The 92481-nt window shown below is 69.1% G+C and carries 83 protein-coding genes, 1 tRNA gene and 1 riboswitch; of the genes, 49 read left to right on the top strand and 35 right to left on the bottom strand.

Annotated elements, in window-relative coordinates; all coding sequences use genetic code 11:
* Window positions 1-170 precede the first annotated feature (170 nt).
* Window positions 171-1007: a crotonase/enoyl-CoA hydratase family protein gene (locus ACWDTS_RS21560; protein WP_197251255.1), complete on the bottom strand. Its 837-nt coding sequence runs from the start codon at window positions 1005-1007 to the stop codon at window positions 171-173.
* A 77-nt stretch (window positions 1008-1084) separates the two neighbouring features.
* Between ACWDTS_RS21560 and ACWDTS_RS21555 the strand changes: the two genes are divergently transcribed.
* Window positions 1085-2743, top strand: a complete 1659-nt coding sequence (locus ACWDTS_RS21555; protein WP_450119002.1) for an acyl-CoA synthetase — start codon at window positions 1085-1087, stop codon at window positions 2741-2743.
* Between the two features lie 12 nt (window positions 2744-2755).
* Window positions 2756-3868, top strand: coding sequence for an NAD(P)H-dependent flavin oxidoreductase (locus ACWDTS_RS21550; protein WP_248675296.1), 1113 nt, complete (start codon window positions 2756-2758; stop codon window positions 3866-3868).
* Between the two features lie 70 nt (window positions 3869-3938).
* On the opposite strand, the gene ACWDTS_RS21545 is transcribed toward ACWDTS_RS21550, so the two are convergent.
* Genes ACWDTS_RS21545 through ACWDTS_RS21535 form a run of 3 tightly spaced genes read right to left on the bottom strand, consistent with a single transcriptional unit; the run spans window position 3939 to window position 8316 of the window.
* The gene (locus ACWDTS_RS21545) at window positions 3939-6497 is read right to left on the bottom strand and encodes a multicopper oxidase domain-containing protein (protein WP_197251257.1); all 2559 of its coding nucleotides are present in this window, start codon (window positions 6495-6497) and stop codon (window positions 3939-3941) included.
* Window positions 6494-7579 (bottom strand): hypothetical protein, encoded by a 1086-nt coding sequence (locus ACWDTS_RS21540; RefSeq protein WP_450119001.1) that lies wholly within the window; start codon window positions 7577-7579, stop codon window positions 6494-6496. The genes ACWDTS_RS21545 and ACWDTS_RS21540 overlap by 4 nt, the downstream gene beginning before the upstream one ends.
* Window positions 7576-8316, bottom strand: coding sequence for a helix-turn-helix transcriptional regulator (locus tag ACWDTS_RS21535; RefSeq protein WP_197251259.1), 741 nt, complete (start codon window positions 8314-8316; stop codon window positions 7576-7578). Before ACWDTS_RS21535 ends, ACWDTS_RS21540 begins: the two co-directional genes overlap by 4 nt.
* Before the next feature lie 56 nt (window positions 8317-8372).
* Here ACWDTS_RS21535 and ACWDTS_RS21530 point away from each other — a divergent pair, with 56 nt between their 5' ends.
* Window positions 8373-9149, top strand: a complete 777-nt coding sequence (locus tag ACWDTS_RS21530) for a DUF2249 domain-containing protein (protein ID WP_197251260.1) — start codon at window positions 8373-8375, stop codon at window positions 9147-9149.
* Window positions 9150-9152: 3 nt separating this feature from the next.
* Here the strand turns inward: ACWDTS_RS21530 and ACWDTS_RS21525 are convergent, their stop codons facing one another.
* Together ACWDTS_RS21525 and ACWDTS_RS21520 are read right to left on the bottom strand one after the other, a co-directional pair.
* Complete coding sequence (locus ACWDTS_RS21525) at window positions 9153-9731, bottom strand: TetR/AcrR family transcriptional regulator (protein ID WP_197251298.1); 579 nt, start codon at window positions 9729-9731, stop codon at window positions 9153-9155.
* Window positions 9732-9772: 41 nt separating this feature from the next.
* Complete coding sequence (locus ACWDTS_RS21520) at window positions 9773-10570, bottom strand: esterase/lipase family protein (RefSeq protein ID WP_450109795.1); 798 nt, start codon at window positions 10568-10570, stop codon at window positions 9773-9775.
* Window positions 10571-10727: 157 nt separating this feature from the next.
* Between ACWDTS_RS21520 and ACWDTS_RS21515 the strand changes: the two genes are divergently transcribed.
* The 8 genes from ACWDTS_RS21515 to ACWDTS_RS21480 all read left to right on the top strand — a co-directional run bounded on the left by ACWDTS_RS21515 (window position 10728) and on the right by ACWDTS_RS21480 (window position 21504).
* On the top strand, window positions 10728-12530 hold the full coding sequence (locus tag ACWDTS_RS21515; protein ID WP_450119000.1) for a multicopper oxidase family protein: 1803 nt from the start codon (window positions 10728-10730) through the stop codon (window positions 12528-12530).
* A complete protein-coding gene (locus ACWDTS_RS21510; protein ID WP_450118999.1) occupies window positions 12527-13699 on the top strand; it encodes an alpha/beta fold hydrolase in 1173 nt (390 codons plus the stop codon). Before ACWDTS_RS21515 ends, ACWDTS_RS21510 begins: the two co-directional genes overlap by 4 nt.
* The gene (locus ACWDTS_RS21505) at window positions 13696-14973 is read left to right on the top strand and encodes an oxygenase MpaB family protein (protein ID WP_450118998.1); all 1278 of its coding nucleotides are present in this window, start codon (window positions 13696-13698) and stop codon (window positions 14971-14973) included. The genes ACWDTS_RS21510 and ACWDTS_RS21505 overlap by 4 nt, the downstream gene beginning before the upstream one ends.
* Before the next feature lie 142 nt (window positions 14974-15115).
* The gene (locus ACWDTS_RS21500) at window positions 15116-16171 is read left to right on the top strand and encodes a lipocalin-like domain-containing protein (RefSeq protein WP_248675287.1); all 1056 of its coding nucleotides are present in this window, start codon (window positions 15116-15118) and stop codon (window positions 16169-16171) included.
* Window positions 16168-17478: a homogentisate 1,2-dioxygenase gene (gene hmgA, locus ACWDTS_RS21495; RefSeq protein WP_450109800.1), complete on the top strand. Its 1311-nt coding sequence runs from the start codon at window positions 16168-16170 to the stop codon at window positions 17476-17478. The genes ACWDTS_RS21500 and hmgA overlap by 4 nt, the downstream gene beginning before the upstream one ends.
* 9 nt (window positions 17479-17487) lie before the next feature.
* Window positions 17488-18972 carry an aldehyde dehydrogenase family protein gene (locus tag ACWDTS_RS21490; RefSeq protein ID WP_248675285.1) on the top strand — a complete coding sequence of 495 codons (1485 nt, stop codon included), beginning with the start codon at window positions 17488-17490 and terminating at the stop codon, window positions 18970-18972.
* A gap of 73 nt (window positions 18973-19045) precedes the next feature.
* A complete protein-coding gene (locus ACWDTS_RS21485) occupies window positions 19046-20251 on the top strand; it encodes a CaiB/BaiF CoA transferase family protein (protein ID WP_450119004.1) in 1206 nt (401 codons plus the stop codon).
* A gap of 119 nt (window positions 20252-20370) precedes the next feature.
* Window positions 20371-21504: a nitronate monooxygenase gene (locus ACWDTS_RS21480; RefSeq protein ID WP_197251266.1), complete on the top strand. Its 1134-nt coding sequence runs from the start codon at window positions 20371-20373 to the stop codon at window positions 21502-21504.
* 39 nt (window positions 21505-21543) lie between these two features.
* On the opposite strand, the gene ACWDTS_RS21475 is transcribed toward ACWDTS_RS21480, so the two are convergent.
* The 11 genes from ACWDTS_RS21475 to ACWDTS_RS21425 form a co-directional block, all read right to left on the bottom strand.
* Window positions 21544-22854 (bottom strand): MCE family protein, encoded by a 1311-nt coding sequence (locus tag ACWDTS_RS21475; protein ID WP_450118997.1) that lies wholly within the window; start codon window positions 22852-22854, stop codon window positions 21544-21546.
* The gene (locus tag ACWDTS_RS21470) at window positions 22854-23972 is read right to left on the bottom strand and encodes an MCE family protein (RefSeq protein WP_450118996.1); all 1119 of its coding nucleotides are present in this window, start codon (window positions 23970-23972) and stop codon (window positions 22854-22856) included. The genes ACWDTS_RS21475 and ACWDTS_RS21470 overlap by 1 nt, the downstream gene beginning before the upstream one ends.
* Window positions 23969-25177, bottom strand: coding sequence for an MCE family protein (locus ACWDTS_RS21465; RefSeq protein ID WP_450109803.1), 1209 nt, complete (start codon window positions 25175-25177; stop codon window positions 23969-23971). Before ACWDTS_RS21465 ends, ACWDTS_RS21470 begins: the two co-directional genes overlap by 4 nt.
* On the bottom strand, window positions 25174-26190 hold the full coding sequence (locus ACWDTS_RS21460; protein WP_450118995.1) for an MCE family protein: 1017 nt from the start codon (window positions 26188-26190) through the stop codon (window positions 25174-25176). The genes ACWDTS_RS21465 and ACWDTS_RS21460 overlap by 4 nt, the downstream gene beginning before the upstream one ends.
* Window positions 26187-27203, bottom strand: a complete 1017-nt coding sequence (locus tag ACWDTS_RS21455) for an MCE family protein (RefSeq protein WP_450118994.1) — start codon at window positions 27201-27203, stop codon at window positions 26187-26189. Before ACWDTS_RS21455 ends, ACWDTS_RS21460 begins: the two co-directional genes overlap by 4 nt.
* Complete coding sequence (locus tag ACWDTS_RS21450) at window positions 27200-28357, bottom strand: MCE family protein (protein WP_450109806.1); 1158 nt, start codon at window positions 28355-28357, stop codon at window positions 27200-27202. Before ACWDTS_RS21450 ends, ACWDTS_RS21455 begins: the two co-directional genes overlap by 4 nt.
* Before the next feature lie 5 nt (window positions 28358-28362).
* On the bottom strand, window positions 28363-29223 hold the full coding sequence (locus ACWDTS_RS21445) for an MlaE family ABC transporter permease (RefSeq protein WP_450109807.1): 861 nt from the start codon (window positions 29221-29223) through the stop codon (window positions 28363-28365).
* Window positions 29220-29984, bottom strand: coding sequence for an MlaE family ABC transporter permease (locus ACWDTS_RS21440; protein WP_450118993.1), 765 nt, complete (start codon window positions 29982-29984; stop codon window positions 29220-29222). The genes ACWDTS_RS21445 and ACWDTS_RS21440 overlap by 4 nt, the downstream gene beginning before the upstream one ends.
* 101 nt (window positions 29985-30085) lie before the next feature.
* On the bottom strand, window positions 30086-31717 hold the full coding sequence (locus tag ACWDTS_RS21435; RefSeq protein ID WP_450118992.1) for a long-chain-fatty-acid--CoA ligase: 1632 nt from the start codon (window positions 31715-31717) through the stop codon (window positions 30086-30088).
* A gap of 62 nt (window positions 31718-31779) precedes the next feature.
* Window positions 31780-32895 carry an acyl-CoA dehydrogenase family protein gene (locus ACWDTS_RS21430; RefSeq protein WP_450109810.1) on the bottom strand — a complete coding sequence of 372 codons (1116 nt, stop codon included), beginning with the start codon at window positions 32893-32895 and terminating at the stop codon, window positions 31780-31782.
* Window positions 32896-32930: 35 nt separating this feature from the next.
* Window positions 32931-34109 (bottom strand): acyl-CoA dehydrogenase family protein, encoded by a 1179-nt coding sequence (locus ACWDTS_RS21425; protein ID WP_450109811.1) that lies wholly within the window; start codon window positions 34107-34109, stop codon window positions 32931-32933.
* Window positions 34110-34268: 159 nt separating this feature from the next.
* Here ACWDTS_RS21425 and ACWDTS_RS21420 point away from each other — a divergent pair, with 159 nt between their 5' ends.
* The 12 genes from ACWDTS_RS21420 to ACWDTS_RS21365 all read left to right on the top strand — a co-directional run bounded on the left by ACWDTS_RS21420 (window position 34269) and on the right by ACWDTS_RS21365 (window position 46029).
* Entirely contained in the window at window positions 34269-34454 is a 186-nt protein-coding gene (locus ACWDTS_RS21420; protein ID WP_197251276.1) for a ferredoxin, read from the top strand.
* Window positions 34455-34617: 163 nt separating this feature from the next.
* Window positions 34618-35553, top strand: coding sequence for a 3-oxoacyl-ACP reductase (locus tag ACWDTS_RS21415; RefSeq protein WP_248675275.1), 936 nt, complete (start codon window positions 34618-34620; stop codon window positions 35551-35553).
* 473 nt (window positions 35554-36026) lie between these two features.
* Window positions 36027-36791: an MlaE family ABC transporter permease gene (locus ACWDTS_RS21410; RefSeq protein WP_068155309.1), complete on the top strand. Its 765-nt coding sequence runs from the start codon at window positions 36027-36029 to the stop codon at window positions 36789-36791.
* 20 nt (window positions 36792-36811) lie between these two features.
* Complete coding sequence (locus tag ACWDTS_RS21405; RefSeq protein ID WP_197251278.1) at window positions 36812-37660, top strand: MlaE family ABC transporter permease; 849 nt, start codon at window positions 36812-36814, stop codon at window positions 37658-37660.
* A gap of 9 nt (window positions 37661-37669) precedes the next feature.
* Complete coding sequence (locus ACWDTS_RS21400) at window positions 37670-38848, top strand: MCE family protein (RefSeq protein WP_450109813.1); 1179 nt, start codon at window positions 37670-37672, stop codon at window positions 38846-38848.
* A gap of 2 nt (window positions 38849-38850) precedes the next feature.
* Window positions 38851-39873, top strand: coding sequence for an MCE family protein (locus tag ACWDTS_RS21395; protein ID WP_450109814.1), 1023 nt, complete (start codon window positions 38851-38853; stop codon window positions 39871-39873).
* Complete coding sequence (locus ACWDTS_RS21390; RefSeq protein ID WP_450109815.1) at window positions 39870-40928, top strand: MCE family protein; 1059 nt, start codon at window positions 39870-39872, stop codon at window positions 40926-40928. Before ACWDTS_RS21395 ends, ACWDTS_RS21390 begins: the two co-directional genes overlap by 4 nt.
* A complete protein-coding gene (locus ACWDTS_RS21385) occupies window positions 40925-42250 on the top strand; it encodes an MCE family protein (protein WP_197251281.1) in 1326 nt (441 codons plus the stop codon). Before ACWDTS_RS21390 ends, ACWDTS_RS21385 begins: the two co-directional genes overlap by 4 nt.
* Window positions 42247-43461, top strand: a complete 1215-nt coding sequence (locus ACWDTS_RS21380) for an MCE family protein (RefSeq protein ID WP_450118991.1) — start codon at window positions 42247-42249, stop codon at window positions 43459-43461. The genes ACWDTS_RS21385 and ACWDTS_RS21380 overlap by 4 nt, the downstream gene beginning before the upstream one ends.
* Window positions 43458-44873 (top strand): MCE family protein, encoded by a 1416-nt coding sequence (locus ACWDTS_RS21375; RefSeq protein ID WP_450118990.1) that lies wholly within the window; start codon window positions 43458-43460, stop codon window positions 44871-44873. Before ACWDTS_RS21380 ends, ACWDTS_RS21375 begins: the two co-directional genes overlap by 4 nt.
* Window positions 44873-45412, top strand: a complete 540-nt coding sequence (locus tag ACWDTS_RS21370) for a hypothetical protein (RefSeq protein ID WP_197251284.1) — start codon at window positions 44873-44875, stop codon at window positions 45410-45412. Before ACWDTS_RS21375 ends, ACWDTS_RS21370 begins: the two co-directional genes overlap by 1 nt.
* Window positions 45409-46029: a twin-arginine translocation pathway signal gene (locus ACWDTS_RS21365; RefSeq protein ID WP_450118989.1), complete on the top strand. Its 621-nt coding sequence runs from the start codon at window positions 45409-45411 to the stop codon at window positions 46027-46029. The genes ACWDTS_RS21370 and ACWDTS_RS21365 overlap by 4 nt, the downstream gene beginning before the upstream one ends.
* 42 nt (window positions 46030-46071) lie before the next feature.
* Here ACWDTS_RS21365 and ACWDTS_RS21360 read toward each other — a convergent pair whose 3' ends face one another.
* Together ACWDTS_RS21360 and ACWDTS_RS21355 are read right to left on the bottom strand one after the other, a co-directional pair.
* A complete protein-coding gene (locus tag ACWDTS_RS21360; RefSeq protein ID WP_450118988.1) occupies window positions 46072-47559 on the bottom strand; it encodes an alpha,alpha-trehalose-phosphate synthase (UDP-forming) in 1488 nt (495 codons plus the stop codon).
* Window positions 47560-47602: 43 nt separating this feature from the next.
* Complete coding sequence (locus ACWDTS_RS21355) at window positions 47603-47776, bottom strand: hypothetical protein (protein WP_197251285.1); 174 nt, start codon at window positions 47774-47776, stop codon at window positions 47603-47605.
* Window positions 47777-48054: 278 nt separating this feature from the next.
* Here ACWDTS_RS21355 and ACWDTS_RS21350 point away from each other — a divergent pair, with 278 nt between their 5' ends.
* The 3 genes from ACWDTS_RS21350 (at window position 48055) to ACWDTS_RS21340 (ending at window position 50706) form a co-directional block, all read left to right on the top strand.
* A complete protein-coding gene (locus tag ACWDTS_RS21350; RefSeq protein WP_450118987.1) occupies window positions 48055-48855 on the top strand; it encodes an alpha/beta fold hydrolase in 801 nt (266 codons plus the stop codon).
* A 223-nt stretch (window positions 48856-49078) separates the two neighbouring features.
* Window positions 49079-50470: a lysine N(6)-hydroxylase/L-ornithine N(5)-oxygenase family protein gene (locus tag ACWDTS_RS21345; protein ID WP_450118986.1), complete on the top strand. Its 1392-nt coding sequence runs from the start codon at window positions 49079-49081 to the stop codon at window positions 50468-50470.
* Window positions 50467-50706 (top strand): MbtH family protein, encoded by a 240-nt coding sequence (locus ACWDTS_RS21340; protein WP_197251288.1) that lies wholly within the window; start codon window positions 50467-50469, stop codon window positions 50704-50706. The genes ACWDTS_RS21345 and ACWDTS_RS21340 overlap by 4 nt, the downstream gene beginning before the upstream one ends.
* 3 nt (window positions 50707-50709) lie before the next feature.
* Here ACWDTS_RS21340 and ACWDTS_RS21335 read toward each other — a convergent pair whose 3' ends face one another.
* On the bottom strand, window positions 50710-52206 hold the full coding sequence (locus ACWDTS_RS21335; protein ID WP_450118985.1) for a threonine/serine ThrE exporter family protein: 1497 nt from the start codon (window positions 52204-52206) through the stop codon (window positions 50710-50712).
* Window positions 52207-52325: 119 nt separating this feature from the next.
* Here ACWDTS_RS21335 and ACWDTS_RS21330 point away from each other — a divergent pair.
* Window positions 52326-52400 (top strand) — tRNA-Thr (locus ACWDTS_RS21330).
* Between the two features lie 96 nt (window positions 52401-52496).
* On the opposite strand, the gene ACWDTS_RS21325 is transcribed toward ACWDTS_RS21330, so the two are convergent.
* The 3 genes from ACWDTS_RS21325 to ACWDTS_RS21315 form a co-directional block, all read right to left on the bottom strand.
* Window positions 52497-53348, bottom strand: a complete 852-nt coding sequence (locus tag ACWDTS_RS21325; RefSeq protein WP_450118984.1) for an ABC transporter — start codon at window positions 53346-53348, stop codon at window positions 52497-52499.
* A 37-nt stretch (window positions 53349-53385) separates the two neighbouring features.
* Entirely contained in the window at window positions 53386-53700 is a 315-nt protein-coding gene (locus ACWDTS_RS21320) for a DMT family transporter (protein WP_450109824.1), read from the bottom strand.
* 10 nt (window positions 53701-53710) lie between these two features.
* Window positions 53711-53771: riboswitch (guanidine-III (ykkC-III) riboswitch) on the bottom strand.
* Window positions 53772-53805: 34 nt separating this feature from the next.
* A complete protein-coding gene (locus tag ACWDTS_RS21315; RefSeq protein ID WP_197251291.1) occupies window positions 53806-54012 on the bottom strand; it encodes a hypothetical protein in 207 nt (68 codons plus the stop codon).
* Between the two features lie 139 nt (window positions 54013-54151).
* Here ACWDTS_RS21315 and ACWDTS_RS21310 point away from each other — a divergent pair, with 139 nt between their 5' ends.
* The 3 genes from ACWDTS_RS21310 (at window position 54152) to ACWDTS_RS21300 (ending at window position 57464) form a co-directional block, all read left to right on the top strand.
* Entirely contained in the window at window positions 54152-54859 is a 708-nt protein-coding gene (locus ACWDTS_RS21310) for a response regulator transcription factor (protein ID WP_197251292.1), read from the top strand.
* Window positions 54860-56266, top strand: a complete 1407-nt coding sequence (locus ACWDTS_RS21305; protein ID WP_450109825.1) for a sensor histidine kinase — start codon at window positions 54860-54862, stop codon at window positions 56264-56266. It abuts the gene before it with no gap.
* A gap of 67 nt (window positions 56267-56333) precedes the next feature.
* The gene (locus ACWDTS_RS21300; RefSeq protein ID WP_450109826.1) at window positions 56334-57464 is read left to right on the top strand and encodes an alpha/beta hydrolase; all 1131 of its coding nucleotides are present in this window, start codon (window positions 56334-56336) and stop codon (window positions 57462-57464) included.
* Here ACWDTS_RS21300 and ACWDTS_RS21295 read toward each other — a convergent pair.
* Window positions 57440-57865, bottom strand: a complete 426-nt coding sequence (locus ACWDTS_RS21295; RefSeq protein ID WP_197251294.1) for an HIT family protein — start codon at window positions 57863-57865, stop codon at window positions 57440-57442. The genes ACWDTS_RS21300 and ACWDTS_RS21295 overlap by 25 nt on opposite strands.
* Window positions 57866-58011: 146 nt before the next feature.
* On the opposite strand from ACWDTS_RS21295, the gene purD reads away from it, so the two are divergent.
* The 8 genes from purD (at window position 58012) to ACWDTS_RS21255 (ending at window position 65693) form a co-directional block, all read left to right on the top strand.
* Window positions 58012-59265 (top strand): phosphoribosylamine--glycine ligase, encoded by a 1254-nt coding sequence (purD, locus tag ACWDTS_RS21290; protein WP_450118983.1) that lies wholly within the window; start codon window positions 58012-58014, stop codon window positions 59263-59265.
* A 42-nt stretch (window positions 59266-59307) separates the two neighbouring features.
* Window positions 59308-60486 carry a pyridoxal phosphate-dependent aminotransferase gene (locus ACWDTS_RS21285; RefSeq protein WP_450118982.1) on the top strand — a complete coding sequence of 393 codons (1179 nt, stop codon included), beginning with the start codon at window positions 59308-59310 and terminating at the stop codon, window positions 60484-60486.
* A 93-nt stretch (window positions 60487-60579) separates the two neighbouring features.
* Window positions 60580-61212 carry a TetR/AcrR family transcriptional regulator gene (locus tag ACWDTS_RS21280; RefSeq protein ID WP_450118981.1) on the top strand — a complete coding sequence of 211 codons (633 nt, stop codon included), beginning with the start codon at window positions 60580-60582 and terminating at the stop codon, window positions 61210-61212.
* An 11-nt stretch (window positions 61213-61223) separates the two neighbouring features.
* Window positions 61224-62645, top strand: coding sequence for an adenylosuccinate lyase (gene purB / locus ACWDTS_RS21275; protein ID WP_450118980.1), 1422 nt, complete (start codon window positions 61224-61226; stop codon window positions 62643-62645).
* Between the two features lie 108 nt (window positions 62646-62753).
* Window positions 62754-63332, top strand: coding sequence for a TetR/AcrR family transcriptional regulator (locus ACWDTS_RS21270; protein ID WP_420749225.1), 579 nt, complete (start codon window positions 62754-62756; stop codon window positions 63330-63332).
* Window positions 63333-63366: 34 nt separating this feature from the next.
* The gene (locus ACWDTS_RS21265) at window positions 63367-63786 is read left to right on the top strand and encodes an HIT family protein (protein ID WP_420749226.1); all 420 of its coding nucleotides are present in this window, start codon (window positions 63367-63369) and stop codon (window positions 63784-63786) included.
* Between the two features lie 75 nt (window positions 63787-63861).
* On the top strand, window positions 63862-64896 hold the full coding sequence (locus tag ACWDTS_RS21260; RefSeq protein ID WP_450118979.1) for a Dyp-type peroxidase: 1035 nt from the start codon (window positions 63862-63864) through the stop codon (window positions 64894-64896).
* On the top strand, window positions 64893-65693 hold the full coding sequence (locus ACWDTS_RS21255; RefSeq protein WP_420749228.1) for a family 1 encapsulin nanocompartment shell protein: 801 nt from the start codon (window positions 64893-64895) through the stop codon (window positions 65691-65693). The genes ACWDTS_RS21260 and ACWDTS_RS21255 overlap by 4 nt, the downstream gene beginning before the upstream one ends.
* Window positions 65694-65786: 93 nt before the next feature.
* Here the strand turns inward: ACWDTS_RS21255 and ACWDTS_RS21250 are convergent, their stop codons facing one another.
* Window positions 65787-66275, bottom strand: coding sequence for a MarR family winged helix-turn-helix transcriptional regulator (locus ACWDTS_RS21250; protein ID WP_450118978.1), 489 nt, complete (start codon window positions 66273-66275; stop codon window positions 65787-65789).
* Between the two features lie 104 nt (window positions 66276-66379).
* On the opposite strand from ACWDTS_RS21250, the gene ACWDTS_RS21245 reads away from it, so the two are divergent.
* Window positions 66380-66637: a hypothetical protein gene (locus ACWDTS_RS21245; RefSeq protein WP_420749230.1), complete on the top strand. Its 258-nt coding sequence runs from the start codon at window positions 66380-66382 to the stop codon at window positions 66635-66637.
* Window positions 66638-66676: 39 nt separating this feature from the next.
* Here the strand turns inward: ACWDTS_RS21245 and ACWDTS_RS21240 are convergent, their stop codons facing one another.
* Together ACWDTS_RS21240 and ACWDTS_RS21235 are read right to left on the bottom strand one after the other, a co-directional pair.
* On the bottom strand, window positions 66677-67423 hold the full coding sequence (locus ACWDTS_RS21240; protein ID WP_450118977.1) for a PE-PPE domain-containing protein: 747 nt from the start codon (window positions 67421-67423) through the stop codon (window positions 66677-66679).
* Between the two features lie 193 nt (window positions 67424-67616).
* Entirely contained in the window at window positions 67617-68039 is a 423-nt protein-coding gene (locus tag ACWDTS_RS21235) for a MarR family winged helix-turn-helix transcriptional regulator (RefSeq protein WP_420749232.1), read from the bottom strand.
* Window positions 68040-68123: 84 nt separating this feature from the next.
* Here ACWDTS_RS21235 and ACWDTS_RS21230 point away from each other — a divergent pair, with 84 nt between their 5' ends.
* Window positions 68124-69962 (top strand): ABC transporter ATP-binding protein, encoded by a 1839-nt coding sequence (locus ACWDTS_RS21230; protein ID WP_450118976.1) that lies wholly within the window; start codon window positions 68124-68126, stop codon window positions 69960-69962.
* Between the two features lies 1 nt (window position 69963).
* On the opposite strand, the gene ACWDTS_RS21225 is transcribed toward ACWDTS_RS21230, so the two are convergent.
* The 4 genes from ACWDTS_RS21225 to ACWDTS_RS21210 are packed head-to-tail and all read right to left on the bottom strand — an operon-like array spanning window position 69964 to window position 74219.
* A complete protein-coding gene (locus tag ACWDTS_RS21225; RefSeq protein ID WP_197257717.1) occupies window positions 69964-70632 on the bottom strand; it encodes an isochorismatase family protein in 669 nt (222 codons plus the stop codon).
* 26 nt (window positions 70633-70658) lie between these two features.
* Window positions 70659-72308, bottom strand: a complete 1650-nt coding sequence (locus ACWDTS_RS21220) for a (2,3-dihydroxybenzoyl)adenylate synthase (RefSeq protein WP_197257718.1) — start codon at window positions 72306-72308, stop codon at window positions 70659-70661.
* Window positions 72309-72330: 22 nt separating this feature from the next.
* On the bottom strand, window positions 72331-73101 hold the full coding sequence (locus ACWDTS_RS21215) for an SDR family oxidoreductase (protein ID WP_197257719.1): 771 nt from the start codon (window positions 73099-73101) through the stop codon (window positions 72331-72333).
* Window positions 73098-74219: an isochorismate synthase gene (locus ACWDTS_RS21210; RefSeq protein WP_450118975.1), complete on the bottom strand. Its 1122-nt coding sequence runs from the start codon at window positions 74217-74219 to the stop codon at window positions 73098-73100. Before ACWDTS_RS21210 ends, ACWDTS_RS21215 begins: the two co-directional genes overlap by 4 nt.
* Window positions 74220-74466: 247 nt before the next feature.
* On the opposite strand from ACWDTS_RS21210, the gene ACWDTS_RS21205 reads away from it, so the two are divergent.
* Window positions 74467-74688, top strand: a complete 222-nt coding sequence (locus ACWDTS_RS21205; RefSeq protein ID WP_450118974.1) for a phosphopantetheine-binding protein — start codon at window positions 74467-74469, stop codon at window positions 74686-74688.
* Window positions 74689-74853: 165 nt separating this feature from the next.
* Window positions 74854-76422, top strand: a complete 1569-nt coding sequence (locus ACWDTS_RS21200; protein ID WP_450118973.1) for an alpha/beta hydrolase — start codon at window positions 74854-74856, stop codon at window positions 76420-76422.
* Window positions 76423-76483: 61 nt separating this feature from the next.
* On the opposite strand, the gene ACWDTS_RS21195 is transcribed toward ACWDTS_RS21200, so the two are convergent.
* Complete coding sequence (locus ACWDTS_RS21195) at window positions 76484-77905, bottom strand: MDR family MFS transporter (RefSeq protein WP_450119003.1); 1422 nt, start codon at window positions 77903-77905, stop codon at window positions 76484-76486.
* 111 nt (window positions 77906-78016) lie between these two features.
* Here ACWDTS_RS21195 and ACWDTS_RS21190 point away from each other — a divergent pair, with 111 nt between their 5' ends.
* The 6 genes from ACWDTS_RS21190 (at window position 78017) to ACWDTS_RS21165 (ending at window position 87036) form a co-directional block, all read left to right on the top strand.
* On the top strand, window positions 78017-78907 hold the full coding sequence (locus ACWDTS_RS21190; protein ID WP_450118972.1) for a phosphoribosylaminoimidazolesuccinocarboxamide synthase: 891 nt from the start codon (window positions 78017-78019) through the stop codon (window positions 78905-78907).
* Complete coding sequence (locus ACWDTS_RS21185; protein WP_450118971.1) at window positions 78907-81045, top strand: S9 family peptidase; 2139 nt, start codon at window positions 78907-78909, stop codon at window positions 81043-81045. The genes ACWDTS_RS21190 and ACWDTS_RS21185 overlap by 1 nt, the downstream gene beginning before the upstream one ends.
* Before the next feature lie 172 nt (window positions 81046-81217).
* Window positions 81218-82093 carry an NAD(P)H-binding protein gene (locus ACWDTS_RS21180; protein ID WP_450118970.1) on the top strand — a complete coding sequence of 292 codons (876 nt, stop codon included), beginning with the start codon at window positions 81218-81220 and terminating at the stop codon, window positions 82091-82093.
* A gap of 169 nt (window positions 82094-82262) precedes the next feature.
* Complete coding sequence (locus tag ACWDTS_RS21175; RefSeq protein ID WP_450118969.1) at window positions 82263-83459, top strand: ABC transporter substrate-binding protein; 1197 nt, start codon at window positions 82263-82265, stop codon at window positions 83457-83459.
* Between the two features lie 65 nt (window positions 83460-83524).
* On the top strand, window positions 83525-86305 hold the full coding sequence (locus ACWDTS_RS21170; RefSeq protein WP_450118968.1) for an ABC transporter permease subunit: 2781 nt from the start codon (window positions 83525-83527) through the stop codon (window positions 86303-86305).
* The gene (locus ACWDTS_RS21165; protein WP_450118967.1) at window positions 86302-87036 is read left to right on the top strand and encodes an ABC transporter ATP-binding protein; all 735 of its coding nucleotides are present in this window, start codon (window positions 86302-86304) and stop codon (window positions 87034-87036) included. The genes ACWDTS_RS21170 and ACWDTS_RS21165 overlap by 4 nt, the downstream gene beginning before the upstream one ends.
* On the opposite strand, the gene ACWDTS_RS21160 is transcribed toward ACWDTS_RS21165, so the two are convergent.
* From ACWDTS_RS21160 to ACWDTS_RS21150, 3 genes are all read right to left on the bottom strand, one after another.
* Entirely contained in the window at window positions 87030-87905 is an 876-nt protein-coding gene (locus ACWDTS_RS21160) for a fumarylacetoacetate hydrolase family protein (RefSeq protein ID WP_450118966.1), read from the bottom strand. The genes ACWDTS_RS21165 and ACWDTS_RS21160 overlap by 7 nt on opposite strands.
* Window positions 87906-88453: 548 nt before the next feature.
* A complete protein-coding gene (locus tag ACWDTS_RS21155) occupies window positions 88454-89182 on the bottom strand; it encodes a response regulator (protein WP_450118965.1) in 729 nt (242 codons plus the stop codon).
* Window positions 89179-90732: a sensor histidine kinase gene (locus ACWDTS_RS21150; protein ID WP_248673601.1), complete on the bottom strand. Its 1554-nt coding sequence runs from the start codon at window positions 90730-90732 to the stop codon at window positions 89179-89181. Before ACWDTS_RS21150 ends, ACWDTS_RS21155 begins: the two co-directional genes overlap by 4 nt.
* Before the next feature lie 231 nt (window positions 90733-90963).
* On the opposite strand from ACWDTS_RS21150, the gene ACWDTS_RS21145 reads away from it, so the two are divergent.
* Complete coding sequence (locus ACWDTS_RS21145; protein WP_450118964.1) at window positions 90964-92343, top strand: cation:dicarboxylate symporter family transporter; 1380 nt, start codon at window positions 90964-90966, stop codon at window positions 92341-92343.
* Window positions 92344-92481 lie beyond the last annotated feature (138 nt).

Below are 92481 nucleotides of genomic sequence, written 5' to 3'. Positions count from 1 at the left end.
CGTGTGAAGCGGTGGTCCCGGGGCGGGAGACCCCGCCCCGGGACCGGCGCTGTGGTTCGCGGTCGCGGACCTTCGGCTATTTCGCAACAGCCCGTTGAAGGAGACGAGGGATACATTCGCTCGGAAACGGGTGAGCGGGGGAGGGGGAGGCGGGGGAGGGGAGGGAACCGTCAGGCGCCGGTGAACTTCGGCGCCCGCTTCTCGGCGAAGGCGCGGGGGCCTTCCTTCGCGTCCGCGCTCTTGAACACCGCGGCGCCGAGTTCGGCGTCGATGCGGAACGCCTCCTCTTCGTGCATGCCCTCGGTGTCGCGGATCGTCTTGAGGATCGCCTGGACGGCGAGGGGGCCGTTGGCCGCGATGGTGTCGGCGATCTCGAGGGCCTTGTCGAGCGCTTGACCGTCCGGGACGACGTGACCGATCAGTCCGATCTCCTTCGCCTCGGCTGCCTTCAGGTGGCGGCCGGTGAGGAGGATGTCCGCGGCGATCGTGTAGGGGATCTGCCGGACCAGGCGGACCGCGGAACCGCCGAGCGGGAACAGTCCCCACTTCGCCTCGGACACACCGAATTTGGCGCTCTCACCGGCGACGCGGATGTCGGTGCCCTGCAGGATCTCGGTGCCGCCGGCGATCGCGGGGCCCTCGACGGCGGCGATGAGCGGTTTGGTGAGGCGACGGCCCTTGAGCAGGGCGGGCAGCTTCGACAGGTCCCAGCCGCCGCCGGCGAACTTGTCGCCCGGTGCCGACTTGTTCATGTCCTTGAGATCGGCGCCCGCGCAGAACGCGCCGCCCGCGCCGGTGAGGATCGCGACCCGGATCTCGGGATCGTTGTCGACGCGGTCCCACGCCTCGGTCATGATCGCCATCATTTCGCCCGACAGGGCGTTGCGGGCCTCGGGTCGGTTCATCGTCACGATGAGCACATGGCCGCGCTGCTCGACGAGGCAGTGCGGCGCACGATCCGAAATGTCCGAAGTTTCGGGTGTGCCGGAGGGCGCGGTAGTGGACACTGACAACTCCTGAGGTGTTGTGAACTGGATCTCATTCAGGTCTTGTCAGAAACGGTAACACGTTCTACTTTGATGGCGTGGCCCTAAACATCGCAGACCTCGTAGAGCACGCAATCGACCTCGTCCCCGACCGCATCGCGCTCTCGGCGGACGGTCGCGAGATCAGCTACGCGCAACTGGAGGAACGAGCCAACCGGCTCGGCCACTACCTGCTCGAACACGGCGTCCAGCCGGGCGACAAGGTGGGCATCTACTCGCGCAACACCATCGAGGCCATCGAGGCCATGGTCGCGGTGTTCAAGATCCGCGCAGTGATGGTCAACGTCAACTACCGGTACGTCGAGAACGAGTTGCAGTACATCTTCGACAACTCGGACATGGTGGCCCTGGTGTACGAGCGCCGCTACGCCGACAAGGTCGCCAACGTGCTGCCGTCCGTCCCGCAGCTGAAGACCCTGATCGTGGTCGAGGACGGCACCGATCTCGACCACTCTGCCACCGGCGCAGTCGAATACGAGACCGCGCTCGCCCAGGGTTCGGCCGAGCGCGACTTCGGTGAGCGCAGCCCCGACGACCTGTACATGCTCTACACCGGCGGCACCACCGGCGCCCCGAAGGGCGTCATGTGGCGGCACGAGGACGTGTGGCGCGTGCTCGGCGGCGGCATCAACTTCGCCACCGGCGAATACGTCCAGGACGAGTGGGATCTCGCGAAGCAGGGCGCCGAGACCGCCCCCCTCGTTCGTCTGCCGATCCCGCCGATGATCCACGGCGGCGCGCAGTGGGCCACACTGCAGGCGCTCTTCGGCGGCGGCAAGGTCGTTCTGCTCGCCGAATTCAGCGGCCACGGCGTGTGGCAGACCATCGACGAGCACAAGGTCAATCTCATCTTCATCACGGGCGACGCGATGGCGCAGCCGATGCTCGATGCCTTCGCCGAAGGAAACCCGGAAACCGGGCAGCCCTACGACGTTTCCACCCTGTTCTTCATCGGATCGAGCGCGGCGCTGTTCTCCCCGGCGCTCAAGGACAAGTTCCTCGACCTGCTGCCGAACCGGGTGATTTCCGATTCCATCGGCTCGTCCGAAACCGGCTTCGGCGGAATCGGATTCGTCACGAAGGGGCAGTCGCACGTGGGCGCGCCCACGGTGAAGATCGACGCGTCCACTGCGGTGCTCGACGAGGACGGCAACCCGGTCGAGCCGGGCTCGGGCAAGATCGGCCTGATCGCCCGTAGCGGTCACATCCCGATCGGTTACTACAAGGACGAGGCCAAGACGAAGGCCACCTTCCGTGAGATCAACGGCGTCCTTTACTCGATCCCCGGCGACTACGCACAGGTCGAGGCGGACGGCAGCGTCACGATGCTCGGCCGCGGCTCGGTCTCCATCAACAGCGGCGGCGAGAAGATCTACCCCGAGGAGGTCGAGGCCGCGCTCAAGTCCCACCCCGACGTGTTCGACGCCCTCGTGGTCGGCGTTCCCGACGAGCGGTGGGGGCAGCGCGTCGCCGCGGTCGTCGCGACCCGCGACGGCGAGCGTCCGTCCGCCAACTCGCTCGCCGACGCGTGCCGCACCCTGATCGCCGGGTACAAGGTGCCGCGCAGCGTCTGGTTCGTCGACGAGATCAAGCGGTCCCCGGCCGGCAAGCCCGACTACCGCTGGGCGCACGAACAGACCGAATCCCGTCCCGCGGACGACGATTACACCAACGGCTCCGCCGCCAAGGCCGGATAGAAGGGACGGCGGATGCAGACCGACCTCAGCAGGAAGTTCGGAATCGACTACCCGATCTTCGGGTTCACCCCGTCCGAGCACGTGGCAGCGGCCATCAGCCGGGCCGGTGGACTCGGTGTCCTGGGATGCGTGCGATTCAACGATCCGGACGAGCTCGACGCGACGCTCACCTGGATGGACGAGAACACCGACGGCAAGCCGTACGGCGTGGACATCGTGATGCCGGCGAAGGTGCCCACCGAGGGCACCGCCGTCGACCTCGACAAGCTCATCCCCGCGGAGCACCGCGCGTTCGTCGACCGCACCCTCACCGAACTGGGAGTCCCGCCGCTCGGGGACGACGCCGAACACGCCACGGGTGTGCTGGGCTGGCTGCACTCGGTGGCGCGTTCGCACGTGGACGTCGCGCTCGCGCATCGTCCGGCGCTGATCGCCAACGCACTCGGTTCCCCGCCGAAGGACGTCATCGACCTCGCGCACGAACACGGCGTGCCGGTGGCCGCGCTCGCCGGTGCCGTCGACCACGCGAGGCGGCACGTCGAGAACGGTGTCGACATCGTCATCGCGCAGGGTTACGAGGCGGGCGGTCACACCGGTGAGATCGCCTCGATGGTGCTGTGGCCGGAAATCGTCGATGCGATCGGTGATTCCGCATCGGTGCTGGCCGCCGGCGGCATCGGCTCCGGCCGTCAGGTCGCGGCGGCACTGGCGCTGGGCGCGTCCGGGGTGTGGATGGGCTCGTACTGGCTGACCACCTCCGAGTACAAGCTCGGCGGAGCGGACAAGGGCCCCACCGCGGTTCAGCGGGCACTGCTCGCCGCGACCTCTGCGGACACCGTTCGCTCGCGGATCTACTCGGGCAAGCCCGCCCGGCTGCTCAAGACCAAGTGGACCGATGCGTGGGCGAAGCCGGATGCACCGGCACCGCTGCCGATGCCGCTGCAGAACATCCTCGTCAGCGAGGCGCACCAGCGGATCTCGGCGGGCAGCGACCCCGAGGTCGTCGCGATGCCCGCGGGACAGATCGTCGGACGCATGAACGAGATCCGGCCGGTGGCCGAGATCATGGCCGAGTTGGTGGCGGAATACGACAAGACCGTCGACCGCCTCGACGCGGCCCGCTAGACCCGGGGGAGGGTGCAGTGCCCGGGACGGTGAATCCGTCCCGGGCACTGATAATTTCCGATGCCGGCGATCAGGTTCGGGGGAGCACTTCGACGACGCCGTGCGCCCCCTTCTCGGCGTCGGTCATCGCGTGCGTGACGAACGGATAGCGACCCGGCTCCGGGAACTCCAGTTCGACGAATCCACCTTGCGCCGGGAACAATCCGAGGGTCTGGGCTCCGCCGGTGCCGGGCCGGAGCCGATACTCGCCCTCGGCCCACACCGTGTCGAACTGCCCACCGACCACGTGGAACGACGTGCCGCGGTCGGGACCGGCGGGCAGCACCCAGATGCGGACGCGTTCGCCGGTGCGGGCCTGCAGCGGAGCGTGATCGTACTGATTCGCATACCCGTTGAACACCACCAGATCCGGTGTTCCGGCAGCGACCTTCGCGGCGTCCACCTCGCCGCCCGGTGCACCGAGATACAACTCGGATTGCACGAGAACGAATTCGCGATCCACCGCAGGCAGATCCGGCGGATCGATGATCACCGCACCGAACATGCCGTTGGCGATGTGCACCGACATCGGCATCGACGAGCAGTGGTACAGCCACATTCCGGCGCGGGTCGCGGTGAACCGGTACGTCAGCGACTCGCCCGGCGCGATCGTGCGCATCGGACCGTCCGGGGCGAGCGCACCGGCGTGGAAGTCGATCGAATGCCCGATCGTCCCGTCGTTGACGAGCGTGATCTCGAAGACGTCACCGATCCGGCCGCGCAGAGTCGGACCGGGTGCGGTGCCGCCGAACGTCCACAGCTTCTGCGTGATTCCCGGAGCCACCTCGCGCTCCACCTCCGAGACCGCCAGCGTCATCCGGTGATCGGGCCGGGCCGCCGGTGCGGTCGCGTCGTGCGGGACGAAGCCGGGTCCGGGGTCGATCGTGAGGCTGCGCGAGACGTCCACGGTGTCCGCGGTCGCGGCCTCGTGTCCGTCGTGCGACACCGGTGCGGCGCCGTCGGCGCGGACCTGCAACGTCATCCCCATCTGACGGTGGCCGGCGACCGAGCACCAGCCGTCGACGGTGCCGCCGATCACCCCGGCATCGAGGACGGCGGACTCCCCGGGAGCGATCCGGCCCGTGCGTCTGCCGTTGGCGAGCACCAGATCGTGCCGATCCTCACCGGAATTGACGAACTCGATCACCAGACGGTCACCCGCCGGGACGTCGAGCACGGCCGGCACGAACCGCATGCCCTCGACGCGCACCTGGACCTCGGTGGTGTGCCCGGTCTCCGCGACCGCCACCGTGTCGATACTCGAAATACCCACGGCCGCCGGGTCGGCCGCGACACCACCGACCGCGGCGAACACCACCACAGCGACCCCTGCGGCCGCGATGCCGAGACGCCGCGCCGCGGGCACCGGTTCGCGCACCCCGGGTGCGGACGGCACGCCCCGCATACGACGGGCCGCCAGCACCGCGCGCACGACCAGCGGCAGGAACGACGCGAACGCCACCAGCACCAGCATCGAGCACACCACGCGGACGAGACTCGGTACCGGCAGCACACACAGCACCAGGCCCACGTTCGCGACCGACAACCGCCAGGGGGCACCGCGTTCGAGTTCGGCCATCGCGGCCTGCACCGCGGCCCGGCCCCCGATGACCACGGGAATCAGGTAGGTGAGGGCGCCGAGCAGCACCTGCGCGACGAACCCCGCGAGCAGCGCCGCGGTCACCGCACCCGCGACCTCGGTGGCCTCGAACGGGGTCGCCGCGGTCGCCAGGCCTATCGCCAGGTACAGCAGGACACCGAACAGCCACAGCACACCGGCCAGCACCGACAGCGTCGCGAAGTCGCCGGGATGCTTGCGCCGGATCTCGTCGAGGTGCGGCTCCAGCACGTAGCCCGCGGCGACCAGATAGCCCAGGACACCGGCGGCCGTGACGACGGGCAGCCCCGCGACCGCACCGGCGACCCCGACGGCGAGCGCGGCCAGCAGCACCGGCAGACCGCGACGCGCGGCGTCCTCGACGCGCTGCGCCATGCGGGTGCGCAGCATCGTCGGCCACAGGGTGACGAGGGTGCCGAGCACGGTGAGGCCCACCCAGCCCAGGACGTTGATGCCCGCGTGCGCGAGGACCAGCCGTTCGTGTACTTCGCCGGGCAGTCGCGAATCGGCCATCGCCACACCGATTCCCGCGCCGACCGGCAGCATCGCGGCGGCGGCGACGTAGTAGCGCACGGTGTGCCCGAACCGGGACGGCAACGCCGACCGCAGGCGGCGCAGCAGCGTCGTGCCGTGCCACAGCGCCACGATCGCCACGACGCATCCGCCGACCAGCACGGCCGGCCACCATCCGGAGATCATCCCGGCGACCACGGCGACCGCACCGGCATTGAACACCAGCAGGCGCGCGGTCTCGGCCCGCCGGGACCCGGTCGGCCGCCGCAGCAGCGCGTCGGTGAAATGACCGCTCCAGATCAGGATCGCGTTGCTCACCGCACCGAGACCGAGCACGTGCACGAGCAGCCAGCCGGACTGCGGAATCCAGCGGTGCCCGACGGACACGACGACCAGCGCCGCGAGCCACGCGACGACGACCGATCCGGCACGTAGGTGCCAGCTCCCGCGCTCGTTCATGCCGGAACCTCCTGACGTGCGGGCCGCAGCGCGGAGCCGGCGGCGACCACGACGAACGCGAGGATCGCGACGATGCCGAGCACACCGCCGACCGTGACCGCCCACTCGACGCCGCGCACGTCACCGACCGCGACACGCAGCAGCAACGACAGGTGCAGCAGTGCCACCGGTCCGTACATGAGCGGGGTGTACGGCAGCGGGCGCCGCACCACAGCCGGAAGGATCACCGGGGCGTGCGCCATGATCATCGAGATCACGAACCCGAGCATCACCGAGTGGACGACGGCGTCGTAGCCGGGACCGGAGGGGACGGCGCCGACGAGAAGCCAGGTCAGCGCCGGGACCGCCAGCCAGGCGTATCCGGCGAGCAGGCACACGGCCATGTACCGGGCCAGGCCGGTGGCGCGGACGGTGCGGCGCGCGACGTCGAAGCGCACCAGCCAGGCGACGAGGGCGAGCAGCGCGGCGCCGAGCAGTGGATAGCCCGCCGCCGGCCACAGCAGTGTGCCGACGGTGCCCGCCACGATCGCGCCCGCGATCGCGACCAGCAGGGGTTCGGCGGGGGTCCCCAGCGTCGCGACCCGGGCCAGTTCCAGGCGCTCTCCGGCGATGGTGAGGATCAGGAACGTGCACAGCCACGGGAGCAGTTCGGGGACCGGGACGTGCGCGAGCCACAGCAGTGCGGCTCCGGCCGCGAGGACACCGCCCCCGGCCTGGACGAGGACCGCGGGGTCCGCGGCCCGCCGCCACAGCGGCACGTAGATCGCGACGAGCGCTACGGTCCCCCCGAGCAGCAGCAGTCCCGAAATCTGCTGTGGTGCAGGGGACGCCATCACGATTCCGCCGGCACCGAGCAGCAGCGGAGCGAGATATCCAGCGCGGCGGCCCAGCGCGACCGCGCGTTCGAGCGCGACGACCGTCCCGACGAACCCCAGCACCAGCAGAATTCCGTGGATCTCGGGCAGGCGTGCGGTGTCGACCGGGGCGGGAAGGCCGAGCAGCAACAGTGCGGCGTCGAGGCCGACGAGCAGTGCCAGCCCGCCCGGAACCAGCAGCAGCGCGCGGCGCGGAACGGGATTCATCGCGACGTCCCTTCGTCGGCCGCCCGCTCGTCGGCCGCTGCGGGACCCGGGAACGCCGGATCGGGTAGGAACAGCCGGCATGCCCCGGGCTCGGCGAACGGGAGCAGGTCCAATCCCGGTCCGGTCGCGGCACGCAACTCCTCGAGCACGCCTTCGACGATGCCCAGGTGGACCTGGCACACCACGCTGGGGTAGCGGCGCGCGGCGTCGAGCAGGGGGCACTGCCGCAGTGCGATGCCGCCTGCGTGGCCTGCGTCGTGCGGGTCGAACCCGAGCCGGGCGAGCAGATCGAGCACCGCTCGGTGCGGATCGGCCGCGTCGCAACCGGATTCGCGCGCGAGCTCGTGACCCCAGTCGCGTCCGGCGGCGCGGGCGTCGGCTTCCGGATCGAGGCTGGTGCGCGCGATGTGTCCGGCGAGGGCGGTGGCGAGTCCCGCGTACTCGCGGCTCGCACTCGTCGGGTCGGCGGCCGGGGTCGGCCGGTACAGCTTGGCGGGCCGGCCGCGTCCGTGGGCGGGTTCGGTGGTGGTTTCCACGAGAGCGTCCGCGACGAGCGCGTCGAGGTGTTCGCGCACCGTGTTGGGGTGCAGACCGAGGCGTTCGGCGATGTCGTTGATCCGGGTGGGGCCGTGGGCGCGGACGTCGTCGAGGACGGTGATCCGCTGCGGCGACAGCGCCGGGAGCGACGCCGTCGCGGGCGTCGGTCGGGGGCCGAGAAGGAGATCACTATTTTCCACGGAAATAACTGTAGTAAATTGACGGGTGATCGGCCACCTGCAAAAGGAGAGTGGAAATGACCACCGACAACGTCGTCGTCGCGGCCACTGCGGAGGATGCGCACGCCGTCGACGCCATCAGGAACCATCACGCCGAGATCGCCGGGAGAATCGCGTATCTGACCGATGCGCTGCTCGACGCGGCCGAAAAGAACACAGGCTTCGAGGTCGCGCGGCGCGCCGTCGTCGACTACCTCACCGGCACCCTGTTGCCGCACGCGATCGCCGAGGAGCAGGCTCTCTACCCGGCCGCGGCCCGCCGCGTCGACGCGAAGCTGCTCGTCGAGTCCATGATCGCCGTGCACCGGCGTATCGCGGCGCTCGTCGACAGCATCGAACGCGAGGCGTCCCCGACACGCGCCGCGGCCGCCGCGTATGCGCTGCGCACCATGTTCGATGCGCACCTCGTCGACGAGAACGATCGGATCCTGCCGGTGGTCGCCGCGGACCCGGACGTCTCGCTCGCCGGTGCCGTCGAGGGCATGCACGACCTGCTCGGCGCCCACGACGACCAGGCGTCCGAACAGGGGTGCGGGGGTCACACCTGCACGTGCGGGGAGAAGGACGAACCCGATCCGGTGCTCGACGTGCGCGAGATTCCGCACGCGATCCGGCACGCGACGGTGTTCGGTGCGTTCGACGCGGTCCCCGCCGGCGGCGCACTCGTCCTGGTCGCCCCGCACGACCCGCTTCCGCTGCTGCATCAGCTCGCCGAGCGAACCGGCGGCCGATTGGCTGTCGACTACGAGGAACGCGGACCCGAGGCGTGGCGGTTGCGGCTCACCCGCGCGTGACCGTCACCGGGCGGTGAGGACGGCGAGCAGTTCCTGGATCTCGTCGATGGTCGGGGTGGCGAGGCTGTCCCGGCCGTAGACGAATCCGATGCCCGCGTACACGAGTGTTCCGGCGCGCACGCGGGCGGCGCGCTCGTCGAAACCGAGTTCACGGAAGGCATTTTCGACCACGGCCATGATCCGCTGATCGAGTGCGCGCACGGACTCGGCGACCTTCGGGTCGGTGCGGGCCCACTCCCGCACCGCCACCTCCGCCGCCCAGGCCCGATCGTCGACGAGCATCGTGCCCATCCGCGCCAATCGCTCACGGACGGGCAGCTCTTCGAGGCTGGTCAGCCCTCGGGCGGCGTCGTTCTCCTGCGAGGCGTAGCGGGTGGCGATCGCCTTCATCAGTTGATCGATGTCGTCGAAGTGCCAGTAGAAGCTGCCCTTGGTGACGCCGAGTTCCTTGCAGAGCCGGGAGATCTTCACCGCCGCACGGCCTTCGGTGACGAGAAGCCGCAGTCCGGCCTCGGTCCAATCCTCGAGCGAGAGCCGTTTCCGTCGCTCTGCCGGACGTCCGGTCTCCGACGGCTGGCGCATCACGTCAACCACTCCTTCGTCTGTCTTCGACCGCGTCGAGCCTACACGCCGCCGTGCTCGACCGCGTCGAGGGCGAGAGCGCGTGCGAGAGGATCGCGCGGCAACGCGAAGTGTCCGGCGCAGTTGCCGGGGTCGCGTTCCTGCAGCGTGACGACGGTCGTGCCCGGCATCGACGCACCGGTGGCGGGGACGACGAACCCGTCGCACGTCGAGACGATGTCCGTGTACCGGACACCGTCGGTGACCGGCCCGCGAGCGTAAAGGTCGCGCAACAGGTCGGATCCGTGAATCACCTCGCGGCAGCCCGCACAGACCGGATCGATCACCGGCTTCTCGAGGCTCAGCACCAGGTCGTATGTCCCGATTCGGCGGCTGACTTCCTCGGCGGCGGCGAGTCCACCGATCTCGGTGCCGTCCCAGATCGGGCCGAGCGTCGTCAGCGACCGTACCGACCGCGATCCGTGATCCTGCAGATAACGCTGGACGACGAGACCGCCGACGCCGTGGGCGACGACGTCCACGGTGCCGGCGCCTGCGAGGGCGGCGGCGAGGTCGCGCGCACCGGCATCCACTCCGCGCAGTCCCGCGAACGGCACGGGAACGTGGGCGGGTTCGGGTGCGCCCCAGGTGATCGCCAGGATGCACCGGCCGGCGGTCCCGAGATCGGCGGCCAGTTCGTCCCAGGCACCGGCATCGGATGCGATGTCGTGGACCAGTACGACCGGCGGCGTTGTCGGCTCGGCACACGGGTCTGCTGCCGGGGTCGCGGTGGCCGCGGCGGGGGCGCACAGGCCGGCCGCCGCGGCCAGGATCCATGCCCGGGCGAAAAGTCGTCGCACAGTTCTCCTTCGAGCGTCACCGGGGGAGCGGCGCGACCTCATTGTGCCTGGTCGCAGCGATCTTGACTGAACCATACCCTATGGTACTGTGTGGCTCGGATCACGACCGGCCGCCTTTCCCATTCGTCCGCGCAGGGCTCGTCATGGAAGCATCTCGATGCGAAAACTCAGTCGCAGAACACTTCTCACGGGAATCGCCGTGGGGGCAGGAGTCGGGGCGACCGGACTTCTCACCGGTCGTGCGACCGCCGACGGCCCCGACATCGGCCGGCCCCTGCTGTTCCGTTCCCCGACCCTCGCACCGTTCGTCGACGAACTGCCGGTGCTCGAGCAGGTCGGTGGATCGACGATCGAGATCGACGCCGTCAGCTCCACCCACAGCTTCCACCGCGACCTCCCGCCCGGCGCGACCCTCGCCTACGGCGACGGCTATCTCGGTCCGGTCATCACCGCGCACCGCGGCCAGCCCACCGAGGTCCGGTACCGAAACCGGTTGAGTGCCCATCCTTTCGCTCCCGACTTCGACACCACGCTGCACGGGCTGAGCGAACGCGACCGCGTCGAGATCCCGACCTCGCTGCACCTGCACGGCGGGGTCACCCCGCCCGCGTCCGACGGTCACCCGGAGCTGGTCTCGAGACCCGGTCAGGGCATGACCTACCGCTTCCCGAACCGGCAGGAAGCCGGGATGCTGTGGTACCACGACCACGCGATGGCGGTCACCCGGCTCAACGTCTATGCCGGGCTCGCCGGCATCTACCAGCTGCGCGACGAGTTCGACACGGGCGAGCCCGGAAACCCGCTCGGCCTGCCCTCCGGCGAGTTCGACCTGCCGCTGGTGCTGCAGGAGAAGATCGTCGACAGCGACGGTTCGCAGTCCATCCGTTCCACCCCGATCGTGCCGCAGGGTCGTTGGGAGGGCGGCGCCGTCGGAGACGTCGGCGTCGTCAACGGCAAGATCTGGCCCGAGGCTCGCGTCGCGCGGGGTCTCTACCGGCTGCGCCTGCTCAACGCCGCCTCGTTCAGTGTGTGGGACCTGAGTTTCTCCAACGGCATGGTGTTCTGGGTCATCGGCATGGAAGGCGGACTGCTCGACGCACCCGCCGCGACCACCCGGATCCGGCTCTCGCCGGGCGAACGTGCCGACCTGCTCGTCGATTTCGGGTTGGTCGAAGCCGGTTCCACCGTCGAACTCCGCAACACCGAGGACGCCGCACCCCAGGCCGCGCAGATCGGCGCGGTGCGGATGCCGGTGTTCATGCGCTTCCGGGCGGAGGCGGTGCGCGGATTCACCGGTCCGGTTCCCGCGACCCTCCGTGGGGGAGCGGGGCAGCCCCACCCCGTGGGTCCGATCCCGCAACCGCAGGTCGTGCGGAACGTGTCGTTGAGCCAGCCTTCGGACGTGCGCCTGCCTCCGTCGATCATGTCGCTCAACAACCTTCGCTTCCACAGCGACGACATCGAGATGCCACGGCAGGGCACCGTCGAGCAGTGGAACATCGTCAACGCCACCCCGGATCCGCATCCGGTGCACCTGCACCTGGTGACCTTCCGGGTCCTGGGGCGGCAGGCGATCAACACCCTTGCGATGTGCGCGCGTCAGCCGCAGCCGCCGCTCGGGATCAAGTGGACCCCGGACCCGGATCCGTTCGTCGTCGAACCGCTGCGCGGACCGCAACCGTGGGAGACCGGATTCAAGGACACGGTCATCTGCGACCCGAACTCGGTGACGCGGATCGTGGTTCGGTTCCCGACCGCCGAGGAACTCGGATTCGACCCCGATGCCACCTTCACCACCGACCTGGTCCGGACCATCGGCAACGGCGATCACGGCCACACCGATCCGGCTGCACACCGGGAGCATTCCGGCGCACACACACTGCAGGGCTACGTGTGGCACTGCCACATCCTCGACCACGAAGACCACGACATGATGCTGAAATACCGGACGGTGACATGACTTCCAGGACCGAGATCCGCGACCACTTCCAGCGCATCCCGTACGAACCGGCGAACGACGGCCGGGTCGAGATGCATTCGGGGCTGAGCCGCCACTATCCGACTCTGCACGCCAATCTGGTGGCGGAAGAAGGATATTCGACCGACGTGGGGGTGATCATGTGTCATCCCGCATCGAACTTCCTCAGCCATTTCCTGCTGAAGGCGATTGCCGAGCAAGGCATCCCCGCGATGGGCCTCAACACCCGCTACGCGTCGAACGAACCGGCGCTCATCATGGAGCGTGCCGCCTTCGACCTCGGCACCGGGGTGCGCTGGATGGCCGACGAACTCGGCTTCGAGAAGGTCGTGCTGCTCGGGTTCAGCGGCGGCGGCTCGCTCGCCTCCTTCTACCAGTCGCAGGCCGAGAACCCGACCGTCACCGAGACTCCCGCGGGTGATCCGGCGCCCTTCGCGTCGGCCGGATTGCGGCCCGCCGACGCTCTGATGCTGGTCGGGGCCCATCCCGGCCGGGCGCGGGTGCTGCGGCACTGGATCGACGGTGCCGTCGTCGACGAGGCCGATCCGTACCTCACCGACCCGGACCTCGACCTGTACGCGCGGACCGCGCCGCTCGACCCCGAGTGGGTGCAGAAGTACCGGGACGCGCAGTTGGCCCGCATGCGCCGCATCGACGCCTGGGCGCTCGACCAGCTCGCCGATCTGAACCGCACCGGCGCCTCCGACCGCGGCTTCGTGGTGCACCGCACCGTCGCCGACCCGCGCTTCGTCGACCTGACAATCGACCCCAGCGACCGCGAGCTCGGCAGCATGTACGGCGATCCGAAGGCCGCGAACACCGCCGCCGGCGGGCTCGCCCGGTTCGTGACCGTCCGCAGCTGGCTGAGCACGTGGAGTCCCGACCGCACCAACGCCGACGCGCTCGCCGACCTGCGGTCGGTGCACGCCCCGACGATGGTCATGAGCCTGCTCGGCGACCAGGCCGCGTTCGCCGAGGACTCGCGGCTCATGCACGCCGCGCTGCCCCGCGACGCCGAACTGATCGAGATGCGCGGCCTCAACCACTATCTGGTGGACCAGCCCGGCGGGCTGAACGACGTCGTCACCCGCCTCGCCGGCTGGATCCGCCGCACCGTCCTCGACGATCGGAACCAGGAGGTCCCGGCATGACCGGCACCATCGCGCGTGAGACACCCGACGAGATCGACCGCTGCCCGTCCGCGTTCCCGTACTGGGAATCCGTTGCGACCGAACGTGTCCAGCGGGTGCGGCGACTCGTGTTGAAACTCACCGGTTTCGACATCCTGCCGACCGACGAACAGGCCCGCGCCCTGTGCAACGACCTCTACAGCGGTGACCCCACCGCGGAACGATTCGTCGAGGAGGTCTACCACGGGGAGACCGGGCCGAAGCGGACGCGCGAGATGCTCGAGATCGCCCTCGTCGACGGCATCGACGCGGTGCCCGACGCACCCGAGTCGATGCGCGCGCTGTTCGAGGAGTTCGAAACCGTGCCCGACTGGGTGCAACCGGAACTCGTCGAGCAGGGCGCGGCGATCTGGCGACGCTGGGGCACCATGCTGTTCAGCTTCGCCGGCGCCGAAACCCTCGAGATCTACACCGAGGCCGCGGTCGCGACACCGCTGTCGTTGGCCGGTGGCTATGCCGGGGACAACGCGCTGCGCCGATTCCTCGAAACCTGCCGCTTCTGGATGGACGTGTCCGAACCCGGCGCGCTGCTGACCCCCGGATCGAAGGGCCGCGCCACCGCACTGAAGGTGCGCGTGATGCACGTGTCCGTCCGCTCCCGGGTGGCGAACCATCCCGAGTGGGACCAGTCGAAGTGGGGTCTGCCCATCAGCCAGACGTACATGATGCTCACCCTCATCGCCGGCAGCGTCACCCCCGGCCTGGCGCTGTGGGTGCTCGGGTACCAGACCACCCCGCGGGAGATCCGCGCGCTCATCCACTTCCAGAAGTACATGGGGTACCTGCTCGGGGTGCGACTGCGCTGGTATCCGGAAACCATCGGCGACAGCCTGCGGGCACTCGCGACCACCGTGGTGTCCCGCTCGCACGACTCCGGTAAGCACGGCAAGGAACTGATCGAGTCGTACCCGCAGGCGTTCGCGCCGCGCGACGGACACCGCGGTCTGACCCGCCTGCGCGAGGCCTACAACTTCCGCATCAACTCCGTGTACTCGGCGATCTACATGGCGCCCGGTACCCGCCGCAAGTACTCGATGCCGAAGGTGCTGCCGTGGTTGGTCATTCCGATCGCCCGGTTCCCGCTCATCACCGCGATGGAACTGGCCCGCCGCTTCGTCCCCGGCGTCGCCGAGGTGCACGAGAAGATCATGGTCGCCCACCGCGAGAACTGGTACCGGGCGCAGATGCAGGGACGCGAAGCACAATTCGACGCCAGCGGCGCACTGCGACGCTGACACCGCCCAGCGGCGCACTGCGACGCTGACACCGCCCAGCGGCGCACTGCGACGCTGACACCGCCCAGCGGCGCACTGCGACGCTGACACCGCCCAGCGGCGCACTGCGACGCTGACACCGCCACCACTGGGAAGGGACACTGTGGCTGCACTACAGATCGTCGAGGCCTGGAACGGACCGGGCCGACGCGACGGCGAGATCACGACCGTCGCACCGAGCGACAACGGAGCCCATCCGTCGACCGACAAGCACGCCTTCGAACACTGGTACTTCGACGCACACCTCGACGACGGCCGCATCGTCGTCGCGATGCTGCAGACCCGGGAACTCGTGCACCGCAAGCCGGGTGTGGAGATCCACGTCTACAGCCCGGACGGCAAGCGCCGCGAGGTGGTCCGGCAGTTCACCGACGAGGATCTCGCGGTGTCCACCGAGAAGTGCGACGTGCGGGTCGGAACGAACTTCGCCCGCCTGACCGGCGAGGAGAACGGCCTGCCCGTCTACCGGGTGAAGGTCGCCGAGGGTGATCTCGGGTTCGATCTCACGTTCACCGCCGAGGTACCGCCGTGGATGCCCGGTCGCGGGCAGACCAGCTACAACGACCGCGAGTTCTTCGCCTGGGTCGTCGGCGCGCCCCGCGCGAAGGTCGCCGGCACGGTGACCGTCGACGGCGAGACCACCACCGTCGCCGGCCGCGGCTACCACGACCACAACTGGGGCGTGGGCGACATGAAGCGGATCATCGACAAGTGGTACTGGGGCCGGTTGTACACCGACGACTTCACCCTGGTCTACGCGATGGTGCACACGCAGAAGAAGTACGGCAATCACTGGTCGCAGCCGGTGATGGTCGCGCGCGGTAGCGAGGTGATCGTCAGCAACGGCGAGGTCGAGATGACCGAGGGGCCCACCGTGTTCGACCCCGTCGCCGATCGCACCTACCCGACGTGGCTGCGGATCCGCATCCCGGATGTGCTCGACGTCAGGCTGGACGTCCGCGAGATCGTGCACGCGCACAACCTGCTCGAGGACATTCCGCTCGCGGCGAGCCCGCTGATCAAGCCGATCGTCAACCGGCTCATCGGCCGGCCCGGGTACTTCCGGTTCCGTTCCGACTTCTCCCTGTCGGTGTCCGTCGACGGCCTGACCCAGGAGCGGCACGGCTCGACGCTGCACGAAATGGTTGCCCTGACGTGACGGCCGGTTCGGTGGACCTCGACTACCTCCACGGGTTCGGCAACGAACACCACAGCGAGGCGATCGAGGGGGCGCTGCCGTGGGGCCAGAACTCGCCGCAGCGCGCCCCGTACGGGCTCTACGCCGAACAGCATTCCGCGACGGCGTTCACCGAACCACGCGGAATCAACAGGCGCACCTGGACGTACCGGATCATGCCGTCGGCCGCGCACCCCGCGTTCCGGCGCATCGACGACGGGAACTGGGCGTCGGCGCCCCTGACCGGGGGACTGGTGACCCCGAACCGGCTGCGGTGGGACCCGCAGCCGGTACCCGGCGCCGGTCGCGACTTCGTCGACGGCATCACCACCTACGCGGTCAACGGGGACGTCCTCTCCCGCACCGGGATCGCCGTGCACCTGTACGCGATCACCGAGTCGATGACGGACCGGTACTTCGTGAACGCCGACGGCGAGATGCTGTTCGTGCCGCAGGACGGGGAACTGCTGCTGTGCACCGAATTCGGACGCCTGGCGGTCGCGCCCGGTGAGATCGCCGTCGTCGGACGTGCCGTGCGGTTCCGGGTCGAGCTGCTCGACGCGGCCGCCACCGGATACGTGTGCGAAAACTACGGTGCCGCATTCGAACTGCCCGAACTCGGACCGATCGGCGCGAACGGCCTCGCGCACGCCCGCGACTTCCTGTACCCGACGGCGTGGTACGAGGACCGTGTCGGCACCTTCGAACTCGTGCAGAAGTTCGGCGGGCACCTGTGGGCCACCGACCTCGGCCACTCGCCGCTCGACGTCGTCGCGTGGCACGGCACGCACGGCGCGTACAAGTACGACATCTCCCGGTTCAACGTCATGACCACCGGCGGCTGGGACCACCCGGACCCGTCGATCTTCACCGTGCTGACCTCGGCCACCCCGATCCCGGGGCAGGCGAACGTGGATTTCGCGGTGTTCCCCGAACGCTGGGTCGTCGGCGAACACACCTTCCGCCCGCCGCACTTCCACCGCAACGTCATGGCGGAGTTCATGGGACTCGTTCGTGGCAGGCACGATTCGAAGGCCGAAGGGTTCGTTCCAGGCGGCGCGTCGCTGCACAACCAGTGGGGCGCGCACGGACCGGACCTGGAGACGTTCGAACTCGCGAGTGCCGCGGAACTCACCCCCGTCAAGCTCGAGAACACCATGTCGTTCATGTTCGAGACCCGGCTGCCGCTGGCCGTCACCGACACCGCCCTCGCGGCGGCACACCGTCAACCCGACTACGACTCGTCGTGGTCCGGACTCGCTCGTCGCTTCGCTCCGCCCTCACCCTAGGAGTCACAGATGACCGAAACCACCACTGCCCCCACCCCGCATCCCGTCGTGGTGCCGGAACCGCTGCTGCGCATCGGCGGCCGCGCCGTCCCGGCGCGCTCCGGCGCGACCTTCACCTCCGTCAACCCGGCGAACGAGGAACCGGTCGCGCAGATCGCCGCCGGTCGCGCCGAGGACATCGACGCCGCCGTCGACGCCGCCCGGGCCACCTTCGAGGACGGCGCGTGGTCGCAGATGCCCGGCGCCGAGCGCGGCCGGATCCTCTCGCGCGCAGCCGATCTCATCGAACAGCACGCACCCGAGCTGTCCGCCCTCGAAACCGCCGAGATGGGCAAGCTGTACGCCGACACCGTTGCCGGCGACATCCCCGCCGCGGCGGCCTCGTTCCGGCACTACGCCGGGTGGGCCGACAAGATCGCCGGTGAAGCGATCCTGCTGCCCGACGTGGGACCGCAGCACCGCTTCGGCTACACCCTGCGCCAGCCGCTCGGCGTGGTCGGCGCGATCACTCCGTGGAACAACCCGACGGTCGTCGCCGCGTGGAAGGTCGCCCCCGCGTTGGCCGCCGGGTGCTCGGTCGTCGTCAAGCCCGCCGAGGACGCGTCGCTGTCCACCCTGAAGCTCGCCGACCTGCTCGCCGAGGCGGGCGTGCCGGACGGCGCGTTCAACGTCGTGCCGGGGCTCGGGCCGGAGGCGGGCGCCGCGCTCGCCGCGCACGAGGGCATCGACAAGATCACCTTCACCGGCAGCCCCGCCGTCGGCAAGACCATCACCTCGCTCGCGGGTGAGAAGTTCCGCAAGGTCACCCTCGAGCTCGGCGGCAAGGCGCCGCAGCTGATCTTCCCGGACGCCGACCTCGAGGCGTCGCTGCCGTGGATCGCGATGGGCAACTTTTACCACCAGGGCCAGGTGTGCGCGGCCGGCACCCGCGTCATCGTGCACGAATCCATCGCCGACCAGGTCGTCGAGGGACTCGTCGAGTTCGCCCGCGGAGCCGTCGTCGGCGACCCCTTCGACGCGGCGACGACGCAGGGCACCATCGTCAACCGCAAGCAGCTCGATCGGATCCTCGGCTACATCGAGAAGGGCCGCGCCGAGGGAGCCGAGCTGCTGACCGGCGGCGGGCGGGTCGGCGACCGCGGCTTCTTCGTCGAGCCCACCGTCTTCCGCGGGCACAACGAGCTGACGATCGCCCGCGAGGAGATCTTCGGCCCGGTCGCGACCGTCATCACGTTCAAGACCACCGAGGAGGCCGTGCGGCTGGCGAACACCACCAAGTACGGGCTCAACGCGTTCATCTTCAGCCAGAACCTGTCGACCGTGCACAGCGTGATCCCGCAGCTTCGGGTCGGTACCGTGTGGGTCAACGGCTGGGGTGTTCCCGACCCGAGCCTGCCCTGGGGCGGACGTGAGGCCAGCGGTATCGGGCGTGAACTCGGCCGCAGCGGTCTCGAGGCGTTCACCGAGGAGAAGACGGTCCACCTCGGGTACTGACCCGCGAGACGAACGGAATACGGCAGTGACACAGCATGACTCGGCGCAGCAGAACTCGGCGACCCAGGATTCGGTGACGCAGGGGGGCGCGCTCGACGGGATCAGGGTGCTCGAACTGGGCACCCTGATCGCGGGGCCGTTCGCCGGGCGGCTGCTCGGCGACATGGGCGCCGACGTCATCAAGATCGAGGACCCGAAGCGTCCCGACCCGCTGCGCACCTGGGGCCAGGGCGAGAAGGACGGGCACCGCTTCTTCTGGACGGTGCACGCCCGCAACAAGCGGTGCGTGACCCTCGATCTGCGGTCGCCCGAGGGTCAGGAGCTGTTCCGGCGACTGGTCGCCGAGTCGGACGTCATCGTCGAGAACTTCCGTCCCGGCACCCTCGAGAAGTGGGGTCTCGGCTACGACGTGCTGTCCGGGATCAATCCCGGCATCGTGCTGGCCCGCGTCTCCGGTTACGGGCAGGCCGGCCCCAAGGCGGGACAGGCGGGATACGCCTCGGTCGCCGAGGCGGAATCCGGGCTGCGGCACCTCAACGGCTACCCGGGTCAGGCCCCGCCGCGGCTGGCGCTGTCCCTCGGGGATTCCCTGGCCGGCATGTTCGCCGTCCAGGGCATCCTCGCGGCGCTCGTCTCCCGCGCACGCACCGGCCGCGGGCAGGTCGTCGACGTCGCGCTCACCGAATCCTGCCTGGCCATCCAGGAATCGGTGATTCCCGACTACGACACCGCCGGTGTGGTGCGTGGACCGTCGGGAACCCGCCTCGAGGGCATCGCCCCGTCCAACCTGTACCGCACCGGCGACGACATGTGGATCGTCATCGCCGCCAACCAGGACACCGTGTTCCGGCGGCTGTGTGCCGCGATGGACCGCCCGGAACTGGCCGACGACGTGCGCTTCGCCGATCACCTCGCGCGCGGCGTGCACCAGGACGAACTCGACGACCTGATCGGCGCGTGGGCGGCGCAGTGGAAGCTCGACGACCTGCTCGAACATCTCGCGGACAGCGGGGTGGTGGCCGGACCGGTCAACACGGTCGCGGAGGTGGTCGCCGACGAACAGTTCCGCGCGCGCGGCATGCTCGTCGAACACCACGACGAGCGCACCGGCTCCGAGGTTCTCGGTCCCGGCGTCGTCCCGGTGCTCGCCGGAACCCCCGGCGGTGTGCGTCGTGCCGGTGCACCGATCGCCGGCTACGACAACGCCGCGGTGTGGGGCGACCTGCTCGGTCTCACCGAGCAGCAGCAGGCGGAGTTGAAGGCCGCCGGCACCATCTGACCGCCTCGCCTCCCCGTCACCCGGGGAGCGAGTGGACGAAGGGCCTCCCTATTTCGACGCGTCGCAACTAGAGTAGAACACGTTCCAATATGCGACTCGCGTCCTCGAAGGAGTGCCGAATGCACACCCCGCTCTGCGACGAACTCGGAATCGAGTTCCCCATCTTCGCGTTCACCCACTGCCGCGACGTCGTCGTGGCCGTCTCCAAGGCCGGTGGCTTCGGCGTCCTCGGCGCCGTCGGGTTCACGCCCGAGCAGCTCGAAGTGGAGCTGAACTGGATCGACGAGCACATCGGCGACCACCCGTACGGCGTCGACATCGTGATCCCGAACAAGTACGAGGGCATGGACTCGAACCTGTCCGCCGAAGAACTCACGAAGATGCTGCAGTCGATGGTGCCGCAGGAGACTCTCGATTTCGGACGCAAGATCCTCCTGGACCACGGCGTGCCGCTGTCCGAGGACGGTGACGATAACGCGTTGCAGCTCCTCGGCTGGACCGAGGCCACCGCGACCCCTCAGGTCGAGGTCGCGCTGCAGCATCCGAAGGTCACTCTCATCGCCAACGCGCTGGGCACCCCGCCGGCGGACATGATCGCCCACATCCACGACTCCGGCCGCAAGGTCGCCGCGCTGTGCGGCTCGCCGGCGCAGGCCCGCAAGCACGCCGACGCCGGCGTGGACATCATCATCGCGCAGGGCGGCGAGGGTGGCGGCCACTGCGGTGAGGTCGGGTCGATCGTGCTGTGGCCGCAGGTCGTCAAGGAGGTCGCGCCGATCCCGGTGTTGGCCGCCGGCGGCATCGGCAGCGGCCAGCAGATCGCCGCCGCGCTCGCGCTGGGCGCGCAGGGCGCGTGGTCCGGTTCGCAGTGGCTGATGGTCGAGGAAGCGGAGAACACCCCCGTCCAGCAGGCCGCCTACGCGAAGGCCACCAGCCGCGACACCGTGCGCAGCCGCTCGTTCACCGGCAAACCGTGCCGCATGCTGCGGAACGACTGGACCGAGGCATGGGAGAAGGAAGGCAACCCGAAGCCGCTCGGAATGCCGTTGCAGTACATGGTGTCCGGTATGGCGGTGGCCGCCACCCACAAGTACCCGGACGAGACCGTCGACGTCGCGTTCAACCCCGTCGGCCAGGTCGTCGGCCAGCTCACCAAGGTCGAGAAGTCCTCCGCGGTCATCGAACGCTGGGTGCAGGAGTACCTCGAGGCGACCGGCACGCTCGAAAAGTTCAACGAGGCCGCGACCGCCTGATCTCCGCCCGGTGCGGCGCTTTCCGCGCCGCACCGGCGGCTACCCGGTCGGCAGCAGCAGATCCTCCAGCGTCCGCGGCGCGCCGCCCGCGAGATCTCCCTGCACGTACCGTTTTCCGTCCGAGCCCGTGTACACCCCGGTGATCGGATCGTAGGTTCCCGCGACCGCCCCGGCGACACCCTGCTCCGCGGCCTGCTCCCGGCAGGTCTGCACCGTCGCGCCGCGCAGGCCCGGGAATTCGAGGCACGGCAGGTTCCGGGCGCCGCGCACCGCGACCGGATCGTCCGACGGCAGCTTGCAATACAGGTCGGGCGGCGTCTGCGGCACATCGAGTTCGGTGGGGGAGCGGCGCTGTTCGGGCGGCAGGAACCCCTCGATGCACGGCGGCGGGTCGTTGTACGAGTTGACGAAGAACGTGTTCTGCGACGGATTGTCGACGTTCGGCAGGGCCGCGGACTGGGTGGACGCCATGATGGACGGGAACAGCACAAGGATCTGTTCGACGCCCGGGTTGTAGACGGCGGCAACCTGTTCCACCGACACGAGGTTGGCGAGCAGCAGCGGCAGCGTCGGTTCGATGCGCTGGAACCCCGCGCTGACCTCGTCGGCGGCGGGAGCGGCCCGGTCGACGAGCGCCCGCATGTCCGGATCCGCATCGCGCAACGTGCCGGTGGTGCCGGCCAATGCCGACGCCCACTGCCCGATCGCGGACGACGAGTCGATCTGGGTCTGCAGCAGCGGACCGGCGCCGTCGATGAGCGCGCCGGTCTCGTCGGCGTTGTCGGCGCCCTCCCCGGCGACCGCGGTCGCCGAATCCACCAGTGTCCGCAGGTCGTCGCCGGACGCGCCGATCGCGGTGTGCGCCTCGTCGAGCAGGACGGCCAACCGGTCCGCCCCGACCGCCTGCAGGGTGTCGTCGAGCCGGTCGATGGCCCGGTCGACCGGCTCGGGCAGGGTCACGCGGTCGCGGGGCAGGACGTCGCCGTCCGCCAGATACGGAGTGTTCGCGTCGTCCGGCACGAGATCGACATAGCGCTCACCGATCGCCGACATGCTGCGGATCTCGGCGGCGGTCGACGCCGGGACGGGCACCGACGAGTCGAGCGACAGGGTGGCTTCGGCGCCGTCGTCGGTCATCCGGACCTCGGTGACCCGGCCGATCGTCACGCCCCGATAGGTGACGTTCGCGGTCGGATACAGACCGCCCCCGTCGGCGAGGTCCAGGCGCACCACGTAGCGGCCGATCCCGAGCTGCGCGGGCACCTGCACGAACCACACGCCGACGGCGACGATCGCGGCGATACCGATCGCGAGGAACACGATCAGCCGGTTGCGGACGGACGGCATCATCAGGGAACCCCCAGCAGTCGGGCGAGCAGGCCCATCGGGTCCGTGGCCGACACATCGGCCGGGCCCGGGACGGGCGGGATCGCAGCGGCGGGACCGGTGAGCGCGTTCTCGAACGGGGTGCCCAGCAGCAGCGCGTTCTCGAGCGTCGGCAACGTCAGGTCCAGGATCACCGTGCCGTTCGCGTAGTCGCCGCGCACGGCATTGCGGTAGGTGTCGATCGGGAACGGGAAGGTGAGCAGGTAGCGGAGCGATTCGGTGAGCGAATCCCCGGCCGCGGTGAGCGAGGCCATCACCGGCTCGAGATCGCGCAGATTCGCCACCACGTCGTCCCCGGACGCGTCGACGAGGTCGCCGGCGATCCGCCCCAGATCGCCGAGCGACGTCAGGGCCTGAGTGAGATCCTCGCGGCGAGAGGACAATTCGTCCAGTGCCGGGGCGAGCGTATCGGTGGCGTCGGCGAGCACCTGGTTCTGCGCGGACACCTCGACCGCGAGCGCGTCGAGGGATTCCATCGCCCCCACGATCTGCGCCTTCTGATCGTCGAGACCGGTGAGCGCGACGTCGAGCTGCCCGAGCAGGGCGCGCACCGACTCCTCGCGCCCGGTCAGGGCGAGATTCAGCTCGCGGGAGATCTCCTGGGCCTGGGCCAGGCCACCGCCGCTGAGCACCAGCGACAACGCCGACAGGGTCTGCTCGGTGGTGGGGAACAGCCCGGCGCGTTCGAGCGGGATGACGTCACCGTCCTCCAGTGTGCCGGTGGGCGGTTCGGTGAGCGGCGGGGCGAGCTCGAGATGCGCCGACCCGAGCAGGCTCGTCTGCCCGATCTTCGCGGTCGCGTTCGCGGGCAGTGCGGTGCCGCCGTCGAGCACCACCGTCACCACGGCGTGACCGCCGTCGAGCCGGATGTCGTCCACCCGGCCGACCGTGACATCCGCGACCTGGACTCTCGAATTCCGTTCCAGGGTAGTGACGTTCGGCATCTCGATATCGACACTGTAGGCGCCGTCCCCGTGGCCGCGGGTACCCGGCAACGTCAGCGAGTTGACCCCGCGCCACTCGCACGCGCTCGTCGCCAGGACGAGCGGGACCAGCAGCAGGGCCGCGCGTGCGGTTCTCATCGCCCTCCCGGAAGAAGCAGGTCCTCGAGATCGGAGCCGGAGGACACCGGGGCCAGGCCCGGTTCGGTGTACACGAGCTGGTCGGGCAGCGCGCCGACACCCCGGGTCGGATTGATCATGATCGGTGGATAGTCGACGGCGAGCAGATGCAGGATCGGACCGAGTTGCTGCACACACAGTTCCGACCCGGTGTGCGCGTCGACGTCCTCCGCGGCCGCGAGCGCCGAGCAGATGAACTGCACCGGGTTGGCGAAGTTGGTCAGTGCCAGCGCCGAGACGACCGTGTTGTGGGCGGGCTGGTAGATGCCCTGCAGATTGGACAGCGCGGTCGGCGCGACGTGCAGCACCTGCGCGATTCCGTCCCGCTGGGCCGCGAGCGTCTCGGCGAGTTCGGCGGTCCGGTCGACGGTGCCGCCGATCCGCTCGCGGTTGTCGCGCACGAACCGTTCGACCTCACCGAGAGCGGAGCCGAGCGAGCCCAGCGCGCTGCCCATGTCGTCGCGGTTCGCGTCGAGGATCTGCGTCACCGAGGCCATCCGGTTGTTGAACGCGACGATCTGCCCGCGACTGTCCGACAGTGCGTCGACGAAGACCTGCAGGTTGCGGACGACCGCGAACAGGTCGCCGCGACCGTCGGAGACGGTGCGCAACGCCGCCGACAACTCCTCGGCGGTCGCGCGCAGGTCCAGGCCCTGTCCCTCGACGTTGCTCGCGGCGACGTCGAGGACCTCGCCGAGCGGTCCCTGCGGGTCGTCCGGGGCGGGACCGAGTTCGGTGGTCAGTTCGGCGAGCTGCCGGGTCACCTCGTCCCATTCGACGGGCACGGCGGTGCGCTCGATCGGGATGGTCGAACCCGGATCGAGTTGTGGTCCTCCGGTGTAGGCGGGTGCGAGCTGCACGAACCGGGCCGACACGAGGGTGGGCGCGACGACCGCGGCCCTCACGTCGGCGGGCACCGGCCGGTCCGCGTCGATCTCGAACGTGACGCGTACCCGGTCGCCGTCCGGCTCGAGGCGCGTGACGCGGCCGACGTCGACGCCCATCACGCGCACGTCGTCGCCGGGGTACAGGCCACGGGCGGAGGCGAATTCGGCGGTGAACTCGTGCGTGGAGCGCCACGGCACGATTCCGAAGGACACGACGGCGATCACGCCGAGCACCAGGAACGGGATCAGCCAGGGCAGCAGCGGCCGGATGCGGGTCACGGGGTACCTCCGCCGGCGCCGGCGCGTTCGAGCGCGTCGGTCAGGGCCGGTTCGATCAGCTCGGGCGGCAGCAGGTTCTGGATGTAGGAGTTGAAGAACGGGCCCGAGGCGACGGCCTCACCGAGTTCGGTGGCGTACGGGCCGAGCCGCGCGATGGCGAGCGCGATGTTCTCGCGGTTGCGGGTCAGCACGTCGAGCACGGCGTCGACCTGCTCGAGGGTCGGGGCGAGCTGGGTTTCGTTGTCGGCCACGAGGTTCGTCAGCTCGATCGACAGCGCGTTCACGTTGCCGAACAGGGTGTCCAGCGAGCGTTGCCGGGTGTCGAGCTCACGCAGGATCAGCTCGGCGTCGACGATCAGCCCGTCGACCTGCCGGCTGCGTTCGGCCAGCACCGCGGTGATCCGTTCGGCGTTGCCGAGGAGCGCACGCAGCGACTCGTCGCGGGAGGCGACCGTGGTGGACAACCGCTGCACCCCGTCCAGGGCCGCCCCGATGTCGTCCGGGGTCCGGCGCAGCGTGTCCGAGAGCACCCGCATCGATTCGGCGACCTGCTCGGTGTCGATGTCCGCGGCGGTGGTCGCGAGGTCGCCGAGCGCCTCGGTGAGCTCGTAGGGCGCGGTGGTGCGGTCGAGGTCGAAGGTCGTGCCCTCGGCCTCCTCGCCGGGGCCGGCGGGCCGGACCCGCAGCATCCGGGCGCCGAGCGCGGTGGCGGTCGCGATCTCCACGGTGGTGTCGGTGCCCAGCACGACCCGGTCGTCGACGGTGAAGCTCACCCGCACGGCGTCGCCGTCGATCTCGACAGCGGAGACCCGCCCGGCATCCTTTCCCGAAACCTGCACGGCGTCACCGGTGTTCAGCCCGCCTGCGTCGACGAACCGGGCGTGGTAGGTGCGGCCGGTGTCGACGAACGGCAACGACCCGAAGTTCAGGGCAGCGAGCACGAGCACGACGAGCGCGACCGTTCCGATCACCCCGATGCGGACCTGGTTCATCTCACGGAATCGACGGGTCATGCCGGTGCGCACCTGCCCGTCGTCTGCCCGAACAGCGGTGAGGTGACGGTGTTGCCGCTGGGGTCGCTGAGCTTGATCTGCAGGCCGCACAGGTAGTAGTTGAAGAACCCGCCGTACGCGCCGAGCCGGGTGAGTGCGGCGTAGGCGTCGGGCAGGCGCGTCGCGAGGCTCTCGATGGTGTCGCTGCGCGAGTTGAGTTGCGCGGCAAGATGTCCGGCTTCGACGATGTCGCCGGCCAGGGGTTCGCGCGACACGGTGAGCAGTTGCGCTAGCGAGGAGGCCGACGCATCGATGTACGCGACGGATTCGGCGACGAGCGCGCCGTCCTGCGCGAGCCGATCCGCGAGCTGCTGTGCGCGGTCGAGGGAGACGTCGAACTCGTCGCGGTGCTCGGCCATGGTCGCGAGCACCGAATTCAGGTTCGCGACGACGTCGCCGACGAGACGGTCGCGGTCGGCGAGGGTGGAGGTGAGCGACGCGGTGCGCTGCAGGATCGACTCGACCGTCACGCCCTGACCCTGCAGGACCGAGATGAGATCGGCGGAGAGCTGGTTGACCTGTTGCGGATCGAGTGCGCGGAACAGCGGCTTGAAACTGCCGATCAGCACGTCCAGATCGAGGGCGGGGGAGGTGCGGTCGACGTCGATCACCCCACCGGCGCCGAGCGGGGTCGTATCGCCGGGACCGTCGGCCAGTTCCAGGTATCGGTCGCCCACGAGGTTGAGGTACCGGACGGTCGCGTGGGTCGCGCGCGTCGGGGTGTAGACGTCCTCGACGTCGAGCGTCACCGCGATCCGGTTGCCGTCGGCGAACTCGACGGACGTGACGCGGCCGACCTCCACGCCGGCCACGCGCACGAATTGTCCTGTGCGCAGTCCGGATACGTCCTCGAACACCGCGTGGTAGCGCGCGTAGTCCTGGAATCGCATCTGCCCGAACACGACGAACAGCGCGCCGAGGATCGTGAGCATCACCAGCGCGTAGGCCGCTGCGGCGGTCGCGGTGCGGGTCACCGGGCGGGCTCCTGCAGGAGTTCGAGGATCGAGCCGGGCACGAACACCGGGCTCGTGTTGCCCGCCTCGAACGGGTTCGCGCCGGTGTTCGCCACCACGTACGGGGCCGGCGACTCGGCGGCGGTGACGACGGGCAGGGCGCCGCACCGCGGTCCGCCGGTCGCCGCGACCACCGGCAGGTTGCGCGGGTACTCGTACGGGTCGGAGCCGAGCAACAGCGACGAGTTGAGCATCATCGAACTGCCGTTGCCGCCGGAGGCCGGTTCGGCGAGCAACCGGGCCTGGTCGGCGCCTTGGAAGAAGCAGGTCAGCACGGGCGAATACTCCTCGAGCACGGATGCGGTGGGCCGCAACAGATCGAGCACGCCGACGATCGCCGGTCCGTTCGGTTCGAGCACGCCGACCCCGGTGTCGGTCAGGCCGATCACCGACAGCAGCATCGCGTCGAGATCCTCGGCCCGGTCGACGACGGAGCGGGCGGTGACGGTGAGATTGCCGAGCGAGTCGAGCAGGGCCGGTGCGGCCTCGGTGTAGGTGCCGGCGACGGACCGTGTCGCCGCGAGATCCTCTCCGAGGACATCCGTGCGCGGATTCACCTGGGCGAGAATCGTGCCGGTGTCGTCGAGTGCGGTGCCGAGATCGTCCCCGCGGCCGCGCAGGGCGGTGGCGGCGGCACCGAGCGTCTGGTTCAGCTCGGCCGGGTCGACGGCGTGCAGCACCGACGTCAGGGATTCGAACACCGAGTTCGTCTCGACCGTGACGTTCGCGGCACGCAGGACCGACCCCTCGCGCAGGTGTTCGCCGGTCGGGTGGGCGGGGTCGGTGAGGGAGGCGAACTTCGCGCCGAACACGGTGGTCGCGCGAATGTCGGCGCCGACGTCGGCCGGGATACGGGCGGCGTCGCCGGGGAACAGGCTCAGTTCGACGACCGCGCCCGTCGGCGACGGGTGGACCGCGGCCACCGTGCCCACCTGGACGCCGTGCCGCTTGACCAGTGCGCCGCGGTCCAGGACGAGCCCTGCCCGGTCGGTCTCCACGGTCACGGTGACACCGGAAGCGAAACCGCCCCGGTAGGACTGGTGGACGAGCGCGAGGATTCCCGCGGCGACCAGGAGGGTCGCGGCGACGGCGATGCGGGGCAGGTGGGTGCGCATCGCGCTCACCCCGCCAGATGCAGCTGGCGGCTGCTGCCGTAGAGGGCCAGCGAGATCAACAGGGTCACCGTCACCACCGCGATCAGGGACAACCGCACCGCGCGGCCGGTCGCGACGCCGACACCGGACGGACCGCCGTGCGCGGTGTAGCCGTAGTAGCTGTGCACGAGCATGACGATCACGGCCATCACGATCGCCTGACCGAAGGACCACAGCACGTCCGCCGGACGCAGGAACGTCGCGAAATAGTGGTCGTAGACGCCGGGGGACTGGCCGAGAATCGTGACGGTCGCGATGCGGCTGGACAGGAACGCCGCGAGCACCGACAGCGAGTACAGCGGGAGGATGGCGATGAGCCCGGCCAGGATTCGCGTGCCGACGAGATAGGGAACGGACCGGATCGCCATCACTTCGAGCGCGTCGATCTCCTCGCTGATGCGCATGGCGCCGAGCTGGGCGGTGGTGCCGGCACCGATGGTCGCGGCGAGACCGACACCGGCGACGACGGGCGCGACGACCCGCACGTTGACGTACGCCGACAGGAATCCGGTGAGCGCCTCGACGCCGATGTTCCCGAGCGAGGTGAAGCCCTGCACGGCGACCGTGGCACCGGCGAACAGGGTGAGGAAACCCATGATCGCGACGCTGCCGCCGATCATCGCGAGAAGTCCTGTGCCCAGACCGATCTCGGTGACCACCCGGAACGTCTCGGTGCGGTAGTGCCGCGCGGCCTTCGCGGTGGACAGCAACGCGCCGACGCAGAACACGATCTGCTCGCCGACGGTGTCGATCGCTCGGACGACACCGCGCCCGGCCCGGCTCGCGGTGTGCGCGGCCCGGCCGTGACGGAGGCTGACCAGGCTCATCGGTCGGTCACCGCGATTCCGATCGAGGTGAGCAGCATGTTCGCCAGGAACAGGGCAACGAATGCGAACACGACGGTTTCGTTGACGGCCTCGCCGACGCTCTTGGGGCCGCCGGAGACCGACAGGCCCCGGTGGCACGCGATCAGCCCGGCGAGCAGCCCGAACACGGAGGCCTTGATCTCGGAGAGCAGCAGCTCGCCGGGACCGACGAGGAGCGTGACCCCGGCGGCGTACGCGCCCGGGTCGACGTTCTGGAGCAGGACGGAGAAGAAGAACCCACCGATCAGGCCGATCGCGCAGACCGCGCCGTTGAGGGTCGCGGCCACCGCGGTCGACGCGAGAGCACGCGGCACGACGAGACGGGACACCGGATCGATGCCGAGCACTTCGAGCGCGGCGATCTCCTCGCGGATCGTGCGTGAACCGAGGTCGGCGGCGATCGCGGTGGCGCCCGCGCCCGCGACCACCAGCACCGTGACGAGCGGACCGATCTGGGTGACCGCGCCGAGTCCCGCTCCGGCGCCGGACATGTCGCTCGCGCCGATCTCCACCAGCAGGGAGTTGAGGGTGAAGACCACGAGCACGGTGAACGGGATCGACATGAGGATCGTCGGGACCAGCGAGACGCGCGCGACGAACCAGAACTGGTTCGTGAATTCCCGCCACTGGAACGGGCCCCGGAACAGTCCGGTCAGTGCGTCGAGCGACAGGGAGTAGAAGCTACCCAGGGCATGGGCGGCATCGCGCGGTGTCGATCCCATTCGCTCCTCCGCTTCCCCCACGGAACACGCAGCGCGTGCATATCGCCTGAACATACCCGAGGGTATGTAAGGCGGGCAAGGGGTCGCGGAAGTCCGTGTACCTAACCGGTGGTGGCGGTGTCCGATTCGAGTGATTCCGCCAGTTCCTCTGTCAGGAGCCTGAATTCGTTCTCACCGCGCTCGCGTACCCACACCGGATCGGCACAGCGCCAGCGTTCGGCGCTCAGCGACCGGGTGAGCACCTTGAACGTCGCGGTGCGCGGGAAGTCGGTGCAGACGCGGATCAGCGTCGGCACCTGTTTGGGACCCAGATCGGGCTGGGAGTCGAGGAACTGCGCGAACGCGATCGGGTCGAATGCGGTGTCCGCGGACGGGATCACCGCGGCCATCACCCGGTCGCCCACGTACCGGTCGGGCACCGCGTAGACGGCGACCTGTGCGAACCCTTTGTAGCGCAGCAGTACTCGCTCGATGGGGGCTGCGCCGATGTTCTCGCCGTCCACCCGCAGCCAGCCCGAGCTGCGGCCCGCGAAGTACACGAACCCGTCGGCGTCGCGGAACCCGAGATCGCCGCTGTAGTAGCGACCGTCCCGGACCCGTTCGGCGTCGGCCTCGGGATTCTTGTAGTACCCGGCGAACTGGCCGGCGCCGCGGACGTTGACCAGTTCTCCGGTGGCCTCGTCGGCGTTGACGATCCGGCCGTGAGAGTCGAACTCGGCCGGAGGACAAGGTTTCCCGGTCTCCGGGTGCAGGATGTGGATGTCCTCGGGCAGTCGGCCGAGCGACCCGGCCGGAGCGCCCGGGGTCGCGGGAATCGACACCCCGCCCTCGGTGGAGCCGAAGCCGTCGACGACGACGGCGTCGAACCGGCGGCGGAACTCGGCGATCGCGGGCGCGGTGCCCTCGTTGCCGTACATGATGCGCAGTGGGTTGTCGGAATCGTGTGGCGTCTCGGGCGTTGCCACGATGTAGGAGAGCGGCTTGCCCACGTAGTTGGCGTAGGTGACACCGAACTTCCGCAGGTCGGGCAGGAACCCGGACGCGGAGAAACGCCGGCGCAGGGCCACCGCGCACCCGCCGGCCAGCGCGACGGCCCAGCCCGCCATGATGGCGTTCGAGTGGAACAGCGGCATCGACAGGTACACCACGTCCTCGGCGCCGAGTCCGAACCGCTGCGCGAGCATCCGGCCCGGTGCCGCGACCTTCGCGTGCGTGCACCGCACGGCCTTCGGGTCGCCGCTCGTGCCGGACGTGAAGATCAGCATGAACAGGTCGTCGGGCACGACCTCGGCGACCTCGTGGACCGAATCTCGGTGTGGTTCCAGGAGTTCGGCCCAGTCCGGTGAATCGACGTCGATCACCCGGACGTCGCCGAGATCGAGGCCGTCGAGCAGGCCGGCGTGTGCGCGTTCGGTGAACACCACCTGGCAGTCGGCCAGCGCGATGTCGCGGGCGAGGGCATCGCCGCGACGGGTCGTGTTCAGGCCGACCACGACGGACCCGGAGAACGCGGCAGCGCCGAGCAGCAGCGAGAACTCCGGGACGTTGTCCATGAGGATCCCGAAGTGCCGCGGCCGGTCCGGATCGAGCAGGGCGCGCAGCAGCGCGGCCCTGTCGTGGCTGTGCTGCACGTGCTCGAGCCACGACAGGGACACGTCCTCGAAACGCAGCCCCCGGTCGTCGATCTCGGACATCGCGGTGAGCAGGGCGGTCACCGTGGGTGTTTCCGTCATGGGTGCATCCTCGGGGCAGGCCGGAGCCGGCGTACAGGCGACATCTCGGCGAGCGGGACCGGTCAGGCCGGCGTCGAGGCGAGTTCGGCGCCGAGCGAACGCAGTTGGGTCGTCGCCGAACCGAGCAGGAACTCGTGGTGCTTGGCCGCGAGGAAGTAGCGGTGGACCGGATGATCCTCGTCGAGTCCGACGCCGCCGTGCACGTGCACCGTCGTGTGGGCGACGCGATGCCCGGCGTCGGCGGCCCAGAACGCCGCGGTGCGCAGCTCTCCGGTGTCCGGAAGCCCTGCGGCGATCCGGAATGCGGCCTGCCACAGGGTCAGGCGCACGGCCTTGACGTCGATGTAGCCGTCCGCGAGACGCTGGGCGACGGCCTGGAAGCTGCCGATCGGACGGTCGAACTGGATCCGCTCGCGGGCATATTCGGCGGTGAGCTCGAGCGCGCGTTCGAGGACGCCGAACTGGTAGGCGGCGGATCCGAGCAGCGTGCGGTCGCGCAGCCACGCCGCGACCGCGGCGCCGTCCGTGCCGAGCACCCGGTCGGCGCCGACGCGCGTCCCGGCGAACTCGACGATGCCGGCGCTGCCGAAATCGGTGGTGGACTGGCGGGTCACGGTGACCCCGGGGGCGTCGGCGTCGACGAGGAGCACCACCACGCCGGACTCCGAGGCGGCGGGGACCAGGAACAGATCGGCGATCGGCGCCGCATCGACGACGATCTTGGTGCCGTTCAGGATCCAGCCGTCGGCGTCGGCGACGGCCCGGGTGGTGGGCGTGGTCGGATCCTCGTTCAGTTCCTCGGTGAGCGCGGCCGCGAGGACCTTCTCACCGGTCGCCGCCGGTTCACCCCACGCGGCGCGCTGCGCGTCGGTGCCGAATTCGGCGATGGCGGTCGCGGACGCGACGACGGAGGTCGGATACGGCACGGCCGCGACGCCGCGGCCGAGTTCGGCGCAGATGCTGATCTGCTCGAGCGGGCCGAATCCGTCGCCGCCGATGGACTCGGGGACCGCGGCACCGAGAATCCCGGACGACGCGAGCGCGTCCCACAGGGCGTGGTCGATCCGGTCCTCGGCGGCGTCGAGCTCGCGGAGATGCTCGTTGGTGACGACCTCGGTGACGATGTTGCGGGTGAGCCCGGCGAGATCCTGCTGGGCCTCGGTGAGCGTGAAGTCCACTGCGGTGGTCCTCTCGTGGTGTGGCGGCTCGGCGGTCAGCGCTTGGCGGGTGGCTGGCCGAGGGCGGTCATGGCGATGATGTCGCGCTGCACCTCGTTGGTGCCGCCGCCGAACGTCAGGATGAGCGAGCTGCGGTGCATGCGTTCGATGCGTCCGCGCAGGAGCACACCGGGGGTGTTCTGCCGCAGGGTCGCCGCGGGACCCAGGATCTCCATGAGCAGCCGGTAGGCCTCGGTCGCGAACTCCGTGCCGAAGACCTTGTTCGCGGATGCGGGTGCCGGACCCAGGGGTGCGGTGCTGGACGCGATCTCCCAGTTCATGAGTTTGAGGTATTCGGCCTTCGCGTGTACCCGGGCGAGGTTGATCTGCACCCATTCCTGGTCGATGACGCGCCGGCCGTCGGGCAGCGTGGTGTTCTGCGCCCACGCCCGGACCTCCTGCAGCGCGGTGAGGATCGGTCCGGCCGAGGTGAGCGCCACGCGTTCGTGGTTGAGCTGGTTGGTGACCAGCGCCCAGCCGCCGTTCTCCTCACCGACGAGGGCCGACGCCGGGACCCGCACGTCCTGGTAGTAGGTGGCGCTGGTGTCCGGTCCGGCCATGGTGTGCACCGGGGTGTACGAGAACCCCTCCGCCGAGGTGGGCACGATGAGGACGCTGATCCCCTTGTGCTTCTTGGCATTCGGATCGGTGCGGCACGCGAGCCACACGTAGTCGGCGTAGGCGATGAGGCTGGTCCACATCTTCTGCCCGTTGATGACCCATTCGTCGCCGTCGCGCACGGCGGTGGTGCGCAGCGACGCGAGGTCGGTGCCGGCGCCGGGCTCGGAATAGCCGATCGAGAAGTGCAGTTCACCCGCGGAGATCTTCGGCAGGAAGAACGCCTTCTGCTCGGGGGTGCCGTAGTGCATGATCGTCGGCGCCACCGAGTTGATGGTGAGGAACGGGACCGGGGCGCCCGCGACTGCGGCCTCGTCGGTGAAGATCAACTGGTCCATGGCGGAACGGTTCTGGCCGCCGTACTCCTCGGGCCAGCCGAGGGTGAGCCAGCCGTCCTTGCCCATCTGCTGCACCACTTCGCGGTACACGTTTCCGGCGCCGTACTCACCGGTCGTCGCCGAGAGCGCCTCACGACGCTCCGGCGTCATCAGCTCGGCGAAGTACGCGCGCAACTCCTCGCGCAGCTTCTGCTGCTGCGGGGTATAGGTGATGTCCAACGAACCGCTCCAATCGTCGCCGCGGGGACGGGTCCGGCAATGTTTCCGAATCATTGCACAGAACTGGAACGCGTTCTAGCCTTACCGGACAGGCTCCGTTCGGGGGTGCCGCCGACGGTGTCCGACAGGCTCGGTGCGAATGGGAAGCGAGGGTTCGGGATGGATATCAAGGTCGACTTCGACCGCTGCGAGGCGAACGGCGTGTGTGTGGGAATCGCACCGGATCTGTTCGATCTGAACGACGACGACGAACTGACCGTCGTGCACCCGGTGCCGGAGGGTCGCGAGGCGGACGCGCGCGAGGCGATCGCCCAGTGCCCGCGCGCGGCGCTCACGGAGATCTGACGCTCTGCTCTTGCCAGGAATGAGAACGCGTTCTACATTCTGACGGTCCCCGGTTTCATTCGCCGGAGCGTCGGGCCCCGAGTGCGCCTGACATGGCGGCCGGAGGGCCGGTAACGAAGAGGTGGGCCGTCAGGGTCCGCCGCGGTCGCGAGGAGTGCGGTTCATGAGTGTTGACGGCAGCGCCGGTCCCGAGAACGTCACCGACCCCCGTGGGGCAGACCTGACCGGCAAGGTCGCCGTGGTGACCGGCGCCGGCGCGGGACTGGGTCGTGCCGAGGCGGTGGCACTGGCGCAGGCCGGTGCGACGGTGATCGTCAACGACCTCGCGGAGACCGACGAGGTCCAGGACACGCTCGAGCAGATCCGCGCGATCGGCGGCGACGTCGCGTTCGTGCCGGGCAGCGTCGCCGAACGCGCCACCGCCGATGCACTCGTCTCCACCGCGCAGGACCGGTTCGGCAGCCTCGACATCGTCGTCAACAACGCGGGCATCGTGCGGGACCGCATGCTGCCCAACATGTCCGACGAGGAATGGGACGCCGTGATCGCGGTGCATCTGCGCGGACACTTCCTGCTGTGCCGGAACGCGGCCGCCTACTGGCGTGCCAAGTCGAAGGAAGCCGGCGCGCCCGTCTACGCCCGCATCGTCAACACCGCATCCGAGGCGGGCCTGCTCGGTCCCGAGGGGCAGGCCAACTACGGTGCCGCCAAGGCCGGCATCATCTCGCTCACCCTGTCCGCGGCCCGGGGGCTGTCCCGGTACGGCGTGCGTGCCAACGCGATCTGCCCGCGCGGCCGGACCGCCATGACCGAGTCGGTCTTCGGCGCGGCGCCGAACGCCGAGGTCGATCCGCTGTCGCCCGAGCACGTCGGAACGCTCGTGTCGTACCTGGCCTCGCCGGCCGCGGACCGGGTCAACGGCCAGGTCTTCGTCGTCTACGGGCCGATGGTCGCATTGATGGCGGCCCCCGTCGTCGAGCAGCGTTTCGACGCCGACGTCCGATGGACCCCGGAAGCGCTCGCCCAGGAACTCGGGAGCTACTTCGAGGACCGCGACCCGGCCCGCATGTTCTCGGCTGCCGAACTTCTGAAGCTGTGAGGCTGGTGTGCCTTTTCGGCGCCTGGGGGCGCCGGAAAGGCACACCGGCCCGTTGCTGCTACTCAAGGTGACAGGCACCGTCGTTCTCGGTTAATATTCCGCAGTCCGCCGTCGGCCGGGATAGGGTCGAGGTTCGACGATTTCCGTGCCGTGAACTCGGCTCCAGCACCTCGGTTTCTCTTTGAAACTTGTTCCAGTTTCGGATCCTCCACCGCGGGCGTCCCGGAGTGTGATCGCATCGGTTCCCGGTTCCGCGCCGCTGCCGACCGGAGTTGCGAAGCTCCACGTAAAGCCACTTATCCGACCGGGGTTCCACTCCCGGCTTCCCGAGATTCAGCAACGGTGTACGGCGTCCTCCGGGTCTCCGGTGCGCACCTTTGACAGTGTGAACACGTTCTAGTTAGTATGACGCGGGTCACAGTGCGGCCCGCGTCGGTCCGTGGCCGATCCAACCAACGAACGGAGGGGAGACGTTGGTAGACCTCCTCGAGGTCCCGTTGCGCGCCGTCGGCGGTCTCTTCGCCATGACCGGGGAAACCGCCCGCGCTGCATTCTCCCGGCCGTTCCAACGGCGCGAATTCATCGACCAGGCATGGTTCGTCGCACGGGTGTCGCTTCTGCCGACCGTCCTTGTGGCAGTGCCGTTCACGGTCCTGGTCAGCTTCACCCTCAACATTCTGCTGCGGGAGATCGGTGCCGCCGACCTCAGCGGTGCGGGTGCCGCACTCGGTGCCGTCACCCAGGTCGGGCCGATGGTCACCGTCCTCATCGTCGCCGGCGCCGGCGCGACCGCGATCTGCGCGGACCTCGCCGCCCGGACGATCCGCGAGGAGATCGACGCGATGCGGGTGCTCGGCATCAACCCGATCCATCGCCTCGTCGTGCCGCGCGTGCTCGCCTCCACGGTGGTCGCGTTGCTGCTCAACGGCCTCGTGTGCTCGATCGGCATCCTCGGCGGTTTCGCGTTCTCGGTGTTCCTGCAGGACGTGAACCCCGGAGCCTTCGTCAACGGCATCACGCTGCTCACCGGCTTCGGCGAGCTGATGATCTCCCAGGTCAAGGCGGGTCTGTTCGGCATGATCGCCGGACTCGTCGCGTCCTATCTCGGACTCAACGTCAAGGGCGGTGCCAAGAGCGTCGGCGACGCCGTCAACCAGACGGTCGTGTTCGCCTTCATGGCACTGTTCGTCGTCAATCTCCTCGTCACGGCCGTCGGCATCAAGCTGACGGCCGGATGAGCGGCTCGGTGGTGGTGTAGATGGCAGTGATTACCGGGCGCTTCCCCCGCGTGCGCCGACGTGTCCGCGCCGCGTCGAACTCGATCGACGGCATCGGCGAACAGGCACTGTTCTTCGGCCGCGCACTCGGCTCCGCGCCGCGCGCGCTGATGCACTATCCGAAGGAGACGGTCCGGCTCGTCGCCGAGATCAGCATGGGCACCGGCGCGCTCGCCGTCATCGGCGGCACGGTCGTGATCGTCGGCTTCCTGACCCTGTTCACCGGCGGCATCATCGCCGTGCAGGGCTTCAGCTCCCTCGGCAACATCGGTGTCGAGGCGCTCACCGGCTTCTTCGCGGCGTTCATCAACGTGCGCATCGCCGCCCCGACCATCGCGGGCATCGGCCTCGCCGCGACCATCGGGGCCGGGTCCACCGCCCAGCTCGGCGCGATGCGGGTTTCCGAGGAGATCGACGCGCTCGAGGTGATGGCGATCCCGTCCGTCCCGTACCTGGTGAGCACGCGGGTGATGGCCGGGATGATCGCGATCGTCCCGCTGTACTCGCTCGCGGTGATCGCCTCGTTCATCGCCAGTCGTTTCGCGACGGTCGTGCTCTACGGCCAGTCCGCCGGCGTGTACGACCACTACTTCCAGACCTTCCTCATCCCCACCGACATCCTGTGGTCGTTCGTGCAAGCCATCGTCATGGCCATCGCGGTGATGCTCATCCACACCTACTACGGCTTCAACGCAAGCGGCGGGCCGGTCGGGGTCGGTGTCGCCGTCGGCAACGCCGTGCGCGCGTCCCTCATCGCCGTCGTCACCGTCACCCTCCTCATCTCGCTCGCGGTCTACGGGATGTCCGGCAACTTCAACCTGTCGGGATAGGCGGCATTCATGGACAGCCCATCGTGGAAGAAGAAACTCGCCGCCCTGGGGATGGTCGGCGGGCTCGCCGTGCTCGTCGTCGCGGCGCTGACGCAGTTCGTCGGCGGCTTCACCGCCACCGTCCCGGTGACCGTGACCTCCGCCCGTTCCGGCCTGGTGATGGAACCCGACGCCAAGGTCAAGTTGCGCGGCGTCGAGGTCGGCCGGGTCTCGTCGATCGAGCACACCCCGGACGGTGCCGTGCTGCAGCTGGCGATGGATCCCGGGCAGCTGCACCTGATCCCGTCGAACGCCCAGGTGACCATCGAGTCGACCACCGTGTTCGGTGCGAAGTTCGTCAACCTCGTCGTCCCGGACGATCCGTCACCGGTGCCGCTGCAGGAAGGCGCGGTCATCGCCGCCGAGAACGTCACCGTCGAGTTCAACACCGTCTTCGAGCACCTCAACGACGTGCTCGCGCAGGTGCAGCCGGAGAAGCTCAACGCCACGCTCGGTGCGATCTCGGAAGGCCTGCGCGGTCGCGGTGACGATCTCGGTGCCGCGCTCGCGGAGGTCGACGACTACCTCGTGACGATGAATCCGTCTCTGCCGCAACTGCAGTACGATCTCCAGGCCGCCGCGGACGTGACCGGTGTCTACGCCGACACCGCGCCGGACCTGATGGCCACCGTCGGCAACGCCACCGACGTCGGCAACACCGTCGTCGACGAACAGTCCAACCTCGACCTGTTGCTGATGAACGTCATCGGTCTCGCGACCACCGGCCGGGATGTCCTCGGCGAGAACGAGGCCCAGCTGACCACGTCGCTGGACCTGCTGACCCACACGACCACCCTCCTCGGGGAGTACTCGCCCGAGCTGACGTGCTTCATCGTCGGACTCAACGACGCGCGGATCGCGTTCGAGCCGATGGCCGGCACCGGCAAGTACGCGTCGCTGATGCTGAGCACCAGCTTCATGGGCGGCGCCACCATCTACAACCAGGAACAGGACCTCCCCGTCGTCGGGGCGAGCGGTGGCCCCAACTGCTACGGCCTGCCGAACTTCGACCCCGTTCGCGACGGACATGCACAGTTCGCGGTCGCGAACACCGGTGAAGTGCCCTACAAGCCCTCCACCGAGGCGTGGGTCCGAACCCCGACGATCTTCCGGTACCTGTACGGCGACGACCTTGCGGCAGGGCAGTGACCATGAGACCGACCACCATCAAGTTCACGGCCTTCGCCGTCGCGATGATCCTGATCTTCGCGGGCCTCGCCGTGGTGTTCAGCCAGGCCCGGTTCTCCGGCAGCGAGGGATACCGCGCGACGTTCACCGACGTGTCCGGGCTGAAGCCCGGCGACAAGGTGCGCATCGCGGGTGTTCCCGTGGGGTCGGTCGGCAGGGTCGACATCGGTGACGGCAACATCGCCGAGGTCGACTTCGACGTCGACTCGAAATACACGCTGCTGCAGAGCACCCGCGCGACCGTCCGCTACGAGAACCTCGTCGGCGACCGCTACCTCGAGTTGCTGGAAGGTGCCGGCAGCAGCGGCGAGAAGCTGCAGCCGGGTGAGACCATCCCGCTCGACCGGACCGCGCCGGCGCTCGATCTGGATCTGCTGCTCGGCGGATTCAAGCCGTTGCTGAAGGGGCTGGATCCGCAGCAGGTCAACGACCTGTCCGGCGCGTTGCTGCAGATCTTCCAGGGACAGGGCGGCACGCTGGTGTCGCTGCTCGGCAACACCAACTCGTTCACCAACTCGCTCGCCGACCGGGACCAGCTCATCGGCGACGTCATCGACAACCTCAACACCGTGCTGGGCACGATCGACGAACGCGACGAGCAGTTCGGCGACACCATCGACCGGCTGCACACTCTCGTCGACGGCCTCGCCGAGGACCGCGACCCCATCGGGGCCGCGCTCCCGCAGTTGTCCGCGGGCACCGCGGATCTCGCGTCGCTGCTGCAGGAAACGCGGCCCGACCTGCAGTCGGTGATCGCCGAGACCAACCGCACGATGACGCAGCTCGAGCTCGGTGAGGACGACATCAATCGCACCCTCGAACGGTTGCCGACGGACTACAAGAAGCTCATCCGTGTCGGTGTGTACGGAAACTTCTTCCAGTTCTTCCTGTGCGCCAACACGTTCAAGTTCTCCGGACCGGACGGGACGACGATCCGTTACACGTCGGCGGAGCAGACGACCGGAAGGTGTGCAAAGGTCGAATGAGCCCTACTCGTGAACGCAATCCAGTCCAGGTCGGTGTCATCGGCCTCGGTGTGTGTGCCGCGATCGTGCTCGCGGGCCTGCAGTACGACCAGCTCCCGTTCATCTCGGGAGGCCTGAACTACTCGGCGCACTTCACCGACGCGGGTGGGCTCGTGCCGGGCGACGACGTCAGCCTCGCCGGTGTCGACGTCGGCACCGTCACCGGCGTCGAACTCGACGGACAGCAGGTTCTCGTGACCTTCACGGTCCGCGACGGCATCGCCCTCGGCGAGGCCACCGGTGCCGACATCAAGACCAACACCGTGCTCGGCCGCAAGTCCCTGGCGGTGCGGCCGGCCGGCGACGGCGTCCTGCGGCCCGGCACGACGATCCCCGTCGAGCGCACCAACGCGCCGTACTCGCTGCCCGATGCGCTCGGGGACCTCACCACGAGCGTGTCCGAACTCGACACCGAGGGCATCAACGAATCGCTCGACGCCCTGTCGACTGCACTGCAGGACACCCCGCCCGAGATCAGCGGAGCTCTCGAGGGCATGCGGCGGCTCTCCGAATCCATCAACGCGCGCGACGAATCGCTGCAGGAACTTCTCGGCCGCGCCGAGAACGTCACCGGCATCCTCGCCGAACGCAGCGACCGCATCAACGAACTGATCCTCGACGCCAACGATCTGTTCGGTGAACTGAGCCTGCGCCGCGACGCCATCACCGAACTCATCGCGAACGTCTCGGCGGTGTCGCGGCAGCTGACCGGTCTCGTGCAGGACAACCAGGCACAGATGGCGCCGACCCTCGAGACGCTGAACGCGGTCACCGCGAATCTGCAGGCGAACAAGGACAACATCGCCGAAGCACTCGACGGACTCGGCCCCTACATCAGTTCCCTCGGCGAATCCGTCGCCAGCGGACCGTTCTTCAACGCGTACGTCTCGAACATCCTGCCCGCACCGTGGTGGAAGGCGGTCGTCGACGGGTTCGTCGCGCCCGAACTCCTGCAGGAGGACCTGGAGGACGTGATTCCGGACAACCCGCCGTCGATCAAGAAGGATGGCGAATGAGCGACACGACCATCGACAACGGGAAGAAGCCGGGCCGGCCGAAGTGGCTGCTGCCCGCGGTCGCCGCCGCGGTCGCCGCGGCCCTGATCGCCGGCGTCGCCGCGCTCGTGCTGCCGGGCTGGGGCAAGCGCACGATCCACGCCGAATTCGTGTCCACCACAGGACTGTACGAAGGCGACGACGTGCGGGTCCTCGGCGTGCCGGTCGGGAGCATCACCTCCATCGAACCGGGCGTCGACATGTCCCGGGTCACGATGCAGGTCGACGACTCGGTCGACGTCCCCGCCGACGCCCAGGCCGTGATCATCGCGCAGAGCCTCGTCTCGGCACGGTTCATTCAGCTCACCCCCGTGTACTCCGGTGGGGAGACGATCGCCGACGGTGCCACGATTCCGTTGTCGCGCACGGCCTCTCCCGTCGAGTGGGACGAGATCAAGACCGAACTGATGCGGCTGACCGAGGCGCTCGGACCGGAGGATCTCGACCCGCAGGGCTCGCTCGGCCGGTTCATCGACACCGCCGCCGAGAACCTCGAGGGCAACGGCGCCACCGTGCGCGAGGCGCTGCGGGAACTGTCCGAGACGATGCGGACCCTCTCCGACGGCCGCACCGACCTGTTCTCCACCGTCCGCAACCTGCAGGCATTCGTCTCCGTGCTGTCGAAGAGCGACGAGCAGATCGTGCAGTTCGGCGGCCGCCTCGCGTCCGTGTCCGACGTGCTCGCCGCGAGCTCCGACCAGCTCGGAACCTCGCTCACCGACCTGAACATCGCGGTCGGCGACGTGCAGCGGTTCGTCCAGGACAACCGTGACGGACTCACCGAATCCGTCGAGCGTCTCGCCGACGCCACCGAGGTCCTCGCCCGCAAGCGGCCCGAGATCGAACGGGTCCTGCATTCCGGTCCGACGGCGCTGTCGAACTTCTACAACATCTACAAGCCGGCTCAGGGTTCGCTCACCGGTGCCCTCTCGATCAGCAACGGCCGCAACCCCATCGAATGGATGTGCGGCTCGGTGGGTGCGGCGGCCAACGCGACCTCGGATCGCAGCGAGGAACTGTGCCGGCAGCAACTCGGACCCGTGCTCGCATCGCTGTCGAGCAACTACCTGCCGTACCTGATCAACCCGATCGCCGGCGTGCAGGCGTTCCCGGACCAGCTCTACTACACCGAACCGTGGCTCGAAGAGGCCACGGCCGGACGTGGAATCGCCCCCGAGGAAGCGCCCGCACCGGGCCCGGTCGACGGGCTGCTGTCCGGACTGCCGAGCATCGAGGTGCCCGGCGACCTGGGCTCACTGCTGCAGCCGGGAGGAGGCCGATGACCACGCGCACCGGGCGGCTCACAGCCGTCACCACCTTGGCCATCGCCGCGATGACACTGTCGGCCTGCGAATGGAACGGGCTGAACTCGGTCCCGATGCCGGGCACCGCCGGGCGCGGGGACGGCGCGTACCAGGTGCAGATCGAGATGCCGAACGTCACGACCCTGTCCCAGAACTCGCCGGTGCGTGTCGACGACGTCACCGTCGGGAGCATCGCGAACATCGAGGTCGTGGACTGGCACGCGCTGGTGACGGTGGCCCTCGACGGGGACGTCGAACTGCCCGCGAACGCCACCGCCCGCATCGGGCAGACCAGCCTGCTCGGATCGCAGCACCTGGAACTGGCAGAGCCGACCGACGAACCGCCGCAGGGCCGCCTCGAGGACGGCGACGTCATCCCGCTCGAACGCGCCGGTGCCTACCCGACGACCGAGCAGACGCTGTCGTCGCTGTCGGTGGTGCTCAACGGCGGCGGGCTCGCCCAGATCAACGACATCACCACCGAACTGAACGCCGCGCTCGTCGGACGCGAGGATTCGCTGCGCGACCTGATGCCGCGGCTCGACGAACTCGTCGGCACCCTCGACCGGCAGCGCACCGACATCATCTCCGCGATGGAGGGCATGGACCGGCTGGCGTCGACGGTCAACGACCAGACCGACACCCTCGAACGCGCCCTCGACGAACTGCCCGCGGCGATCGAGGTGCTCTCCGATCAGCGGGGCAATCTGACCGCGGCGCTGACCTCGCTCGGTGAGTTGAGTTCCGTCGCAAGCAGGCTCGTCGAGAACGCCGGTCAGGATCTGGACACCAACCTGCAGGCACTGACCCCGACCCTGCGGGCACTGGCGGATTCGGGCAACTCGCTCACCCAGGTGCTCGGTGTGCTGCTCACCTATCCGTTCCCGCAGGCCGGTATCAACAACATCATCCGAGGCGACTACGCGAACCTCGCCATGACCATCGACCTGACCCTGGATCGTCTCGACCTGAACTTCCTGACCGGAACCCCGCTCGCCGGCCGGCTCGCCGGTCCCGAAGGCATCCTGGGGCAGGACGCCGGACTCGCGGGACAGGCCGCCGACCCGTTCCTGGCCCCGCTGCAGCCGCCGGCTCCGCGGACCGGGCCCGGCCCGGCGACCGTGACCGTCCCGGGGCTCGGCGAGTTCACGATCCCCGAACTGCCGCAGCTGGGGGTGCCCGCGCCATGATGCTCTCGAGGTTCGTCCGCATCCAGTTGGTGATCTTCGCGATCCTCACGGTGATCGGACTGGTCGTCATGTCGGCGCAGTACGTCCGGCTGCCGCAGCTTCTCGGGGTCGGCCGCTACACGGTCACCGCGGAGCTGCCGTCGACCGGTGGCCTGTACCGGCATTCGAACGTCACCTATCGGGGAACGAATGTCGGTGTGGTCGAGACTGTTTCGCTGACGCCTACCGGGGTCGAGGCCGAGATGTCGATCGACAGCGACTACAAGATTCCGGCGGACGTCGATGTCGCGGTGCGCAGCGTGTCGGCGGTCGGCGAGCAGTACATCGACCTGGTGCCGCACGAGAATGCTTCGGACGAAGCGCATCTCGCGGACGGTGACGTGATCCCCGTCGATCGGGCGACCGTGCCGCAGGAGGTCGGGGCGCTGCTCGACCAGGCGGATGTGCTGCTCGCGAGCATCAGCGACACGCGCCTGCAGACCGTCGTGGACGAGGCGTTCGATGCGTTCAACGGATCCGGGCCCGATCTGCAGCGACTGATCGACTCGACCCGGCTGTTCGTGCAGGAGGCCAACGCCAACAGTGCTCCCACGAGGCAGCTGCTCGACGAGCTCGGCCCGCTGCTCGACACCCAGGTCGTCAGCAGCGACGCGATCCGTTCCTGGACACGGGACATGGTGACCTTCACCGACCGGCTCCGCGTCAGCGACCCGGATCTGCGGGCGCTGATGGACAAGGGGCCCGGTGCGGCCGCGGAAGCCGAGCAACTGCTGCAGGACCTGAAACCCACACTGCCGCTGCTGCTCGCGAACCTCGTCAGTGTCGGTGAGGTCGGCGTCGTCTACAACGCCGGTATCGAACAGATCCTGGTGCTGTACCCGCCGATGACCACGGCACTGATCACCGCGGCCGGCAGCGGACCGGCCGAGGACGGTGCGGTCGTCGACTTCCATCTCCAGTTGCACGATCCGCCGCCGTGCCTGGCCGGTTTCCTTCCGCCGGACCAGTGGCGCAGTCCCGCCGACGAGTCCCTGATCGACTCGCCCGGTGACCTGTTCTGCAAACTGCCGCAATCGGATCCGAACACTGTGCGCGGTGCCCGCAACGTTCCCTGCATGGAGTTCCCGGGCCGTCGTGCACCGACGCCGGAAATGTGCCGGACCGGTTACCAGCCCGAGTACACCGACAACCCGTGGATCGGCCCGCCGACGCCGGTGGCATCCGCGAACGACGTCCCTCAGCCCGCGTCGTACTCCGAAGGTTCGGACGCCGCCGCGCCCGCGGGTGTGACCGCGCGCCGGATCGATCCGGCGACCGGCACGTACATTGGTCCGGACGGCACGGTCTACCGCCACACGGGCACGGGGGCAGACACGAGTTTGGAGGCGTACATGAAGGCACAGCAGGGCTGATGACGGACGAGAACACGACATCGGAGAACCCGACCTCCGGGGGCACGTCGGCGGGTCGGGCGTGGACCCGGCCCGTCTCGATCGGCGCGGCGGTCCTGATCGTCGCGCTGATCGCGGCCGGGGTCTGGCTGCTGATCGACCGGCAGTCGAGCAACGAGCGTGACGAACGACGCCAGGCGTACCTGCAGGCCGCGCGGCAGACGGTGCTGAACCTGACCACGATCCACAGCGACACTGCCGACGCCGACGTTCAGCGACTGCTCGACGGGGCCACCGGTGATTTCAAGGCCGAATTCGAAGGCCGCGAAGGCCCGTTCGTGGAGGTCGTGCAGAAGGCCGGGGTCGACACCAACGGGGAAGTGATCGAGGCGGGCATCCAGACCGAGGACGGCGCGTGCACGTCGTCGCTGGTTGCCTCGCGCATGATGGTGTCCAACGCCGGCCAGCCCGAACCCTCGCCGCGTGACTTCCGGTTGCGGGTCACGATCTGCGACGAGGGCGGACGGCTGTTGGCATCGAAGGTGGAGTTCGTACCGTGACCGACGAGAACCGGACCGAGAAGAACGACGGCAGCGACGAGGCAGTCGTCCTCGAGAAGAGCAGGGAGACCGCCTCCGGCAGTGATACGGCGGAGGCGACCTCCGGCGGCGAGTCCGTGTCTCCCACCGGGAAGAAAGGTGTTCCGCGGGCGCTGGCCGGGGCACTCGTGGCCGTCGCGGTCGTGCTGGCCGCGGTCGTCGGCTGGCTGGCCTACGGCAAGCTCCAGGACAACGCCGCCGAGGTGGCACGCACCGACGCGGTGAAGGCCGCCGAGGAGCAGGCCGTCGCCGTGCTCGCATACAGCTACGACAAGGTCGACGAGCAGGTCGCGGCCGCCGCGGAGGGGCTGACCGGCGACTTCCGCGAGGAATACCTGAACCTGATGAACAACGTGATCGTCCCGGGCGCCAAGGAGAAGTCGATCAGCGTTCAGGCCGTCGTGCAGTCGTCGTCGATCGTCTCGGCCGAGGCCGACCACGCCGTGGCGATGTTGTTCGTCAACACGATCAGTACCAACTCGGAGTTCCCGGAGGCGGTCAGCAGCGCCAGCCGGGTCCGGGTCGAGCTGGAGAACGAGGACGGTCGCTGGCTGGTGAGCCGGCTGGGACCGATCTGATCGAGGTGCGTTAGGCCGAACCGCCGGAGGCAGGCGGCCGGGTCACACCGGTTCGCCGGCCTCCTCGGGGGCGATCAAGGCGGGACCGGCCGCGCCGCCGTGCGCGAGCGCGTCGAGGAACGCGCGGGCCCAGCGGTCCACGTCGTGCGTGAGAACCTGCCGCCGCAGTGCCCGCATGTGCCGCCGTCCGTCCTCGCGGGACTGTGACAGCGCGGCCTCCATCTGATCCTTCACGTTCTCCAGATCGTGCGGGTTGCACAGGAAAGCCTGCCGCAATTCTGCTGCGGCACCGGTGAATTCGCTCAGAACCAGGGCGCCGCCGAGGTCGCTGCGGCAGGCCACGTACTCCTTCGCGACCAGGTTCATCCCGTCGCGCAGGGGAGTCACGAGCATCACGTCGGCGGCGACGAAGAACGCGATGAGCTCGTCGCGGGGGACCGGGCGATGGATGTAGTGCACCACCGGCCGGCCGACCTCGGCGTACTCGCCGTTGATGCGGCTGACCATCTTCTCGATCTCGCCGCGCATGTGGATGTAGGACTCGACCCGTTCCCGGCTCGGCGTCGCGAGCTGCACCATCACCGTCTCGGACGGGTCGACGCGACCCTCGGCGATCAGTTCGTGCAGCGCGTCGAGCCGGACGTCGATGCCCTTGGTGTAGTCGAGCCGGTCGACGCCGAGCATGATGCGCTTGGGATTGCCGAGTTCCTTGCGGATCTGCTTGGCGCGGTCGCGGATCGACTTGCGGCGGGACTGTTCGTCGAGTTCACCGGACGCGATGGAGATCGGGAACGCCCCGACCCGGACGGTGCGGAACCCGACCTGGACGACACCGAGCTTCGACCGGACACCGACGTTGCCGCGGGAGGTCTGGTGCCCGGCCAGTCGCCGGGCGAGGTACAGGAAGTTCTGGGCTCCGCCGGGCAGGTGGAAGCCGATCAGATCGGCGCCGAGCAGCCCGTCGACGATCTCGGTGCGCCACGGCATCTGCATGAACAGTTCGACCGGCGGGAACGGAATGTGGAGGAAGAAGCCGATCGTCAGATCCGGGCGCAGCATCCGCAGCATCTTCGGAACGAGCTGGAGCTGGTAGTCCTGGATCCAGACGGTCGCACCCTGCGCGGCGGCCTTCGCCGCCGCTTCCGCGAACCGGCGATTGACCTCGACGTAGGCGTTCCACCATTCGCGGTGGTATTCGGGACGGACGATGACGTCGTGGTACAGCGGCCACAACGTGGCGTTCGAGAATCCCTCGTAGTAGTCGGCGATCTCCTGGGCGCTGAGGGGAACCGGGTGCATCACCAGGTCGTCGTCGACGATCGGATCCAGGTCGGCATCGGCGACACCGGCCCAGCCGACCCACGCACCGCGGTGGGTGCGCAGGATCGGCTCGAGCGCGGTGACGAGGCCGCCGGGACTGCGCTTCCATCGGGTCGTGCCGTCCGGAAGGCGTTCGAGGTCGACGGGCAGCCGGTTGGCGACCACAACGAAGTCGGATTCGGTGAGGGTCGGCGAATCGGCTGCGGGCACGGGGCGTCCTCTTCTCTGGCTGGGTGGCTGTCGGAGCGGACGGTCAGGCGGACTTGTCGGTCGGTCCGATGCCGAGCATCGACAGCAGCATTCGGCACTCGTCGGCGTCCTCGGCGTAGGCCGCGACGACGCGCTGCGCCTGGCGGGCAGTCTGTTCGGCTACGGGCTCGAGGTCTTCGTCGGCGATGTCGTTGTCGGTGGTCACGTCGGCGGCCATGGTGTTTCCTCCCGGGAGTGCTGCTCGGCTCGAGCAGGCCATTCGTAGTTCGACTCTAGGAGAACCGGACATGCCCACGCCAGCCGCGACCGCGGCACCGCATGCCGGGGCGAGGTCTGTATCGATAAGGGGGCCGACGCCGCGCTGCCCTTCGGCTGTGCGCTCACCGCGTTCCTGCGGGGCCGTCGGATGGGCCGTGCCGCACGGTACGGTGGACGCGGCCCGTGCGCTCGTCCCGGCGAGGCCGCCACGCAGCGACGTTTTCGAGGAAGGTCTTCATGCCCATCGCGACGATCAACGGCATCCCGCTGAACTACCAGGTCAAAGGGACCGGCGACCTCGTTGTACTCATTATGGGGACGGGGAGCCCCGGCCGCGTGTGGGACCTGCATCAGGTGCCGGCGCTGGTCAAGGCGGGCTACCGCGTGGCCACGTTCGACAATCGCGGGATCGCTCCGTCGGGGGAGAGCCTCGGCGGAATGACGATCGACGATCTCGTCGCCGACACCGCGGGCCTGATCGAACTGCTCGGCGGACCCGCCTATGTCATCGGAACGTCGATGGGCGCCCGCGTCGCGCAGGAGCTCGCGCTGGCCCGGCCGGACCTGGTGCGCAAGGGGGTCTTCCTGGCCGGTCACGCTCGGATGGATCAGTTCCAGCTCACGCTGACCGAGGGGGAACGCCAGTTGTACGACAACGGCGTCGAACTGCCGCCGAAGTACCGGGCCGCGGTCACCGCGGTGATGAACCTGTCCCCGGCGTCGCTCGTGGACGCGAACGCCGCACGCGACTGGCTCGACGTGTTCGAGTTCACCGGCGGCAAGATCTCGGCGGGTGTGCGGGCGCAGCTTTCGATGGACCGCGAGTTCGATCGACGCGCCGCCTACCGTGCGATCACGGTGCCGTGCCTCGCGGTCGGATTCGCCGACGACCGGATGATTCCGGCGTACTTGTCGAAGGAGGTCGCCGACGCGATCCCGAGCGCCGTCTACGAGGAGATTCCCGACGCCGGTCACTACGGGTACCTCGAGCAGCCCGAGGCAGTGAACAAGGTGGTTCTGGACTTCCTGGCCGGCTGAGGCCACACCTTCGCGACCGACGAGCGCGGTGGGATCGAACGTGATCCCGCCGCGCTCAACTTGTTTCGGGACTTTCGTGCCGGGGATCCGGCTGCAGATCGGAGGTCACCACGAGCGGGGCAACTATTGGTAGGCTCACCGAACAAAGGATAGCCTGAGCTATCTTTTTCCGAGTCGATCGAAACCGCCTGCGGCTGTGGCCCCCGAGCACGAAAGATGAGTGATGACCGATCGATACAGCGCGCCCTCCGAGGTTTCGGAGGTGCCGGACTTCCCGCCGGACAACGTCTTCGACATCGTCGGTATCGGATTCGGGCCCGCCAACCTGGCGTTGAGCATCGCGATCGAAGAGCGCAACGCCGCCGAGCCGGATTCGCCGGTCCGGGCGCGATTCTTCGAGAAGCAGCCGTCGTTCTCCTGGCACCCGGGGATGCTCCTCGAGGGCGCCACGATGCAGATCGCCTTCCCCAAGGACCTGGTCACCTTCCGGAATCCGACCAGTAGCTACAGCTTCTTCTCCTACCTTCACTCGCGCGGCCGGCTCGTCGACTTCGTCAATCACCAGACCTTCTTCCCCACCCGCCACGAGTTCCAGGACTACCTGCAGTGGGCGGCCGGACGAGTCGATGCCGACGTCCGCTACGGCACCGAGGTCACCGGCGTCGACGCCGTGCGCGACGGCACCGGCAAGGTGGAACTGTTCGCGGTCCGTACCGCCGAAGGTGAGATCGTCTACGCCCGCAACGTGGTGCTGGGCATCGGCCTGCGGGCCCGGATTCCCGAGTGGGCCAACGAATCCGCGCGCTGCTTCCACAACCACCAGTTTCTCTTCCACCTCGCCGAGATGCCGGCACCGGTGCACCAGCGGTTCGTCGTCGTCGGTGCCGGGCAGTCCGCCGCCGAGGTCGTGCAGTACCTCCACCGCAACTACCCCGACGCCGAGGTGCACAACGTCTTCAACCGCTTCGGATACAGCCCCGCCGACGACAGCCCCTACGCGAACCGCATCTTCGATCCGAGCACCGTCGACGAACTCCACAGCGCTCCCCACGAGGAACGCGCTCGCCTGCTCGAGTTGCACCGCGGCACCAACTACTCGGTCGTCGATCCCGACCTGATCGCCGAGATCTACGCGACCGAATACCGCGAGCGAGTCTCGGGCAAGCGGCGGCTGTTCATGCGCCGGGCCTCGGAGATCACCGGTGTCGAAGAGACGGCGACCGGGATCGAGGTGCAGGTGCGCAGCGGACTCGACGGCCTGACCCACACGCTCATGTGCGACGCCGTCGTCCTCGCCACCGGATTCACCCCGGCGCCGCTGGCCCCGCTGCTCGGCGATCTCGCGCCGGCCGAGACGCCGCTGCGCGAGGTCGACCGCGACTACCGGCTGCCCACGCCCGACGACATCGACGGCGGAATCTATCTGCAGGGCGGCACCGAGAAGACCCACGGCATCACCGCGTCGCTGCTGTCGAACACGGCGATCCGGGCAGGTGAGATCCTCGGTGCAGTGCTGGAACGGCGCAGGGCGAACCTGGCAGGCGGCCATGGGGAGCTGTCGCTCCTTGGTAGGATTCCCGACCAGCACACCTACGCAACAAGTGAGGCGAGATGAGCACGAATCCATTTGATGACGAAGACGGCCGCTTTTACGTCCTCGTGAACGACGAGGAGCAGTACTCGCTGTGGCCGACCTTCGCTGAGGTCCCCCAGGGGTGGCGGGTCGTGTTCGGCGAGGAATCGCGCGCTGCATGCGTCGAGTACGTCGAGCAGAACTGGACCGACATGCGTCCGAAGAGCCTGCGCGACGCCATGGAGGCCGACGAAAAGGCTCGTCAGGCCAACTCCTGACCATCAGCCTTTCCGGAAGTCACGCCGCAAGCGACCGAAGCGCGGCGTGACTTTCGTCGTTTCCGGGCTCGCGTAGCTCCGCGTCCGCCGCGACCTGGTCCGGCGCAGCGACGGCCGGCGCAGTGCACCCGATCGGCGCATGCTGCGCGGGTAGCGCGCGGTCCGGGCCATCCACTCGCCGAGTGTGACGCCCGCCGCGAGCCCGCAGCCGATCCCGAACGCGGCGAACAGGGCGGTCAACCCGACCAGCAGTTCCGACTGCAGGATCGCGTACAGACCGCGGTACAGCGCCAGGCCGGGCAGCAGCGGTGTGATCCCGGCGACCGCGACGACGAGCGGCGGAGTGTAGGCACGGCGGGCCATCAGGCCACCGGCGAAGCCGACCACCGTCGCCGCGGTCGCCGACGCGATGATCGGGCCGACGCTCAGCCCCAGGGCCAGCTGGTACACCAGGGCACCGGCCGCGCCGCCCAGGGCCGCTGCCGTCAGTGCGCGGCGCTCGGCGTAACAGGCCAGGGCGAAGAACAGCGACGCGGCGGCACCGGCCGCGAACTGCGTCGGCAACTGGGTCAGACCCGTCTGCGCGACGTAGGAGATGACCGGTAGCTCCGCACCCAGCAGGACGGCGACCCGCAGTGTCGTCGCCACACCCGCGATGATTCCGCCGGTCATCATGACCAGCTCGAAGAAGCGGGCCGATGCCGTGATGGGCGCGCCCGTGATCGCGTCCTGCACCGAACCGACCAGCGAGAGGCCCGACAACAGCACCGTCACCCCGGCCGCGATGATCAGTCCCGGCGACACCGTGACCCCCAGCGGTTCCCGGAACGCGTACAGCGTGATCGCCGGGGCGGTCGCGATGATGCCGCCGACCAGGTGCTGGAAGAAGAACGGCAGGCCCAGTCCGTTGAGGAACCGGTTGACCCGGTCGATCACCAGCGTCGATACGAACGCGACGGCCGCGACGAGCAGGCCACCGCCGAGCAGTATCCCGATCGACGCCGCCATCGCGGACCAGGCGAAGGTCGCGACCCAGCGGTTGTAGGGGTGCGGAGCCGACGTGATCGCGAGCAGTTCCTCGCGGGCCTGGGCGGGGGAGATCGCGTCCCGTCTGATCCGGCGGGTCAGCCGGTCCACCGCCGCGAGCCGGGTGAAGTCCATCGACCGGTAGTGCACGATCCGCATCGTGCTCGCCGGCGGCATCGTCGGGCCCCGGTGCGCCGACAGCACGATCGAGTTGTAGGTCACGTCCACGTCGCAGCGCGCCAGCCCGTAGGTCGCCGCGACGAACTGCACCTGATCCGAGGTGTCGATCGCGCCGGTGCCGGAGGCGAGGAGCACTTCGCCGACCCGCACCGCGACGTCGAGGGCTTCGGCGACCGTCGCGTCGTCGGTCAGATCGATCGGCTGCAGCGGCGCCGGAGCCTCGGTGACCGCATCGACGGTTGCCCGTCGATCCAGGACGAGTTTTCCGAGCATCGCGCTCAGCACGTTCACCATCGCGTGCCCCCGGAGATGGGAACCAGGATCGTCGCCGGGGAAACCATGCACCCCACCGTAACCAAACCGGCCGGTGGCGCGAGGGGGCTGTGATGCCTATATGATGATCGCGCTTCACTGCCTCCTTAGCTCAGTGGTAGAGCACTCGCCTTGTAAGCGAAAGGTCGTCGGTTCAATCCCGACAGGGGGCTCCACGATCGGCCAAAGGGCCGATCCGCGCATCAAAGCGACATCCGCACAAGTCCTGGACGTGTGCGGATGTCTGTTCGTTCTGCGGCTGACGACGCGCGTCAGCCGGGCGGGAGTTCACCCTTTCCGGAAGCGCCACCGGAAGCGCCACCGCTGCGCAGCCAGCGGCCCGGCAGCTTGCCCGCGAGGTCGCCGAGAGGTCCCACCGCACCGCGCAGCAGTTCCACCGTTTCCTGCAGCAGGTCGATGCTCAGGTGCATCTGCTGGATGCCCGGCGTCAGCTGCGCGAGGGTCTCGGACAGCGACACGATCTGGTCGAGCGGGCCGCCCTCGGCGAGCAGTCGTTCGAGCGCGCCGCGTTCGGACAGCAGGACGTCGAGGACACCGCCCTCCGCGAGCGCGCGTTCCACGACACCGCCCGGCTTGATCGCGGTGTCGACGATGCCGCCGGGCGCGGTCAGCCGTTCGACGGCGCCGTCGCGGGCGAGCAGTCGCTCGAGCGGGCCGTCGGGTGCGGTGAGCCGATCGAGCAGACCGCCCTCGGAGAGCAGCCGGTCGAGGGCACCGTCGTCGGCCAGGACCCGATCCAGCGGGCCGCCGGGCGCGGTGATCCGGTCGAGGGCTCCTCCCGGCACGAGCAGTCTCTCGAGGATTCCGTCTGGGGCGGTGAGCCGGTCGACGGCGCCGCCGGGCGCGAGCAGCCGGTCGAGCGGACCACCCGGTCGCAACGCATGCCCGAGCGGGCGATTGTCGGACGCGAGCTCGGACACCTGCTGCAACAGTCCCAGGGTTCCGCGGGTATCGGTGAGACCGACCGCGCCGAGCGTCTCGTAGGTCGCGGGGGAGACGGCCACGCGGACCGTGCCGATGACGGACGCCGCGATCCCGAGCGCGGTGTCCGCCGCGGTCAGGCCGACCCGGAGCGGGAATGCGAGCGCGGACGCCAGATTCATGCGTTCACTGTAACCACCGGACACACGAGAAAACGGTCTAGTGGAGCGCCTTCAATCCGATGACGCACCCGACGATTCCGAGGATGAGGAGGATTTTGGCCACCGAGACGGCCTCGCCGCCGGTGACCATCGCGAATCCGACGGTCAGCGCCGCGCCGATCCCGACCCAGACCGCGTACGACGTGCCGACCGGCAGCGAACGCATCGCGTATGCGAGGCCGGCCATGCTGGCCACCAGGGCGACGACGAAGAGGACGGACGGTCCGAGGCGGGTGAATCCGGCCGAACGGCTGAGCGCCGTGGCCCACACCGCTTCGAGGACACCGGAGAAGACGAGAACGATCCATGCCATGACGAGCTCCGCTGCACCGTCTTGTCGCTGGCCGGGTACGGTGCGCTCGTCCGGGTGTCGATCGACGGTCTGTAGTCTAGCGAACTTTTTCGCGGCGGCCCGAGGTCAGGACGCCCGCAGCGCCGTCGCGGACACTCGCAGCTCGGTGCAGCCGCAGCCACCCGACAGTTCCGAGCAGTCGATGATCAGGCTGTGGCGGACCGACGCGAGGTCGGTGCAGTCGGGGTCGGTGCATTCGATCTCGACAATCGCATGCACCACGAGGGTTCCGTGGCAGTGGTCCAGGTCGGCGAGGCAGGCGGAGCACGACATGCCCTCATTGTTAACACCGGGGTCCGACAGCTGTGTGAGGCGCGCCCGTCACCGCCCGCCCGAGTCCGCAATGCCCGAGTCTGCACTCCCAGCGTTCTCACAGGAAGCAGTCAGCGACCGGACAGCCGCACCCGAGACAATGGGTTACGTGACCGTTCCCGAAGCGCGAATCCTGATCGTCGACGACGAGCCGAACATCGTCGAACTGCTCGCAGTGAGCCTGAAGTTCCAGGGGTTCGAGGTCGCGACCGCGTCGAACGGCACGGAGGGCCTCGACCGGGCCCGCTCCTTCCGTCCGGACGCGGTGATCCTCGACGTGATGATGCCCGGCATGGACGGGTTCGGGATGTTGCGTCGTCTGCGCGCCGACGGCATCGACGCCCCCGTGCTGTTCCTCACCGCGAAGGACTCCGTCGAGGACAAGGTGTCGGGCCTGACGCTCGGTGCGGACGACTACGTCACCAAGCCGTTCAGCCTCGAGGAGGTCATCGCGCGCGTGCGCACGATCCTGCGCCGCGCCGGGAAGGTGTCCGAGGAGGACCGGTCGTCGCGCATCACCTTCGCCGACATCGAACTCGACGACGAGACCCACGAGGTGTGGAAGGCCGGACAGCCGGTGTCGCTCTCGCCCACCGAGTTCACCCTGCTGCGGTACTTCATGATCAACGCGGGCACGGTGCTCAGCAAACCGCGCATCCTCGACCACGTGTGGAACTACGACTTCGGTGGCGAGGTGGGGGTCGTCGAGTCGTACGTGTCCTACCTGCGGCGCAAGATCGACACCGGCGACCGGCCGCTCATCCACACGCTGCGTGGCGTCGGATACGTGATGCGCGAGCCGAAGTAGATGCGTCGCCTGCCCGCCCTGCCGCTGCGATTCACCCTCGTCGCCGCGCTGCTCGTGCTGTCGGGGCTCGGGCTGCTCGCGTCCGGGATCGCGGTGACCTCGTCCCTGCAGGGGTCGCTGCTGAGCCGGATCGACCGCGACCTGCACGACGCCGCGCACGGCTGGGCCAGGCCGCTCGGCACCCGTCCGGATCCGCCGCCTCCGGCGGTGGGTCCGGACCGGCCGCCGAGCCTGTTCTACGTGCAGGTCCTGAACCCGGACGGCACGGCGCGGGTCACGATCAACGATCGGTCGGCGGCCCCGGCACTGCCGGGCGCGCCCACGCCGGAACCGGTGACCGTCGGGTCCGTCGGCGGCTCCGGCCCCCGGTGGCGGGTGCTGACCACCTCCAACCCCGACGGCGGCACCACCACCGTCGCGATGAGCCTGGAGGAGATCGGGGAGACGGTCGGGCGACTCGTCGTCCTGCAGCTCGGAATCGGCACCGCGGTGCTGGTCGTGCTGGGCGTCGCCGGCTACTTCGTGGTCCGGCGCAGCCTGCGCCCGCTCCGGGAGGTGGAACGCACCGCGGTCGCGATTGCGGGCGGTGACCTGCACGAACGTGTGCCGGAGCGGGATCCGCGCACCGAGGTGGGGCAATTGTCCGTGGCTCTGAACTCGATGCTCGCGCAGATCCAGTCGGCGTTCGCGGCGACCGCCGCGTCCGAGGAGTCGGCGCGCCGCTCGGAGGAGAAGATGCGCCGGTTCGTCGCCGACGCGGGGCACGAGCTGCGCACCCCGCTGACCACGATCCGCGGGTTCTCCGAGCTGTACCGGCAGGGGGCCAGCCGCGACACGGATCTGCTGATGACCCGGATCGAGAACGAATCGCGCCGCATGGGAGTCCTCGTCGAGGACCTGCTCATGCTGGCCCGTCTCGACGCGCAGCGGCCCCTCGAGCAGAAGCCCGTGGACCTGCTGGCCCTCGCCGCCGACGCCGTGCACGGTGCCCGCGCCGTCGCGTCGGACCGCACGATCGGGCTCGAGGTCATCGACGGACCGGGCACCCCCGAAGTGCTCGGCGACGTGGTGCGACTGCGGCAGGTCGTCGACAATCTCGTCACCAACGCGCTCACGCACACCCCGGCCGATGCGTCGGTGACCGTGCGGGTCGGCACCGTCGGTGAGGACGCCGTGCTCGAAGTCGCGGACACCGGACCGGGACTGGCCGAAGAGGATCGGGAGCGGGTGTTCGAACGCTTCTACCGGACCGACACCTCGCGGACCCGCGCGTCCGGCGGCAGCGGCCTGGGTCTGTCCATCGTCGCGGCACTGGTCGCCGCGCACGGCGGCACCGTCGACGTCGACAGCGAGGTCGGCAGGGGCGCGACGTTCCGCGTGCTGCTGCCGCGGCGGCAGGTGGACTGACTTCTCGGTAAGTTACCCGCTTCGGTGTCTGCGGAACAGGCCGCGCGACGCTGGAGGCAAACCGAGTATGGGCATCACCGACACGGCACGCAGTGCGGCAGGCGCTGCGTTCGGCGCGGCCCGCAACACCTGGTCGTTGTTCGCGGGCGACGGGATCGCGCCGCCGCACCGCACCCCGTCGGTGGTCGTCGGCGACGGCCCGCACCGCACCCTGCGCCGATTCGGCCCGGAGGATGCCGGGGCCCCGGTCCTGCTCGTCACCCCGCTCGCTGCGCCGTCGAGCTGCTACGACCTGATGCCCGACCAGAGCGTGGTGCAGTACCTCGTCGAGCTCGGCCGCAGCGTCTACGTCCTCGACTACGGGCCGATGAACGTCGACGACCGCGACCTCGGATTCGAGGTGTGGATCGACGACATCGTGCCCGAAGCGATCCACCGGGTCTCCGAGCTGAGCGGCAACCGCGAGGTCGACCTCGTCGCATGGAGCCTCGGCGGGACGCTCTGCCTGCTCACCGCCGCCGCGCACCCGGAGCTCCCGATCCGGTCGATCGCCGCGTTCGGCACGCCGATCGACTACGCGCGGATCCCGCTGCTCGCGGTCGCGCGGCTCGCAGGACGATACGTCGGTGATCCCGTCCTGGCCGGGGTGTCACGCGTCCTCGGCGGTGTCCCGGCACCACTCGTGCAGATCGGCTACCGCGCGACCGCTCTCGAGCGGGAACTGTTGCGGCCGTGGTTCATCGCCCTGAACATCGCCGACGCCGACCGACTGGTCCGCATGGAATCGATCGACCGGTTCCAGGCCGGCATGTTCGGTTATCCGGGACGGTTGTTCCACGAGATGGGCATGCGCCTGACCGTCGCCAACGACCTCGCCTCCGGGAAGGCGCGGTTCGGGGAGCGCACGATCGACCTCGCCGCAGTCACCGTTCCGGTGCTCGCGCTGGCCGGAACCGAGGACGTCCTGGCGCCGGTTCCGGCCGTCGAAGCGATCACCGGTGTCCTGCCGAACGCGGCGGTCCGGTTCGCGACCGCGCCCGGCAGTCACCTCGGTCTGCTCACCGGGCCCACCGCGCGCACCACGTCGTGGGTGCACCTGGCGCAGTTCCTGGCCGACCCGCACGGTACGCCGCAGGTCCCGGCGAGCGACCTCGCACCCGAGGCCCGGGACGCTCAGTCCGGGACGTTGGCGCCGTAGCCCAGTTCCCGCAGCGCCGCGCGGATCTTGTCGCGGGCCTCGTCGAGGGCCTCCGGCGACGGGTCGCGCTCGGCCTTCGAGATGTCGAAGTCGCCCAGGTCGTAGGCGGGGAACACGTGCAGGTGCAGGTGCGGAACCTCGAGTCCGGCGATGAGCAGGCCCGCGCGCGGGGAGTCGTACGCTGCGCACACGGCACGGCCGATGATGCGGGCGACGCCGTTGACCTCGGCCCAGAGTTCGTCGTCGACGTTCTGCCAGTGGTCCACCTCCTCGCGGGGGACCACGAGCACGTGGCCCGGGTTGATCGGGTTGATGGTGAGGAACGCGACGACGTCGTCGTCCTGCCACACGAAGCGACCCGGCAGGTCGCCGGCGATGATCATGCTGAATACGGAAGCCATGTCGGGGAGGATAGGCGCCGAGGTATCCGCTGAGCAGACGGACACCCGCCAACGGATAAACCGTCGGCGGATGACTTTCGGCGAGCGGATCCGACGGTCCGCCCGGCTGAAACCGTGGCACCGGGCAGTCCCGTAGTCTGTCCTGCGTGCGCGTACTCGTTATCGGCTCCGGTGCCCGTGAACATGCTCTCGTCCTGGCTCTGTCCCGCGACCCGGGGGTGACCGCGGTCCTCGCCGCACCCGGCAACGCCGGAATCGCTCAGATCGCCGAACAGTTCCCGGTCGACGCCGCCTCCGCCGAGCAGGTCGTCGCGCTCGCGAAGGAACAGAACGTCGACCTCGTCGTGATCGGCCCCGAGGTCCCGCTGGTGCTCGGTGTCGCCGACGCGGTGCGTGCCGCGGGCATCGCATGCTTCGGCCCGTCCGCCGCCGCCGCCCGCATCGAGGGATCGAAGGCGTTCGCCAAGGACGTCATGAACACCGCGGGGGTGCGGACCGCGCACAGCGAGGTCGTCGATTCGCCCGGCGTGCTCGACGAGGCGCTGGATCGCTTCGGTCCGACCTGGGTCGTCAAGGACGACGGACTCGCCGCCGGCAAGGGCGTGGTCGTCACCGCCGATCGCGCCGTCGCGCGCGATCACGCCGCCGAGATCCTCGAGAACGGGCACCCGGTCCTGCTCGAATCGTTCCTCGACGGCCCCGAGGTCTCGCTGTTCTGCCTGGTCGACGGCGAAACCGTCGTTCCGCTGCTGCCGGCCCAGGACCACAAGCGCGTCGGTGACGGGGACACCGGACCCAACACCGGCGGCATGGGCGCGTACACGCCGCTGCCGTGGCTGCCCGCCGAGACCGTCGACGTCATCGTCGAGGAGGTCGTCCGGCCGGTCGCCGCGGAACTCGTGAACCGTGGCTGCGGCTTCTCCGGGCTGCTGTACGCCGGTCTGGCGATCGGCAAGGACGGCCCCGCGGTCGTCGAATTCAACTGCCGCTTCGGCGACCCCGAGACGCAGGCCGTTCTCGCGCTGCTCGAGTCCCCGCTCGGTGAGGCGCTCGCCGCCACCGCCAACGGCACCCTCGCGGAGCTGCCGCCGCTGCGCTGGCGCGACGGTGCTGCCGTGACGGTCGTGCTGGCCGCCGAGTACTACCCGGCCAGCCCCCGCACCGGCGACGTCATCACCGGCGCCGACGCCGAGGGCGTGCTGCACGCCGGCACCAAGCGCAACGAGTCCGGCGCGATCGTCTCGGCCGGTGGCCGTGTGCTCAGCGTGGTCGGTGTGGGCGCCGATCTCAGCGCGGCCCGCGACCACGCCTACGCGACGCTCGCCGGAATCAAGCTGCCCGGTGGGCATTTCCGCACCGACATCGGGCTCGCCGCCGTCGAGGGCCGCATCACCGTCTGACCGGTTTCCCGTCGGCGGACGGCGAGTACTACCGTCGGATCCGTGCGAAACGAATCCCGGCGATCGAACATCGAGACCTTCCACGTCATGGATGTGTGGAAGGCCGCGGCCGAACGTCAGCGCACCCACGGCGACGTCCTGTCGCTGGCGGCCGGGCAGCCGTCGACGCCGGCGCCCGCACCGGTGCTGCGCGCGACCCACCGTGCGATCGACGACGAACTGCTCGGCTACACCGAGACCTTCGGGATCCTGCCGCTGCGCGAGGCGATCGCCGCCTACCACCGCGACCGCTACGGCATCGACGTCGACGCCGACGACGTCGTGGTCACCACCGGATCGTCGGGTGCGTTCACGCTGTTGTTCCTCGCCGCGTTCGATCCCGGTGACACCGTCGTCGTCGCGCGGCCCGGGTATCCGGCGTACCGCAACACGCTCGCGGCGCTCGGCTGCAACGTGGTCGAGCTGGACTGCGGTCCGGACACCCGCTACCAGCCGACCGTCGCGATGCTCGAGGCGCTCGACACCCCACCTGCGGGTCTGATCGTCGCGAGCCCCGCCAACCCGACCGGCACCATGATCGAGCCGGAGGAACTGGCCGCGCTCGCCCGCTGGTGCGACGACCACGGTGCCCTGCTGATCTCCGACGAGATCTATCACGGCATCGAGTTCGCCACCCCGGGCACACCGGCCACGTCGACCGCCTGGGCGACGTCCCGCGAATCGGTGGTCGTCGGATCGGTGTCGAAGTACTTCTCGATGACCGGGTGGCGACTCGGCTGGATTCTGGTGCCGCAGTCACTGCAGCGCGCGCTGCAACGGCTCGCCTCGAACATGACGGTCTGCCCTCCGGCGATCTCCCAGTACGCGGCGACCGAGGCATTCGGTGCCGAGGCCCGCGCCGAGTTGGACGGGCACGTCGAGCGCTACGCCCGGAACCGGGATCTGCTGCTGGCGGGACTGCCCGCGATGGGGATCACGAAGCTCGCGCCCGCCGACGGCGCGTTCTACGTGTACGCGGACATCGCGCACCTGCTGCGACCCGGTGAGACGTCCACCGCGTGGTGCTCGCGGCTGCTGCACGACACCGGGGTCGCGCTCGCTCCGGGAATCGACTTCGACACCGTCCGCGGCGACGAGACGGTGCGGTTGTCGTTCGCCGGTGCGACCGCCGACATCGAGCAGGCGCTGGAACGTCTGCGCGCCTGGCTGCAGCCCTCCTGACGGCACCCCGTGCCCGGGCATCACACCTAGGGCGATGTCGTGCTTCCGGCCGTTTTCCCCTGGTGGAGCGGCCGAGACTGTCACGATGACAATGTGACGACAGCTGCCACACCGAAAGGCGAGCGGCGCCGCCAGGCGCTCGTCGAATCGGCAGCCGAGCTCATCCTCGAGGGCGGTATCGACGCCGTCCGTCACCGCGCTGTCGCCAACCGGGCGGGCCTGCCGCTCGCCTCCACGACCTACTACTTCGAATCCCTCGACGAGCTGGTGGTGTGCGCGTTCCAGCACAACTCGTGCCGGGAACTGGAAGAGATGCGTGCCCGCGTCGAGGAGGTGACCCCGTGCCGCCGCAGCCTCGAGTCGACCGCCGAATTGATCATCGACCTGCTGGTGGGGCCCCGCGGTGTCGGCGAGCTCGAGCGTGAGCAGTTGATCTCCCGGTACGAGCGGTGCGTTGCGACCGCGCGTCACACCGAGCTGCGCGACGTCCAGCTGCATGCCCGGCTGATCGTCGACGAATTGCTCACCGATCTGCTGGAACGCTGCGGCCGCACCGTCGATCCGACGCAGATCCGCAGACTGGTGGCAGCGGTCGACGGGGCCGTCCTGGGTGCTCTCGGCGAGCTCGATCCCGATCCGCGCGGATTGGCCCGCGGCCTACTGCTCGACGTCGTCGGGAGCGTCGCGCCCCCTGCCGACACCGATTCGGTGAGTCCCGACCCGTAAACTGTGCGGTTGTGAGCCTGATCCCGAACGTCCTTGCCACCCGTTACGCCAGCCCCGAGCTTCGGGAACTGTGGTCGCCGCAGCACAAGATCGTGCTCGAACGGCAGCTGTGGCTGGCGGTGCTGAGGGCACAGGCCGAGCTGGGTATCGACGTTCCGGCCGAGGCTCTGGCCGACTACGAGCGGGTCCTCGAGAACGTGGACCTCGACTCGATCGCCGCGCGCGAGCGCGTCACCCGGCACGATGTGAAGGCCCGCATCGAGGAGTTCAACGCGCTCGCCGGGCACGAGCACGTGCACAAGGGCATGACCAGCCGCGACCTCACCGAGAACGTCGAGCAGCTGCAGGTGCTGCGGTCGCTCGAGCACGTGCACGCGCACGGTGTCGCGATCGCGGCGCGGCTCGCCGAGCGGGCCGCCGAGTACTCCACCGTGGTCATGGCCGGCCGCTCCCACAACGTCGCGGCGCAGGCCACGACCCTCGGCAAGCGGTTCGCGTCGGCCGCCGACGAGCTGCTCATCGCGCTGACGCGGCTGCGGGAGCTCATCGACCGCTACCCGCTGCGCGGCATCAAGGGCCCGATGGGCACCGCCCAGGACATGCTCGACCTGCTCGACGGGGACGCAGGCAAGCTCGAGCAGCTCGAACGGAAGGTCGCCGAGCACCTCGGCTTCTCGCACGTCTTCACCAGCGTCGGCCAGGTGTACCCGCGGTCGCTGGACCACGATGTGCTCTCCGCGCTCGTTCAGATCGGAGCCGGTCCGTCGTCGCTGGCGCACACGATCCGGTTGATGGCGGGGCACGAGCTGGTCACCGAGGGCTTCCAGCCCGGCCAGGTCGGGTCCTCCGCCATGCCGCACAAGATGAACACGCGTTCGTGCGAGCGCGTCAACGGTCTGCAGGTGGTGCTGCGCGGCTACGCGTCGATGGCCGCCGAGCTGGCCGGCGCCCAGTGGAACGAGGGCGACGTATTCTGCTCGGTGGTGCGCCGCGTTGCGCTGCCCGACGCGTTCTTCGCCGTCGACGGCCAGATGGAGACGTTCCTGACGGTGCTCGCCGAGTTCGGTGCGTACCCGGCGGTGATCGAGAAGGAACTCAACCGGTACCTGCCGTTCCTCGCCACCACGAAGGTGCTGATGGCGGCGGTGCGTGCCGGGGTCGGGCGGGAGACCGCCCACGAGGCCATCAAGGAACACGCGGTGGCGGTGGCGCTGGCGATGCGCGAGGAGGGGCGCGAGCCGGATCTGCTGGATCGCCTCGCCGCCGACGAGCGGCTGCCGCTCGACCGCGCGACACTCGAGGCCGCGCTCGCCGACCGCTCCGCGTTCGTGGGGGCGGCCGAAGCACAGGTCGCGTCCGTGGTCGAGAGTGTAAACGACCTCGTCGCGAGGTATCCGGAGGCGGCGAAGTACACGCCGGCTCCGATTCTCTGAGCGCGACGCGCCGCAACGCCCGGGGGGGACGTTCGATCGGGTAACAGATAAGACAGGGGAGAGAAATTGTCCGACAAGCACGAGAACTCCGGGCGTATTCGAGACGCAGTGCGCACGCGTGCTGCGCTGCTCGACGCCGCCCAGGAGATCTTCCTCCGGGACGGCTACGCCGCTGCCGCAACCGAAGAGATCGTGGTGCAGGCAGGGGTGACCCGCGGTGCTCTGTACCACCACTTCGCGAACAAGCGCGAGCTCTTCCGGGGTGTCATCGAGCGCATCCAGCTCGAGGCCGAGGACACTCTGGGGAAGCACGATCCCGAGACGTCCGAGTGGGACAGTTTCTCTCGCGCAATCCTGGCGACGCTGGATGCGGTGTACGCTCCTGCGACCCGCAGGTTGCTGCTCATCGAGGCACCCGCGGTGCTCGGGTGGGCGGAGGTTCGCGAAACCCACCGCCACACGACGATCCGCAGGATTCAGCATTCCCTGAGGGCGATCGCTCGCGAGAACGGGGATCTGTCGGAACCCTCACCCGTGATGGCACACCTGTTGCTCGCCGCGATCGAGGAAGCGATGCTGTACCTCGCGCACAGCGACGACCCGGTGCGTGACCGTCCGGAGGTCGAAGCGCAGCTGATGCGCCTGCTCGACGTCGTCCGTCCGGTGCCGGTGCGGGGCATCGCGTGATCCTGCCGGCACCACCGGTTGCGGGCTCGCGGTAATGACCGACTGCGTCTTCTGTGCGATCGTCGCAGGTGAGGCGCCGGTCAGCGTCGTGCTCGACGAGCCGGACGTGATCGCGTTCATGGACATCCGGCCGTTCACGGCCGGACATCTGCTGGTCGTTCCCAAGCGTCACGTGTCGGGTCTGGGAGGACTCGATCCCGAGGACGGGGCGCGCGTCTTCGACGCGGGCCGGCGCATCGCCACCGCGCTGCGTTGCGGCGACCTGCCCGTCGACGGCGTGAACCTCTTCCTGGCCGACGGCGCCGCCGCGGGGCAGGAGGTCTTCCACGTCCACCTGCACGTCATTCCGCGCAGGCGCGGTGACGGGTTCGGTCTGCGCGGTGTACCCCGCAGTCCGAACCGGACCGTGCTCGACGGTACTGCCGCCGCGATCCGCGACGCCCTGTCGCGGTAGCGGTGGCGCCGTCGGAGTGATACGAACGGCGGGTTGCGACGGGATTTGTCCGACCCGGTGTTCTACGGTGCTCTTGTGGCCCGTGCGCAACCGATCCTGACGCCGCTCACCGAGGCGGCGATCTTCCTCGTCGCGACCGTCGACGAGGGTGGCGAATCCGACGTTCGTGACCTGCTCGAAGACCTCGCGGCTCTGCGCCGCGCGGTGGGATTCCGGATCCCCGACGGGGGTCTGTCCTGCGTCGTGGGCATCGGCTCACAACTGTGGGACCGGCTGTTCGACGGCCCGCGGCCGGCCGAGCTGCACGAGTTCGTCGAACTCGACGGGGAAGTGCACCGTGCCCCGTCGACTCCCGGCGACCTGCTCTTCCACATCCGGGCCTCCTCGCAGGACCTGTGTTTCGAGCTCGCCGCCAAGATCAACGACAGGTTGCGCGCGGTGGCGACCTTCGTCGACGAGGTGCACGGCTTCCGCTACTTCGATCGTCGCGACCTGCTCGGTTTCGTCGACGGCACCGAGAACCCCGAGGACGACGACGCGGTCGCCGCAGCTCTCGTCGGCGACGAGGACGCCGAGTTCGCCGGTGGTAGCTACGTGATCGTGCAGAAGTACCTGCACGACCTCGAGTCGTGGAATGCGTTGACGGTCGAGGAGCAGGAACGCGCGATCGGGCGGACCAAACTCGACGACATCGAGCTCGACGACGACGTCAAGCCGTCGAACTCGCACGTCGCACTCAACAACGTCACCGACGCGGACGGCAACGAACGGCAGATCGTGCGCGCCAACATGGCGTTCGGGAGTATCGGCAGCGGCGAATTCGGCACATATTTCATCGGATACGCGGCCTCGCCGGACGTCACCGAGCAGATGCTGCGCAACATGTTCCTCGGCGATCCGCCGGGCAACCACGATCGGATTCTCGACTTCTCCACGGCGGTCACCGGTGGATTGTTCTTCTGCCCGGCCGCCGAGTTCCTGGAGGATCTTCCCGCACCGCGCCGGGCCGTGAACGTCGAAGCGGGCGAGGAGCCCGTCGACGGGCGTTCGACGACACCGGGCGACGGATCACTCGGAATAGGCACCCTCAGAAGGAGTTCGACGCGATGAACAACCTCTACCGCGATCTCGCCCCGATCACCGATGCCGCGTGGGCGTCGATCGAGGAGGAGGCGATCCGCACCTTCAAGCGGCACGTCGCCGGCCGCACGGTCGTGGACTTCTCCGGTCCGCACGGCACCGATTTCGCCGCGGTCGGGCTGGGGCGCACCGAGACGATCGCCGCTCCCGCCGAGGGTGTGCAGTCGCGGCGGCACCGGGTCGCACCGCTCGTCGAGCTGCGGGTGCCGTTCACGCTGTCCCGGGAGGAGATCGACAACGTCGAGCGCGGCGCACAGGACTCCGACTGGGACCCGGTGAAGGAGGCTGCGAAGAAGATCGCGTTCGCGGAGGACCGCGCGATCTTCGAGGGCTACGCGGCGGCCGGGATCGAAGGGATCCGCGCGAGTTCGTCGAATCCGGCGCTGCACCTGCCGGAGGATCCGCGCGACATTCCCGAGGCGATCAGCCAGGCCTTGTCGCAGTTGCGTCTCGCCGGTGTCGGCGGCCCGTACTCGGTGCTGCTCGGCGCCGACGAGTTCACGAAGGTCAGCGAGACGGCCGATCACGGCTACCCGATCCGGGAACAGATCCGCCGGCTCATCGACGGCGACATCATCTGGGCTCCCGCGATCGACGGCGCGTTCGTGCTCAGCACCCGCGGCGGCGACTTCGACCTGCAGATCGGCCAGGACCTGTCCATCGGGTATCTGTCGCACGACGCCGAGACCGTGCAGTTGTACTTCCAGGAATCGCTGACGTTCCTCGTCTACACGGGCGAGGCGTCCGTCGCGCTCCGCACCGCCTGACTCGTAGGCACTGAACCGTCGGACGGTCGCGCGCAGCCGGGCGCGCGCGGTCGTCCGTTCGGCGGGTTTGTGCCCCGGCCTACCGAGTCGGCATCACTTGTGTTGCAGCGCACCGGCTTTCAATGCGGCCGCGTTGACGCGGCTCAGGACTGCGTGCAGCTCCTCGAGTTCGGAGATGTCCACACCGAGTGTCTCGACGACGGTACCGGGCACGGCCTCGGCGCGGCTCCGCAGCGCGCGACCCTCGTCGGTGAGGTCGACGACGAGTTGCCGTTCGTCGGTGGTGCTGCGGGTGCGCGTGATCAGTCCGAGCGCCTGTAGGCGCTTGAGCAGAGGCGACAAGGTGGGCGAGTCGAGCTGCAGGACGCGCCCGATCTCCTTGACGGACAGCGGTGCCTGCTCCCACAGGACGAGCATCACCAGATACTGCGGATGGGTCAGTCCCAGTGGCTCCAGGATCGGCCGGTAGACCGCGAGCACTGCACGATTGGCCACGGCGAGCGCGAAGCACACCTGACGTTCGAGCGCCAACGGATCGTCCGCGGTGGTCGGTGTGTACGGAGCGGCGGTGTCGGAGCTCATCTCGTCGAGGATACCAACAGTTAGTGCACGAACTTGTGAGGCTCGATCTGTCGTCGATCGACGTAGCACCCCCACGGTCGATTAGTTTAGGCTAGCCTAACGTCATGATCGACGACCTCATCGAACTCGCGTTTGCCCAGGGTGCCGTGCGCGGGGTGTCCGTGGCCGCCGACGGCTGCGACGAGTACCTGCTCGCCTCCACGGAGACGGCGCCTGCGATTCGGGTGTGGGTGCGTCCCGACGGCCGCTTCTCGCGGGCGTCCGACGGCGAGGGCTGCCACGTGACGCTCGGTCAGGTCGTCGACAGGTGCGGCATCACCTACGACCGCCGCCGGGACGGTTCCCTCGTGCGTCGAATGTAGGCAGTGCGGCGATCGTAGGCAGTGCGGCCGATGTGGGCGTCAGCGCACGTAGTCGGGATATTCGGTGTGCAGGAGCAGGTATCCGGCGAGGTCCTCGATGAGCCAGTGCTCGCTGTCCTCCGGTGTCCGGGCGTCGCACACCGCATCGCCCGCGAGGCAGACGCGGTCCACCCGGATGTCACCGAAATCGTGGCGTCCGCCCGTGAGCGTGATGCCCGGGGCCACCTGTCCGGGGAACTGGGACTCGACGCCGTTCTCGTCGCGCGGATCCGCGTAGAGCACACCCCGGATGCGGTCCGGAGGAACCGAACCGTCGTGCGCGATCTCGGCCAGGACATCGCCCGCGACGGCGGCCCCCTGGGAGTAACCGAGCACGACGAGCTCCGAGTTCGGGCACGCCGCGTGCTCCCGCGTGATCGCCTCGCGCAACCGGCTCTTGCCGATGGCCTTCGACTCGTCATATGCGATGCCGTCCGAGCCCTTGCTGGAACCGGAGTCCGGCACCGGCACGACCACCGCGGGATAGCGGATGTGTTCGACGACCGTGCCCGGCCGGCGGTAGCGCTCCGAGATCAGCGCCAGCGGCGACTCCGGATCCAGGGAGTCGAAGGAATCGAGGTTCTTCGTGCCGTCGACCGCGAGCACGAAACGCTCGGGGCAGGGGCCGGTTTCGCCCGGTGCCGCACCGGCGACCGGCGACGTCAGGAGGGCGGACAGCGTGGTGATCGCGAGCGCCGCCGTCACCAGGCCGAAGCCGCGACGAACCGATTCGGGTGAGCCGACCATGCCGAACCTCCTGGGACCATGTGCCGTCGAACAATCGCAGGGTACCTAGGTTTGTGATCCGTGCTCGTCCTCCGAACGAACCATTCCGGATGTGGCGCTCGTCATGGCGTCGCAAGCCGCCGAACGGGACGACGGCCGCGCGCTGTCGGCCGCGCGCTGTTGTCCATCCGGATTGCGGGAACTGCGAACTCCGTCAGGACTCGACGAGCTTGCGCAGGATCCGTGCGAGCTCGGCGCGGTCGTGGTCGTCGAGCGGGGCGAAGAACTCGCCGGCCTCGGCGTCGCGCGCCGCTTCGAGTTGCCGGGCGAGGTCGCGTCCCGCGTCGGTCAGCTGCACGCACACCGCGCGGCGGTCGGCGGGATCGGGAATCCGTTCGGTGAGGCCGCGGGCCTCGAGCCGGTCGATCACCTCGGTGGCCGAGCGCGGCACGATCCGCAGCGCCTTGGCGACCTCGCCGAGCCGCAGCGGGGATCCGTCGGAGCCGCCGACGACGCGCAGGGCACGGTGCTCGTGAGGTGACAAATGCCACGGTTCGAGGGTCTCGTGCCAGCGTCGTCGCAGCGTGCGGGTGGCCGTGATCAGCAGATCACGCAACGTTGCGGGTGAATCGGCCATGGAATGAAGAGTACCGCATTTGACGTTTACCTCTTAGTGAGGCAACCTCAATACGTTACATCGACTCAGAAGGAGGTGGTGTACATGATGCACCTCCCCCCGGGCGGCGGTCCCGGCCCCGGACGACGGGGCAAGGTCGACCCCCTCGATCGACGCCAGCTTCAGGACTCACCCGTCAGCCTGCGCCGCATCGGTGCCCTCTTCGCGCCCTACCGCTGGCAGATCGCACTCGTGGTGGCGCTCATCGTCACCTCGTCCGTGATCTCCCTCGCCAGCCCCTTCCTCGTCCGCGCGGCCATCGACCATGCCATCCCCGAACAGAACGTCTCGCTGCTGCTGTGGGTCGTCACCGGCATGCTCGCGGTGACCGTCGCCTCCTCGGTGCTCGGCGTCGCCCAGACCTGGATCTCCACCACGGTGGGCCAGCGCATCATGCACGGCCTGCGCACCCGCGTCTTCGCCCACCTGCAGCGTCAGTCCCTGAGTTTCTTCACCCGCACCCGCGGCGGTGAGATCCAGTCCCGGCTGACCAACGACATCGGCGGAATGCAGAACGTCGTGACCTCCACGGCCACGTCGATCGCCGCCAACATCACCACCGTCGTCGGCACCGCCGTCGCGATGGCCGTACTGAGCTGGCGCCTGTCGCTGCTCTCGCTCGTGGTGCTGCCGCCCGCGATCTGGCTGACCCGCAAGGTAGCGCTCATGCGCCGCGAGGTCACCGCGCGTCAGCAGCGCCGCCTCGCCGACATGCAGACCCAGATCGAGGAGGGCCTGTCCATCAGCGGTGTGCTCCTGTCCAAGACGCTCGGCACCGGACCGTCCATGTCCCGCCGCTTCGCGGACACCTCCGCCGAACTCGCGGATCTCGAGGTGCACGCGCAGCTGTCGGGCCGGTGGCGCATGGCCACCATGAACATCGTGTTCGCGGCGATCCCCGCGGTGTTGTACCTCGTGGCCGGCCTGCCCGCGACCTCCGGCGGCATGACCATCGGCACCCTGGTCGCCTTCACCGGCCTGCAGGCCGCGCTCTTCCGCCCCCTCATGAGCCTGCTCGACGTGGGCGTGTCCGTCACCGCGTCGCTGGCCCTGTTCAGCCGGATCTTCGAATACCTGGACCTGATCGTGGAGATCGACGAACCCGCCGATCCGGTCCGGCTCGACCTCGACCGGGTCGCCGGAGCGGTGCGCTTCGAGGACGTGAGCCTGTACTACCCGGGTGCCGACCGTCCCGCGCTCGACCACATCGATCTCGACGTGCCGGCCGGCGCGCAGATCGCCCTCGTCGGTGAGACCGGTTCCGGCAAGACCACACTCGGCTCGCTCGTCGCTCGCCTCCACGACCCGACGACCGGACGCGTCACGATCGACGGTGTCGATCTGCGCGACCTTCCGCTCTCCGACGTCGCCGCACTCGTCGGCGTCGTCTCGCAGGAGACCTACCTGCTGCACGCGACCGTGCGCGAGAACCTGCGCTACGCCAAGCCCGACGCCACCGACGCGGAGATCGAGGACGCCGCGCGCGCCGCGCAGATCCACGATCTGATCGTGTCGCTGCCCGACGGATACGACACGCTCGTCGGCGCCCGCGGGCACCGCTTCTCCGGTGGTGAGAAGCAGCGCCTCGCGATCGCCCGGACGCTGTTGCGGGACCCGCGCATCCTGGTGCTCGACGAGGCGACCAGCGCGCTCGACAACGAAACCGAACGGGCCGTGCAGCAGGCACTCGACGCCGCGCGCCGCGGCCGCACCACCATCACCATCGCCCACCGGCTCTCGACGGTGCGGGCGGCCGACGCGATCGCGGTGCTCGACCGCGGCCGGATCGTCGAATTGGGCAGCCACGACGAACTTCTCGCCCGCGACGGCCGCTACGCCGAACTCGCGATGCGGCGCGACGAACGCGTCACCGCAGTCGCGTAGGTCAGGCCCGCGAAGCGGCCAGGTCCCCGGCGACGTTCGCCGACGCCAGCGCGTCGACGACGTCGGCGGTGGGCAGCACGACCGCGCAGCGCGAGGCCACGTAGTTCAGCGCATCGGTGTGCTCGCGCCGCGAGAAATCGGCGGTGCCGTCGGAGACGAAGAAGACCTGGATGTCGTTCATGAATCCGTCGAGCGCGGTGGTCAGGCAGCCGATGTGCGCGTAGACCCCGGTGATGATCAGCTGGTCGCGGCCCCACGCGCGCATCCGCTCGAGCAGGTCGGTGCGGATGAACGCGCTGTAGCGCCACTTGGTGAGCAGGACGTCGTCCTCGTGCGGAGCCAGGTCGTCGATGATCGCGGTCTCGGCCGGATCGGCCGTCAGACCCGGACCCCAGAAGTCGAGCAGCAGAGCGCGATCGGCGGGATCCTGGTTGCCGGGCTGTGCGGTGTAGACGACCGGAACGCCCGCCGCGTGCGCGGAGTCGCGGATCCCGTCGATGTTCGGTACCACCGTCGCGAGGGGGTCGGCGGAGCGGTCGAACGAGCGCACGAAGTACTCCTGCATGTCGTGCACGAGCAGCACCGCACGCTCGGGGTCGATCGTCCAGGCCACCCTGTTCGCCGGCTGTTCTTCGGGCAGCGGATAGGACACGGACTCGGGAAGGGCCATGAGCGTCGCTTTCTCGGGTTGGGCGTTCAGTTCTCGAAGGTCGCGGCCAGTGCGCGCCGCAGTTCGTTCCGGCTGATCTTGCCGACGCCGGTCACGGGGAAGGCGTCGACGAAACGCACCTTGTCCGGGATCTTGTATCCGGCCAGGCCGCGTTCACGCAGGAAAGCCTTGAGCTCGAGTGCTTTCGGAGCTTCCCCTTCGGTCACGACGAATGCGCACGTGCGTTCGCCGAGGTACCGGTCGGGCATCGCCACGACGGCGGCGTCGAGCACCGCGGGATGGGCGATCAGATGGTTCTCGACCTCCTCGGCGGCGATCTTCTCGCCACCGCGGTTGATCTGGTCCTTGGCACGGCCTTCGACGACGATGTAGCCGCGTTCGGTGAGACGGACGATGTCGCCGGTGCGGTAGAAGCCGTCCGGGGTGAACGCCGTCGAATTATGTTCGGGGGCATTGTAATAGCCGCGGATGGTGTACGGGCCGCGGGTGAGCAGGTGCCCGGTGGCGCCGACGGGAACGGGAACGTCGTCGTCGTCGAGGATGCGGATCTCGTCATGCACGCTGATCGGCCGCCCCTGCGTGGTGACGATCGTGTCCTCGTCGTCGTCGAGACGCGTGTAGTTCACCAGTCCCTCCGCCATTCCGAACACCTGCTGGAGCGTGCAGCCGAGTTCGGGCCGCACTCGTTTGGCGGCTTCGGTGGGGAACTTCGCGCCGCCGACCTGCAGAACCTGCAGGGACGACAGGTCGCGCTCGCTACGGGCCCGCGCCGACAGCCACGCCATGGCGAGAGGCGGCACCAACGAGGCCATCGTGATCGCCTCGCGTTCGATCAGCGCGAACGCGGTGTCGGGGCTGGGATCCGGGGCCAGCACCACCGTGCCGCCGGTGTGCAGCACGCCGAGGATGCCGGGGGAGCTCATCGGGAAGTTGTGGGCGGCAGGCAGTGCCACGAGCATGCGCGTGTCGGCGTCGACCCCGCAGATGCGGGCCGATTCGCGCACCGAGTACAGGTAGTCGGAATGGGTCCGCGGAATCAGCTTCGGAGTTCCGGTCGTGCCACCGGAGAGCTGAAGGAAGGCAACCGATTCGGGGTCGAGTTCCGCCGCCGGGGCCGGCTCGTGCGCGCGCAGCGCGTCGAGTGCGGCGAACTCCGCGGCGTCACCGGCGACCACGACCGCCGGGGGATTGTCCAGGCTCGCGCACACCTCGCGGGCGAGGTTCCGGTAGTCGAATCCGCCGTTCTCCGCCGCCACGACGTACGCGGCGGCGTCGGCGAACCGGCAGAAGTAGCCGATCTCGGCGGCGCGGTGCGCGGGCAGCGCGAACACCGGCAGTGCACCCCGACGGAAGACCGCGAACAGCACCTCGGTGTACTCGACGATGTTCGGCAGTTGCACGACCACGCGGTCCCCCGCGTGCACGCCGAGTTCCGCGAGCCCCGAAGCGATCCGGGCCGCGGACTCGTCCAGCTCACGGTAGGTCAGGCGTCGCTGTTCGCCGCGCGCATCGAGTCCGGTGACGGCGACCCGGTCGCCGAACTCGGCGGCACGCGCCGGCAGGAACTGCGCGAACGTCTCGGGGGTCCAGTACCCCGCTCCTCGATACAGCTCCGCGAATTCTTCGGGGTAGCGGGCGGTTTCGGCGAGCGCGGTGCGCCGCAGACCGGATGTCACGAAACGATCCTTTCGGGGATGCTCAGGCGCGCAGGGTCGCGCCACCGTCGACGTACAGGGCTTGCATGGTGATGTGCCGGGCGCGGTCGGAGAGCAGGAACTCGATCGCGTCGGCGATGTCGCCGGGTTCGGCGATCCGGCCGAGCGGGATACCGACCTTGAACTGGGCGGGGTCACCGGCGATCGCGCCGAGCGCGCCCGCGTCGTCGTCCGGGTCGGCCCACAGCGACCGCTGCATCGCGGTGTCGGTGGATCCGGGCGCGACGATGTTGGCGCGGATTCCGAATTCGGCGAGTTCGAGTCCGAGGACCCGCGCGATCATCGACACCGCGGCCTTCGACGATCCGTAGGCCCCCATGCCGATTCGGGGCACACCCGCCGAGTTCGAGCCGACCACGACGATCGACCCACCTCGGCGGTCGCGCATCCGCCGGCCGACGGCGCGCAGCACCGACACCAGGCCGGTGACGTTGACGTCGTAGATGCGCTGCCATTCGTCCGGGTCGCCGTCGAGGATCGAGGCGGTGGAGAACACACCGGCGACGTGTGCGAGTTTCGTGATGGGGCCGTGCTCGGATTCGACGGTGTCGATCGCGAAGTCGACGGCGTCGGCGTCGCGGATGTCGACGGGGAAGGTGGGGGCGGGTTCGTCGAGCATCGCCGCGGTCTTGCGCAGACCTTCGGGGTCGCGGTCGGCGAGCACGACGCGATGCCCCGCCCCGGCGAGCGTGAGGGCGGTCGCGCGGCCTATGCCCTGCGCGGCGCCGACGACGAGACTGACGGGTGTGCTCACCGGTGTACCCCCAATGCATCGAGAACGGTTCCGAATTTGGTTGTGGTTTCGTCGAGTTCGTCCTGAGGATCGGACGCGGCGACGATGCCGCCACCGGCGTGCGCGGTGATCGTGCGGCCGTCGGCGTCCAGCACGGCGCACCGGATCGCGACCATCCATTCGCCGTCGCCGTCGGCGTCGCACCAGCCGATCGCGCCGGCGTAGAAGCCGCGGTCACCCTCGAGTTCGCGGATCACCTCGCGCGCGGCGACCGTGGGGGTGCCGCAGATCGCGGGGGTCGGGTGCACCGCGACCGCCAGGTCCAGGGCGGTGACGGACGGGTCGCGCAGGCGCCCGGACACCGGGGTGCCGAGGTGCCACAGCTGCCGGGTGCCGGTCAGCTGCGGCCGGTCCGGGATGTCGAGGTCGGTGCACAGTGGTTCGAGGCTCGCGCGCAGGTCCGCGACGACGTGTGCGTGCTCGGCGAGATTCTTGGCGGAGGCGGCGAGTGCCTCTCCGGTTCGGCGGTCGATCTCGGGATCGGAGTGGCGCGGCGCGGACCCGGCGAGGGGATGCGCGGTGACGCGGTCGCCGCGGCGGCGGATGAGGACCTCGGGGCTGGCACCGACCAGGTACCGTCCGCGCCGGCTTCCGCCCGCCGGGCTCAGGTCGACGGCGAAACCGTTGCCGTTCGGGTCGTTTGCGGCCAGCCGGTGCAGCAGCTGTCCGGCGGTGACCGGCCGTTCGGCGTGCAGGACGAGGGCGCGGGCGAGCACGACCTTGGCGAGCGCGTCGTCCGACCGCAGCCGCGTCAGGGCGGTCGCGACCCGGTCGAGATGCTCGCGTTCGGACGGCAGTGCCGCGTCGACGACGATGGCGGGAAGCGCCTCGGCAGCGGTGGCGATCGGGGCGGGCGTGTGCGTCAGGGAGTGGGGAGCGGTCAGGGCCGCCGGGTGGTCCGGGTCGAACGGCAGCGCGCCGACGACGGCGCGGACCGTTCCCGCGCGCAGGGCCGCGGCGGCATCGTCGACGCGGGACCAGGATTCGGCGACGCCCTCGGCGACGACCGTGCCGTGGGGCCGGGACAGTACGAAGGGGGCCGTGCCGGTGACCTGCGCGGCGGGGGCCGGTGCCTGCATGACGCACACCTCTCGGTAGCGGTGAAGTGGACGATCGCGTGGGGCACACGACCACACAAGAACATATACGGTTAGGCTAACCTTTGGTGCTGCCACATCGTGTCGGTGTCGAACCGCATTCGCCCGGGTCGAGTCGGGCGAACGGGAGCTTTGACCCGTATTCGATTTCGGTTAGCCTAACCGAAATATCTCGGGTGTCGGAGGCCGGTGACGGCAGCGCCGGCGCGTTCGTAGCAGAAGGAGAAGCATGCTGGATCGGGGAACGATTCTCGCCGACACCGCCCGGATTCTCGAGGTGGAGCCCGACGAGCTGGACCCGACGGCGAGCCTGGTCGACCAGGGACTCGACTCGGTGCGCCTGATGGCGCTCGTCGAACACTGGCGCGGCGCCGGAGCCGACATCGACTTCGTGTCGCTGGCGTCCGCAACCGATCTCGACCAGTGGTGCACGCTGCTCACGCGTTCCTGACCGTCTCACGTTCCGGGATTCCCCGGTAACGCAGAGGGTACCGCTGTCTCCACCCAGGGCTGCTGGTTCGCCCCACCCTTCGCCGCGACGCTCGAAGGACCCGAAGACTCCGCTTCGGGCCTCCGGGCAGGTCCGCCCGAACCTCTTGAAGGGCAGGCGAATCGCATGGTGGCTTCACAGTTCTCCGAGGTGCGTCCGCGACGGCGGGCCGCTGCAGCGGCGATCCTGACGACCGCGGCGTTCCTGACCGCCGGTGTCGTCACGGCGCCGTACGCCGCGGCGGATCCCGACGTGCGCTCGGATGCCGGGGAGATCCCGGACGGCCTGGACGACTTCTACACCCAGCAGATCGAGTGGGGTTCGTGCGACGGGTTCAGCACCGACGGATCCGACCTCAGCACGCTCGAGTGCGCGAAGGTGAACGTTCCCGTCGACTACGGCGATCCGCAGGGACAGACCGCGCAGATCGCAGTGTCCCGCATGGCGGCGACCGGTGAGAAGGTCGGTTCCCTGCTCGTCAATCCCGGTGGCCCCGGTGCCTCCGGGCTCGGCATGGCAGTGGTGGGGACCGGAACGCCGCTGGCCGAGCACTTCGACGTCATCGGGTTCGATCCGCGCGGCATCGGAGCGTCGACCCCGCAGATCGTGTGCCTGACCCCCGAGGAGAAGGACGAGGACAGGGCCGAGGCCGAACTCGACCGCAGCCCGGAGGCTATCGCCGAGGCCGAACAGGAGGCGCAGGAGTTCGCGGCACAGTGCGCCGAACGAACCGGCACGGACGTGCTCGCGAACGTCGGCACACGGGATGTCGCCCGGGACATGGACGTCATCCGCGCGGTGCTCGGCGACCGGCAGCTCAACTACCTCGGTTACTCGTACGGCACCCGGCTCGGCACCGCCTACGCGGAGCAGTTCCCGCAGAACGTGCGCGCGATGGTCCTCGACGGCGCCCTCGATCCCCAGCAGAATTCCGACGAACAGGTGCTGAACCAGATGGCCGGATTCCAGCAGGCGTTCGACGAGTTCGCGACGCGCTGCACGACACTCGCCGGGTGCCCGCTCGGGGACGATCCCGCCGGGGCGGTGCAGCGGTTCCGGGAACTCGTCGACCCGCTCGTCGACAGCCCGGCGGCGACTGCGGATCCGCGTGGCCTCAGCTACTCGGATGCGATGACGGGCGTGATCGCGGGTCTGTATTCGCCGAACATGTGGGAGCCGCTGATGGCGGGGCTCGACGAGCTGGCTGCGGGCAACGGCGACACGCTGCTCATGCTCGCCGACCTGTACGAGGGGCGATCCGCCGACGGCGCCTACTCGAACTCGGCCGAGGCGATGACCGCCGTGCGGTGCGTCGACGATCCGGCCTCGACCGACCGGGCGGCGCTCGGCGAACTCGACACCCGCCTGCGCGAGGCCGCACCGTTCCTCGACGACGGTTACGGTTCCGGTCAGGCACCGCTCGACACGTGCGCGTTCTGGCCGGTGCCGCCGACGAGCACCCCGCACACCGTCGAGGTGTCGGGACTGGCACCGGTGCTGGTGGTGTCCACCACGGAGGACCCCGCGACGCCCTACCAGGCCGGCGTCGATCTGGCGGACCAGCTGGGTGGTGTCCTGGTCACCTACCGCGGCACCCAGCACGGGGTCGTGCTGACCGGACAGTGGTGCATCGACACCCCGGTCGTGTCGTACCTCGTCGACCTGACCGTGCCGGACGGCGACATCACCTGCTGAACGCATCCCAACCCACGGCGACGCAACCCCGCACGACCGCCGGTCGTGTGGGGCTGCGACGTCAGGATGCGTCGGCGGGGCGACCCGGGATCGTCGCCGCCGCGACGGCCAGGGCGATGGTCGCGATCAGCACCGCGGTGAACACCGGATCGATCGACGCGGCGACCTGCCCGGCATCCGGGGCATCCGTACCCCCGGCCGCCGCGTTGGCCAACGCCCCGAACACCGCGACCCCGACGGCGCTGCCCAGTCCGCGCGCGAACGCGTTCGCCCCGGTCGCGACGCCGCGCTCGGACCACCCGACGCTCGCCTGCGCCGCGATCAGCGAGGGGCTGGCGATCAGTCCCATCCCGAGACCGATGAGCAGGCAGCACGCCGCGACGTGCCAGATCTGCGAGTGCACGTCGAGCCGCGTCAGCAGGGCCGTGCCGCAGATCGCCGGTACCGCGCCGATCAGCGCGGTCGCGCGGAACCCGACGCGGAGATACAACCGTCCCGACTGTGACGCCGCGACCGGCCAGCCCATGGTCAGTGTCGCCAGGGTGAACCCGGCGACCAGGGCCGTGGTGCCGAGCGCTCCCTGCACGAAGGCCGGAACGTACGAGGTCAGGCCCATCACCACCGCGCCGACCATCGCGGCGACCGCGCTCGTCGACAACAGCACCCGCCGCGTGAACACCCACACCGGCAGGATCGGATCCGCGGCACGTCGCTCCACCAGGCCGAACACGACGAACAGCGCGGCCGACGCCAGGAAGATCGCGGCGCTCGGCACCGACGCCCACGCCCACGCCTGGCCGCCTTCGAGCAGGCCGAGGATCAGCAGTCCGGCGGCCAGTGCGAGCACCGCCGCGCCCGCCCAGTCGATCGGCCGACGTTCCGGCCGGTCCTCGGTCTGCGACTCGTCGAAGCTGCGGACGAGCACCCACGCCGCGAGCGCGCACAGCGGAAGGTTCACCCAGAAGATCCAGCGCCAGGACACGAAGTCGGAGAAGATCCCGCCGATCGCGGGCCCGACGACCGAGGACATTCCCCACACGCTGGCGATGTAGCCCTGCGCCTTGGCACGTTCGGCGACGGTGTAGATGTCCCCGGCGATGGTCTGTGCCATCGGCAGCACCGCCCCCGCGCCGATACCCTGCACCGCCCGGAACGCGATCAGCGCGGGCATGCTCCACGCCAGCGCACACAGCAACGATCCGAGAGCGAACACCGCGATCCCGAACAGCAGGACCGGTTTGCGGCCGAACACGTCGGACAGCTTGCCGTACACCGGCACGAGCACCGCCTGTGTCAGCAGATAGCTCGAGAACAACCACGGGAACTGGGTGAATCCGCCGAGGTCGGCGACGATCGTGGGGACTGCGGTCGCGAGGATGGTGCTCTCGAGCGCGACCAGCGCGGTCGCGAGCATCAGGGCCAGCAGGATCGGACCGCGTTCCGACCGGAACCCGACGTCCACATGTACCGTTCCCGCTGCCATCGTGCTCCCGTCGTCGATCGGATCGTGTCCGAGTGTCTCCGCCATTGTCACGGATGGGAGATCTGTCACCGGCTTGGCGTGGATGTCGCCCGCGAGCACTAGGGTGACATCGTGCGTCCTTCACTCGAGTCCTACTCCCACCTCGCCGGCGGCAAGGTCCGCGACCTGTATGTCATCGACGACGAGCACCTGCTGCTCGTGGCCAGCGACCGGATCTCGGCCTACGACCACGTGCTCGCCACCCCGATTCCCGACAAGGGCCGGGTCCTCACCGCGATGAGCGTGTTCTTCTTCAACCTGCTCGACGCGAACAACCATCTCGCCGGTGAACCCGACGACGAACGCATCCCCGAAAACCTCGTGGGGCGTGCGCTGGTCGTCAAGCGGCTGCAGATGGTGCCCGTCGAATGCGTCGCCCGCGGCTACCTCACCGGTTCCGGCCTGCTCGACTACCAGGCCACCGGCTCGGTGTGCGGAGTGAAGCTGCCCGAGGGGCTCGTCGAGGCGAGCCGCCTGCCGGAGCCGATCTTCACCCCCGCCACCAAGGCCGACCTCGGCGACCACGACGAGAACATCAGCTTCGAGCAGGTTGCCGAGAAGGTCGGCCTGAACCTCGCGATGAAGCTGCGCCAGGACACCCTCGACATCTACGACCGCGCCGCGATGTACGCGTCCGAGCGCGGCATCCTGCTCGCCGACACCAAGTTCGAGTTCGGTCTCGACAAGGCCGGCAACCTGGTGCTCGCCGACGAGGTGCTCACCCCGGATTCGTCGCGCTACTGGCCCGCCGAGGAGTACGAGGAAGGCAAGGTGCAGCCGAGCTTCGACAAGCAGATCGTCCGCAACTGGCTGACCGGGCCGGAATCCGGCTGGGACCGCAAGTCCGACACCCCGCCGCCGGCGCTGCCGCAGCACGTCGTCGACAAGACCCGTGCCCGCTACATCGAGGCCTACGAGCGGATCTCCGGGCTGTCGTTCGACGACTGGATCGGGGGGCAGTGATGCCGGAGTCGGCACCCCTGTCGGCGCCCCCGGTCGCCAAGAAGGTTCCGATCGAGCGCACCCATCACGGGCACACCTTCGTCGACGAGTACGAATGGTTGCGCGACAAGGAGAACCCCGACGTCATCGCATATCTCGAGGCCGAGAATGCGTGGACGGAACAGCAGACCGCGGACCTGGCGCCGCTGCGCGAGAAGATCTTCGACGAGATCAAGTCGCGCACGCAGGAAACCGACATGTCGGTGCCGACCCGGCTCGGCGACTGGTGGTACTACGCCCGCACCGCCGAGGGGAAGCAGTACGGAGTCCAGTGCCGCTGCCCGATCTCCGGCCCCGACGACTGGACCCCGCCGGAACCGGCGCCGGGCGTCGAGTTGCCCGGCGAGCAGATCCTGCTCGACGGCAACGCCGAAGCCGAGGGCCACGAGTTCTTCTCCATCGGCGCGTTCTCGGTCAGCCACGACGGCACGCTGCTCGCCTACTCGACCGATGTGGTCGGCGACGAGCGGTACACGCTGCGGTTCAAGAACCTCGTCTCCGGTGAACTGCTGCCCGACGAGATTCCCGGCACCGCGCCCGGCGCGACGTGGGCGATCGACCACACCCACGTCTTCTATCTCACCGTCGACGAGTCGTGGCGGCCGGACACGGTGTGGCGGCACCGCCTCGGTACCGACCGCAGCGAGGACGTGAAGGTCTTCCACGAACCGGACGAGCGGTTCTGGGTGTCGGTGGGCTCGACCCGTAGCGAGAAGTACCTGATGATCTGGGTCGGATCGAAGATCACCACCGAAGGGTGGGTCCTCGAATCCGAGAACCCGACAGGCGAATTCCGTGTGCTGCTGCCACGCCGTGAGGGTGTCGAGTACAGCGCGGAGCACGCCGTCGTCGCGGGTGAGGACCGATTCCTCGTGCTGCACAACGACGTCGATCCCGCCGGCGTGAAGGCCGAGAACTTCGTGCTCGCGGAGGCGCCCGTCGACGATCCGTCCGCGCTGCACACCCTCATCGAGCACCGCGACGACGTGCGGCTCGAGGACGTCGACGCGTTCGCGGGTCACCTGGTCATCGGGTACCGCCGTGAGGCGCTGACCCGGCTCGCGGTGTGGCCGCTGACGGCCGACGGCTACGGCGATTTCACGGAAATCGAATTCGACGAGGAACTGTTCTCCGTCGGACCGGGCGCGAACCCCGAGTGGAACCAGCCGACGCTCCGCCTCGGGTTCACGTCGTTCATCACCCCGAGCCGGGTCTACGACCTCGTCGTCGACACCGGCGAACTGCTGCTGCGCAAGGCGCAACCGGTGCTGGGCGACTTCGATCCCACCCGGTACGAGCAGCGCCGGGAGTGGGCGGTCGCGGACGACGGCACCCGGATTCCGCTGTCGATCGTGCAGCGCAAGGACCTGCCCGAGGGTCCCGCCCCGACACTGCTCTACGGCTACGGCTCGTACGAGGCCAGCATCGATCCCGGGTTCTCGGTGGCACGGCTGTCGCTGCTGGACCGCGGCATGGTGTTCGCGGTCGCCCACGTCCGCGGCGGCGGTGAGATGGGCCGGCACTGGTACGAGAACGGCAAGGCGCTCACCAAGAAGAACACCTTCACCGATTTCGTCGCGTGCGCGCAGCACCTGATCGACACCGGGGTGACGTCCCCGGATCGTCTTGTCGCGGACGGCGGCAGCGCGGGCGGTCTGCTCATGGGGGCGGTCGCGAACCTCGCGCCCGAGTTGTTCGCGGGCATCCTCGCGAACGTGCCGTTCGTCGATCCGCTGACCTCGATCCTCGATCCGTCGCTGCCGCTGACCGTCATCGAGTGGGACGAGTGGGGCAACCCGCTCGACAATCCCGAGGTGTACGCGTACATGCGCTCGTACAGCCCGTACGAGAACGTCGAGGCCAAGGACTACCCGGCGATCCTGGCGATCACGAGCATCAACGACACCCGGGTGCTGTACGTCGAACCGGCCAAGTGGGTCGCCAAACTGCGCGCCACCAAGACCGGCGATGCGCCGCTGCTCCTCAAGACGGAGATGAGCGCCGGGCACGGGGGAGTGTCGGGCCGCTACGAGAAGTGGCGCGAGGTCGCGTTCGAGTTCGCGTGGGTGCTCGCCACCTCGGGGGCCTACCGGCCCTGAGGGTTTCGCTCGCAGCAGTTTCGTTCGCCTGACCGGCCGTCGTCGCGATCTTCGCGGCGGCGGCCGGTTCATTTTTGCCGTCGCGGTCGATCGAGGACGGGATTCGTCCGCGAATGCGGAGATCGTGGGCGTGCGCACCGAACCGTCGGTGCCCGACCCGAAGGAGAGCTCCATGACCGTCCTCGTCACCGGCGCAACCGGATCCGTCGGCCGCCTGCTCATCGATACACTCCTCGCGCGCGGCGAATCCGTCCGCGCGATCACCCGCACCCCCGACACTGCTGCACTGCCCGACGCCGTCGAGGTCGTCGGCGGCGACCTCTCGATCCCGGGCGGAGTCCCCGGGGCCGCCTTCACCGGCGTGGACCGCGCGTTCGTGTTTCCCGCGGCCGGCGTCGACGCGTTCGTGGACGACGCTGTGCGATACGGCGTCGAGAAGTTCGTGGTGCTGTCGTCGCTCGCTGCGGCACAGGAGTTTCCGCGTGACGTGGGGTCCGCCAGCCAGGTTCATCACAGCGCGGTCGAGTCGGCGGTGACCGAGCGCACCGACAACTGGACGATCCTGCGCCCCGGCACGTTCGCGGCCAATCTGCTGTCCTGGGCGTGGTCGATCCGGTCCGGCGCGCCGATCCGGGCACCGTACGTGCGCTCCGCGCAGGCACCGATCCACGAGGCGGATGTCGCCGATGCGGCCGTCGCCGCCCTCGCCGACGACCGCTGGATCGGGCAGGCCGTTGCGCTGAGCGGTCCCCGCTCGCTCACGCGCACACAGCAAGTCGAGGCTCTCGGCGCCGGACTGGGCCGCGCCCTCACTCTGGTCGAGATCTCCCCGGACGAGTTCCGCGCCGAGACGGCGCAGTTCCTCGACGACGGCATCCTGCGGATGCTCCTCGACTACTGGCGCGACACCGTCGAGGTCCCGGACGCGGTGCGCCCGGGCGTCGCCGAGCTCACCGGCCGGCCGGGTCGCACCCTCGAACAGTGGGCGCGCGACCACCGCGCCGACTTCGGTGCAGAGATTCGGTCGTCAGGTATCGCACCTAGATAACTAGGCTGTCCTATTGACACATGTGCGTCGCCCGTCCTACGCTCAGCCGAGCTTTATGTGATCCATGTCACTACCTCTGCCTCCGACGCCCGCGTCGTGAACGAAGGATGGAAGCCTCATGTCCAAGACGTGTAGATCCGCCGGTCGAACCTCGGTCCTACGGGCCGGTATGCTCCTCGCGATTCCCGCGCTGGTCGCGGGGACGGCCTGCAGCACGGACAGTGCCGACGACTCGGGTGGCAGCTCGGTGGAGGCGCCGGAGGGCGCCTTCGCCGACAACCCGGCCACCGGTACACCGATCAAGATCGGGCTGATCAACCCCGAAGGTGGACCGGCGATTTCGATGCCGGAGAACCGCCAGGCGGCGGAGGCGGCCGCCGAGTACGCCAATGCGCATCTCGGGGGCATCGCCGGACACCCGATCGAGGTCGTTTCCTGTGCGGCCAAGGAGGACCCGGCGTCCAACCAGGACTGTGCCAACCAGATGGTGGAGCAGGGCGTCTCGGCGGTCGTCGTCACCACCTCCGGAAACGGTGCCGCGATGGTCCCGATCATCACCGGGGCCGGCATCCCGTATCTCACGACTTCCGGGACGAGCGCCGCGGAGCTGACGACACCCGGAACCTACGTGCTGAGCCCCGGTTTCCCGGGTGCCCTCGCGGGCATGGCGGCATACGCTGCCGAGCAGGGGTACAAGAAGGTCGCCGCGTACGTGATCGACACCGGTACGGTGATCGCCTCGACGGAGGCGGTGGGTAAGGGCACATTCGACGCGGCGGGTGTGGAGCTGCAGGTCGCTCCGGTGACACCCGGAACTCCCGATTCCACACCGCAGGTCAGCGCGGGGCTCGCGGACGGGACCGAGGCGGTCGCGGTGATCGGTGACGGGACGATGTGCACGTCCGTGCTCAAGTCCCTGCAGACACTCGGCGCAACCCAGGCGAAAATGGTCATCCAGCCGTGTCTCGACCCCGCGGTCGTCGACGCGGTCGGCGATACGCTCGACGGGTCGCTGGTCTTCATCGGCGCCGACATCGATTCCGACGGGCCCGAAGCGGTCCTCTACCGCGCGGTGATGGACGAGTACGCCCCGGATGTGGAGATCGGTGGATTCACGAGCACCGGCTATGCGGCGATGCTCGGATTGATCCGTGCCGCACAGGGTGTGCAGGGTGAACCGACCGCGGCCGCGGTGAACGAGGCGATCAAGACCGCCAAGGACGTTCCCATGCCGGCGGCGGACGGCATCACGTTCACCTGTGACGGCACGGCGATGCCGATGATGCCCACCGTGTGCAGCAACAAGATGATCCGGGCAACTGTTGCCGAGGGCGGCCAGGTCACCTCGCCGGTCGTCGTCGGATGACCCGCTGGGCAAGGGAACGCATCGTGGCGCGACGTGCCGTTCGGGCGCCGGGAAACGAGTGAGTGATGGCCGAGCACTTCGCTTTCCTCGCACTGGGGTTGGGCAACGGCGCCGTGTACGCGGCGCTGGGGCTCGCCCTGGTGATGACCTTCCGTAGCTCGGGCGTGGTCAACTTCGCCACCGGCGCGATCGCCCTGTACGTGGCCTACACGTACGGGCTGCTCCGGAAAGGCGAGTTGCTCAACCCGATTCCTGGAATGCCGACGACGGTGGACGTGGGCGGGCCGTGGGGATTCGTCCCCGCGGCTCTCCTGTCGCTCCTGATCGCGGCGCTGCTGGGAGTGTTCCTCTACGCGGCCGTGTTCCGGCTCGTGCGGAACGCACCCCCGGTGGCCAAGGCGGTGGTGTCGATCGGCGTCATGCTGGTCATCCAGGCGCTGCTGGCGATCCGTGTCGGGACGACACCCGTGTCGGTCAAGCCCATCCTGCCGAACGGTGCCGTTACGCTCCTCGGCGTCCGGATTCCCGAGGATCGTCTGTGGTTCGCGGTGATCGTCGTCGGGATGACGGTGATTCTCGTCGCTCTGTTCCGTTACACCCGTTTCGGTTTGGCAACCCGTGCGGCTGCCGAATCGGAGAAGGGTGCGCTCGTCACCGGACTCTCACCCGACCGGATCGCCGTCGGCAACTGGGCGCTGAGCACCGTGGTGGCGGGCATCAGCGGCATCCTCATCGCGCCGATCGTTCCGCTCGTCCCGGTGTCCTACACGCTCTTCGTGATTCCCGCACTCGCGGCCGCGCTGGTCGGGAACTTCACCGCGATGGGACTGACCGTGGCCGCCGGTTTCGCCATCGGGATGCTGCAGTCGGAGATGACCCACCTGCAGGCGACGGTGGACTGGTTCCCGCGGGCGGGAATGGCCGAATTCGTGCCGCTCGCACTCATTCTCGTCTTCCTCGTCTTCCGGGGAAAACCACTGCCGACACGTGGTGCGATCGTGAAGTCCACCCTGGGACGGGCACCGCGTCCGCAGAATATCCTGCTGCCGGCGATCGCCGGCGTCGTTGTCGCGGTCCTGGCGCTCCTTCTCACCTCGGGAAGCTTCCGCGGGGCGGTCATCATCAGTATCATCCTCGCGGTCGTGGGGCTGTCGCAGGTCGTGGTGACGGGTTTCGCGGGACAGATCTCGCTGGCCCAGCTGACCCTGGCCGGTGTCGGGGCATTCTCGTTGAGCCGGTTGACGGTCGATCTGGGCATTCCGTTCCCGATCGCGCCGATCCTCGCGGCTCTGGTGGCGACGGTGATCGGCGTGATCGTCGGGCTCCCCGCCCTGCGGATCCGTGGATTGCCGGTCACGGTGGTTACTCTCGCCCTGGCGGTGTTCCTGGAGTTCGTGTGGTTCCGGAACACCGCGCTGAACGGCGGAATGGGGGGAGCACCGGTCGCGAAACCGACCCTGTTCGGAATCGACCTGTCGATCGGATCCGGGGCGGGCTACCCGCGGACGGTGTTCGGGTTCCTCTGCCTATTCGTCCTCGTGATCGTCGCGCTGGCGGTGGTCAAATTGCGAACGGGCCGGTTGGGTGCTGCCATGCTCGCCGTTCGCGCCAACGAGCGCGCCGCGGCCGCGTCCGGGATCAACGTGGCGCGAACGAAACTCGCGGCGTTCGCGATCGGCGCGTTCATCGCCGGACTCGGCGGATCCCTGATGGCCTACCAGCAGACGGTGGCAACCGCCGAGTCGTACTCCACCATCGGCGGGATCGCGATGTTCGCGATGATCTACATCGCGGGTGTCACGCTGGTGAGCGGTGGCATCCTCTCGGGGGTGCTCGGTGCCGGCGGTGTGGTGTTCGTCCTCATGGACCGGCTGCTGGGATTCGCGGACTACTACGCGCTCATCGGCGGTGTCCTGCTGGTCCTCACGGTGATCGGTTACCCCGAGGGCATCGCCGGTCAGGTGGTCGTGCAGATGCAGCGGCTCCGAGACCGGTTCGGTTCCGGAACCGGCTCGAAGACAGAAGATCTCGACGATATCGGAAGCGGCGCGACCGCGTCCGGGGCGGAGTTGTCCACGGTCTCCGCGGACAGCGACGCCGCCGGGAAGGTGGTCCTCGCCGCGGACGGCCTCACGGTGACCCACGGAGCCGTCACTGCACTGGCCGACTTCGCCACCGAAGTGCGATCCGGCGAGATCGTCGGACTCATCGGGCCCAACGGTGCGGGAAAGACGACCTGCATCGACGCGTTGAGCGGATTCGCGAAGGCTGGAGGGTCGGTTGCGCTCGGGGACAAGCGGATCGACGACCTTCCACCGCACCGGCGGAGTCGGCTCGGACTGGGCCGGACGTTCCAGGACATGTCGCTCTACGACGATCTCTCGGTTCGGGAGAATGTCGCCGTCGGTACGTTCGCCGCCGGCGGGTGGCGACGTGGGAAGGAGTCGGCCGAATGGAGCGACTCCCTGTTCCGGATGCTCGGTCTCACCGCGCTGGTCGACCGCCCGGTCGGTGAGTTGTCGCAGGGACGCAAGCAATTGGTCTCGGTGGCCCGCGCGCTGGCGGGACAACCGCAGGTGCTGCTGCTCGACGAACCCGCCGCAGGTTTGGCGAGTGCCGAGAGTCGTTGGCTCGGAGAGAAATTGAAAGTGGTTCGGGATGCGGGCGTGACGATCGTCATCGTCGACCACGACATGGACCTGGTCCTCGAACTGTGCGATCGCATCGTGGTCCTCGATCTCGGCCGGGTGATCGCGAACGGTACCCCGGCCGAGATTCGGACGAACGCGGACGTGGTCGCGGCGTATCTCGGTGCGACCCAGAGCAAGGCGGAATCGGGCACATGACGACGACGATGATGAACTGCGACGGTCTCTCTGCGGGCTACGTCCGGGGCAGGGCGTGTGTGCGCGATGTCGGCTTCGAGCTCCGGGCCGGCGAGATCATGGCCGTGCTCGGGCCCAACGGGGCGGGCAAGACGACGCTGCTGATCACCCTCGCCGGGTTGTTGTCGCCACTCGCCGGGACGGTCGAACTCGCCGGGGTACGGATCAAGCCGGGCAGCGCCCGAACCGCATCGAAGGCGGGGATCGTGCTCGTCCCGGACGATCGGGCACTGTTCACCGGACTGACGGTGACCGAGAACCTTCGCCTCGCGCGCAGGCCGGGTGGCACCACGATCGCGGAGGTGATCGACTACTTCCCGCAGCTGGGAGAACGGCTCGACGTGTCGGCGGGCCTGTTGTCCGGCGGGGAGCAGCAGATGCTCGCAATCGGGCGCGCGTTCATGCAGGCACCGAAGGTCCTGCTGATCGACGAGCTGAGCATGGGGCTGGCGCCGGTGATCGTCGAGTCGCTGCTGCCGGTGATCCGGCGCTTCGTCGACGAGCGGCAGGTTGCCGCCGTGCTGGTCGAACAGCACGTGCACATGGCGCTCACCGTTGCCGACCGTGCACTGGTGCTCCGGCACGGCGAGGTGACCACGACCGGCGCCGCGGCCGACCTCGCCGCATCACCGGAGGTGCTCGAGCGGGCCTATCTCGGGCGTGCGGCAGGCACGGACTCGGTCGTCTACTGAGCCCGCCCCGCCGCGACGAACCGCTGGTGCAGTTCCCCGATGCCCTCGATCCAGGTGTCGAGGGTTTCGCCGGGCTGCAGGTACCGCTGCGGGTCGCGACCCATGCCGACGCCGGCGGGCGTCCCGGTGAAGATCACGTCCCCGGGATACAGCGTGACGTTCTCCGACAGGGCGGCGATCAACGCGGGCACCGGGAAGATCATCTCCCGCGTCCGGCCCCGCTGGACCTCCTCGCCGTCGATCCGGCACCCGAGTTCGAGATCGTCCGGGTCGGCGAACTCGTCCGGGGTGACCAGCCACGGACCCTGCGGCGCGAAGCCCGGGAACGACTTGGCGAGACCGAACTGCGGTGCGGGACCACGCATCTGGGCCACGCGTTCGGAGATGTCCTGTCCGACGGTCACGCCGGCGAGGTGTGACCACGCGTCGGTCTCGGCGACCCGGTGTCCCTGTCGTCCGATGACGACGACGAGTTCGACCTCCCAGTCGACGTTGCCACCGTCCGGGATGACGACCTCGGTATCGGGACCGGAGAACGACGAGACGTACTTGGTGAACACCGGAGGCAGGTGCGTCGGCGCCTCCATACCGGATTCGGCGGCGTGCTCGCGATAGTTCAGTCCGATCGCGAACACCTGCCGCGGTGCGGGCGACGGGGCGCCGAGGCGGGTGCGGTCGATCGCCGTCGTGGTCGTGCCTGCCGGGTCCACCTCGGAGGCCCACGCCCGCACCTCGTCCCACGACGCGAAGACCGAAGGCAGATCCGGACCGAACCTGCCGTCGGACGCGGTGGCGATATCGACGGCGCGCTCGTCGCCGGGATCACCGACGACGAGGACGGCACGGTTGTCGAGGTTGGCGATGCGCACGGTTCGTTCTCCTTGGTGACTCGAGACAAGCACTTCTACCACTACCGGGCTCGGAGTGCCCGGAATCGACATTCCGGGTCCACCCATCCTCCTGCACACCTGCTCCGAATCCCTGATGGACGCTCGGAGGAGCGTTCGCCGCGTCGACTCTCTCGACGCGGTGGGAACGAAAAGGAGACGTCTGTATGCGAGCCCTGGTAGAAGCTGCTTTCCTCGCTGTCCACACGCCCCTCGTCGAGGCCTACACCTGGCTCCTCTCGGTGGTGCCGATGTAGGAACCGGCGCCCGGCGCCCAACCGGCCGGTGTCCCGGCGATGATCGAAGGAGAACGGTCCATGACTGCTGCGAGCGGTAGCGCCGACTCGGGCAGGGAAGCCCGTCCCGCCCGGCGAGAGAGGAGTTTTCTCGACATGTTCGTCCAGGCGTGCAACCGAAAGGACGCGCCCTACACCGATTCGAAGCAGTCGACTCGGGACCTCCGTGCGGCACGACGGGACCGGGACTGAGTCGATACGCCCTGCCCTCCCCGGTGACGGGACTGCACCCGGTCAGTCCGGATGCCGGTTCCCGTCACCCGGGGTGGGGCGGGGATTGCGGGCGTAACGGACCTGAGGGCGGCCGGCCCGGCCGTACTCGGTGATGCGGACGAGCAGACCGTCGTCGGCAAGACGTTCGAGGTACCGCCACGCCGTCACACGCGATACCCCGACCGCTGTCCCGACCTCGGCGGCGGTGCGGGGACCGTCCGCCTCGCGGAGGAACCCGGCGATCCGGTCGAGGGTCGCGGGGGAGATGCCCTTCGGCGCGGACGCCTTCGTGTTCGACGTGCGCAGCGCGGCCATCACCCGATCGATATCGTGTTGCGCGACCGCGGTTTCCGCTGAACCCAGCGCGGTGCGGTAGGCGACGTAGTGCTCGAGCTTGTCGCGCAGCGCGGCGAACGTGAACGGCTTGAGCAGATACAGCACGATGCCGCGGGACACGGCGGTGCGGACCACTTCGAGATCCCGGGCCGAGGTCACGGCGATGATGTCCGGGCTCGGCCGCAACCCTCCCAGTGATGCCGCCACGTCGAGCCCGCTCATGTCGGGCAGGCCGATGTCGAGCAGGACCAGGTCGATCGGTTCGCCACGGCGTACGGCCGCCGTCGCCGCCCGCAGTGCGGCGGTGCCGGTGTGCACCTCATCGACCACCTCGAATCCCGGTATCCGCCCGAGGTATTCGCGGTGGGCCTGCGCGATGAGCGGTTCGTCCTCGACGATGAGCACCCGGATCACGAGCGACCCCCGAGGGGAATTTCCGCGACGATCATGGCGCCGAGGGACGGTTCGGTGCGCAGGACCCCGCGGTGGCGGGCGACGACCTGCGCGACCAGTGCCAGCCCGAGTCCGCGATGTTCGGATTTCGTCGAATATCCGCGCTGCATCGCCTGCGCCAGGGTGTCCGGCGACATTCCCGGCCCGCTGTCGGCGACCTCGACGATCATCGTCGAATCCTCTTCACGAACAGTGACTTCCACCCACGGTTCGTCGGCGGCGCGGGACGCGTCGATCGCGTTGTCGATCAGGTTCCCGACGAGAGTGACGAGGTCGCGGGACGGCACCGACGGCACCGGACCGAGCGCGGTGTCCTCCGTGACGGTCAGTTCGACGCCGCGCTCGGCGGCCTCGTCGACCTTGCCGAGCAGCAGCGCCGCGAGCGCCGGTTCGGCGACGTCGGCGGTCAACCGGTCGATGAGGTTCTGGGACACCGCCAGCTCGCGCGTCGCGAACGCCACGGCCTCCTCGGACCGGCCCAGCTCGACCATCGTGATGATCGTGTGCAACCGGTTCGCCGACTCGTGGGCCTGGGCCCGCAGCGACTCGGCGAACCCGCGCACCGAATCCAGCTCCCCGAGCGCGCCGCGCAACTCGGTGTGATCGCGCAGGGTCACGACCGTCCCGATCCGCCGGCCCTCCCACTGCACCGCGTCGCTGCCCACCACCAGCACCCGGTCCCGGGTCAGGTGCACCTCGTCACGCACCTCCTCGCCGGTCGCGAGCCTGCGCAGGGTCTCCGGCAGCGACTCGAACGACACCGGCCCGGACCGGAGGCCGAGCAACCTGCGGGCCTCGTCGTTGACGACGTCGACGCGCGGTGTCCCACCGCCCGACGTGCCGAACACGACCAGGCCCTCACCGATCGCGCGCAGCACCGCGTCGTGATGCTCGTACATGCGCAGCAACTGGTCCGGATTCAGCCCCAGCGTCTGCCGCCGCAGCCGGCGGGCGATGAGCACGGCGCCGGCCGCGGTCACCGCCAGCCCCGCCGCGACGACCGCGACGATGCCGGGCAGGCCGCGCAGGAAGGCCTCGGAGATGCGCTCCCGGGTCACCCCGACCGACACGAACCCGGCGAGCGTGCCGTCGTCCGCGTACACCGGGGCGATCGTCCGGATCGACGGCCCGAGACTGCCGGTGTACGTCTCGCTGTACGTCTGCCCGGCACGGGCCTGCTCGATGTGGCCGGTGTAGGGAAGCCCGATCTGCTCGGGCACGGGATGGGTCACCCGGATCCCGTCCGGGTCGACGACCACAACGAAATCGACGCCCGTGGAGGTGCGGATCCGCTCGGCGAGCGGCTGCAGCGCCGCGGTCGGATCGGGGGACCGCAGACCTTCGGCGACGTCGGGGAGCTGGGCGGTGGTCACCGCGACATCGGTCACGGCCAGGCGGGTCGTGGCGTCGGCGTCGCGGCGTTCGTCGACGACGAACAGCGCCCCTGCGGCGATCGTGACCACGGTGAACACCACGAGCTGCAGGATCAGCAGCTGCCCCGCCACGCTCATCGGCCGGCGTGTGCCGTGACGGTTCACCGGCGACCTCCCGTGAACACTATGTACGCAATCTTCTCCGTGCGCCGACCCACCATCACCATTTTGGTAGGTGGAAGTGATACCGGTCACCACCCGGGCGTGGAACATCCCTACCAGGGTCCCGCAGCAGCCGGCCGTACCACGGTCGAATCCCGAGTCCTACCGGCTGCCACCGAATCCGTATCCGTGATCGAAGGGCAACCCATGAGCACCACAGCAGTGTCTCTGCGCAAGGACCGGGCGTCCCGGCGCAAGGACCGGACCCACTGGCTGTACATCGGCGTCGTCGTCGCCGTTGTCGCCGGTGTGCTGGTCGGCTGGCAGGCACCGGACGTCGGCAAGTCTCTCGGCATCCTCGGCACCACGTTCGTCGACCTCATCAAGATGATGATCAGCCCGGTCATCTTCTGCACCATCGTGCTGGGAATCGGCTCGGTGCGCGCGGCCGCCAGCGTCGGCCGCATCGGTGGTCTCGCCCTGATCTACTTCGTCGGCATGTCGACGGTCGCGCTCGGCATCGGCCTGTTCGTCGGCAACCTGCTCGACCCGGGCAGCGGTCTGACCCTGGACGCATCCACCGCATCCTCCGGTGCGGCACTGGCCGAGAAGGCCCACGAAGCCGGCGGCACCGCCGAGTTCATCTCCGGGATCATCCCGACCTCGATGCTGTCCGCGCTCACTTCCGGCAGCGTGCTGCAGACCCTGTTCGTCGCGCTGCTCGTGGGCTTCGCGATCCAGGGCATCGGCAAGTCCGGTGAGCCGATCCTGCGTGGCGTCGCGCACGTGCAGAAGCTCGTGTTCAAGATCCTGACGATGATCCTGTGGCTGGCCCCGATCGGCGCGTTCGGCGCGATCGCCAATGTGGTCGGGCAGACCGGCCTGAGCGCGGTCCTCCAGCTCGGTGCGCTGATGCTCGCGTTCTACCTGACGTGCCTGGTGTTCGTGTTCGGTGTCCTCGGCACGTTGCTGCGCGCGGTCGCCGGGGTCTCGGTGTTCAAGCTGGTCCGCTACCTGGCCCGCGAATACCTGCTCATCTTCGCGACGTCCTCGTCCGAGTCGGCGCTGCCGCGCCTGATCGCCAAGATGGAGCACCTGGGCGTGCAGCGCACCACCGTCGGTGTCGTCGTACCCACCGGCTACTCCTTCAACCTCGACGGCACCGCGATCTACCTGACGATGGCCGCGCTGTTCGTCGCCGACGCGATGGGCCGCCCGCTCGCGCTGGCCGAGCAGCTGTCGCTGCTGCTGTTCATGATCATCGCGTCGAAGGGTGCGGCCGGGGTGACCGGCGCCGGGCTCGCCACCCTCGCCGGTGGGCTGCAGAGCCACCGCCCGGACCTCGTCGACGGGGTCGGCCTGATCGTCGGTGTCGACCGGTTCATGTCCGAGGCGCGTGCCGTCACGAACTTCTCCGGCAACGCCATCGCGACCCTGCTGATCGGCACGTGGACCAAGACCGTGGACCGTGCCCGCGTCGACGAGGTGCTGGCCGGCCGGTTGCCGTTCGACGAGTCGATGCTCGGCGACGACGACGGTCACCCGGTCCCGGAGAAGGAACCGCAGCTGCAGAAGGTCGCCGTGTAGCGCGACCCGTATCCGCCCGCCGCGGCCCGGACTCCCCACGGAGTCCGGGCCGCGCCGGCGGTCGGCGGGCGGGGACAGGCGCACCGGGCTGAGTCGGCGGGTGGGGCGCGCGCGGGGCGGCCGGCGGACGAGCAGGGG

The organism is Rhodococcus sp. NPDC003383 (assembly GCF_053589115.1).
Note: the sequence above shows the minus strand (reverse complement) of the source record. Positions and strands in the feature narration are given on the sequence as shown.

What these genes read in the sequence shown, in the direction of transcription:
- ACWDTS_RS21550 (WP_248675296.1), top strand. Translation starts at nt 2,756, where the DNA reads ATGCAGACCGACCTCAGCAGGAAGTTCGGAATCGACTACCCGATCTTC.
- ACWDTS_RS21545 (WP_197251257.1), bottom strand. Translation starts at nt 6,497, where the DNA reads ATGAACGAGCGCGGGAGCTGGCACCTACGTGCCGGATCGGTCGTCGTC.
- ACWDTS_RS21540 (WP_450119001.1), bottom strand. Translation starts at nt 7,579, where the DNA reads ATGAATCCCGTTCCGCGCCGCGCGCTGCTGCTGGTTCCGGGCGGGCTG.
- ACWDTS_RS21530 (WP_197251260.1), top strand. Translation starts at nt 8,373, where the DNA reads ATGACCACCGACAACGTCGTCGTCGCGGCCACTGCGGAGGATGCGCAC.
- ACWDTS_RS21525 (WP_197251298.1), bottom strand. Translation starts at nt 9,731, where the DNA reads ATGCGCCAGCCGTCGGAGACCGGACGTCCGGCAGAGCGACGGAAACGG.
- ACWDTS_RS21515 (WP_450119000.1), top strand. Translation starts at nt 10,728, where the DNA reads ATGCGAAAACTCAGTCGCAGAACACTTCTCACGGGAATCGCCGTGGGG.
- ACWDTS_RS21510 (WP_450118999.1), top strand. Translation starts at nt 12,527, where the DNA reads ATGACTTCCAGGACCGAGATCCGCGACCACTTCCAGCGCATCCCGTAC.
- ACWDTS_RS21505 (WP_450118998.1), top strand. Translation starts at nt 13,696, where the DNA reads ATGACCGGCACCATCGCGCGTGAGACACCCGACGAGATCGACCGCTGC.
- ACWDTS_RS21490 (WP_248675285.1), top strand. Translation starts at nt 17,488, where the DNA reads ATGACCGAAACCACCACTGCCCCCACCCCGCATCCCGTCGTGGTGCCG.
- ACWDTS_RS21480 (WP_197251266.1), top strand. Translation starts at nt 20,371, where the DNA reads ATGCACACCCCGCTCTGCGACGAACTCGGAATCGAGTTCCCCATCTTC.
- ACWDTS_RS21475 (WP_450118997.1), bottom strand. Translation starts at nt 22,854, where the DNA reads ATGATGCCGTCCGTCCGCAACCGGCTGATCGTGTTCCTCGCGATCGGT.
- ACWDTS_RS21470 (WP_450118996.1), bottom strand. Translation starts at nt 23,972, where the DNA reads ATGAGAACCGCACGCGCGGCCCTGCTGCTGGTCCCGCTCGTCCTGGCG.
- ACWDTS_RS21460 (WP_450118995.1), bottom strand. Translation starts at nt 26,190, where the DNA reads ATGACCCGTCGATTCCGTGAGATGAACCAGGTCCGCATCGGGGTGATC.
- ACWDTS_RS21450 (WP_450109806.1), bottom strand. Translation starts at nt 28,357, where the DNA reads ATGCGCACCCACCTGCCCCGCATCGCCGTCGCCGCGACCCTCCTGGTC.
- ACWDTS_RS21445 (WP_450109807.1), bottom strand. Translation starts at nt 29,223, where the DNA reads ATGAGCCTGGTCAGCCTCCGTCACGGCCGGGCCGCGCACACCGCGAGC.
- ACWDTS_RS21440 (WP_450118993.1), bottom strand. Translation starts at nt 29,984, where the DNA reads ATGGGATCGACACCGCGCGATGCCGCCCATGCCCTGGGTAGCTTCTAC.
- ACWDTS_RS21435 (WP_450118992.1), bottom strand. Translation starts at nt 31,717, where the DNA reads ATGACGGAAACACCCACGGTGACCGCCCTGCTCACCGCGATGTCCGAG.
- ACWDTS_RS21420 (WP_197251276.1), top strand. Translation starts at nt 34,269, where the DNA reads ATGGATATCAAGGTCGACTTCGACCGCTGCGAGGCGAACGGCGTGTGT.
- ACWDTS_RS21415 (WP_248675275.1), top strand. Translation starts at nt 34,618, where the DNA reads ATGAGTGTTGACGGCAGCGCCGGTCCCGAGAACGTCACCGACCCCCGT.
- ACWDTS_RS21405 (WP_197251278.1), top strand. Translation starts at nt 36,812, where the DNA reads ATGGCAGTGATTACCGGGCGCTTCCCCCGCGTGCGCCGACGTGTCCGC.
- ACWDTS_RS21400 (WP_450109813.1), top strand. Translation starts at nt 37,670, where the DNA reads ATGGACAGCCCATCGTGGAAGAAGAAACTCGCCGCCCTGGGGATGGTC.
- ACWDTS_RS21395 (WP_450109814.1), top strand. Translation starts at nt 38,851, where the DNA reads ATGAGACCGACCACCATCAAGTTCACGGCCTTCGCCGTCGCGATGATC.
- ACWDTS_RS21390 (WP_450109815.1), top strand. Translation starts at nt 39,870, where the DNA reads ATGAGCCCTACTCGTGAACGCAATCCAGTCCAGGTCGGTGTCATCGGC.
- ACWDTS_RS21385 (WP_197251281.1), top strand. Translation starts at nt 40,925, where the DNA reads ATGAGCGACACGACCATCGACAACGGGAAGAAGCCGGGCCGGCCGAAG.
- ACWDTS_RS21380 (WP_450118991.1), top strand. Translation starts at nt 42,247, where the DNA reads ATGACCACGCGCACCGGGCGGCTCACAGCCGTCACCACCTTGGCCATC.
- ACWDTS_RS21375 (WP_450118990.1), top strand. Translation starts at nt 43,458, where the DNA reads ATGATGCTCTCGAGGTTCGTCCGCATCCAGTTGGTGATCTTCGCGATC.
- ACWDTS_RS21370 (WP_197251284.1), top strand. Translation starts at nt 44,873, where the DNA reads ATGACGGACGAGAACACGACATCGGAGAACCCGACCTCCGGGGGCACG.
- ACWDTS_RS21355 (WP_197251285.1), bottom strand. Translation starts at nt 47,776, where the DNA reads ATGGCCGCCGACGTGACCACCGACAACGACATCGCCGACGAAGACCTC.
- ACWDTS_RS21350 (WP_450118987.1), top strand. Translation starts at nt 48,055, where the DNA reads ATGCCCATCGCGACGATCAACGGCATCCCGCTGAACTACCAGGTCAAA.
- ACWDTS_RS21345 (WP_450118986.1), top strand. Translation starts at nt 49,079, where the DNA reads ATGACCGATCGATACAGCGCGCCCTCCGAGGTTTCGGAGGTGCCGGAC.
- ACWDTS_RS21340 (WP_197251288.1), top strand. Translation starts at nt 50,467, where the DNA reads ATGAGCACGAATCCATTTGATGACGAAGACGGCCGCTTTTACGTCCTC.
- ACWDTS_RS21335 (WP_450118985.1), bottom strand. Translation starts at nt 52,206, where the DNA reads ATGGTGAACGTGCTGAGCGCGATGCTCGGAAAACTCGTCCTGGATCGA.
- ACWDTS_RS21325 (WP_450118984.1), bottom strand. Translation starts at nt 53,348, where the DNA reads ATGAATCTGGCGTCCGCGCTCGCATTCCCGCTCCGGGTCGGCCTGACC.
- ACWDTS_RS21320 (WP_450109824.1), bottom strand. Translation starts at nt 53,700, where the DNA reads ATGGCATGGATCGTTCTCGTCTTCTCCGGTGTCCTCGAAGCGGTGTGG.
- ACWDTS_RS21315 (WP_197251291.1), bottom strand. Translation starts at nt 54,012, where the DNA reads ATGTCGTGCTCCGCCTGCCTCGCCGACCTGGACCACTGCCACGGAACC.
- ACWDTS_RS21310 (WP_197251292.1), top strand. Translation starts at nt 54,152, where the DNA reads ATGGGTTACGTGACCGTTCCCGAAGCGCGAATCCTGATCGTCGACGAC.
- ACWDTS_RS21305 (WP_450109825.1), top strand. Translation starts at nt 54,860, where the DNA reads ATGCGTCGCCTGCCCGCCCTGCCGCTGCGATTCACCCTCGTCGCCGCG.
- ACWDTS_RS21300 (WP_450109826.1), top strand. Translation starts at nt 56,334, where the DNA reads ATGGGCATCACCGACACGGCACGCAGTGCGGCAGGCGCTGCGTTCGGC.
- ACWDTS_RS21295 (WP_197251294.1), bottom strand. Translation starts at nt 57,865, where the DNA reads ATGGCTTCCGTATTCAGCATGATCATCGCCGGCGACCTGCCGGGTCGC.
- ACWDTS_RS21265 (WP_420749226.1), top strand. Translation starts at nt 63,367, where the DNA reads ATGACCGACTGCGTCTTCTGTGCGATCGTCGCAGGTGAGGCGCCGGTC.
- ACWDTS_RS21255 (WP_420749228.1), top strand. Translation starts at nt 64,893, where the DNA reads ATGAACAACCTCTACCGCGATCTCGCCCCGATCACCGATGCCGCGTGG.
- ACWDTS_RS21250 (WP_450118978.1), bottom strand. Translation starts at nt 66,275, where the DNA reads ATGAGCTCCGACACCGCCGCTCCGTACACACCGACCACCGCGGACGAT.
- ACWDTS_RS21245 (WP_420749230.1), top strand. Translation starts at nt 66,380, where the DNA reads ATGATCGACGACCTCATCGAACTCGCGTTTGCCCAGGGTGCCGTGCGC.
- ACWDTS_RS21240 (WP_450118977.1), bottom strand. Translation starts at nt 67,423, where the DNA reads ATGGTCGGCTCACCCGAATCGGTTCGTCGCGGCTTCGGCCTGGTGACG.
- ACWDTS_RS21235 (WP_420749232.1), bottom strand. Translation starts at nt 68,039, where the DNA reads ATGGCCGATTCACCCGCAACGTTGCGTGATCTGCTGATCACGGCCACC.
- ACWDTS_RS21230 (WP_450118976.1), top strand. Translation starts at nt 68,124, where the DNA reads ATGATGCACCTCCCCCCGGGCGGCGGTCCCGGCCCCGGACGACGGGGC.
- ACWDTS_RS21225 (WP_197257717.1), bottom strand. Translation starts at nt 70,632, where the DNA reads ATGGCCCTTCCCGAGTCCGTGTCCTATCCGCTGCCCGAAGAACAGCCG.
- ACWDTS_RS21210 (WP_450118975.1), bottom strand. Translation starts at nt 74,219, where the DNA reads ATGCAGGCACCGGCCCCCGCCGCGCAGGTCACCGGCACGGCCCCCTTC.
- ACWDTS_RS21205 (WP_450118974.1), top strand. Translation starts at nt 74,467, where the DNA reads ATGCTGGATCGGGGAACGATTCTCGCCGACACCGCCCGGATTCTCGAG.
- ACWDTS_RS21200 (WP_450118973.1), top strand. Translation starts at nt 74,854, where the DNA reads ATGGTGGCTTCACAGTTCTCCGAGGTGCGTCCGCGACGGCGGGCCGCT.
- ACWDTS_RS21195 (WP_450119003.1), bottom strand. Translation starts at nt 77,905, where the DNA reads ATGGCAGCGGGAACGGTACATGTGGACGTCGGGTTCCGGTCGGAACGC.
- ACWDTS_RS21185 (WP_450118971.1), top strand. Translation starts at nt 78,907, where the DNA reads ATGCCGGAGTCGGCACCCCTGTCGGCGCCCCCGGTCGCCAAGAAGGTT.
- ACWDTS_RS21180 (WP_450118970.1), top strand. Translation starts at nt 81,218, where the DNA reads ATGACCGTCCTCGTCACCGGCGCAACCGGATCCGTCGGCCGCCTGCTC.
- ACWDTS_RS21175 (WP_450118969.1), top strand. Translation starts at nt 82,263, where the DNA reads ATGCTCCTCGCGATTCCCGCGCTGGTCGCGGGGACGGCCTGCAGCACG.
- ACWDTS_RS21170 (WP_450118968.1), top strand. Translation starts at nt 83,525, where the DNA reads ATGGCCGAGCACTTCGCTTTCCTCGCACTGGGGTTGGGCAACGGCGCC.
- ACWDTS_RS21165 (WP_450118967.1), top strand. Translation starts at nt 86,302, where the DNA reads ATGACGACGACGATGATGAACTGCGACGGTCTCTCTGCGGGCTACGTC.
- ACWDTS_RS21150 (WP_248673601.1), bottom strand. Translation starts at nt 90,732, where the DNA reads ATGAGCGTGGCGGGGCAGCTGCTGATCCTGCAGCTCGTGGTGTTCACC.
- ACWDTS_RS21145 (WP_450118964.1), top strand. Translation starts at nt 90,964, where the DNA reads ATGAGCACCACAGCAGTGTCTCTGCGCAAGGACCGGGCGTCCCGGCGC.